The following is a 111,979-nucleotide window of genomic DNA, read 5'->3' as shown; positions in this document are numbered from 1 at the left end:
AAGGATTTCCCGACCACGGGTTATACCGAAGTGCGCTATGACGAGGTTCAGAAGCGCGTGGTGTATGAACCCGTGTCGCTGCCACAGGATTATCGCCAGTTTGATTTCATGTCGCCGTGGGAGGGTGCGGAATACATCCTGCCGGGTGATGAGAAGGGGGAGGCGAAGTGAGCGGCGTTTCCGCATATCAGGGCGTTTTGGCTCGTGCCGTGGAATATGGCGAAGCGGTCTATTTTGCGCGGGCGGATGTCTTTGAAGAGATGTGTCACGAGCGCTTTCAGATGACGCTGGTTGAAGAGCATGGCGAGACGTTTTGGGACAAAGCGAGCTACCTTGAACGCGTGCGTGGCCGCACCGCATTCAAGGGCGATGCATCGTTTGAGGTCCTGTCCATTGACGTGGCTGGCCCAATTGCGCGGGTACATCTGTGGGTCGATGTGCCGCCTCTGCGTTACGAGGATCATTTGGGATTTGTGCAGGTCGATGGCGCATGGAAATTGCTTACAAAAGTGTTTCGCACAGCGGCCCGGCTGGACGAAGAGGAGTAAGGGACGATGATGGACGGCTCCAGATATGATGACGGCAGCACCGATGCGCTGTCTGGCGAACAGAAGATCCGCAACTTCAACATCAACTTTGGCCCGCAGCACCCGGCGGCACACGGCGTGCTGCGTCTGGTGCTTGAACTGGACGGCGAGATCGTAGAGCGCTGTGACCCGCATGTGGGTCTCTTGCATCGCGGCACCGAAAAGCTGATGGAGAGCCGCACCTATTTGCAGAACCTGCCGTATCTTGATCGCCTTGATTACGTGGCGCCGATGAATCAGGAACATGCGTGGTGTCTGGCGATTGAAAAGATGACCGGCACCGAGGTGCCGCGTCGTGGCTCGTTGATCCGGGTGCTATATTCCGAGATTGGCCGGGTGCTGAACCACCTGATGAACGTGTGTTCGCAGGCGATGGATGTTGGCGCGCTGACGCCGAACCTCTGGGGGTTCGAAGAACGCGAAAAGCTGATGATCTTTTACGAGCGGGCTTGCGGTGCGCGTTTGCACTCGAACTATTTCCGCCCCGGTGGTGTGCATCAGGATCTGCCCGATGCGCTGTTGGACGATATCGAGGAATGGGCGCTTGGCTTCCCTGAAATTCTGGATGACATCGAAACACTGCTGACCGAGAACCGCGTGTTCAAACAGCGCAATGTGGATATTGCGGTGGTGGACGTGGATACGGCGCTGGAGCATGGTTATTCCGGTGTCATGCTGCGCTCGACAGGGCTGGCATGGGATTTGCGCCGCTCGCAACCCTATGAGTGTTACGATGAGTTCGATTTTAAGGTGCCGGTGGGCAAGAATGGCGATTGTTATGATCGCTATCTGATGCGCTTGGCCGAGATGCGCGAGTCGACCAACATTATCCGACAGGCGATTGTGAAGCTGCGCGAAGCCACCGGCGACGTGATGACACGCGGTAAGCTGAGCCCGCCTAAGCGCGGCGAGATGAAAACCTCGATGGAAGCGCTGATCCATCACTTCAAACTTTATACCGAAGGGTTTCACGTGCCTGAGGGCGAGGTTTACGCCTGTGTGGAGGCACCCAAAGGGGAATTTGGGGTGTATATCGTCGGCGATGGCACCAACCGGCCGTATCGCGCCAAGCTGCGCGCGCCGGGCTATATGCACCTGCAATCGCTTGATCACATCACCTGTGGCCACCAGTTGGCCGACGTGGCCGCGATTATTGGCACCATTGATATCGTGTTTGGGGAGATCGACCGCTAATGCTTCGTCGTCTGTATCACGAACAACCCGAAAGCTTTGCCTATACGCCTGCCAATCAGGCCTGGGCTGAAGGGCAGATTACCAAGTATCCTGAGGGGCGTCAGGCCAGCGCGGTAATCCCGCTGTTGTGGCGAGCGCAGGAGCAGGAGGGCTGGCTGAGCAAGCCGGCGCTGGAATATGTCGCGGACCTGTTGGGCATGGCCTATATCCGTGTGCTTGAGGTGGCGTCGTTCTACTTTATGTTCCAGATGCAACCGGTTGGGTCGGTGGCGCATATCCAGATTTGCGGGACGACGTCTTGCATGATCTGTGGGGCCGAAGATCTGATTGCGGTGTGCAAGGACAAGATTGCTGGCAAGCCGCATGAATTGTCGGCGGATGGCAAGTTTTCCTGGGAAGAGGTTGAGTGTCTGGGCGCGTGTACCAATGCGCCGATGGCACAGATCGGCAAGGATTACTTTGAGGATCTGACCGCCGAAGGGTTTGCCGCGATGCTGGACGAGATGGCGGCTGGCAAGGTGCAGACGCCGGGTCCGCAGAACGGGCGGTATGCGTCCGAGCCGCTGAGCGGGCTGACCAGTCTCAAGGAATATGACAGCGGGCACACGCAGTTTAACGCGTCGGTGCAGCTGGCCAAGGATATTGGTGATACGATCAAGCGGATTGATGGCACCGAAGTGCCGCTGCGCACCCCTTGGGTGGACGCGGACGGCAAGGTGGCTGGTCGCGAGGCCGAGGCCAACCCGCCAGCCGAGCCGCCCGCGCCCAAACCAGCTGTGAAACAAGCGGAAGAGGCCAAGAAGGTTGAAAAGCCTGTTGAAAAGGCCCCTGAGCCCGCTAAAGCCGAACCGGTCAAAGCTGCGCCCGCAGCAGAAGCACCTGCGAAGCCGGTGATCAAGCCGTCCACCGCACTGCCCGGCGAGGCCGAGCTGGCCGAGAAGAAAGGCGAGTGGAAATACGAGGGCGACACGGCCGAGGAGGGCGCGCAAGCGACCGAGGAGGCACCCGCCGTAGCAACACCCGCCGCACCGGATGATCTGAAACAGCTCAAAGGCGTTGGTCCCAAGCTGGAAGAAAAGCTGCATGCCGCTGGTGTGACCACCTTTGCCCAGATTGCGGCTTGGGGGGCGGATGACATTGCCGAGATGGACGACAAGCTGTCGTTCAAGGGGCGGATCGAACGCGATGGCTGGGTTGAACAGGCCAAGACATTGGCCGCCGGAAAAGAAACAGAGTTTTCAAAGCGCGTCGCCAAGGGTGGCGTCTACGAGGACTAAGAGATGAAGACTGAGCAGAACGATCAGCAGGCAAAACGGGGGCGCACGGTTGCCCTTGTGATTGCCGGAACCATGCTGATCTGGATGGCGGCTCAGTTTTTGGGAAAACAGGCGGGATTGCCAGGGCGCTATGCGCTTTTGTTCGATTTCGCTGCAATGGCTGCGCTGATCTGGGCGTTGGTCAACATCTACCAGATCTGGCGCGCGCGTCAGAAAGATGAAGGGTAACGGGATGCTCAAAGATCAGGACCGTATCTTTACGAACCTTTACGGCATGCATGATCGCACGCTGAAAGGTGCGATTGCGCGAGGTCATTGGGATGGCACGGCCAAGATCATCCAAGAGGGGCGCGGTGCCATCATCGACAAGATGAAGGCGTCGGGCCTGCGTGGTCGGGGCGGGGCGGGCTTTCCGACCGGTCTCAAGTGGTCGTTCATGCCCAAAGAGAGCGACGGGCGCCCGGCGTATCTGGTGATCAACGCGGATGAATCCGAACCCGGCACCTGTAAAGACCGCGAGATCATGCGCCATGATCCGCATACGCTGATCGAGGGCGCGCTGATCGCGTCTTTCGCGATGAATGCGCATACCTGCTATATCTACATCCGTGGTGAATACATCCGCGAGCGCGAGGCTTTGCAGGCGGCGATTGACGAAGCCTATGACACGGGCATGATCGGCAAGAATGCCGCTGGATCGGGCTGGGATTTTGATGTGTTCCTGCATCACGGGGCCGGGGCCTATATCTGTGGTGAGGAAACCGCGCTGCTGGAAAGTCTTGAGGGCAAAAAGGGGATGCCGCGCATGAAGCCGCCATTTCCGGCGGGGGCGGGGCTTTATGGATGTCCGACCACGGTGAACAACGTGGAATCCATTGCTGTTGTACCCACCATCCTGCGTCGTGGACCGGAATGGTTTGCGAGCTTTGGTCGCCCCAACAATGCGGGCACCAAGATTTTTGGCATTTCGGGCCATGTGAACACGCCCTGTGTGGTCGAAGAGGAAATGTCGATCAGCTTTGAAGAGCTGATCGAGCGACATTGCGGTGGCATTCGCGGCGGCTGGGACAATTTGTTGGCTGTCATTCCCGGCGGATCTTCGGTGCCCTGTGTGCGCGGCGAGAACATGCGCGATGCGGTGATGGATTTTGACGCGCTGCGCGATGTTGGATCGAGCCTTGGTACGGCGGCGGTGATTGTCATGGACAAGCAGACCGACATTATCAAGGCGATCTGGCGGTTGAGCAAATTCTACAAACACGAAAGCTGTGGTCAGTGTACGCCATGTCGCGAAGGTACGGGTTGGATGATGCGCGTCATGGACCGATTGGTGCGTGGCGAGGCCGAGCTGGAAGAGATCGACATGCTGTTTGATGTGACCAAACAGGTCGAAGGGCACACGATCTGTGCGCTGGGAGATGCGTCGGCTTGGCCGATTCAGGGCCTGATCCGCAACTTCCGTGAAGAGATTGAAGACCGCATCAAAGCGCAAAAAACGGGCCGCATGGGCGCGATGGCGGCGGAGTAGGGAAACGTGAGCGTGGCAGTGAATAACTCTGGCAGAAAGATGCGCATCGGCGTGGTTTGCCTGTTGGTGGCGGCCACGGCCCTGTCGGCCTGTGCGCGTAATCGCAAGGATGCTGTGTCGTTCAATGGATTTTTCTTTCAGTCGCGCGCCGAAAAGGTGTCCAAGGAAGAACGAGACCATTTCACCGTGACGGTCAAAAAGGTGAGCCAGGATTTTGACGGTGCAAAGGAAGCCGGGCGCCATGCCGGTGTGAGCTATTGCATCGCGCAATATGGGACGTCGAAGATCGATTGGGTTTTTGGCCCCGACGATGAAGGTATCATCCCGAGCGATGATGAGATTAACTTTGAAGGATACTGCCGTCCGTGACGCAGTGGGCAACATATCGCGGCTGTTATTGCCTATCAAAGCGCGCATTCCCTTGTGTGAACAGCGCAGACACGTTGTCTGCGTGTTCCAAAGGAGTGTTCTGATGAAAGTGTTTTTGACATCCGCTATTGCCGCGACGCTTGCTACTGCTGGGCTGGCTTCTGCCAAACCGCCGCTGCGTGAGGTTCAGGATTTGAACAACCGGCTTTACTACGGGTTGGTGGCCTATGAGATTTCTGAGGCCTGTCCGGGCCTGTCGTTTCGCAAGCTGCGTGGCGTGAACGAGCTTTGGGCGCTGGGGCGGGCTGCCAAGGCGCTGGGGTATACCGAGGCCGAGATCCGCGCCTTTATCAAGTCTGACGAAGAGAAAGACCTGATGCGCAAGCGTGGCGAGGCGTGGTTGAAGCACAAGGGTGTCGCCGTGGGGGACACCGAAGGCTACTGTACGCTGGGGCGTGCGGAGATTGAACGTAACAGCGCGATCGGCGTGTATTTGAGGGCGAAGTGAGTCATGTCTGACCTACGCAAGATCATCATCGACGACAATGAAGTCGAGGTCGAGGGCGCGATGACCCTGATCCAGGCTTGTGAAGAGGCCGGGGTCGAGATCCCGCGGTTCTGTTATCACGAGCGCCTGTCGATTGCCGGCAATTGTCGCATGTGTCTTGTCGAGGTTGTGGGTGGCCCACCCAAACCGGCAGCGTCCTGTGCGATGCAGGTACGCGATTTGCGACCCGGTCCCGAAGGCCAACCACCGGTGGTGAAAACCAACTCGCCCATGGTCAATAAGGCGCGCGAAGGCGTGATGGAGTTCATGCTGATCAACCACCCGCTGGATTGCCCGATCTGCGATCAGGGTGGCGAGTGTGATTTGCAGGATCAGGCCATGGCCTATGGCATTTCGGACACGCGGTTTAAGGAAGCCAAGCGCGCGGTGGATGATCTTGATCTGGGGCCGCTGGTGTCGACCACCATGACGCGCTGTATTTCCTGTACGCGCTGCGTGCGTTTCACCACCGAGGTCGCGGGCATCACACAGATGGGCCAGACAGGACGTGGCGAAGATGCGGAGATCACCAGCTATCTGAACCAGACGCTGGATAGCAATTTGCAGGGCAATATCATTGACCTGTGTCCGGTGGGTGCGCTGACGTCCAAGCCTTATGCGTTTACGGCTCGCCCTTGGGAGCTGAGCAAGACCGAAACCATCGACGTGATGGACGCGCTTGGCAGCAATATCCGCGTGGATACGAAGGGGCGCGAAGTGATGCGCGTTTTGCCACGTAACCATGATGGCGTGAACGAAGAGTGGATTTCGGACAAGACACGGTTTGTCTGGGACGGGCTGCGCCGCCAACGACTGGACCGCCCTTATGTGCGTGTTGACGGCAAGCTGAAGCCTGCAAGCTGGGGTGAAGCGCTGGCGGCTGCCGCAGGGGCGATGAAGGGCAAGAAGGTTGCTGCGCTGGTTGGGGATTTGGCCCCGGTTGAGGCGATTTTTGCGCTGAAACAACTGGTTGAGGGTCAAGAGGGCAACATTGAGTGCCGCACCAATGGCGCGCCACTGCCAACAGACAACCGCTCGGCCTATGTGGGCAATGCCGCAATTGAAGATGTTGATACGGCCAAGGCGATCTATCTGATCGGCACCAACCCGCGCGTTGAAGCACCGGTGTTGAACGCGCGTATCCGCAAGGCGTGGGCAAATGGGGCCGACGTTACGGTTGTCGGGCCCAAGGGCATGGATTTGACCTATGACTACAATTTTGTGGGTCCGGGCCGTATTCCGTTGAACAACCTTGTGGGCAACGCCAGCGCCACCGACGATGCCGTTGTTATTGTGGGTCAAGGCGCGCTGAGTGAAGGCGATGCCGAGGCCGTGATTGCACAGGCGATGGCTCTGACCGACAAGCTGGGCGGCAAAATGCTGTTGCTGCACACGGCGGCGAGCCGCGTTGGCGCGCTGGATGTGGGTGCGGTGACGGCGGGCGGCATGTCTGCCGCGCTGGAGGGGGCCGAGGTGGTCTTTAATCTGGGGGCCGACGAGGTCGAGATTGGGGACGGCCCGTTTGTTATTTACCAAGGCAGCCATGGTGACCGGGGTGCGCACCGCGCCGACGTGATCCTGCCTGCTGCGGCCTATACCGAGGAAAACGGGCTGTTTGTGAACACCGAAGGGCGTCCGCAACTGGCGATGCGCGCCGGGTTTGCACCGGGTGAGGCCAAGGAAAACTGGGCGATCCTGCGCGCGCTGAGTGCAGAGCTGGGCGCGACGCTGGGTTATGACAGCCTTGCACAATTGCGCAAAGCGTTGGTGGCCGAAGTCCCGCATCTGGCCAAGATTGACCGGGTGCCGGACAATGACTGGAAGCCGCTTGAGGTCAAGGAACTGGGCAAGGGTGCGTTCCGCGCGGCTGTGGACGATTTCTACCTGACAAACCCGATTGCGCGGGCGTCTGAGCTGATGGCGGAACTGTCCGCAGCAGCAAAAGCGCGTGCCAATCAGAAAATTGCGGCGGAGTAGAGCACCTGATGTTAACGCGCCTTACCATTTCGCTGATTGCCACGACCGCGCTGGTCGGGCTGTCGGCCTGTGAACAGTCACAGGCAGAAGCGGTGAGCCGTGATGAACAGGCGTTTGATCCGGTCTATGACAGCGTAGACACACGGTTGCTTGAGGGTGATCTGGTGAATTTTCACGTTGTTATGTCCGGCGCGCGCGACGGGCAGGACGTGTACCAATATGCCGAATGTGCGGCGGCGCAATATGCGCTGATCCGCGGGTTTGGATTTGCGCGCCATGTGCGCACAACGATCGATTCTGAAGGCAGTGTTTGGAAAGGAGATTCGGTTTATACGATCTCGTCCGCGCTGCCACGTGGATTGAAGACGATTGACGCCGAAGTCACCGTTTCGAACTGCGAAGACAATGGAATACCCACGGTGTGAGGACCTATGACTGATTTCTTTTCCACCACCAATCTCGGGATTTTCCTGCTCACGCTTGGGCAGGTCCTGTTGGTTGTCGTTCCGCTCCTCGTGGCGCTGGCGTTTCTGCTTTATGCGGATCGCAAGATCTGGGCGGCGGTGCAGCTGAGGCGGGGGCCGAACGTGGTTGGCACGTTTGGATTGCTGCAATCCTTTGCGGATTTTGTGAAATATATCGTCAAGGAAATCGTCTATCCGGCGGGCGCGGACAAGCCTGTGTTCCTGTTGGCACCGATGGTCAGTCTGGTAATGGCGGTGATCGCGTGGGCAGTGATCCCGTTCAACGACGGCTGGGTCGTGTCCGACATCAACGTCGCCATTCTGTACGTTTTTGCAGTGTCCTCGCTTGAGGTTTATGGCGTGATCATGGGCGGCTGGGCGTCAAACTCGAAATATCCGTTCCTTGGCAGCCTGCGCTCGGCGGCGCAGATGATTTCTTATGAGGTGTCGATAGGTCTGATCATCATCGGGATCATCATTTCGACAGGATCGATGAACTTTGGCGATATCGTGCGAGCGCAGGATGGGGCCTATGGCATCTTCTCGTGGTACTGGTTGCCGCATTTCCCAATGTTGTTCCTGTTCCTGATCTCGGCCATGGCAGAGACCAACCGTCCGCCGTTTGACCTTCCCGAAGCGGAATCCGAGCTGGTGGCCGGCTATCAGGTGGAATATTCCTCGACACCATTCCTGCTCTTTATGATCGGCGAGTACGTGGCGATCGTGCTGATGTGCGCGCTGGTATCGGTGATCTTTCTTGGCGGGTGGCTGTCGCCCATTCCGGGGCTGCCAGATGGCATTCTGTGGATGCTGGGCAAGATCTGTTTCGTGTTCTTCATCTTTGCAATGGTCAAGGCCATCGCCCCACGTTACCGCTATGACCAGTTGATGCGGATTGGCTGGAAAGTGTTCCTGCCAATGTCGCTGGGCTGGGTCGTGTTGGTGGCGTTCTTTGCAAAATTCGAACTTTTCGGCGGTGCGTATGCCCGCTGGGCCATCGGAGGCTGATATGACGGCAATCGACTATAAACGCGCGGCTGGCTACTTTCTGTTGAAGGACTTTGTATTGGGGTTCCGACTTGGCATGAAGTATTTCTTCAAGCCCAAGGCCACCATCAACTATCCGCATGAAAAAGGCCCGTTGTCGCCCCGTTTTCGTGGCGAACATGCGCTGCGCCGGTATCCCAATGGCGAGGAACGCTGCATTGCGTGCAAACTGTGCGAAGCGATCTGCCCGGCGCAGGCGATCACGATTGACGCCGAGCCGCGCGAAGATGGCAGCCGCCGCACCACGCGCTATGACATCGACATGACCAAGTGCATTTACTGTGGTTTCTGCCAAGAGGCCTGTCCTGTAGATGCGATTGTCGAGGGGCCGAATTTCGAATTCGCCACTGAAACCCGCGAAGAGCTGTTTTATGACAAGGCCAAGCTCTTGGAGAACGGCGAACGCTGGGAGGCCGAGATTGCCCGCAATATCGAACTGGATGCGCCGTACAGATGAGTGATGCAAAGAATCCTTTTGAGGCGATCCTGACTCAGTATCAGGATTTGGCCAAGGCCATGAACCCGGCGATGGAATCGTTTACGCCCAAGGGGTTTGAAACCCTGTGGCCGACCATGCCCAAGGACATGATGGAGATGTTCTTTGGCAATACGATCAACAAAGACGGGCTGGACGCGAAGACGCGCCTTTTGCTCACGTTGGCCGGGTTGACCGTGCTGGGCGCGCAGGCGGATTCACAAATCCGACTGACGGTGCGCCATCTGGCTGAGGTTGGCGCGACCAAACAGGAAATCACCGAAGCCATCGGCCAGATGTCGATGTTTGCGGGCATTCCCGCCAGCACCCGCGCCATGGATCTGGCGAACGAGGTTCTGTCTGACAAAGAGGAAAGTGACACATGACCGTCGCGGCACTTGCATTTTATCTGTTTGCGATCTGTGTGATTGCTGGCGGGTTGTTCACAGTTATCAGCCGTAACCCGGTACATTCGGTGTTGTGGCTGATCCTGGCTTTCTTGAGCTCGGCCGGGTTGTTCGTGCTGCTGGGCGCGGAGTTTGTCGCCATGTTGCTGATCATCGTTTACGTAGGGGCGGTCGCGGTGCTGTTCCTGTTTGTGGTGATGATGCTGGACGTGGATTTTGCCGAGCTGCGGGGCAGTATGGCGCAATATATGCCGCTGGCGTTGCTGATCGGGGTGATCCTGTTGATGCAGCTGGGGCTGGCTTTTGGTGTGTGGGAAACGTCCGAGCAAGCCGAAGCGCTGCGCGCGGCGGTGACGCCGACGGATTTGCAGAACACGGCCGCTTTGGGTGTGATCCTTTATGACGATTATTTTCTGTTGTTTCAGCTGGCGGGTCTGATCCTGTTGGTTGCGATGGTGGGTGCCATCGTGCTGACGCTGCGCCATCGCAAGGACATCAAGCGCCAAAATGTGCTGGAGCAGATGTGGCGTGATCCTGCGGATGCGATGGAGCTGAAAGACGTGAAACCGGGGCAGGGGCTCTAACGCCACGCCCAGCCTCGGGATCGCCCGGGGTGCTGCACATAAAGTGCGCGAACAAAGATAAATGTTCCGGGGTACATCGGGGCGCAATGAAAGACGAACGGGGCAACCCTGAGGGACGACATGATTGGACTTGAACATTACCTGGGCGTGGCGGCGACGCTGTTTGTCATTGGCATTTTCGGCCTCTTCCTGAACCGGAAGAACGTGATCATTCTGTTGATGTCGATCGAGCTGATCCTGTTGTCAGTCAACATCAACCTTGTGGCGTTCTCCAGCTTCCTTGGCGATCTGGTCGGGCAGGTGTTTACCCTGTTTGTGCTGACCGTGGCGGCGGCAGAGGCGGCGATTGGTCTGGCGATCCTTGTCTCCTTCTTCCGCAACCGCGGCACCATCGCGGTCGAAGACGTCAACGTGATGAAAGGCTAAGCGGTCATGGAAAAGATCATCCTCTTCGCGCCCTTGATTGGCGCTCTGATCGGCGGCTTTGGCTGGCGTGTGATCGGCGAGATTGGCGCGCAATATGTGACGACGGGCCTGTTGTTCCTGTCCTGCCTGCTGAGCTGGATTGTGTTTCTGGGGTTTGACGGTACCACGCAATACATACACATTCTGGATTTCATTCAGTCGGGCACGCTTGATACCGCGTGGTCGATCCGTCTGGATCGGTTGACCGCGATCATGCTGATCGTGGTGACAACGGTGTCGGCGCTGGTGCACCTCTATTCATTTGGCTACATGGCGCATGACGAGGCATGGGGCGAGGGCGAGCATTACAAGGCGCGTTTCTTTGCCTATCTGTCGTTCTTTACCTTTGCCATGTTGATGCTGGTGACGGCGGACAACCTTGTCCAGATGTTCTTTGGCTGGGAAGGCGTCGGCGTGGCGTCTTATCTGCTGATCGGGTTCTATTACAAAAAACCAAGTGCAAATGCGGCAGCGATCAAGGCGTTTGTGGTCAACCGTGTGGGTGACTTTGGCTTTGCGCTGGGGATTTTTGGGCTGTTCTTTCTGGTGGACAGCATCAAGTTTGACGACATTTTTGCCGCAGCACCCGTGCTGGCGGAAACACAGCTGGAATTCCTGTGGCGCGAGTGGAACGCGGCGAACTTGCTGGCGTTCCTGTTGTTTGTTGGCGCGATGGGGAAATCGGCGCAGTTGTTCCTGCACACATGGTTGCCCGACGCGATGGAAGGCCCGACACCGGTGTCGGCCCTGATCCACGCGGCAACCATGGTGACGGCGGGTGTGTTCCTGGTGTGCCGTATGTCGCCGCTGATGGAGTATGCACCTGAGGCGACGGCGTTTATCACTTTCCTTGGGGCGAGCACGGCGTTTGTGGCGGCCACAATCGGACTGGTGCAGAACGACATCAAGCGCGTCATCGCGTATTCGACCATGTCCCAGCTAGGCTATATGTTTGTGGCGGCCGGGGTCGGCGTCTATTCGGCGGCGATGTTCCACCTGTTTACGCACGCCTTCTTTAAGGCGATGCTGTTCCTTGGGGCAGGCTCGGTCATCCACGCGATGCACCACGAGCAGGACATGCGCAACTATGGCGGTCTGCGAAAAAAAATCCCCTATACCTTTGGCGCAATGATGATTGGCACATTGGCCATCACCGGGGTTGGCATTCCGCTGACCACAATCGGCTTTGCCGGGTTCCTGTCCAAAGACGCAATCATCGAGAGCGCTTATGCGGGCACGGCGGGGGGCTATGCCTTTTGGATGCTGGTTATCGCGGCGCTGTTCACCAGTTTCTATAGCTGGCGTCTGATCTTTCTGACGTTCTATGGCGAGGCGCGGGGCAATAAACATACGCATGATCACGCCCATGAAAGCCCCAAGATCATGTTGATCCCGCTAGGTGTGCTGGCGCTGGGGGCGATTTTCTCGGGGATGCTGTGGTACGGTTCGTTCTTTGGCAAACACGAGCAGGTCAACGCCTTTTTCGGTATCCCAAATCACCACGCCGAAGCATCGCATGATGCTGACACGGACGACCATGCAAGCGCGGACGCCGGGCACGGCGGAGAAGCGGACCACGCTGAGACACACAGTGAGACACACGGTGACGATCATGCTGATACGCATGGCGACGCGGATCACGCGGTTGTCGCTGCGGCGCATCATGGCGAGGCCCCAAAAGGCGCGATTTTCCATCACCCGGACAACCACGTTCTGGATGAGGCCCACCACGCCCCCAAATGGGTTAAGGTTTCACCCTTTGTGGCCATGGTATTGGGTCTGATCGTGGCGCTTTGGTTCTATATCTGGAACCCGTCGATGCCGGCCAAGGTGGCAGAGAGCCAGCGTCCGCTGTATCTCTTCCTGCTCAACAAATGGTATTTCGACGAAATCTACGACTTTCTGTTTGTGCGCCCTGCATCGGCCATCGGCCGGTTCCTGTGGAAACGCGGCGACGGGGATGTCATTGACGGCTCGCTTAATGGCGTGGCCATGGGCTTTATCCCTTGGGTTACGCGCCTCGCTGGTCGGGCGCAGTCGGGCTATATCTTTACTTACGCCTTTGCCATGGTGATCGGCATCGTTGTGCTGATCACGTGGATGTCGCTCAGCGGAGGAGCGCACTGATGAACGATAGTTTGCTTTCTCTGATCACCTTTATCCCGGCGCTGGCGGCGGCAATCCTTGCCATTTTCCTGCGCGGTGAAGAGGCTGCGGCCCAGCGTAACGCCAAATGGGTTGCGTTGGTGGCGACAGTGATCACTTTCCTTGTATCGCTGTTTGTTCTGGCGGAATTTGACCCGGAAAACACCGGGTTCCAGTTTGTTGAAGAACGCGAATGGCTGATGGGCTTGAAATACAAGCTGGGCGTGGACGGCATTTCGGTGCTGTTCGTGATGCTTACAACGTTTATGATGCCGTTGGTGATCTGGGCGTCATGGGACGTAAAGACCCGCGTCAAGGAATATATGATTGCCTTCCTGCTCTTGGAAACGCTGATGCTTGGCGTTTTCATGGCGCTGGATCTGGTGCTGTTCTACCTGTTCTTTGAGGCCGGGCTGATCCCGATGTTCCTGATTATCGGGATCTGGGGCGGCAAGAACCGCATCTATGCCAGCTTCAAGTTCTTCCTCTACACGTTCCTCGGTTCTGTGCTGATGCTGGTGGCGATGGTGGGGATGTTTGTGGATGCGGGCACTACGGATATTGTGGCGCTGATGAACCACAGCTTCTCGTCCGGTACGATTTCGGTACTGGGTGTTCAGGTGATTGGCGGCTTGCAGACGCTGATGTTCCTCGCTTTCTTTGCCTCGTTCGCGGTTAAAATGCCTATGTGGCCGGTGCATACATGGTTGCCGGACGCGCACGTTCAGGCGCCGACCGCCGGGTCGGTGGTGCTGGCAGCGATCCTGCTCAAGATGGGCGGATACGGCTTCCTGCGGTTCAGCTTGCCGATGTTCCCCATCGGTGCCGAGATCATGACACCGTTGGTGTTCTGGATGTCGGCGATTGCGATTGTTTACACGTCGCTGGTTGCGCTGGTGCAGGAAGACATGAAAAAGCTGATTGCTTATTCGTCAGTGGCGCATATGGGCTATGTGACCATGGGGATATTTGCAGCCAATCAGCAGGGCATAGATGGCGCGATTTTCCAGATGATTAGCCACGGCTTTATTTCTGGTGCGCTCTTCCTCTGTGTGGGCGTGATCTACGACCGGATGCACACACGCGAGATTGACGCTTATGGTGGTTTGGTAAATCGAATGCCGGCCTATGCGCTGATCTTTATGTTCTTTACCATGGCCAATGTTGGCCTGCCGGGCACGTCAGGCTTTGTTGGCGAATTCCTGGTGCTGATGGGTGTGTTCCAGGCCAACACCTGGGTGGCGTTGTTCGCAACTTCGGGTGTGATCCTGTCAGCGGCCTATGCGCTGTGGCTGTATCGTCGGGTGGTGTTTGGTCAGTTGATCAAGGAAAGCCTCAAATCCATTCAGGACATGACGCGGCGCGAAAAGTGGATCTTTGCGCCGCTGGTGGCCATGACATTGCTGCTGGGTGTCTACCCCGCGCTGGTCACGGACATCATCGGCCCGTCGGTCGAGAACCTGATTTCCAATTATGAAACCGCTCTGGCCTCTGCCCCCTCGGGCAACCAGGTCGCATCGCACTAGGGAGAGCTTGAGACATGATCCAGGCTGATCTGAATATTATCCTGCCCGAGATTTTGCTGTCGGTCTTCGCCATGGTGGCGTTGCTGGTGGCGGTCTATACCGGCAAGGACAAGCTGGCGCCGATGATGACATGGCTGACGGCGCTGGTCTTTGTGCTGTTGGGCGCGTGGATTGGCATGTCCGGGGGCGGCGACAATGTCGCGTTCAACGGCATGTTCCATGACGATGCGTTTTCGCGTTATGCCAAGGTGGCCATTCTGCTGTCTGCGGCGGCAGTGCTGGTGATGGGACAGGACTATATGCAGCGCCGCGGGATGCTGCGGTTCGAGTACCCGATGCTGGTGGCGCTGGCCGCTGTTGGTATGATGGTGATGGTGTCTGCTGGTGACCTTATGGCGCTATACATGGGGCTCGAGCTGCAATCGCTCTCGCTATATGTGGTTGCCTCATTGCGCCGGGACAGTGTGAAATCGACCGAAGCGGGCATGAAGTATTTTGTGCTTGGCGCGCTCAGCTCGGGGCTGCTGCTTTATGGTGCATCTCTGGTTTACGGATTTTCCGGAACCACCAACTTTGCTGGCATCATTCAGGCGGCAGGCGAGGGGCAAACGCCAATCGGGTTGCTGTTTGGTCTGACATTTGTGACGGCCGGTCTGGCGTTCAAAGTGTCGGCTGTACCGTTCCACATGTGGACACCAGATGTGTATGAAGGCGCGCCAACACCGATCACTGCCTTTTTTGCGACAGCCCCCAAGATTGCTGCTATGGCCTTGCTGGCGCGCGTGTTGCACGACGCCTTTGGCGGGGTTGTTGGTGACTGGCAACAAATCATTGCCTTCCTGAGCCTGATGTCGATGTTCCTGGGCGCGGTCGCGGCCATTGGTCAGCGCAATATCAAACGTCTGATGGCCTATTCATCGATTGCCCATATGGGCTATGCGCTGATGGGGTTGGCGGCGGGAACGGCGTTTGGCGTGCAGGCGATGCTGGTTTACATGGCGATCTACGTCACCATGAACGTCGGCACTTTTGCCTTTATCCTGTCGATGGAAAAAGACGGTCAGCCGGTGGTCGATATCCAATCGCTGAACCTTTATTCCAAGCGTGAGCCGGGCAAGGCGCTGGCGATGCTGATCCTGCTGTTTTCGCTGGCGGGTGTGCCGCCGCTGGTCGGCTTTTTCGGCAAGTTCTATGTGCTCAAAGCCGCCTATGAGGCCGGGCTGGCATGGTTGGCCGTGCTGGGTGTAATCGCGTCTGTGATTGGTGCTTTCTACTATCTGCGCATCGTCTATTACATGTATTTTGGCGAAGAGACCGAAGGTCTGGACAAGAGCCGCTCGCCGGTGCCGCATGTGTTCCTGATGGCGTCTGCCGCAGCAATGCTGCTGGGTGTTGTGAACCTGTTTGGCATCGAAGGCATTGCCGAGGCGGCGTCGCTGGCATTGGTCAACTAGCCGCTGCCAATAAGCAGATTATTGCGCGCTCCCTTTGTTTGGGGGCGCGTTTTTCATTTTGCACCACAGGCGATGAGCCCCGTTTGGCGCGCGTTTCCCCAACTTTTTGGGCTTTGCGTCTTTTTTGCCTGCTATCTTGTCGTGTCCCATTGAGTTCGCGCGCCCAACTCTCGTATGGTCCGCGCGAACCGGCACGACAGGGGGCGCGATATGACTGAGATCGAAGAGCAGATCCCCCCCGAGGCCGAAACCGAAGAAGACGTCTACGGGCTTGATCCAAAAACGGTTGCAGCTGCGCTTTACGCGGTTGAGGTAGGGGATCGCCAGCGCCTGCTGGATCTGTTGGAGCCGCTGCATGCGGCCGACATTGCCGACATTCTGGAACAGATCAACGCGTATGACCGGCGGCGTCTGGTGCTGCTTTATGACCGCGAATTTGATGGGGAAATCCTGTCTGAACTGGACGAGAGTATCCGCGAAGAGATCATTTCGGTGCTCAAGCCACAGGTTCTGGCCGAAGCCATGCGCGAGCTGGATTCGGATGATATTGTCGACATCGTCGAGGATCTGGACGAGCCGCAACAGGAAGCCATCCTCGATCAGCTCGAAGACGCGGATCGTGTCGCCATTGAGCAGTCGCTGTCTTACCCGGAGTTTTCCGCAGGGCGATTGATGCAGCGCGAAACGGTCTGTGCGCCCGAGCATTGGACCGTTGGCGAAACCATTGATTTCCTGCGCAATGCCGAAGATCTGCCCGCCCAGTTTTATCACGTGATCCTTGTGGATCCGCGCATGAAGCCGATTGGCAATGTGACGTTGGGCAAGCTGATGTCGTCGCGCCGGGACGTGGCGATGAAAGACATTCTGGAAGAGGTGTTTCAGGTGATCCCGGTCTCGCAAGACGAGGGTGATGTGGCCTATGCGTTCAACCAGTATCACCTGATTTCCGCCCCTGTGGTGGACGAAGACGACCGCGTTGTCGGGGTGATCACCATCGACGACGCCATGGCGGTGCTGGACGAAGAGCACGAGGAAGACATCCTGCGTCTGGCCGGTGTGAGCGACGAGTCAAGCATCTCGGACACGATCCTGAGTGCGGCGCGCGGGCGGGCGACGTGGTTGTTTGTGAACCTGTTGACGGCGATCCTTGCGTCTCTGGTGATCGACGTCTTTGCCGAGACAATTGACCAGATGGTGGCACTGGCAGTGCTGATGCCGATTGTCGCCTCGATGGGGGGCAATGCAGGCACACAGACCATGACCGTCGCTGTGCGGTCACTGGCGACGCGCGATTTGACGGCGCAAAACGCCTTGCGGGTTGTTCGAAGAGAGATATCGGTGGGCGCGATCAACGGTATTCTGTTCGGCTTTATCATGGCGCTGGTGGCTGGGTTCTGGTTTGGCACGCCGATGCTGGCAGTGGTGATTGGTGTGGCGATGCTGTTCACCCAAATCGCGGCCGCCTTGGGTGGGATCGCAATCCCGATGGCGCTGGACCGAGCCGGAATAGACCCGGCGCTGGCCTCGGGGCCGTTTGTGACAACGGTGACGGATGTCGTTGGCTTTTTCGCTTTTCTCAGCCTCGCGTCGTGGGTTTTGCTATAATGGGAATACTGGAATGGATCTGAGCGAGATTAAGGCTGCTGCACGCAAGGCTGCGTTTGGTCGCCGCAAAGGCGCGTTTGAGGCAGTTGGTCCGGGGCAATCCGCGCATCTTTCCGAGGTGCTGGCCGGATATCGCGGTGTGCCGCTTGCGGGATACATGCCAATCCGTACAGAGATTTCACCGCTGCCCGCCATGGCCGAAGCCGCGGCGCACGGGCCTGTTGGGGTGCCGGTGATACAAGGCAACGCAATGCCTCTGGAGTTTTCGCGCTGGGAGCCGGACGCGCCGCTGCGCGATGGGCCTTTTGGGGCCCGGGTGCCGCTGGAGGACATCTATTTTGAGCCCGAGATCCTGATTGTGCCGCTGGTGGCGTTTGATGCACAGGGAGGCCGGTTGGGTTATGGCGGCGGATTTTATGACCGCACATTGGAACGTCTGCGCGCGCGCCGCGCCACGCTGGCAATTGGGTTTGCTTTTGACGCACAAGAGGCCGAAGAATTGCCACTGGAGGCAACGGATCAGCCGCTGGATATGATCGTGACAGACACGCGGATTATTGAGCTCAATTAGGCTTGGTCATTGTCTTTGCCCGCCGCATGGTCGCGTGTGCGCCGTGCACCGTTTAAGTCAAAGATTTGCTCATAAGCAACCACTGCGTCGCGGCGGTATTGGCACCGCACCCGACAAAGTCCTCAGATGCTGTAATATCGAATCCCCTGTTCTTATAAAATTGAATGGCGTTTAGATTGGTGTCGACAACAAGGAGGCATATCTCTTCGACATTGGCTGAACGGGCTTTTGCCTCTGCGTAAGTCATCAATTTTGATGACAGCCCGCGCCCTTGAAAAGCTGGCGCGGTCGCAATTCCATGAATGTACCAAATGCCTGGCACTCGCGCGTAAAGCCGTGTCACGGGGACCAGCATTGCATCTGGTTCCTGTACACAGGGGTTCGGCTTGTCAGCAATTGGAAAACTGACGAGCATTGCGGCGACTTGTCCTTCGATGTCGGCCACAACCGTATTTCCTGCATCAATAAATGCCTTTTGCACGCGCCTCCCGAATGCTTCGGGACGCTCTTCCGGCCCGGAAAGGCGCGACCACAAAGTTTCGACAAACCCCGGTACTGTCGATATCGCGAGCGGTAGTATACAATCGATGTCCTCGGTTTTCGCTGCACGAAATGGAGGCGGTATCTGGATCATCGTCTGTTCCTTCAATCCCTGTCTCCGAGTGTATCACAGATGATTGAGTTAACGCATTACCATAGGAACTCGACCTTCCTCTGGTGAAAGTTGCCCTTGCAGGCCGCCACGAGCAGGATCAATGAGGCTCTTGCGCCACCCGCTGTCTTCATCTCGCCAAAAATACTTAAACAACGCCCCCACCACTTGCCGTAGGGTTCGAAGCGGAGTAGGCCCGTGCCTCATGAAACTACTTTTTCTTGGTGATGTCATGGGCCGTGCAGGCCGGAATGCGGTGCAGGAACGCCTGCCCAAGCTGCGCGAGGACTGGAAACTCGATTTTGTCGTTGTTAACGGCGAAAATGCCTCTAACGGGATGGGCCTTTCGGGCGCACATGCCAAACTGTTGCTTGAGGCCGGGGCCGATTGCATCACGCTTGGGGATCATGCCTTTGATCAAAAGGACATGATGCAGTTTATCCAATCCGAACCCCGCATTTTGCGCCCACTAAACTATGCGCGCGGCGATGTGCCGGGCAAAGGGTTCCGCGTGTTTGATGCGCGCGGGGGCCGTAAGGTGCTGGTCACACAGGCGTTGGGGCAGGTGTTTATGAAACAGCCCTACGGCGATCCGTTTTCCGCCGTTGATCAGGTGCTGCGTTCGCATCCACGCGGCGGAATGGTACAGGCGGCCATTGTTGACATGCATTGCGAGGCGACTTCGGAAAAAATGGGCATGGGCCATTTCTGTGACGGGCGCGTCTCGCTGGTTGTAGGCACCCATACCCATATCCCCACTGCGGACACTCAGATTCTGAGCAAGGGCACGGCGTTTCAGGCCGATGCGGGCATGTGTGGAGATTATAACTCGGTGATCGGTATGGAAAAATCAGAACCGCTGCGCCGGTTTGTCACCGGGATGCCCAAGGCCCGCTTTACGCCCGCACTGGGTGAGGCCACTGTTTCTGGCGTCTATGTCGAGACGGATGATCGAACAGGCGCCGCCATGCGGGTTGAGATGGTCCGACAGGGTGGTCGGTTGTCGCAATCTGGGCCAGCCTGACATGCACCGGCGTCACGCGATGGGTGTACTCCTCTTTATGGGGGCGGGGTGGGGGCTGACGCAGCCACTGACAAAAATTGCTGTGTCGACCGGCTATGAGCCGCTGGGGCTGATTTTCTGGCAATTGGTGATCGGTGCTGTTGCGATGGGGATTTTGCGGCTTGTGCAGGGTAAGCCGCTGGCGATGCCGCGCCGGTTGTGGTGGTTTTTCCTGATGATCGCCTTGCTGGGCACGGTTTTGCCAAACAGTTTCTCGTTTCGCGCGGCGGCGCATTTGCCAGCCGGGATCATGTCGATGGTCATTTCTCTTGTACCGATGTTTGCGTTCCCTATTGCCCTGGTGCTTGGGATCGATCGGTTCAACTGGTTGCGTTTGGGAGGCCTTGTCACCGGGCTGATCGGTGTCACTATTTTGGCCGAACCGAGTGCATTGCCCGATGCCGCCATGATCATCTGGCTGCCCGTCGCGGTCGTCGCGCCCCTTTGTTACGGGCTGGAAGGAAACGTGGTGTCGAAATGGGGGACACATGGGCTGGGACCTGGCCATGTGCTGTTCGGCGCGTCCGTCATGGGGGCTATTGTCGCGTTGCCGCTGGCGATTGGCAGTGGTCAGTTCATCGATCCACGCCTCACTTGGGGCGCACCTGAATTGGCGCTCGTGGCGTCCTCGTTAATCCATGTGACGGTTTACACCTCTTATGTGTGGCTGGTGTCACGCGCTGGATCGGTTTTTGCTGCACAGGTAGCCTATGTCGTGACTGGCACAGGCGTGTTGTGGTCAATGCTGCTCTTGGGCGAGCGTTACTCGCTTTGGGTTTGGGCCGCGATGGGTTTGATCTTGGTCGGATTGTTTTTGGTTCAACCCAGATCGCAAGACAGGGTTGCCCCATAAGGCTGCATAAGCGATTGTGGCGCCAGATGAACTTTGGACAATTGCATGGACTTATTTGATTTTTCGCAAACCACTCAAGCCTTTCTGGCTTTGGGTGTGGTGGCATGTATGTTTGCACTTTTCATGCGCGAAGCCTATCCGGCAGAAGTGGTCGCCATTGCTGGGGCGTCTGTGCTCCTGATCCTGGGATTATTGCCCTATGATGAAGCGCTGCATGTGCTGTCCAACCCTGCGCCATGGACGATCGCGGCCATGTTTATCGTGATGGGCGCTTTGGTGCGCACGGGTGCGCTGGATTGGTTCACAACGCTGGCCGAGGCACAGGCCGAGCGCAACCCGGCGGTCGCAATTGGGGCCTTGATGGGTTTCGTGATGATTGCATCGGCATTTATGAACAACACACCGGTTGTTGTGGTTATGATCCCTGTCTTTGTGCAGCTGGCGAGAAAACTCAATATTTCGGCCTCGAAATTCCTGATCCCGCTAAGCTACGCTGCGATTCTGGGTGGGTGTCTTACCTTGATCGGAACATCGACCAACCTGTTGGTGGACGGTGTTGCGCGCGCGCGTGGACTTGAACCGTTCACGATTTTCGAAGTGACGCCGTTAGCCATAGTCCTTGCCATATGGGGCGCGATCTATCTGCGGTTTGTTGCCCCCCGTCTTTTGCCGGATCGTAACAGCATGGCCAGCATGCTGACCTCCGATAAGGCGACTAAGAAATTCTTTACGGAAGCGGTTGTTCCTCCTGAGTCCAATCTAATTGGGCGGGATGTTTTGGATGTGCAGTTGTTCAAACGCGATGGAGTACGGCTGGTTGACGTGATCCGGGGCGATCTTTCGCTACGGCGCGATCTCAAAGGTGTGGTGTTGCAAGTAGGTGACCGCATCGTATTGCGTACCAAGATGACCGAACTATTGAGCTTGCAACGCAACAAATCGCTCAAACGGGTTGATCAGGTTTCGGCCGTGGAAACGACTACGGTCGAGGCGCTCATTACGCCGAACTGCAACATGGTCGGGCGCAAATTGGGCGATCTGCGCCTGCGCCGCCGCTACGGGGTGTATCCACTCGCAGCACACCGCCGAGATAAGAATATCGGTCGCCAGATGGACGATCTTGTGGTGCAACCCGGCGACACATTGCTGCTCGAAGGTGCGCCCGAAGACATCCAGCGTCTGGCCAAGGAGATGAACCTGCTTGACGTGTCCAAGCCCACCGATCGCGCCTATCGGCGCAGCCATGCCCCGATCGCCATTGGTGCGCTGGCCGGGATCGTGGTTCTGGCCGCCTTTGGGGTTGCGCCCATTCTGCTGCTGGCCGTGTTGGCCATGGCGGCGGTGTTCCTGACCCGGTGTATCGACAGCGACGAGGCGTTCAGCTTTGTCGATGGCCGCCTGCTGGCGCTGATTTTTGCCATGTTGGCGGTGGCAACGGCGCTGGAAACCTCCGGGGCGATCGAGCTGATCGTGCATGCGATCTCACCATATATCGAAGGGCTGCCGCCTTTCCTGATCGTCTGGTCGATCTATCTTTTGACGTCGGTTCTGTCGGAAACCATCAACCATGCGGTGGCTGTTGTTCTGACCCCAGTGGCCATCGGGATCGCGACATCGCTGGGGGTTGATCCGCGCCCATTGGTGATTGCCGTGATGATCGCCGCCAGCGCCACCTTTGCCACGCCGATCAGTTACCAGACCAATATGATGGTCTATGGGCCGGGCGGGTATCGCTTTACCGATTTCCTGCGCGTTGGTATCCCGCTCAACCTGAGTGTTGGGGTGCTGGCCTCGGCCTTGATCCCGGTCTTGTGGCCGCTCTGACGCATGAGGCGACGAAGCTGCGCCTTTGATTTCTCAATGTTCTAAAATACCCAAAAAAATCCGCCGCCCTGAATACTCGGGGCGGCGGTTCTTACTTTTCCCGAAAGAGAAGTTTACTTCTTCTTTTTCTTCGGTGGCATCAGGTCTGTGATGGTGCCTTCGAACATCTCGGCGGCAAAATTCACCGTTTCTGAGAGCGTTGGGTGCGCGTGGATTGTGTGCCCCAGATCAACAGCGTCTGCGCCCATTTCGATGGCGATGCAGGCCTCGGCCAGCAGGTCGCCAGCGTTCGTGCCGACAATGCAGGCGCCGATGATGCGGTCGTCTTCGGGATCAAACAAAAGCTTGGTGATGCCCTCTGAGCGACCGTTTGACAGCGCCTTGCCTGATGCGGCCCATGGGAACACACCTTTTTCGTATGCGATTCCCTTGGCCTTGGCTTCGGTTTCCGTGACGCCACACCATGCAACCTCTGGGTCGGTATAGGCGACCGAGGGGATCAGACGCGCGTCAAAGAAGCGTTTTTCGCCTGCGGCCACTTCGGCAGCCACTTTGCCTTCGTGTACGGCTTTGTGCGCCAGCATGGGCTGACCAACCACGTCACCAATCGCAAAGATGTGGGGCACGCCAGTTTTCTGCTGGTTGTCTACGGCGATAAAGCCACGGTCATCCACGGCCACGCCGGCAGCTTCGGCATTGATCAGCTTGCCGTTGGGCTTGCGGCCCACGGCGACAAGGATCTTGTCGAATGTATCGGTGCTGGTCTCGCCCTTGTCGTCCTCGAACGTCACCACAAGACCCGCGTCTGTCGCTTCAACAGCGGTGACCTTGGTCTTGAGTTTGATGTCCTCGTAGCGGCTCTTGATGCGGGTATGTAGCGGTTTGACGATGTCTTTGTCCGCACCAGGGATGATCTGGTCCATCAGCTCAACCACGGTGATGTTGGAGCCAAGCGCGTCATAGACACAGGCCATTTCCAGCCCGATGATGCCGCCACCCAGGATCAACATCCGTTCCGGCACGTCCTTGAGTTCAAGCGCGCCGGTAGAGTCGATGATGCGCTCATCCTCGGGGATGAAGGGCAGGTTTACCGGCTCAGAGCCTGCGGCGATGACGCATTGATCAAAGCTGACAGAGGTCTTTTTGCCGTCCGCGTCCACCACGTCGATCATGTTAGGCCCCGAGAAGGTGCCCATGCCGCGTACAACCTTGACTTTGCGGCCTTTGGACAGGCCTTCTAGACCGCCCGTAAGCTGACCGACAACGCCGTCTTTGAAGGCACGCAGGTCATCAAGGTTGATCTCTGGCTTGCCAAAGGTCACGCCATGGGCGCCCATTTCTTCGGCTTCGGTGATCACCTTTGCCACGTGCAAGAGCGCCTTGGAGGGGATACACCCGACGTTGAGGCAGACACCGCCAAGGGTGGGGTTCTTTTCGATCAGGATGACCTTTTTACCAAGGTCCGCCGCGCGGAAGGCGGCCGTGTAGCCACCAGGTCCGGAGCCCAGAACAACCACTTCGGCGTGTTCGTCACCGGGGCCGGTGGCGGTGCCAGTGGCGGCAACGGTTTGCGGTGCAGCGGGGGCAGCTTCCTCGGCGCCCTTCGGGGCCTCCTCGGCCGCGCCGGCATCCGCGCCGTCGAGCACGATAATCAGCGTCCCTTCGGAGACATTGTCCCCTTCGGCGACCTTGATTTCCTTGACCACACCAGCGGCGGGCGAGGGCACTTCCATCGTGGCTTTGTCGCTTTCCAGCTCAATCAGCGGATCTTCTGCCGCAACCGTGTCGCCAACAGACACCAGGATCGAGACCACGGGGACTTCGGCGAAATCGCCAATATCGGGTACTTTAACGTCCATGGTTCTCTCTCCTTACCACATCAACTTGCGCATATCGCCCAAGAGCGTCTTGAGCGTCACGGTAAACCGTGCGGCCAAGGCCCCGTCCACGGCGCGGTGGTCATACGACAGCGACAAAGGTTGCATCAGGCGAGGCACAAATTCTTCGCCGTTCCAGACTGGCGCCATTTTCGAGCGGGTCAGGCCAAGGATGGCCACTTCGGGCGCGTTCACGATGGGTGTGAAGGACGTTCCGCCGATACCGCCGAGCGAAGAAATGGTGAAGGTCGCGCCCTGCATGTCGGGGCCTTTCAGTTCGCCTGCGCGGGCCTTGGCGGACAATTCCATGAGTTCCTTGGAAATGTCGACCAGACCCTTGCGGTCTGCATCCTTGATCACCGGCACCATCAGACCGTTGGGTGTGTCCGCCGCAAAGCCGATGTTGTAGTAGGATTTCTTGATCAGCTTGTCGCCATCGGGATGGATCGAGCTGTTGAACTCCCAGTGGGTCTTGAGCGCGCTGACGGAGGCCTTGATCACAAAGCTGAGCAAAGTCACGCGATAGCCGTTTTCCTTGGCCATCGTATCCATTTCTTTGCGGTACTTGTCCAGATCGGTGATGTCGGCTTCGTCGTTATGGGTGACGTGCGGAATGTTCAGCCACGAGCGATGCAGGGCAGGGCCGGAGATCTTCTTAATGCGGGGCATGTCGACATCTTCGACTGCGCCGAACTTTGAGAAGTCCACAGCCGGGATTGGCGGGATACCCATGCCGCCCTGTGCCGCGCCAGCCGCTGCCGGAGCCGCCGCTGTCGAGGATTTCAGGAAGGCGGTGATGTCTTCACGCAGAATGCGGCCTTTGCGGCCGGTGCCGTTCACCTTGGCCAGATCAATCTCGAGCTGACGGGCAAAGGCGCGCACTGAGGGCGAGGCATGTGCTTTGCCGAACCCCGCGTCTGTCACCGCGGCAGCTGGGGCCGCCGGAGCCGGGGCTGCGGCAGGCGCTGCGGGGGCCGAGGCGGCTGCGGCTGGAGCGGCCTCGACGGGCGCTTCGGCCGCGCCTTCGCCTTCAACCACCAGGATCACGGATCCTTCGGAGACGTTGTCGCCTTCGCTGACCTTGATCTCAACAACCTTACCAGCAGCGGACGAGGGCACTTCCATCGTGGCTTTGTCGCTTTCCAGCTCAACAATCGGGTCTTCTTCGGCAATCACATCACCGACGCTGACCAGAACAGTCACAACCGGCACACTGTCGAAATCGCCGATATCGGGAACTTTTACGTCTACAGTCATATCAAAATCCTCCTTAAATTCCCGATCACACCAGGCGCGGGTTCGGCTTGGTGCCGTCGATGTCGTATTTTTTGAGTGCTTTTTCGAGCACGGATTTGGTGATGCTGCCTTCGCGGTAAAGGTCCACCATTGCGGCGGCAGCGATGTGGTTGGCATCCACCTCAAAGAAGCGGCGCAGGTTTACGCGGCTGTCTGAGCGACCAAAGCCGTCTGTGCCCAGCACTGTGTAGCTGCCCGGCACACAGGACCGGATCTGCTCTGCGTAGTTTTTCATATAGTCAGTGGCGGCAATGATCGGGCCTTTGGCCTTGCTCAATTGCTCGGTCACAAACGCCGTTTTGGGCTCTGCCAATGGGTTCAAGCGATTCCAGCGTTCGACGTCCTGACAATCACGTGCCAGTTCGTTGAGCGAGGGGGCTGACCAGATTTCCGAAGTGACGCCAAAGTCTTCTTCGAGCAATTCCGCTGCCTTGATCGCCTGCACCAGAATGGTGCCAGAGCCCATCAGGGTTACGTGCTTTTTGGTCGGTTTCTTGACCTCTTTAAAGCGGTAAAGCCCTTTGATGATTTCGTCTTCGACCCCCATCGGCATATCCGGGTGGCTGTAGTTTTCATTCATCAGGGTGAGGTAGAAGAACACATCTTCCTGATCCTCATACATACGCTTGAGGCCATGCTGAACAATCACCGCCACTTCGTGTTGGAAGGTGGGGTCATAGCTGACACAGTTTGGGATGGTTCCGGCGAGGATGTGGCTGTGACCATCCTCGTGCTGGAGACCTTCACCATTCAGCGTCGTCCGACCAGCGGTGCCGCCCAGCATAAAGCCGCGCGCGCGACTGTCGCCAGCGGCCCATGCCAGATCGCCGATCCGCTGGAAGCCGAACATTGAATAATAGATGAAGAACGGGATCATCGGCACGCCGTGGTTTGAATAGGCGGTCGCGGCGGCGATCCAGTCGGCCATTGCGCCGGCTTCGTTGATGCCTTCCTGAAGAACCTGACCATCGGTCGATTCCTTGTAATACATCATCTGATCGGCATCTTCGGGCGTGTAGGTCTGACCCAGCGGGTTGTAAATCCCGACCGAGCGGAACAGACCTTCCATGCCAAAGGTGCGGCTTTCATCCGGCACAATCGGTACCACGTTTTTGCCGATTTTCTTGTCCCTGAGCAGCGTGGTCAGAATGCGGACAAAAGCCATGGTGGTGGAGATTTCGCGTTCACCCGTGCTTTTGAGCTGGGCTGCAAATTTGTCCAGAGCCGGGATTTCCAGCTTGTCCGATTTGCTTTCGCGCTTGGGGAATTCTCCGCCCAGTTCCTTGCGACGATCCGCCAGATACGCCTTTTGCGCGTTGTTCAGTTTGACAAATGGCGCGTTGGGCAGGTCTTCGTCGCTGACCGGGATCTGGAAACGATCGCGGAAGGCGCGCAGCTGATCCTCGGCCATTTTCTTTTGCTGGTGGGTCGTGTTTTGCCCTTCACCAGCGGAGCCCATGCCGTAACCTTTGACAGTCTTCACCAATAGACAGGTTGGGGTGTCTTTGGTGTCGCTGGCGCGTTTGAAGGCGGTGTAGACTTTTTGCGGATCGTGGCCACCGCGACGCAGCGACCAGATCTGTTCGTCGGACCAGTCTTCGACCAGCTTGGCCGTCTCTGGATATTTGCCAAAGAAATGCTTGCGGATATACGCGCCGTCTTTGGATTTGAACGTCTGATAGTCGCCATCCACGGTTTCGTCCATCAACTGGCGCAGTTTGCCCGAAGTGTCTTTTTCAAGCAGCTCGTCCCAGCCTTTGCCCCAGAGAAGCTTGATCACGTTCCAGCCTGCACCGCGGAAGTCGCCTTCGAGTTCCTGGACAATTTTGCCATTGCCGCGAACCGGGCCATCAAGGCGTTGCAGGTTGCAGTTGACCACAAAGATCAAGTTGTCGAGCCCTTCGCGCGCAGCAAGGTCAATTGCGCCACGGCTTTCGGGCTCGTCCATTTCGCCGTCACCCAGGAAGCACCAGACCTTGCGGTCGGCCATGTCGATATGGCCACGGTTGTGCATGTATTTCATGAACCGCGCCTGATAAATCGCCATGAGCGGACCCAGACCCATCGAAACGGTCGGGAACTGCCAGTAATCCGGCATCAGCCATGGGTGGGGATAGGAGGAGAGACCACCACCGGCCACTTCGGAGCGGAAGTTTTCCAGCTGCTCTTCAGTGATGCGCCCTTCCATAAAGGAGCGTGCATAAATGCCGGGGATCACGTGGCCTTGGAAAAATACAAGATCGCCGCCGTGGATCGCGGATTTTGAGCGCCAGAAGTGGTTCAGGCCGATGTCGTACATAACAGCAGAGGAGGCGAAGGACGCAATATGTCCGCCATACTCGCTGCTGACTTTGTTACGGCGCACAACAGTTGCCATCGCATTCCAGCGGTTGATTGTGCGGATACGCCATTCCATGTCCATATCGCCAGGAAAAGGTTCCTGGTCATCGGTTGGGATGGTGTTCTGATAAGGTGTGGTTGCCGAAAATGGCAGGGTTGCACCGGCAGCGCGCGCCTGTTGAACCGCTTTGTCGAGCAAGAAATGTGCCCGGTCCGCGCCATCACGCGCAATGACGTCCTCTACCGCCTCTTGCCATTCACGGCTTTCAATCGGGTCCAGGTCTTCAAATTGGGTCGCCATAATATGCGTCCTCCTCCAGTTTGACGTAGCGTTGCGCGGTTATAGTTTAATGTTAAACTACTTAGCTAGATGGGCTGGGTCATAGCAGTCATGCGCCCAGCGGGAAACTCGTATTTCTGGGTATAACGCAAAAAAAGCGCCGCGAATATCTCGCAGCGCTTAATGTTTGTTGGGAATTTGGGATGTGGCTTAGACGTGGTCGTCTTTGCCAAGCGATCCCGCGCCATGACCTGAGTGACCACCTGACACCTCGTCCGTGGCCTCGGCGGCCAGTTCTTCGGGCAGGACAAGGTTTAGAACAATCGCAATCAGGGCAGCAGGCAGGATACCGCTGGTGGCCAGAACCTTGAGCGTTCCGGGCAAATGCTGAAGCGCGCCGGGTTCCAGTTGCAGACCCAGTCCAAGGCTGAGGGAGATAGCAAAGATCACCATATTGCGGCGGTTCCAATGCACGTCTGACAGCATCGAGACACCAGCCGCAGCGACCATGCCAAACATGACGATCACGCCGCCCCCCAGAACTTCGATTGGGATGGTCGAGATGATCGCGCCGATCTTGGGCACCAACCCGGCGGCAATCAGGAACAGCGCGCCGATTGTTACCACGTGGCGGCTCATCAAGCCGGTCATCGCGATAAGGCCGACGTTCTGGCTAAAGGATGTGTTTGGCAATGCGCCAAACAGGCCGGAAACCGCCGTGCCCAAACCGTCGGCATAGGTTGCGCCTTCGATTTCCTTGTCGGTGGCTTCGCGTCCGGCACCGCCCTTTGTGATGCCCGAGACGTCACCAACGGTTTCAACAGCCGATACAAAGCTCATCAAACAGAAACCGATGATGGCGGCGATGCTGAAGTCGAGCCCGAAATGCAGCGGATTTGGCAAAGCAAAGCTCGCGGCGCGGCCGACATTGCCGAAGTTTACCATGCCAAGGGCGAACGCCACGATATAGCCCGCGATCAAACCGATCAAAACGGCAGAGACCGACAGCATTCCACGTGCGTAAAATTTAAAGCCCAGTGTGACCACGATCACAACGCTGGCCACAAACCAATTCAGCAGGCTGCCATATTCAGGTTTGCCAATCGCCGGAACACCACCAGCGGCATATTGAATACCCACTTTGACAAGGGCGAGGCCGATCATTGTGACGACAAGACCAGTCACAAGTGGGGGCAGCGCAAAGCGAATGCGCCCAATGAACAAGCCAAGCACGGCATGAAACAGGCCGCCGACAACAACACCGCCCATGACGACGGCAATGGCGTCCACGCCCTTGCCCGCGACCAGCGGGATCATGATCGGAATAAAGGCAAAGCTGGTGCCCTGCACAATGGGCAGTTTGGCACCCACCGGGCCAACCCCGATGGTCTGGATCAGCGTCGCCAGTCCTGCAAAGAACATCGACATCTGGATCATGTAAATCATCTGTGGAAAGTCAGGCGAGTTTGAGCCAAAGCCAAAGCCTGCCGCGCCACAGATGATGATTGCGGGCGTGACGTTTGAGACAAACATCGCCAGCACATGTTGAATGCCAAGCGGGATCGCTTTAGCCAGTGGGGGGGTATAATTGGGGTCTTTCAGCTGTTCCGCTGTCCCTATTGAAGTCTCAGCCATACGCGTTTCTCCTTTGGTATGGGGGGTCTTGCCGCCTTCTTTGATGTGCGGCTTCCATTGTGGCGGGCGGGGATATTTGGCCCCCGCGATCCGCGCAGCTTCAGGTGCGATCCACGGTGAACGGAGTATCGAACCAGAATTCTTCGAGATTGGCGCCGTCGCCAATCCGGTCGACAACGGCGAACAGGCCGGGTGCCGATAGCGGCGTCAGGACGCCGTGCCATGTATTGCGGTGCAGATTGATGGCCTGACCGGGTTCGGTCAGGAACGCTTGTGGCGTGTTGGGGCGGCCATCGCTGTCAGTCGCTACTACGACCAGAAAGGATGTCGCAGTCATCGGGACAAACGCCTGTGACCCTTCGGGATGGCGCTCGACCATATCAACGCTGTAGGGCAGGCTGCGGGGAATAGCGTCAAACAGGCTGATCCCGGCGCGCCCATCGCTGAAATCGAGCCGCGCAAGGTCATGGTGACGCCCGCACAGCCCCTGATTGATCAGCTTGTCAGGTGGCCCCGAAACGGCCAAAACATCGCCAAAGGGCGCGAACGCCGTTTGTGTGAGGGGCTGGGCGATGATCCGGCTCACGGCAACAAATCCATCAGGCGGAATTCTGCGATGCGTTCAACCTGTTTGCAAGCCTCAGCGAATTCCACGTCAGATGCATTGTCGATGCGGCGGTGGAATGCGGCCATGATGCTTGACTTGTCGTGATCGCGTACGGCGATAATAAAGGGAAACCCATGCTTTTCGACATACGCGGTGTTGAGGCGGGTGAAGGTGTCACGTTCCTCATCGGTGAGCATATCAAGGCCGGCGCCGGATTGCTCAGACGTGCTTTCGGCAGTCAGCCGACCGGCAGAGGCGAGTTTTCCGGCAAGGTCCGGGTGCGCGGTGAGTACGCCCATGCGTTCGTTGGTCGAGGCGCTGCGGAACATCCGGCAGAGCGCATTATGTACACCGGTTGCGCTGTCATGGGCGGGGCCAAGTTCAAGATCAAAGGCGCGTTCCGCAATCCATGGGGAATGCTCAAAAATGCCGCCATAGGTGGCGACAAAGGTATCACGGTTCATGCGGCTGGGGCGTTCAAAGCGTTTGGGTGGATGGGTTGCGGCCCAATGCTGTGCAATATCAAGTCGGCGCGGGGTCCAGACGTGATCAAAGCTCTGGATGTAGTCAATAAAGCGTTTGAGCCCGGCAATTTTGCCCGGACGTCCGATCAGGCGACAATGAAGGCCGATGGACATCATCTTGGGCGCGCCTGCGTCGCCTTCGGCGTAAAGAACGTCAAACGCGTCTTTGAGATATTGAAAGAACTGTTCGCCAGTCGTGTAACCGGGCGCCGTCGCAAAGCGCATATCGTTGGCTTCAAGCGTGTAGGGGATGATCAGCTGGTCACGATCGCCAAATTCGAGCCAATAGGGCAGATCGTCGTCGTACGTATCGGAAATATAGTCGAAAGCCCCGGTTTCGCCCACAAGGCGGACTGTGTTTTCCGAGCAGCGCCCGGTGTACCAGCCACGCGGTGGTTCCCCAACAACTTCAGTGTGCAGGCGGATCGCATCGGCGATGGCAGCGCGCTCTTCCTCGGCGGGCATGTCCTTGTGTTCGACCCATTTGAGACCGTGGCTGGCAATCTCCCAATTTGCGGATTTCATCGCGGCGACCTGTTCGGGGCTGCGCGCGAGTGCAGTGGCGACGCCATAGATTGTGATCGGGATGTTGGCAGTGGTGAACAGACGGTGCAGACGCCAGAAGCCGGCTCGCGCGCCGTATTCATAAATCGATTCCATATTCCAATGGCGCTGGTCAGGCCATTGGGCGGCACCCGGTATGTCCGACAGAAACGCCTCGGACGCGGCATCGCCATGCAGGACGCAGTTTTCGCCGCCCTCTTCGTAGTTCAACACAAACTGTACGGCGACTTTGGCGTCACCGGGCCATTGTGGGTTTGGCGGGGTCGGTCCGTAGCCGCGCAGGTCGCGGGGATATCGTGTCACGTGGGCGCTCCATTTCCGTTCATTTCTTTCTAGCGCAAGAAAATGTCTGTGACTTTCATAATAATTTTGAAAGAGCTATTGGTAGTCACATGCTGCCGTTGCAGACGCTTTGAGCGTTAAAAGGGTTGGACGTTACAAAAAGGGGCACATTATGGCTGGATATCTGACGACTCATGTATTGGACACAGCACGGGGATGTCCGGCAGAAGGGATCCGGATTGCGTTGTACCGCGTGAGCGGCAATTCCCATAAGTTACTTGTTGAGACGGTGACCAATGACGACGGGCGCACCGATGCGCCGATTCTGCCGCAGGATCAATTCAAGACGGGCACGTATGAATTGGTGTTTTTCTGTGGTGACTACCTGCGTGAGAGCGGTCAAGTGCAGGAGGATCCGTTGTTTCTTGATCAGGTGCCGATCCGCTTTGGCATGGCTGACGGTGAGGCCCATTATCATGTGCCACTTTTGTTGTCGCCATATGGGTATTCGACATATCGAGGGAGCTGACCCCGTCGTAAGTCGGACAAATTTGTCCGACCTACCTTTGGTTTCATGTCGCTGATAGGGCGGATTGCATTCGGTCGACCATAAAGTCGATAAACAAGCGCGTCTTTGGGTCCTGATGGCGGCGATGCATATAAAGCAGCGCCATTTGTATCGGGATTGGCGGTGTGTCTTGCAAGACGGGGATGAGCGCACCGGTCTTGAGCTGCTCGGCAATCTCGAACACCGGTTTTAGCACGATCCCTTGTCCATCAAGCGCCCAATTGGTGAGCACGTCGCCGTCATCGGTCTCGAAGGGGCCTTTGACGGCGAATTTATGTGTGCCGCTCTCGGTTTGCAGGGGCCATTGGAATTCCGGCGCGCCGGGATAGCGCAGGTTGAGGCAGTCATGGGTGCCATCGGTCAACTCACCTGGCGAGACCGGCACACCGCGCGCCTCCAGATAAAGCGGACTGGCGCACAAAACACGCGGGCAATCCGCGATTTTGCGGATACGCAGGGCGCTGTCCTCGGGCACGCCGAGAAAGAACGCCACGTCCAACCCCTCGGCTGTGAGGTCCAGTTTGCGGTCCGAGAGGCGCAGGCGCAGGTCGATCAGGGGGTATTCCTGTTTAAACTCAGGCACGAGCGGTGCGATCAACCGGCGGCCGACACCCAGCGGAGCCGCCACATGCAATAGCCCGCGCGGGCTTTGCGTAATCGAGTTCACTGCAGACTCGGCATCTTCAATCGCTTCGAGAATTTTGCAGGCCCCGGCATAGTAGATATTGCCCTGTTCGGTCGGATTAAGCTGGCGCGTGGTGCGTTGGAACAGCCGGACACTGAGATATTCTTCAAGCTGAGAGATTCGCGATGATGCGACCGCCGCAGAAATGCGTTGATCACGCGCTGCGGCGGACATACTGCCCAATTCATAGACTCGGACAAAGGTGCGGATGTTGTCAAAATAGGACATATTGGATCTTCAGGATATTTTTGAAGCTCTTCGGCTTTTTTCTACAATAGAGAATAATCGGGCGCTGCGCTAGCGTGGCTGCAACGGAAATATCGGAGGCACGTATGTACGAATTTGCCATTATCTGGGACTGGCTGGCCTTTGCAGTGCGCTGGCTGCATGTGATCACTGCGGTTGCGTGGATCGGGTCGTCTTTTTACTTTATCGCGTTGGACCTGGGGCTGCGCAAAGTGCCCAACCTGCCGGTTGGGGCGCATGGCGAAGAATGGCAGGTGCATGGCGGTGGGTTTTATCACATCCAGAAATATCTGGTCGCGCCAGAGGAAATGCCCGACCATCTGACCTGGTTCAAATGGGAAAGCTATTCGACCTGGTTAAGCGGGGCGGCGTTGTTGATGATTGTCTATTGGGTTGGCGGAGAGCTGTACTTGATTGATCAGAACAAGGCCGAGCTGGCACTTTGGCAGGGGATTGCGATTTCGGCGTTGTCGCTGACCGTCGGCTGGCTGGTCTATGATCGGTTGTGCAAATCGGGATTGGCAGAGCATCCTATCGGATTGATGTTGCTGCTTTTTGTGCTGCTGGTAATCATGGGTTGGGGATACAATCAGGTCTTTACCGGGCGGGCAATGATGCTGCATCTGGGGGCGTTCACCGCCACGATCATGACAGCAAACGTGTTCTTTATCATCATGCCCAACCAGCGCATTGTGGTGAAAGATTTGCAAGAAGGGCGCACGCCTGATCCGAAATATGGCAAGATTGCCAAGCTGCGTTCGACGCATAACAACTATCTGACGTTGCCGGTGCTTTTCCTGATGCTGTCAAACCACTATCCGCTGGCGTTTGCCACCGAATATAATTGGATCATCGCGGCGCTGGTGTTCCTGATGGGGGTCACGATCCGGCACTTCTTTAACTCGATGCACGCGCGTCAGGGGACGCCATATTGGACGTGGGCTGTGACGGCTATTCTATTCATCTGTGTGATGTGGCTGTCGACCGCGCCGTTGATGCAAAGCGATTATGATGAAGAAGAGGCGCGCGCGCTCACACCCGCCGAACAGGTCTATGCCAGTGCGGATGGCTTTGAGGATGTGACCGATATCGTGCTGGGGCGGTGTTCCATGTGCCACGCGCGTGAGCCGGGATATGATGGTATTCGCCGCGCTCCCAAGGATATCCTGCTGGAAACGCCGACAGAAGTGGCCGCAGCAGCGCGCCAGATCTATCTGCAATCGGGTGTGAGCGAGGCAATGCCACCGGCTAATGTGAGCTGGATGGAGCCGGATGAGCGCGCGGTCATCATCAGATGGTATCGTGAGGCACAAAAAGGTTGAAACTGCATCGTTCAGGGCTGGGCCGGAAAACGCGGTTCAGCTAGGATGCCGGAAATGAGACACGAGATTTGATCTCTCTCGCCTGCAAAGGCGGGAGAGTTTGTTTTGAGAAAGGTCCGGCCGTGGGCAATATCGTTGTTTTTGATCTTGATGGCACACTTGTTGACAGCATGGGTGATATCCACGTGGCGGTGAACCGCATGTTGGACATCGAAAGATGTGAACTGATTTCGCTGGAGCGGTTAACATCCTTTGTTGGCAATGGGTTGCCAACGTTGATCAAGTTGGTGATGCAGGAATACTGTCTGCCGGAGACAGAGTACCAACGTCTGCACGACATGGTTTTGGGGTTTTATGAAACCATGCCGGTTGAGCAGAGCAAATGCTATCCGGGTGTTTTGGCGGCGCTGGATGAATTGCGAGCGCAGGGGGTGCGGCTGGGCCTGTGTACCAACAAGCCGCATGGGGCAGCTGTGCATCTTTTGGAGGCATTGGAGCTCGCTGATCACTTTGAAGTGATCCTGGGCGGGGACAGTTTGGCCGAACGAAAACCCCATGCGATGCCTTTGTTGCACTGTATTGACGCCTTGGGCAGCGGGGCGGTTCTCTATGTTGGGGACAGCGAAGTTGACGCTGCAACAGCGGTCAATGCGAAGGTGGATTTCGCATTGTTTACAGAAGGGTACAGGAAGTCACCGGCAAAGGATATTCCGCACAAAGTGTTGTTCGCGGACTTTGCTGAGCTGCCAGAAATTGTGCGCTGCAATTTTGAAGGTGACTGAGTTTTCATGCGCACACGGCCTTCACCTGCGCAGTCTCAATCCTTGCTTGCCCGATTGGGGGTTAACAATTTAGGTTAGGGGTAACGAATTGTGCAATTTCAGGGAGGAAATGGGTTCATGCGGTCCATTGTGACAACGATTTTGGCGGGTGCTTTGGCAATAGCGGGCGGCATTGCTATGGCGCAACCCATCCAGTTAACGCCAGCTAATCCGCAGCCGTCTGGCGTTAAGAAGGGTCTTAAGGTCAGTTATTTCACAGGTGAGCGGCAGGTCAGGACTCTCTCCCAAGCTCGTAGCAAGCTGAAATGGGCGAAGCCCGGTAAGCCATTGGCAGGGCTCAACTATCCGGACAAGGGAGATGGCGCGCCTGTGCTGACTGCGGGTATTCCCAAGTTGGTGGTGGCGGATATCAATGGCTATATCAAGTTTGATAAGCCGGGTATTTACAAGCTTGAGTTTTTCTCCAATGACGGTTCGCAATTCTGGATCAGCGGCAAGGAAGTGGCCAAGCTGAATATGATCACGGCTTGCGCCAGCGCTGGCCGCCCAGAGGTCAGCGTGCCTCAGGCAGGGTGGTATGATTTCAAAGCGCTGTACTGGCAGAAAGAAGGCACCGCGTGTTTGGAGTCGGAATGGACACCGCCGGGTGGTAAGCGCGCGCTGATCCCGAATTCGGCGTTTGGTTACAAGTGATTGAACGCTACAGCTGATGTGAAATTGGGGCCGTCTGGCCCCTTTTTTGTGGTTTTCAGTATCACGTCGGTATCACGTCGGTATCGCGTCGGTGTGGTTCAGGCGCGGCAGATACCTTTGATCTCGGCGTCTTCCCAAGGCAGAATCACATTTTCCGGGCGGGGCAATTGATCGATTGGGAAGTTCTGGCTCAACAGGTCGCGCAGCCGTGAGGTGCGCGGGGCCTTGGGGTCGAGGGCCGCGCAACAGAGATACTCTTCGACAATCGACGCCTGTTGCTCGTACCCGTAGCCAAGGAACTGCGTACTGGTGTCGAGCTCGAATTGATATGGGTCATCCTGAACCTGATGTTCGCGTGCAGCACGGCGGGGGGAATAGCCGGTCAGGTCGCGGTTTTGCCATTGCCATATATGGGTCAGCTCGTGCGCAAAAAACAGCGCGGCCTGAAGGTTGACCGTTTCGGGGTAGGCGGGGAGGTAATCGTCAAGATACCAGCCCTCGGACGTATAGAGCGTGTTCCACAGTACCAACCCCGCCGGAGAGGTGGTGATCACCGCCTCATCCGGTTCGGGGTGGATTCGTTCGCGGCACGACAGGCGCGGGCGTTTTTCGTATTTAAACGTCGCCACACCCAGCGGCACGTCGGCGACAATGCGGGCGCGGGCCGGTTCAAAGCTGTCTCCGGCGAAATCGGCCATGAACGCCTCTTCGCCGGGTGAGAGGGGACGTGAGCAGGCAAGCAGCATCAGGGGCAGGATCAACAGAGAGGCGCGCATGAGGCGAGCCTAGCATGGGCGCACCGGCGGGCAAGCCGTAAACACTTGTCAGAACAGCGCAACCACGGATTTGCCCAAACGGAAGGGCGCGGCAAAGGCCAACAAGCAAAGCGCGATAATCTGCACGGCGAGCAGGTGGCGATTGGCCTGTAGCAATTGCCAGTCAGCGCGTAGCTGTGTGACCTGATTGATCAGCGCGTCATAAGACAGCGCCAGAACGCGGTAGTCGGCGGCAATCGCGGGTTCCAGCAGACCCAGCCGCCCCAGCGCCATCACGGTGTCCACGTCGCGGGGGTCAAAGACCAGAAACCGCGATTCGTTCAACTGGCGCATGGAATGTTCCATGTCGTCCATCGCCTTGGACTTGCCACGCAGGAAGCCGAGGCCAAGCCCCTGAAGCGGTGCGGCGTGTTCGCTGACCGAGAGAAACAGGGGCAGGGCCGAGTTCTTGGCGGTGGAGGCCGAGAGGAATTCGACCTTTTCGCAAATCTGCGTCAGGTCGCGGCCCTGTGGCGGGGCACAGTTGCGCAGGCGAAAGCGCGCGGCGTCGGTGTCAAAGGCGTGGGACGCGGTGTAGGCGACGGTGATCTGGCGATCAAGGCGGGTGCTGTCCTCTTGATAAATACCCGCGATGATCGCGGCGATGGCCCCAACCCCGCCCAGCACGACCCAAAGCAGATCGGCAATTTCCCACGCACGCGAGCCTTTGGGCTGGCGATAGAGTAGCAACGCACCAAGGCTTCCCGCGCCAAAGAACGCGATCATAAGCAGAAGCTGGTTTGCGTGAATAATATCGACCATGGGGGCACCCTAGCGCGGATGGGTTGAAACAGGGTTCACAGGTTGGTCAGTTTGACGTGGGCAAGAGGCGACCGCCGGACATGCATTCGTTAAAGTGGAAGGCGTAGAACTGTTTGTCCTGTTGCGCGCCAGCGGTGGAACCAATGGCGCCGCCGACAATACCAAGGGCCGCAGCCTGATCCCGGTCTTGCGTGGCGATTGCACCGCCCTGTTTGCCGATGGTGTGCCCGGCAATGCTGCCCCGTGTGGTGCCGCCCTTGCCAGCGGCGGCGCGGGCGTATTGGTCACAAAAGAGCTGTGTGCGCGGTTGGTTTTGTGGCCATTGTTGCTGCGTCTGAGGCTTGGTCTGTTGGTTATGCGGTAGCGCCTGATGACGGGCCGAGTCCGCCCGGTTTTGGGCCGTGGCGGTGAGAGGGATCAGGCAGAGGATCAGGATGAGAAGGCGCATGGGGGGAGTTTGGCAGAGGTTCGGTTGCCACTCAAGCCAGATGCGAAACGCAGTGCATTTCGCCGCGCCCGACCAAGGGGATTGGCCCAATCCCCGAGCCTGACAGCGTATTGCGAGCAATGCGCGAGAGGGACGTCCATTGTCGGTTTGTCTTGCGCGGTGGTCTTTTTGTTCTGACCCCATGCGAAATGCATGCATTTCGCCGCGCCCGACCAAGGGGATTGGCACAATCCCCGAGCCCGGCAGCGTATTGCGCAGCAATACGCGAGAGGGACGCCCTTTGTCGGTTTGTTTTGTGCGGAGGTCTTTTTGGTCTGACCCCATGCGAAATGCACGGCATATCGCCGCGCCCGACCCGCCCCCATGGGCGGGAGCGTTCCGCGCCCACCCCGGGTCGGACGCTGAGCTTCGTGAGGTGGCGTTTTAGGCAGTAAACTCGCGGATTGGTTACTTGCTTTGACGCGCAACTCAACCTTTGGTCGACAAATAGTATTGATACTCCTCTTCCGCATATCGCCATTCTTCTTCGCGAGCCATAGTATCAACTTCTTCTTGTAGTTCCTTAAAGCAGGATGGACAGACTCTGTCCTCTCCAATGCCGTAGTTGGTAATTAGCTCGGCTTTTTCCTCCGAAAACTCCCATTCAAACAGTTCTTCTGCGTTGAGAAGTTCCCATTCCGGAATAGAAATTGAACAACGCTGACAAGCATTAAGCGGCTCTTCCCAATGGCAGTAGAGACAAAGAAACTCGCCTTCTCTTTCAACCATGAAATCCTTGTCGCATTCTTGGCAGTACCAAACAAGCTCAGTCGCATCCAAGTTATTCGTTGCACGCTTTTCGAGCTCGTGAACTTGCTTCTTGATAGACAAAAGTTTTACAGCAGTTTTTCTCTCTACTTCGTCAAGGATATTGAGCTTCAAATGAAAGCTTAGAAAGTCACGCAAATAGGCGAAGACTTCAAAAAACTTCGCCTCTGTTGATGCCGCATTTGAAGTACCCAAGCCATGGGCAATACCATTACGAATCTTTACAGCACCAAAAATTCGCTTCTTGTCCTTTTCGGATAGGCGAAGACCATAGATTTCCGGTCTTTGTAGGCGTTCGAACGCTCCCTGTATCGAAACTGTCTTTTCGCCTCCTTCAACTTTTTCGCTCACAAACGCTGGGTGCTGTTTGGCCAAGAGTGCTTTCGAAGCCAATTCGAAACTCGTGACCAAATGTAACATGGCCAAAGGCCATCTGGACGGGTCTTTAGTATGTGCTTCTACTGCGTTTTTTACGGCCTCGACTCCAAAGAACCGTGCACTTTCAATGAGCTTGTCGAAGACTTCACTCAAACATCCAACTCCTCCACGAACCGTGCATTCTCCTGAATGTACTGGAATCGCTTCTCCGGCTTTTTGCCCATCAGGCGCTCGACCAGGTCGCCGGTTTCGCCGGGTTCATCCTCGTCTATTGTCACGCGGATCAGTTTGCGGGAGGCGGGGTTCATGGTGGTTTCTTTCAGGTCTTTGGCGTCCATTTCACCCAGACCCTTAAAGCGGGAGACGTCGATTTTGCCTTTGCCACCAAGGCCCTTTTCCAGCCACTCGTCGCGCTCGGCCTCGTCCAGACAATAGACCCGGCGGGCGCCTTGGGTCAGGCGGAACAGGGGCGGGCAGGCGAGGTAGAGGTGGCCTGAATCGATCATCGGGCGCATTTGGGTGAAGAAGAAGGTCATCAACAGGGCCGCGATATGGGCGCCGTCGACGTCGGCGTCGGTCATGATAATGATCTTGTCGTAACGCAGATCGTCGACGTTGAACCGGGTGCCAAGGCCAACGCCAAGCGCCTGTGTGAGGTCGTTGATCTCCTGGTTGGTGGTGATCTTGGATCCGGCCGCGCCGAGGACGTTGAGGATTTTACCGCGCAATGGCAGGAGGGCTTGGGTCTTGCGATCCCGTGCCATCTTGGCCGAGCCACCCGCCGAGTCACCCTCGACAATAAACAGTTCGGTGCCGTCGCGATTGTTTTGCGAGCAATCCACCAGCTTGCCGGGCAGGCGCAGTTTCTTGGTGGCGGTTTTGCGGGCGGTTTCCTTTTCCTGACGACGGCGCAGGCGCTCTTCGGCGCGCAGCACGAGGAAATCGAGAATGGCGCCGGCGGATTTGGTATCTGCGGCGAGCCAGTTGTCAAAGTGGTCGCGCACGGCGTTTTCCACCAGTCGCTGTGCCTCGGTTGTGGCGAGGCGATCCTTGGTCTGGCCGACAAATTCAGGCTCGCTGATGAAACAGGAAACCAGCGCGCAGCCGCCAGTGATCAGGTCGTCGCGGGTGATTTGCGCGGCCTTTTTGTTGTTCACCAGTTCGCCATAGGCGCGGATGCCTTTGAGCACGGCGGCCCAGAACCCGGCGACATGGGTACCGCCCTCGGGCGTGGGGACAGTGTTACAGTAGGACTGGATAAAACCGTCGCGCGACGGGGTCCAGTTGATGGCCCATTCCACCTTGCCCGGTGTGTTGAACCGTTCCTGAAAGTCGACCGTGCCGGCAAAGGGGTGCTCGGCATAGGTGGAGGAGCCGTTCATCGATTCCGTAAGGTAATCGGCCAGACCGCCGGGGAAGTGGAAGGTGGCCTCGGTCGGGGTTTCGCCGTCATCGATAGCGGTTTTCCAGCGGATTTCCACGCCGGAGAAGAGATAGGCCTTGGAGCGGATGGATTTGAACAGGCGCGCAGGTTTAAAGCGGTGCTGGCCAAAGATATCGGGGTCGGCATGAAAGGTCACGGTGGTGCCGCGACGGTTTTGGGTGGGACCCAGTTTTTCGACCGGACCCTGAGGAATGCCGCGCGAGAAACGCTGTTCAAAGAGTTCCTTATTGCGGGCCACCTGAACCACCATTGAATCGCTGAGCGCATTGACGACCGACGCGCCAACACCGTGCAGACCGCCAGAGGTTTGATAGGCTTTGCCCGAGAATTTGCCACCTGCGTGCAGGGTACAAAGGATCACCTCAAGCGCGGATTTGTCGGGGAACTTGGGGTGCGGATCAACCGGGATGCCGCGCCCGTTGTCGCGCACCGTAAAGGCGTAGTCGTCGTGCAGCTCGACCTCGATCCTTGTGGCGTGGCCGGCGACGGCTTCATCCATGGAGTTGTCGAGGATCTCGGCGACCATGTGGTGCAGCGCGCGTTCGTCCGTGCCGCCGATATACATGCCGGGGCGTTTGCGGACGGGTTCAAGACCTTCGAGGACCTCGATAGAGGAGGCGTCATAGGTCTGGGACTGGCTCTCGGTCAGGAGATCGTTAGGCATTCGCGCTGCTCATTCTTGGTTTTGTTTGACAGTCATTATGGCAGGGGATTGCAGCGGCGGAAAGATATGATCCGTGTCTGAGGCAAGATTGGGCGAATGACGTCGGATTGCGTGTGGTGCGCGGGAAAACAATGATGCGTTTGACGTGTATCAAAGCGGGCGGGGTGAGCGTTTGGTAAGGTGTGCGCAAAGGTCAAACCATTAGGAGATAGCATGTCCGCAGCCCCTCAATCCGCCAAGCCAAAAGCCGATGCAACGCTCAAAACCGACGCTGTAAGCGCGGCCAATGGCGTGGACACAACCCAGACCGCAGCAACGGCAGATGCGGGTAAAACGCCGGGCGGCGTCGCGCCCAGCAAAGAGGATGTGCGGCGTGCGTTTGAACGGGGCGAGTACCCATATGACACCCGCCTGTCACGTCGTGTGTACGAAGACCGCAAGGCGCAGTTGCAGGCGGAGTTGCTAAAAGTGCAGCTCTGGGCGCAGGAGACCGGGCAGAAGTTTGTGATGATCTTTGAAGGGCGCGATGCGGCTGGCAAAGGGGGCACGATCAAACGGTTTACCGAGCATTTGAACCCGCGATCCGCGCGTGTGGTTGCGCTGAATAAGCCGACCGACGAAGAGCGTGGGCAGTGGTATTTTCAACGCTATATCAACCATTTGCCAACCGCCGGCGAGATCGTTCTTTATGACCGGTCTTGGTATAACCGCGCCGGTGTTGAGCGGGTGATGGGATTTTGCGAACCGCATGAATACCTTGAGTTCATGCGCCAGACGCCCGATCTGGAGCGAATGCTGGTACGGTCGGGGATTCAGCTGTTCAAGTTCTGGTTTTCGGTCACGCGCGAAGAGCAGAAGCGCCGGTTCGCCAGCCGCGAAACGGATCCACTTAAGCAATGGAAGCTGAGCCCGATTGACAAGGCTTCGCTGAGCAAGTGGGAAGATTATACCGAGGCCAAGGAGGCCATGTTCTTTTACACGGATACGGCAGACGCGCCGTGGACGGTGATCAAGTCAGACGACAAAAAGCGCGCGCGTTTGAACTGTATGACCCATTTTCTGGCGTCATTGGATTATCCGGGCAAAGACATTGAACTGGTTGGCACGCCTGATCCGTTGATCGTGAACACCGCGAGCCATGTGATCCATCGCTCGGAACATATTCTGGGATCCGCATTACACCCGGATACGCGACGGTCCTGAGCCTTATTGAGTAGAGAGCGCACCCGGCGCTGCGATCAGAGGAGGGATCGCAGTGCGCTTTCAAGCGGTGACAGCTCTGAAAAGGCGGTCTTGATCCTAGTGATCAGGCCGCCTTTTTGTATGTCTGTTTCTGAGAGATCGAACCATGCGGTCATGCTTTTGCGGCGTAACAGGTCGGCGTGCGGATGTTCCTTGGCATAGGGTGCGGGGACGCGTTTGAGCTCTGGATCGCTGAGGCGCGCACCTATTTCTGTCAGGGCGGTTAACGTCTGGGAGATCGTTTCGCCCGAGTGGTCGACGGCTGCGCGCCAACTGGTCAATGCGGATTTGTCAAAACCCATCACTCCAGCGCCAACGGTGACATAGTCGGCAGATATGCCGAGAAACCAGCCTGTTGGCGGCGTAGACCACAGCATGTGCAGATGGGTGTGATAAGGGGTTTTGTCTTTGGAAAAGCGCACATCGCGATGTGGGCGAAAGAGTTTGGTGCTGGGCACCTGACCGGTGTCTGTTTCCAGCGTCGCGGCAAGGATATCGAGCAGGGCAAGGGCAGGGGCCTTGAGCTGTGTGTCGTAGCTGTTTTTGTTCGCCAGAAACCAGTCGCGCGTGTTGTTCTGGGACAATTCGCGCAAAAAGGCGCGGGCATCGGGAATGAGGGTGTCAAAATCGTGGGTCATGAGACGGCCTGTTGTGCATAGGCCCAATCGACGGCGTCTTCGATGCGGTCATCGCCCCAGAAGAGTTCGCTGCCAACGATAAAGGAGGGCGCGCCAAAAATGCCGAGGTCGCGCGCCTGGTTGGTGGCTTGGGTGTAGGCTGAGAGGCAGAATTCGGTCTGTGCGGCGGGGATGACGCGGGCGGGATCCTGGCCAATGGCATTGAGGGACGTAGAGAGATTAGGGTCGCTGCCCGCGGGTTCGCCGTGCTCAAACCAGCGCTGATAGGTGGCGCGGGTGTAATCCTGAACCCAGCCTTCCTGCGCCGCGAGAATGGCCACTTGATTGGTGAGATCGAAGTTTTCGAGCGGATAAGGCGCGGGGATCTTGGGCGAGAGGCCGTAATAGGGCGCGCGTCGCGCAATGTCGCGCCACATATGCGCGGTGCGGGCGGGTTTGCCGACAAAGGGGATATTCTTTTGTTCGATCATGATGGCGCGCACAGAGAAGGGCCGCCAGTTGAAAGTGATTCCGGTTTTGGCGGCAAGATCCGGCAGGCGCATCACCGAAAGATAGGTGTAAGTGCTGCCGATTGAGAACCAGAAATCGATCTCGGGTAATGGCGCGTCAGACATAGCGATCCCTTTTCGATGAATGGGAGCAGGGTGCCAGAGGCGCGCCGTTCGATCAACTGTTCAGGATAGCTGAGCCCGGTATTGGTATCGCTTGTCAGACGATGTTTTCGGGCCTAAGCCTTGGGGATGAAACAAGTGATGACATATCCCGATCATTTCCGTTCGCTGATGCGGCTGGGCATTCCGCTGATTGGCGGGCACATTGCGCAGTTTGCGATTACGCTGACCGATACGGTCATGTTGGGCTGGTATTCGGTCGAGGCACTGGCCTCGGTTGTGTTGGGGGGGACGTTTTTCTTTGTCATCTTCATTCTCGGCTCGGGATTTGCGATCGCGGTGATGCCGCTGGTGGCCGAGGCGGATGCTGAGGGCGATGAGGTACAGTTGCGGCGTGTGACGCGCATGGGGCTTTGGTTGTCAGTGATCTTTGGCGTTCTGGTGCTGCCTTTGTTTATCTTTTCGCAGCCTATCCTGTTGGGATTGCAGCAGGAACGCGAAGTGGCTGAATTGGCGCAGGTTTATCTGCGCGTTGCAGGGTTTGGTTTGATGCCGTCCCTGTTGGTCATGGTGTTCAAGAGCTATCTGGCAGCATTGGGGCGGACGCGGGTGGTGTTCTGGGTCACTGTGGCGGCGGTTCCTGCCAACGGGGTGGTGAACTATGCGCTGATCTTTGGCAACTGGGGCTTTCCGGAGCTGGGTGTGCAAGGCGCTGCAATTGCGTCGCTGGTTGTGCAAGCCGTGTCGTTATGCGGGGTGGTTGTGTATTCGGCGGTGGCGATGAAACATCATGATCTGTTTGGCCGTCTCTGGCGTCCGGACTGGGATGTGTTTGGCCGCGTGCTGAAGTTGGGTGTGCCGATTGGTGTGACCAATCTGGCCGAAGTTGGATTATTTGCGGCGTCTTCGTTGATGATGGGCTGGCTGGGCACGGTTCAGTTGGCAGCGCATGGGATTGCGCTGAACCTCGCCAGTTTGGCCTTTATGATGCATTTGGGCCTGTCAAACGCCGCGACCGTGCGGGCAGGGAATGCCTTGGGGCGCAAGGATGCAGATCACATGGCACGCGGCGCCAAGGTGGCCATCGCGGGGTCGATGGTTACGGCTGCCGTGGCTGTGAGTGTGTTTTTGTTGTTTCCTGAGTTCCTGATTGGGCTGTTTATCGACCCGGACGAGCCGCAACGCGATGCTATTATGGCAATTGGCGTGACCCTGTTATGGGTAGCCGCGTTGTTCCAGGTGGTCGACGGGTTGCAGGTAATGGCGCTGGGCATTCTGCGCGGTATTCAGGACACACGCGGGCCGATGGTGATTGCCGCGATCAGCTATTGGGTGATCGGTGTGCCGACGGGCTATGTGCTTGGGTTTGTCATGGGGTATGAAGGTGTCGGCGTTTGGGCAGGGCTGGTGATTGGATTGACGGCGGCGGCGATATTGCTGTTATGGCGGTTCTGGGGCCCTGATTTGCGCCGGTTGCGCGCGAAGTTTGCGGCGAGTGCCGAAGCCTGAGGCCATTTTGGGGCGCTGCCCCGCCATGAAAATCCAAAGATTTTCATGGCCCCCCGAAGTATTTTTGGCAAGATGAAGATATGGGCGCGTGTTGAGTGCGTGCGTATGAGGGGAGAGTGATGTCGTTTCTGGATTGGGATGCGGGCGCGCTGTTGGCGGCGTTGCGGTCAGGCGAATTGTCAGCTGAGACAGTGATGGCGGCGACGCTGGAGCGGGTTAAGGCGCGCAACGCGGCGGTGAATGCAATTGTTGATCTGCGCGAGGCGGATGTGTTGATGAGCGAGGCGCGCGCGGCGGATCAGGGTACGATACGAGGCAAGTTGCACGGGCTGCCGATGGCGATCAAGGGGCTGGCCCATGTGCAGGGCACGCGAAACACCGAAGGGTCGCCACTTTATGTGGATCGCATTTCGGAGGTGGACAGCCGGTTTGTGTCGCTGTTGCGCAATGAAGGCGCGATTTTCATTGGCAAGACTAATGTGCCCGAGTTTGGGTTGGGCAGTCACAGTTACAATCCGGTGCATGGGGTGACGCGCAATCCGTATGCGGAAGGGCGTACGGCAGGTGGCTCTTCGGGGGGCGCGGGGGCGGCGCTGGCGATGGGCATGGTGGCGCTGGCCGATGGAAGTGACGCGATGGGTTCGTTGCGTAATCCGGCGGGGTGGAACAATGTGTACGGGTTTCGCCCGAGTTTCGGGGTGGTTCCAAGGGAGCCGGGCGACGAAGTGTTTTGGCAGCAGCTTTCCACGTTGGGTCCAATGGCGCGCTCGCCGCGCGACATTGCATTGATGATGGATGTAATGGCGGAACCGAACCCGGCGGTTCCGTTCAACACACCACGTCAGCCCTGGGCGCTAGGAGAGGCGCCGACGGTCTCTGGTGTGCGTGTTGGTTGGCTTGGTGACTGGGGTGGGGCGATGCCTATGGAGCAGGGAATTCTGGACCTGTGCAAAGGTGGTCTGAGTGTGTTGAGCAACCTGGGGGCGGAGGTCGCGCCGATGGCGGCACCGTTTGATGCAGAAGAGATGTTTGCGTCGTGGCGCGATTTGCGCGCCTTTGCGCTGGCGGGAGATATGGCCGGGTTGTTTGAGAACCCGGAAACGCGGGCGCGACTGAAGCCTGAGGCGCAATGGGAGATCGCGTGTGGACAGGAGCTGAGTGTGGCGCAGCTGCATGCGGCCTGTGCCACACGGTCGGCGTGGTTTAGGCGGGCGGCGGCGGTGTTTGAGGACGTTGAGGTACTGGCCCTGCCGGTTTCGCAATGCTGGCCATTTCCCATCGACTGGGATTGGCCAAAGGAAATTTCCGGGCGCGCGATGGATACGTATCATCGCTGGATGCAGGTGATGGTGCCTGTCAGCCTGATTGGGTTGCCCGCGATCAGCGTACCGGTGGGGTTCAGTGATCAGGGACTGCCGATGGGGATGCAGCTGTTCGCCCGCAAAGGCGCGGATGTGGCGCTGTTGCAGGTGGCAGAGGCCTATCATCAGGCAACAGGCTGGCCACAATCACACCCACCGATTGCCTGACGCTTGATTTGCTGTGTCAAACCCTGTCTTTTTGAAAATGCGCGGACGAGGTTTGGGAGGATTGAATGAACGAGACACCTGAAGCGGGTGTGCCAAAGCTGGGCGCGCCAGATTTTGCCATGTTAAGAGAGGCGCTGTCTTTGGCGTGGTGGGATTTCAAAGCGCAGCCGGTCTATGGGATTATGTTTGCAGCATTCTATGTGATCGCAGGATGGGTCATGGTGTGGATCACACGCGTGACTGGGCATAGTTATTGGCTGGTTTTTGCAGCCATTGGTTTTCCGTTGATCGGGCCATTTGCGGCCGTTGGCTTGTATGAAGTGTCGCGCAGGTTGGAACGCGGCGACGAGATGGACTGGCGCGCGATTTTTGGCGTGATCGGTCGGCAGAGCAAACGACAGCTGCCGTCCATCTGTGCGGTGATTGTTGTCATGTTTCTATTCTGGTTTTTTCTCGCGCATATGATCTTTGCGTTGTTCCTGGGGCTGAGAACGATGACCAATGTGTCGAGTTCGTTCCAAGTGTATCTGAGTGCAAACGGATTGATGATGTTGGGAGTGGGAACTGTTGTTGGCGCGGCGTTTGCGTTGTTGCTCTATATGATCACCGTTATCTCGCTTCCGCTGTTGCTGGACAGGGAAATAGATTTTGTGACGGCGATGATCACCAGCTTTAACGCGGTGCAGGATAGCTTTGTTGTCATGATCGTCTGGGCTGCGATTATCGCTGGCCTGACCTTTGTGGCGCTGGTGCCGTGGTTTCTGGGCTTGTTGATTGTGTTGCCATTGCTGGGCCACGCCACGTGGCATCTTTACTCGCTTATGAAGCGTGCCGGTGGGATCAGCGTGTAGGCCGATTTAGGATTGGCGGCGAGAGGTTGATTTTAGGCATCAAGTAATGGGGAGTCGCGCGTTGGCAAAGGTCAATTGACAACATCGGACTCCACCTTGCGATTTCGTCACAGTTTGGCGTCAGTCGACGCGCCTTAACTAAAGGGACGTTCGAGCTGAAGTAGCTTGCGATGATAGGGCATCAGGTTGTCTGGGCTGCAGAACCCGACGGTGCGCGCAGCTTCAAGGACAGGTCCCGTTTCGTTGCCCAGATGTTCATAGACAAGACGGGCAGCGCGACAGCCCGTGACCGTCTCGCGGACGGTGCGGGTGGCGTAACCGATCCAGTAGTGGTTCTGGAAGGACGCGACGCGGCTGAGGTAATTGAATGAGGTGGCCATGGTGCGGGCATGGCTGACAAGAGCGGCAACGCCATCTTCTTGTGGCAGAATAACACCCCGGAATTCTCGAGTGGCGCTATCTGTGGGCAGGCCCTGTTCCTGCATGGCTTCCTTGGCTTCGTAGCCACGGATAAATGTGTGGTCGTCTTTGCGGAAAACGTAAACAAGTCCAATGATGATCAGGTCTTGCTCGATAAAGCTGCGGCGGGAAAAGCGGTAGAAACCGTCGGGAAAGACATCCTGGGGAATGTCGGTCATGCCGGATCCGACATATTCGGCAATCAACGGGTGGTTGAGTACACCCTTGTCTCCACTCAGATCGGCGAGGGGCTCCAGAAGGATGCGCGCATCGACCCTGAAAAACGTGCATATACGATGGAGCACGTCAGGGCGCGGGAAGCTTTCTCCCGACAAGTAGCGGTTGAACTGGGTGCGATTGATTCCAAGTTCTCTGCATAATCGGGAAATTGAAGGAAAGTCCTGCGCCAGAATCCGGAGATTCTGTCCCAACATCTGACGCAGTTCTGCTGGTGATTTCTGAGGCCGTAAGCCCGATGTTCCGTCGTTCAATTCTCTCTCCGGTTGGCGATGCCGCTGGTTGTTCAACCAATTGGCGCGCTCTTTGTCGCTTCTTTTTTGACTTGACGCGATTAAGCATCAATTTGACGCATAGTCGCATCAGGGAAATCCAAAGTCGACACAATTTTGAAGAAGTCGACGCTGAAATTTCAATGTCGCGTCAGGCTTTCTTTTGTGACACTCAATCTGGAAGCAAAAAGGAGTTAGAACTCAAATGCTTGGCGTGGTTCTTTGGAGTGATGCAAAAGATAACAAAGCGGTGATCTGGTGTGAAGATCACGGCGATCTAGCATTTTTTAGCGGCGAAACGGAGCAACCCGATATGCTGCTGGAGTTTGACGCCGGTGATCTGGTGCAGTTTGACGTGCAGCAGGAACGCCATCAGCGGTATGCGCGTAACCCGCGCCGATTGGGGCAGGGCACCTATGCCGGGCTCCCTGATACGTTGAATGAACAGTCGCAGAAATCGGCAAAACCACATCGACCAATTGAAGTTCCTGTTCAACAGGAGCCGATTGGAACGTCGAATGTGGTGTGTTTTTCAGCTGCAAGTGCGGTGCATCGGGATCGGATTGTCGAGATCGCGTGAAAAACTCTGGTTTAGAGATTGCGAGTAAAAAGGGGGCCCAGAGGCCCCCTTACTTTTGAACGATTTTTGCGCTGGTCGCATTTGGTCAAGCGTATGGCTGATCCCCGAGGATTGCCATGCGCTTTTTCGTAGCGCTATTCTGATCCGCGGGACAGGGCTGCGACGCCGGTTCGCGCCACTTCGACCAGACCGAGCGGACGCATCAGATCGGCAAAGGCGTCAATCTTTTCCGATGTGCCGGTGATTTCGAACACAAAGCTCTCGAGCGTGCTGTCGACCACGTTCGCGCGGAAAATATCGGCCAGTCGAAGGGCCTCGACACGCTTATCTCCTGCGCCGGCAACCTTGAGCAGTGCCAGCTCGCGTTCAACGGCCGCGCCCTCAACGGTAAGGTCGTGAACCTCGTGCACGGGTACGATGCGGCCAAGCTGTGCCTTGATTTGCTCGATCACCTGCGGCGTGCCTTTGGTCACGACAGTGATGCGCGAGTGATGCCCGGTGTGGTCAATCTCGGCCACGGTGAGGCTTTCGATATTGTAGCCCCGCCCGGAGAACAGGCCAATCACACGGGCCAGAACGCCCGGTTCGTTGTCGACGACCACGGCCAACGTGTGGGATTCCTGAACATCCGAAAAGTTGGGACGCAGGTTATAAGCAGAGTGCTTGGTCGAGCCTTTTTTGATTTTTAGAGCAGCCATTTTTCTAATCCTTACACCAGAACCGCACCGCCAGCTTCGATCGCGCCTTGCGTCGAAGCCTCGCCGAGAAGCATTTCGTTGTGCGGCTTGCCCGATGGGATCATCGGGAAGCAGTTTTCGTGCTTTTCAACGAGGCAATCAAAGATCACCGGTCCGTCGTGGTTAATCATTTCCATGATCGCGTCATCAAGATCGGCGGGGTCGGAACAGAGGATGCCTTTGGCACCAAAGGCCTCTGCGAGTTTGACAAAGTCGGGCAAAGCTTCGGACCAGCTGTGCGAATAGCGCTCACCATGCAAAAGTTCCTGCCATTGGCGCACCATGCCGAGACGTTCGTTGTTCAGGATGAACTGCTTTACCGGCAGGCGGAACTGCACGGCTGTTCCCATTTCCTGCATGTTCATCAACCACGATGCTTCACCTGCGACGTTGATCACGAGGCTCTCGGGGTGGGCCATCTGCACACCGATGGAGGCCGGGAAGCCGTAACCCATTGTGCCGAGGCCACCGGAGGTCATCCAGCGGTTCGGGTCCTCAAAGTTGAGGTATTGAGCGGCCCACATCTGGTGTTGGCCAACCTCGGTAGTGATATAGCGGTCATGGCTCTTGGTCAGTTCCTCAAGGCGCTTGAGTGCGTATTGTGGTTTGATTGTCTTGCCTTGCTGCGTGAACTTAAGGCAGTCGACCTTGCGCCATTCGTTGATTTGGCCCGTCCAATTCGCGATAGCTTCGCGATTGATATTGCGCCCGCGCGCTTTCCAGACCTTGAGAATGTCATCCAGAACCGAGGCCACGTCGCCCACAATCGGGATATCGGTCTTGATCACCTTGTTGATCGAAGAGGGATCAATGTCGATATGTGCCTTTTTCGAGCCGGGGCTGAAGGCGTCGATCAGGCCGGTGATGCGGTCATCAAATCGGGCGCCGATATTGATCATGAGATCACAGTCGTGCATCGCCATATTGGCTTCGTAAAGGCCGTGCATACCCAACATGCCAAGCCAGTGCTTGCCGGACGCCGGATAGGCGCCGAGGCCCATCAGCGTGGAGGTGATTGGAATGCCCGTAGCCTCGACCAATTCGCGCAGGAGCTTGGATGCTTTGGGGCCGGAGTTGATCACGCCGCCGCCGGTGTAAAACACCGGGCGTTCAGCAGATTCAAGGGCTTCGACCAGCTCGTTGATGCTCTCGATATCGCCGCTCATCTGGGGCTGGTAGTTTGTATTGTTGGTCTTTTCCGGCGGAGTGTATCCGGCAGAGGCAAACTGAACGTCCTTGGGGATGTCCACAAGCACTGGGCCTGGGCGGCCCGAGCTGGCCACATGGAACGCCTGATGCAGGGTTTCGGCCAGCGTGGCCGTGTCTTTGGCAAGCCAGTTATGTTTGGTGCAAGGCCGTGTGATGCCAACGGTATCCGCCTCTTGAAAGGCGTCAGAGCCGATCATGAAAGTGGGTACCTGTCCGGTGATCACGAGGATCGGGATCGAATCCAAAAGCGCGTCCGTCAGGCCGGTCACAGCATTGGTGGCACCGGGGCCGGACGTTACGAGGGCAACGCCAACCTTGCCGGTTGAACGTGCGTAGCCTTCGGCGGCATGCACAGCACCCTGTTCATGGCGCACGAGGATATGGCGGATATCGTTCTGTTGGAAAATTTCGTCATAAATCGGCAGGACAGCCCCGCCGGGATATCCGAATACCGTGTCTACGCCCTGATCCTTAAGGGCTTGGACTACCATTTTCGCTCCGGTCATCTGACGTGTCATCTGTCTCTCCGTATCCAACGTCACAAGTTCTTTGACATAAAAAAGCCCCCGACCATTTGACGGGGGCGCATGGGGTTCCATTATGGTGTCCGTTACCGGCCCATGCGCCATTTTCCTACAAGTACGACTAGCAATTGCATTGTCGGGCGTCCTTTTTCATGTTCGATCCGGACATTATGTGCGCCGCGTCGCGGCGTCAACCGTCAATGGAGGGGAAATCGTATCCAAAACGCGGTTTTTCTTTGCGAAAGTTGCGTCGGCTGATGCTTCGGTGGAATAAAGTGAATTATTGAGGGGTTGTTTTGATGAAAATGAATCAGGTTACGCCGTTTGTGCCCTGTTCCGATCTGAGCCGGCAAATCGGGTTCTATCAGGATGTGCTGGGATTCGCGCTTGGCTTTCAGGCAGAGAATTATGCCTTTATGCGGCGAGACGCGGTGGCCGTGCGATTGATCGAGGTCGACAAGAGCGTGGATTTGAGTACGCCTGAGCGTGAGACATCGTTTTATATTGATGTTGAGGGGATTGATGCGCTGTACCTAAGCCTGAAACCCAAGCTGGACCTATTGGGCAAGAGGCGGGTGCGGGCGCCGTTTGATCAGGATTATGGCCAGCGCGAATTTCATGTCATCGACGAGGATTGCACGCTGATATTTTTTGGCGAGGCGATCAGGGGGTGATCGCCTCGATGTGAGCAAGGTCAGCGGGTGCGTTTCTCGTCCACAAGCGCGGCCATTTGCGGTAGCGGCAGGTAGCCGCGCAGCAGTTGGTCCTGCATCACAAAAGTAGGTGTGCCAGTGATGCTGAGCGCCTGCGCCAATGCGCGGGTTTTGCGAATTTCGTCTGTGACTTCGTCGCTGTTCATATGGGCGAGCAGTTCCACCGCGTCAAAGCCAAGACTTTCGGAGATGCTCGTCAGGGAGGCGTCGGTGACACCACCGCGGAAGGTTATCAGAGTGTCGTGGGCCAGTTTATAAGCGTCATCGCCGTGCTTTTGTTTGACGGCAATCGCATAGCGAGAGCTGAGCAGGCTGTCTTCGCCCAAGATTGGAAATTCCTTAACGATCAGGCGGATATTTCCGTCGGAATTGACCAGTTCGGCCACGTCGTCATGCGCTTTGCGGCAGTAACCGCAGCGGTAGTCTACAAATTCGACCAGAGTCACGTCGCCATCTGGGTTGCCACCGACCCATGAATACCCGTCTTCGAATATCGAATCTCCGTACTGAGAGACCAGATTGAAGTCATTGGCGGCCTCAGCCGCGCTGTTGCGTTGTTCGAGCACTTCCACGGCTTCCATGATCACCTCTGGATTATCCAGCAGGTAGGCGCGAATTTCGGCGCGAAAGGCGGCGCGCTCGTCGTCGGACATGGCGTTTACATCAAAGGCGACAGCGGGGGCCGCGACGCCAAGGGCGAGGATTGTGGTTGCAAGAAAACGTTTCATCAGTGTCTCCGTCACTTTTTAGCGGCACGTTTGGCCGCAGCGAGAATATCATCCGCGCGGCGCCATGCGCTGGACCCTTGCGGCAACAGGCCAACGGCCCGTCGTGCGTGGATTTCAGCGTCTTTCAGGCGCCCCGCAAGGGCGTAGCGTTCGGCGGTGGCCAAAGAGGCCATGCCGTTTTGTCCAGTGCGCGCATAGGCCGATCCCAGATCGCGCAAGAGGCGCGCGTCGCGAAAATCGCGGGCGCGGGCTTTTTCAAGATATGTGAGCGCCTCTTTGGGGCGGTCGACCGTCAAAAGGGCACGGCCCAAGCCGCCAAGGATGAGCGCATTGCGGGGCTCAAGCTGGGCGGCTTTCTGATAGGCGTTCACGGCGGCCTGAAACTGGCGGCCTTCGAGCAGGATCTGGCCCTTGAGTTCGTGGTAATACGCGTCGTTAGGGCGAATGGCGATGGCGCGATCGATGCGATTGATTGCCTTGCTGCGATCAGAGAGGCGGTGATAGGCCACGGCTTCGCGCATGAGTCGGACGTCTTCGGCCTTGGAATTGGCGGCACGTTTGAGTGTCCAGCTGGGCGCGTTGGTAAAGGCGGTGATCTTGCCGCGCGCGCGTTCGTACCAGTATTCCATTTGCGGTTGCGGAATGGATTTTCCGCCGTAAGCCGCAACAAACCGTTCCATGGCGCGTGCGCGATCTCGCGACAAGGGATGCGAGCGCGTATAGGGGTCCTGGCGGGAGACGTTAAGAAGTTCCTGACCGATGAACAGTTTCTGTACCTCGACCGCGCCGATGGGATCAATCCCGGCAGCCGCGAGATAGCGCACGCCGGATTGGTCGGCAGAGGCCTCTTCGGCACGGGTGTGGGAGAGGAAATCGCGCAAGGCAGAAGATTGTGTGCCGATGGCAAGGCCCGAGGCCAGATCGCCGCGCCCGGTGGCGGCACCCGCCGCAATGGCAAGCGCAAGGCCAAGGCCGGCAAGGGTGCGGGCGTTGTCGAGATTGGCCAGACGGCGCGACAGGTGGCCATTGGCAATATGGGCGGCTTCGTGGGCGATCACCGCCTGCAGCTTTTCGGGGGTGTCCAGTTTTGCAATAAGTCCGGTGTGGATAAAGATATGCTGGGTATCCACGACAAAGGCGTTCAGGGACCGGTCATTGACCAACAGGATGCGCACGTTTCCGCCCAAACCGGCTGCGGTGAGCACCGGTGCCGCCATCCGGGCGAGAGCATGTTCGATATCGGCGTCGCGAATCAGGGATTGCGCCCGTACAGGTGTTGTGGCCCACACCAGTATCAGCGCCGCCACAAGGAATGCGGCGCGCAAGGGAAAGGCAAGGATTGACGACGCCGTCATTTCGCGGTGATACCTCATGAGCGACAATAGGAACGAATTTCATGCGGAACTCAAGACGCGGGGGCGTTGATCCCTTTATTGTGATGGATGTCATGGAGGCGGCCCGTCAGGCCGAGGCAGATGGGCGTCACATTATCCATATGGAAGTGGGTCAGCCGGGCACCGCCGCCCCAAAGGGCGCGCGTGATGCGCTGGCGGCGCAGATGCAGGACGATGCGCTTGGGTATACGGTGGCATTGGGCTTGCCCGCGCTGCGTCAGCGTATCGCAAAGCTTTATGGGGATTGGTATAATGTGGATCTGAACCCGGATCAGGTGATTGTGACGCCGGGATCGTCTGGGGCGTTTCTGCTGGCGTTTACCGCGCTGTTTGATGCCGGAGAGCGTGTCGCGATTGGTGCGCCGGGCTATCCGAGTTACCGACAGATTTTGAAAGCGCTGAGCCTTGAGCCGTTGGATATCCAGACGGCGGATGCAAACCGGCTTCAACCGGTTCCTGACGATCTGAAGGCGCTGGATTTTGAGGGGCTGATGGTGGCGTCTCCGGCCAATCCGACGGGCACGATGTTGAACCGGTCTGCAATGGGCGCGCTGGTAGATCTATGCGCCCAAAAGGGTGCGGCCTTTATCAGCGACGAGATTTATCACGGGATCGAGTATGAGGCCAAAGCCGTCACGGCGCTGGAGATTACGAATGAGTGCTATGTGATCAACTCGTTTTCCAAGTATTTCAGCATGACCGGCTGGCGGGCGGGTTGGATGGTGGTGCCTGAGGATCATGTGCGCCTGGTTGAGCGGTTGGCGCAGAACATGTTTATCTGCGCACCCCATGCCAGCCAGGTTGCGGCGTTGGCGGCGATGGATTGCCATGATGAGCTGGAAGCGAACATGGAAGTGTATCGCGCCAATCGTGCGTTGATGACCGATAGATTGCCCAAGGCGGGGTTCACACGGTTTGCCCCCCCGGATGGGGCGTTCTATGTTTATGTGGATGTCAGCGCCTACACCGATGACAGCCGCGCCTTTGCCCGCCGGATTCTGGATGAGGCCGGGGTGGCGGTGACGCCGGGGTTGGATTTTGATCCGGTGCGTGGCGCCCAGACTTTGCGGTTTTCCTATGCGCGGGCGACGGCGGATATTGTCGAGGGGCTGGAGCGACTGGAAAGATTCATGCGCAGTGCCGGATTTTTGGACGGGTAGGGGGCGTTGCCCCCGTCGCCGCAAAGCAGCGACTCCCCCAAAGTATTTTTGGCAAGATGAAGACATGGGCCCGGTGGTGTGCGGGGTTCTTTGTTTGCGGCGGCTGGTGTAGATTGCCGCCAAGCAACCCGGAGTTGGGGCAATGAGCAGAGTTTTGGCGGTTTTTGTGGCCCTTGTTTGGGCTGGTATTGGTGCGGCGCAGGAATTTTCCGGGCTGGCGCGGGTGGATGCGGAGCAGAGCGGGCTGAGCGAAGGCTGGCGCGGGGCTGTGGAGTTTGATCTGGCGCTCAGTCAGGGGGTGCCGTGGCGGGTGTTTCAGCTGGATGAGCCGCGTCGGTTGGTGCTGGATTTCCGCGAAATCGATTGGCGGGGTGTCAGCCCGGAGGATTTTGGATCTGTTGAGGGTGTCGGCACAGTACGTTTTGGGCTGTATCGTCCGGGATGGAGCCGGATGGTGATTGATCTGGACGCGCCGTTGGCGGTGGATAAGGCCGGGTTGGTTGTGGATGAGGCCAGCGGGCGGGCGACCTTGTCGGTTGTTTTGTCGCCTGTGGGTCCGTTGGACTATGCGGCATTGGCCAAAGTGCCGTTTGACCCGCGCTGGGATTTGCCGGAACCAGCCGTGATCGAGCACACGCGCCCCGAGCGCCCGGATTGGGCGCCGAGTGTTGTGGTGATTGATCCCGGACATGGCGGTATTGATCCCGGTGCCGAGCGGGATGGATTGCAGGAAAAGCACCTGATGTTGCAGTTTGCCCGCGAGTTGCGCGACACGCTGCGCCGCTCGGGCGGGTTTGAGGTGGTGTTGACGCGCGATGAGGACACGTTTGTGTCGCTGGAACGCCGGGTGGCGATTGCCCATCAGGAGGGCGCGGATGTGTTCATTTCGCTGCATGCCGATATCGTCAGTCAGGGGAATGCGCAGGGCGCGACGGTTTATACATTATCGGATGAGGCCAGCGATGCGGCATCGGCGGTGTTGGCTGAGCGGCATGACAGGGCAGATATTCTGTCGGGTGTTGATCTCTCAGGCGCGGATGACGAGGTGACGGATGTGTTGCTGGATCTGGCGCGGATGGAAACACGGCCCCGCACAGAGCAGCTGGCTGACGAGATGGTGCGCGCCATTCGGGAGGCTACCGGCGCGCTTAACCGCAAGGCGCATCGCGAGGCGGCGTTTTCGGTATTGAAGGCGGCAGATGTGCCCTCGATCCTGATTGAGCTGGGGTTCATGTCTTCCAAGAAAGACCTTGCCAATCTGCGCGATCCGGGATGGCGGGCGTCGATGGCTTCGGGGATACGGGACGGGTTGCAGGCGTGGGTGCTGGCCGACAAGGCGGCGCGGCCGTTGGTGCGTCAATAAAATGTGATTGATCGGTATCATTGTCCGACCGGGCTGGGTCTGCGACAAAGGGTGCGGGATGCAGCGCAACAGGGAAGGACATTCAATGGCTCGATCTTTGGTTACACGTCGCAATTTTTTGCAGGGCGTCACCAGCCTGACGTTGGTCAGCGCAGGTTCGGTCGCAGCGTCAACGCGGCCTATGGTTCAGGTCATGAAGGATCCCGGTTGCGGGTGCTGTGGGGCATGGATCGAGATTATGAGGCAATCCGGGTTCGAGGTGAAACCCTTTGATGCGGATTGGGAAACGCTGGCGCGGTTTAAGGCCGAGAATGGCGTGAACCAAGACATGGTATCCTGCCACACGGCGATTGTGGATGATTATGTGATCGAGGGGCATGTGCCGCCCAAAGATGTTTGGCGCCTGCTGACAGAGCGCCCGGACGCTATCGGATTGGCTGTGCCGGGTATGCCCATCGGCTCGCCGGGTATGGGGCCGGAAAGCGCGCGTGAAGCATATGATGTCATGTTGATGAGACGCGACGGTGCTGCGGATGTGTTTACCGCTTACGACGCGGCCACCTGACGGTGACGTCGCGGCATGTGGTGTTCTGAGCCACGTCGCGGGCCGCAATGAGCGCGAAAACGGCAATAAGGTGCCCAACGGGAACAGGTTCGTGTTTTGACCCTGCGCAAAAGCGTTTATATAGAGGGGTCTTGAGATGCGGGCTTTAGGGGGCGCGAGCGGTGATCCGATTCATCCTATCCTTTTTCGGGGGTATTTTTACCCTTTTGACGATGAGCGTTGCTGTCATCGCCTTGTCGATTGGTGCCGTGTTCTGGATTTACGGGCGCGAATTGCCCAGTCACGAGAGCCTGGCCCAGTATAAGCCGCCCACCATCAGCCGGATTTATTCGGGCGAGGGGCGGATTATGGATGAGTTCGCCAAGGAACGCCGCCTGTTTGTGCCCGCCAATGAAATTCCGGATATGGTGAAAGAGGCGTTCATTTCAGCGGAAGACAAGAATTTTTACAGCCATGGCGGCTATGACGCGCGCGGTATTGCCGCGGCAGCGGTTGAGGCGGTGCAGAGCCGGGGCCAGAACGTGCGCGGGGCGTCGACAATCACCCAGCAGGTGATGAAGAACTTCCTGCTGTCGGGGGATCGGCGCATTGAGCGCAAGATAAAGGAAATCATTCTGGCGACACGTGTCGAAGAGACGCTGACCAAGGACCAGATTCTTGAGCTCTATATGAATGAGATTTTCCTTGGTCAGAATTCTTATGGCGTCGCGGCGGCGGCACAGACCTATTTCAATAAGAACCTGACCGAGCTGGAGCCGCATGAAGCAGCCACATTGGCGTCGATGCCCAAAGCTCCGGGCCGGTTCCATCCGGTGCGCAACAAGGAACGTGTGCTGGATCGGCGCAACTTTGTGCTGCGCGAGATGGAAGAGAATGGCTATATCACGCAGGCTGTGTACGAGGCAGAGCGCGCCAAGCCGCTGAGCTCGGTGCAGAATGGCGATTTCCTGAGCTACAAAACAGAAATGCCGCCGCGCGATTATTTTTCGGATGAAATTCGCCGCCAGCTGAGCAGGGATTTTGGCGAGGACGAGTTTTTCTCGGGTGGGATGACGGTGCGGGCGACGGTTGACCCAGAGTTGCAGCAGGTGGCGGCGCGGGCGCTGCGCCACGCCTTGGAGAAATATGACCGGTCGCGTGGTGTATGGCGCGGCACGGGGCAGGTTCTGGACGTGGCTTTGCTGAGCGACGACGCGGCATGGCGTGAGGCACTGGCCGCGCTGGAGCTGCCTCGCGATGTTGATCTTGATGGCCAGTGGTATCCGGCGGTGGTGCTGGAAATGGGCACGAACGATGCGCGTATCGGCATTGAAGGTGTCGAGGATGATGCGGACGGCCATTGGATCACGGCCAAGGATGTGACCTGGGCGCGCAAGCTGTTGGACGGCGGCGATCTGGGCCGCAAGGCGCGTGTGGCCGGTGATCTGGTCGATGTCGGGGACGTCGTGTTGGTGCGTGCGATCACCAAGGATGACGATGGATCCTTTGTGCGCTGGTCGCTGCGGCAGGTGCCCGAAGTGCAGGGCGGCTTTATGGCGATGGACGTCAACAACGGGCGTGTTGTGGCGATGCAGGGTGGCTTTTCCTATCAGGATTCTGTGTTTAATCGCGCCACGCAGGCCAAACGCCAGCCGGGATCAAGCTTTAAACCCTTTGTCTACGCGGCGGCGCTGGACAGTGGATACAGCCCGGCGACCATTGTGATCGACGCGCCGATCGAGATTGATACACCGCAGGGCCTTTGGCGTCCGCGCAACTCGACCAACAAGTTTTACGGACCGACCCCGATGCGGACCGGCATTGAGATGAGCCGGAACCTGATGACCATTCGACTGGCGCAGGAAATCGGTATGGACGTGGTGGCGGATTACGCCGAGCGGTTTGGCGTTTACGACCAGATGGGCCAGTTTCTGGCCAACTCGCTGGGCGCGGATGAGACCACGCTGTACCAGATGGTGGCATCTTATGCGATGTTCGCCAATGGGGGCGAGCGGGTGGAACCAACATTGGTGGACCGGGTGCAGGATCGCTATGGCAATACCATCTACCGCCATGACCAACGCGTGTGCGAAGAATGTGCTGATCCCGGTATCCCAGATACACGCGGCCCGCGGATCGTGACCAATCGCGAGCGGGTCATGGACCCGATCACCGCCTATCAGCTGACCTCGATGATGCAGGGCGTGGTGACACGCGGTACGGCCAGCAGCCAGATCAAGCTGCCCGTACCTGTTGCGGGCAAAACGGGCACCACAAACGAGGCCAAGGATGTTTGGTTTGTCGGCTTTACGTCGACCCTCGTCGCCGGGTGTTACATTGGCCACGACCGTCCGCGCCCGCTGGGTCGGGGAACCTATGGCGGCACAACCTGTGGTCCAGTGTTTCAGGAATTTATGGAAGAAGCGATCAAGAAGTATGGCGGCGGTAAGTTCCGTGTGCCTCCGGGTGGACGTTTCATCAAGATTGACCGTTTCACAGGCGCACGGTTGTCTGATGATGCCGGCGGTGCGCAGGTGGTTGCCGAGTATTTCCGCGACGGCGAAGAGCCGGTGTTTGGCATTACTTACGATGGCGGTTTTGCTATGGGATCCAACCTGCCACTGGTCGAAGAGGTTGAGCGCTATGGCGGGCGTGAGGTGACCACGTCAACCGGACGCAAGGCTGTTGTGGGCCCCAAAGCGGACTTTGGTTCGGTCAGTTCGGGCGGTCTCTACTAGGCGTATTTTGCGGCGGAGAACCTCCTCCGCCCTGTCCGGGCGTCCTCGGGACCAGATTGCAGGTGTTTTCGCCGCGCCACCGCTTGCCGCGCCTTGCGCGCTGGTCTATCACCTTGATCTGACAATTTGAAATGAAAGCCGACCGATGCGCGCCGAAGCCCAGAACACCGTTGCCGAAATCGAAAAGTCGCTGGCCCTGTTGCGCCAACGGCTGGATTGGGAAACAGCGGAATACCGGTTGGAAGAATTTAATGCGCAGGTTGAAGATCCTGATCTGTGGAACGATCCGGATGGCGCCCAGAAACTGATGCGCGAGCGTCAGAACCTTGTGGATGCCATGGGGATGGTGACGTCGATCACAACTGACATGAACGACAATGTCGAGCTGATCGAACTGGGTGAGATGGAAGAAGATGACGAGGTCATCAAGGACGCTGAAGAGGCGTTGAAAGCCCTGGCCGTCAAGGCGGCTGAAAAGGAACTTGAAGCGCTGTTGGACGGCGAGGCGGATGGCAATGACACGTTCCTCGAGATCAACTCGGGCGCGGGTGGCACCGAGAGCTGCGACTGGGCCAGCATGTTGGCGCGGATGTATATCCGCTGGGCCGAGAAGAAAGGCTATAAGGTTGAGCTGCAATCCGAGACGGCTGGTGAAGAGGCCGGGATCAAATCGGCAGCTTACAAGATTTCCGGGCATAACGCCTATGGCTGGCTGAAATCCGAGAGCGGGGTTCACCGTTTGGTGCGTATTTCGCCTTATGACTCTGCGGCTAAGCGGCATACGTCTTTCAGCTCGGTCTGGGTCTATCCAGTTGTCGATGACAATATCGAGATCGATGTGAACCCGTCCGATATCCGGATTGATACGTATCGGTCTTCTGGTGCCGGTGGTCAGCACGTGAATACGACGGATTCGGCAGTGCGGATTACACACATCCCAACCGGTATTGTCGTGACAAGTTCAGAAAAATCGCAGCACCAGAACCGCGATATCGCGATGAAAGCCCTTAAATCGCGGCTTTATCAGCAAGAATTGGACCGCCGCAACGCTGCAATCAACGAGGCGCATGAGGCCAAGGGCGATGCGGGCTGGGGCAACCAGATCCGCTCTTATGTCCTGCAGCCCTATCAAATGGTCAAGGATCTGCGTACCAACCACGAAACCAGCGACACCAAAGGCGTTCTGGATGGTGATCTTGATGGGTTTATGGCGGCAACGCTCGCGCTGGATGTCGCCGGCAAAAGCCGCGCAGATGCACAAGCAGAAGAGTAATCTGCACTCTTTCCCCTCTGTGTAAATGATGGGTTTGGTATTCGGGTATTTCTGAACATTGAGAAGATCAAAAGCTAGTCTTCCTCAATGTTGGAAAAATACCCCGGGGGAATTTGAAAGCCGTCTGGCTTTCGAAGGGGGCAGCGCCCCAACAGGCTCAGCTTCGCTGAGCCATGCCCAACACTTGTCCGAGCATCTTTGATGCTTTGACATGGGGCGGGAGCGCTTTATTTGCGGCCCTTAACCAGTCGATCAGCCTTTTTACGCACCAGCACCGAGCGCAGATCATGCATTGCCAGCAACAACGTATCGGTGATTTCGTCGAGTTGTTCGTCGGTCGCCTTGGATTGCGCCCATTGGGTGGTCAGATTCAGGTGATCCACGGCACGATGAATGTCGTCCATCGCGCGGGCGGCCAATAGCGCGCGGCGCTCTTCCATCCAGACGCGAATGCCATTAACTTCGGCAGGCGAAAGGGTGTGATCACCGTGAGGTTTGATCTCGCCATTTTTAATGTTAACCACAGCAATCTGATCCATCTCGATCCGGCGCTGTCGGTTTTCGGTGTCAACGTGGAACACAGCGGCACCATTTTCGCGCACGCGGAAGAAAAATTCGGGCAGGTCTGAGCTCATCTTGGGTCCTTGTCTTCCAGTCCGCGCAACGTATTCGATATGCGCAGCATGTTGGCAGTGATCAGCTTGGATGTCATGTCAGTTCGGCACAGAAGTTCTGGATGCGCGTACAGGCTTCTTTCAAAGCCTCATCCGAAGTGGCATAGCTGACCCGGAAGTTTGGTGACAGCCCAAATGCCGCGCCAAAGACAACCGCAACACCGGTGGTTTCCAACAATGCGCGCGAGAAAGCTTCGTCGTTACTGATCACCGTGCCATCTGGTGTCGTTTTTCCGATTAGCCCGGCGATGGATGGGTAGACGTAAAATGCACCTTCGGGCACGGGGCAAGTGATACCGTCAATCTCAGACAGCATCGACACAACAAGGTCGCGGCGACGTTTGAATGTTACATTGTTGGTGACAAGAAAGTCCTGCGGGCCATTCAGGGCTTCGATCGCGGCCCATTGGCTGATCGTGCAGGGGTTTGAGGTGCTTTGCGACTGAATTTTTCGCATGGCCGCAATCAACTCGACAGGACCAGCTGCATAACCAATGCGCCAACCCGTCATGGCGTAGGCCTTGGACACGCCGTTGCATGTCAGTGTGCGCTCATAAAGGCCAGGTTCGACCTGAGCTGGGGTGCAGAATTCGAAATCGTCATAGGCGAGGTGTTCATACATATCGTCGGTCATCACCCAGACGTGAGGATGCCGCATCAAGACGTCCGTTAGCCCCTTGAGCTCGGCGAGGGAATAGCCGGCGCCGGTTGGGTTGGACGGAGAGTTGAAGATCAGCCATTTGGTTTTGGGTGTGATCGCGGCCTCTAGCTGGTCGGGGGTTATCTTGAAACTGTTTTCCAACGTTGCCGCAGCAATCACAGGCGTGCCGCCTGCCAGCAGCACCATATCGGGGTAGCTGACCCAATAGGGCGCGGGGATCACAACCTCGTCGCCGGGATTGAGTGTTGCCATGAGGGCATTATAGAGGATTTGTTTGCCACCCGTTCCGACAGATATTTGCTGTGGAGTATAGTTGAGGCCGTTCTCACGGGCGAACTTGTCGCAGATCGCTTGCTTGAGTTCCGGAATGCCGTCGGGCGCTGTGTACTTGGTCTTGCCCGCTTCAATCGCGGCGATACCTGCCGCCTTGATATTGGCAGGTGTGTCAAAATCCGGCTCGCCTGCGCCAAGGCCAATCACATCCTTGCCCGCCGCCTTGAGTTCGCCCGCGAGCGTGGTGACAGCGATGGTCGGAGACGGTTTGACGCGTGAAAGTGTCTCAGACAGGAAAGACATGGCGGACCTCGTTTGTGTTCAATGCCCCCATGTCTTAGGGTGCGCGCGAAACCCGTTCAAGCGGGAACATTAAGTGAGGATTGATCCGTGCAGGAAGAAGTTGTTCAGAATGTCGAGACCGAAGAGTGGTATGGCGGCGATGTCGCCACGTTCGGGGATCGCCTTGCGGCGGCACGTGACGCGGCCGGGCTGAAACCTGCCGAGTTTGCCAAGCGGTTAGGAGTTAAAAAATCCACCATAGTGGATTGGGAAGAAGACCTGTCCGAACCCCGTGCAAACAGATTGCAGATGATGGCCGGGTTGCTGAATGTTTCGGTTGGCTGGTTGCTGACGGGTGACGGCGACGGGGTTGATGCACCTGACGAGGTTGCGCCATTGGAAGATCAGGCCTTGATCGATCTGTTGGGCGATTTGCGCGATATCCGCACGCGCATTAAATCTGATCTGGATCGGTTGGCGCGCGTTGAGAAAGCGCTTCGCAAACGGGTTGCCGAGAATGTCTGAAACAAGGGAGAATCGTCTCAAGCGCATGAAAATGCGCTCGATGCGGCGTGGGATCAAGGAGATGGATATCATCCTTGAACGCTATGCGGATGACAATCTTGCCCAGATGGACGCTGTGACACTGGATATGTACGACGCGCTGTTGCACGAGAACGATCAGGATTTATATCAATGGGTTACGGGGCAAAAGCCGGCGCCCGAGCGATTTCGTGCGATGATCACCGACATATCCCAAGCAATAAGTGGGCCTGAATAGCTCGCATTTTATAGGTCTGGGCCATACTTAACTGATTGTTCGGCTTTATCCGTCAGTTTCCCTAGCACAATGAGTTAGTCGGAGACGAAGATGAGCTTTCATACATCCATGGGGGGAAATCCGGATCAGGGTTTCATGGCGGGCTATCTGGACTCCCTGGCACTGGTGGAACGATTGCACCGCCTGTTGCTGGATGTGATCAAGGATGAATTTGAACGGGTTGGTGTTTTAGAAATCAACGCCGTTCAGGGGTTGTTGCTGTTTAATATCGGCGACAACGAGGTGACCGCGGGGGAGTTGAAATCGCGCGGGTATTATCAAGGCAGCAATGTCAGTTACAATCTGAAAAAGCTTGTCGAGATGGGATACATGCACCACCAGCGCTGTGAAATCGACAGGCGTAGCGTGCGCGTTCGGTTGACCGAGGAAGGCCGCCGCATTCGAGATATCGTGGGCAGTCTGTTTGAGCGGCACGCCGAGGGGCTGAAGTCTAAGGGCGTATTGGGGCCAGAGGGGATCGAAGAGATCACCCATGCATTGCGACGTGTCGAACGCTATTGGACCGACCAAATTCGATACATCTACTGACTGTGTGCCGTGACCCGATTGTTGCACGCAGGGTTTTGTTTAGTGATTGCGGGTTATGGGGGCGGCAGGGCCTGTTGCAAGAGACAGGCCCTGCAACTCACGTTTCAGCTTGCGCACCATGGCGCGTTCGAAATCGGCGAATCCCAGTGCCGTTTCAACAAAGGCGTCCGGGCCCTCGATCACCCATGCGTGAAAATAGCTCGATAAGGCGGCAATGTCAGTTTGGCGTGTGTCACCTTGTGGCGCGTCGTCCGAGCCGATCACCAGGGCGTTCACCGTTTGCCCGCCTGGCATCTTTACATCCCGGGGCAGGGGGCCGGTATTGGAAAACCCATCGCCCGAAAGATCAAGCGTGCGTTTCCAGCATTCCGGGTGATGATCCAGCAACGCGGCGCCAAATTGTTTGGCAGAGCCAAGCGCGGTTGACGGATCCATTTGCGTTCGCTGGGTCGTGGACAAAGAGCGTGTGATTGCAGTGAGAGACGCGGGGTCAACAACTTCGGTCCAAGGCAGTAAGACACGTTGATCATCTGGTCCGCTCCATTCAAACACTGCCAGCCGAACCGGATGGGAAGGCATCGCCAGTAAAACGGATTGGACCTCGTCATGTTGCAAAGCACCGGCAAGCCCCTGCAATTGCAGCTGATATTCCTGCGCATCGACCGAGCCGGACACATCCAGCCCAAGCGCCAGCGCCTGTCGGCACCCGGAATGGGCGGGCAGGGCTGTCGCGATCATGAAGGCAAGAGCAAGCAGTGGTTTCACGGCGGTGTCACCAGCTGAGACAGTGCGGCGGGGCGCAATTCTCGCTCTAACTTGCGCCGCATTGCGCGCTCAAAATCTTCGAATCCGTCGGCGATTTCCAGAAATGCGCCCGGCCCGTGCAGCAAGTTTTCCCAGTAATAATCTGCGATTGTTGTTGGCAGGTTGGAAAATGCGGCGCCGGTTGTGCCTGCTGTTTCGATGGCGAGCCCGTTGACTGTTACGCCATTAAACGGAAAATGCGCATAAGCCTGTTGCGGCATATAGCCTTCGTTATTCTTACCGTCGCCGCTCACGTCGATAGTTTTCGCATGACAGTCGGGTGCGCGACGCAGCAGCCCTGCGGCATAGCCCATTGCGTGGCCAAGAGCTGTTGGAAACTCCTTAGTTGATCTTTCGGATGTGGCGATGATCTTGGCGGCCGCGTTGAGAGTGGACGATGACTCTATCAGCGCCCAGTCGAGCAGTAATTTTTGATTGTAGCGGCCACTCCATTCGAACACTGCGAGGGCAATGGGCTGAGGCGCGCCGAGTATCGCGGCGCGTACTTCGGGAGCAATCAGCGCAGACGCAAGTCCTCTTCTTTGAAACGCGTCTTCTGTATCATCCACCGAGGAGGACACATCCAGCGCCAAAACCAGCGCCAATCGACACTCAACCGCAAGGGCGGGCTGGCACACAAGCGCCAGCCCCACAGTGGCAAGCGCGCGGATCACCAGTGTCCTGTGTTTTCCATGCTGGCCCAAGGTTCGGCGGGGGCCAGGCTTTCGCCGGCTTGCAAAAGCTCGATCGACACATTGTCGGGTGAGCGCACAAAGGCCATGTGACCATCACGCGGTGGACGGTTGATGGTCACACCGTTGTCCATCAGGTGTTGACACAGGTCATAGATATTCTCGACCTCATAGGCGAGATGGCCAAAATGGCGGCTGTCGCTGGGCAGCCCCTCGTCGCCGTCCCAGTTATAGGTCAGCTCGAGCGGGCAATCGTGGTCGCCGTCAGCGGCCAGAAACAAGAGCGTGAACCGTCCGGCTTCGCTTTCGTGTCTCCTGGTTTCTTTCAGCCCGAGAAGATTGTAAAACGCGATGGATTTTTCCAGGTCAGCGACCCGAACCATCGTGTGAAGATATTTGACGCGCATCGTGTTTTCCTTTGATGATTGTTTGCGCCAACAAAACCTCAACTGGCCCGTAAAATCCAGTGCCGATCACGTTAGAGGAGAAGGTGAGCAAGGACCCGTTAAGCACAACATGCGGTTTCATGAACCGCATCCGCAAGATATAGTGGCGCAAAACGCAAACAGATTCACAGGGGAATCGCCTGATATGTCGCTGACGCCAGAACAAAACGCCGAAATTGATGAGCTGCGCTCTAATCCAAGTGAGACTTTGCGCGTTGTCAGCGAGGGGATGGAAAAGCATCTGTATCACGCGATTCCGGTGCTGGATCATGGGTTTGTGCGCGTCATCGACTATATGGGCGACGACGCAGCCATTTGTCAGGCGGCGCGGGTCAGCTATGGCAAAGGCACCAAGAGCGTTCAAAACGACGAAGGGCTGATCCGCTATCTGATGCGGCACTGGCATTCGACGCCGTTTGAGATGTGCGAAATCAAATTGCACGTCAAACTGCCAGTATTTGTAGCGCGTCAGTGGATTCGTCACCGGACCGCCAATGTGAACGAGTATTCGGCGCGGTATTCGATTTTGGACCGAGAGTTTTACATTCCCGCACCCGAAAATATTGCCGCGCAATCCGCGGTCAATAACCAAGGCCGCGGTGGTGCGCTGGAGGGGGAAGAAGCCGCGCGTGTTCTGGAAATCCTCAAGGCGGATAGCGCACGCAGCTATGACAATTATCAGGCGATGATCAGTCAGGACGGACAAGAAGGTCTGGCTCGCGAGCTGGCACGCATGAATCTGCCAGCCAATATCTACACCCAGTGGTATTGGAAAGTTGACTTGCATAACCTTCTGCATTTCTTGCGGTTGCGTGCGGATGCGCATGCGCAATACGAGATCCGCGTTTATGCGGACGCGATCTGTAATGTGGTTGCGGATTGGGTTCCCGCGGCGTACCGGGCTTTCGAAGATTATCGCATGGGTGCGGTCACGATGTCGGCCCAGATGGTCGATTGTCTGCGCCGTATGATCAAAGGTGAAACCGTCGATCAGGACACAAGCGGGATGAGCGCACGTGAGTGGCGTGAGTTCAAAGAGATGATCGACAGCTGACCCCAAGGTAGCAGAGCGGTTTTCGAACGCTTCGAATGCCCAAAGAACGGCGCAGCGAAACATATTGTTTCCGTTTGAGAAATTGACAGTTTCCCATGCGCCGCACTAGGCTAGGACGATTAACAAGTGTGTTGCAGCAATTGGAGCCATTGTCTCATGAAGAAATTGTCTTACATCGCCGCTGCGCTTGCGTTGTCGGCCATGCCCGCCATGGCACAGCAATGGAGCAGCAATGCACCCAATATCGGGCCAGTCAATCAGCCCGAAGGTGTTTTGATTCAACCCTATCCCGCAAGCGCAAATTACTGCCCGGCTGGACTTCAGCCAGTGACGATTGGCGGTGTCATCTGTTGCGGGCAGCCGAACACGACCGAACCGTTTTACAACCGGGCAGGTGGCAAGAGACACCACTATCGCTCCAGCAGTTGCCCCGCTGGTGTCAAAGGGTGTTCATAGCTGTCGAGTGAGAGGGGCGCTGATCTCGCGCCCCTATCCTGTCAAATCAGTTTGATGTCGCCGGCCATGTCACGACCATCGCGACCTTGGGACATTTCAAATTCGACTTTTTGGTTGTCTGTCAGACCTTTGAGACCTGAACGTTCAACAGCTGAAATATGTACGAAGACGTCTTTGCCGCCGTCTTCTGGCTCAATAAATCCGTAGCCTTTGGTTGTATTAAACCACTTTACGGTACCGCGTGGCATACCGTTCTCCTTTTATTCACTTAAGTTCCGCGCATCGTGTGCACAGGGCACATTTTTGGTGCCGCCCGAAAATTGTGGGGCGCTATTTTCAAATGTTCCGCTGGCAGAATTGCACTTGCAATGTAAAAAGCAAGCAAAACTCGCGCAGAATCGGAAAATGGTTGCGTCACACAAGGCAGAAGGGAGCGTCGAAATTGACACGTCTATTTGGGTTGAAAAATTGTGATACGTGCCGCAAGGCATTGAAAGTATTGAATGATGTGGATTTTTTGGACGTTCGCGCGGATGGTGTACCGCCGCAGGTTCTGGAACAGGCCTATGCCACTTTTGGCGACGCTTTGGTTAATTCTCGGTCGACTACGTGGCGCGGATTGTCCGAGTCGGAGCGGGCGCGACCGGCGCTCGAGTTGCTGAACGAGCATCCGACATTGATGAAGCGGCCGTTGATCGAGCGTGATGGGGTGCTGTATCTGGGCTGGTCAGCCAAAGTAGAAGCCGAGCTTGGATAAGGCGTGCGCAGGCCTTATGTGATCTGAGCGTTAACGAGGAGACACAGATGCGAAACGCTGCGCTGACCCTGGGAATTATTGCCGGTGTTATAGGCATGATCGTCGGATTTTTTGGCTGGGGCTATACTGAGGTGATCAATCGCTTTGGCGAGGTGCCGGATGTGGCCGAGCAGGTCGACAATATCGGATTGGTGCGTGCAGGCGCGCTTTTGGCGCCGTTATGTGCGATTGTCGGCGGTGCGATGGCGCGGTCGCGGGCGTTGTGGGGTGGGGTGTTGCTGTTGATCTCAGCGGGGGGCATGTACGCCGCGTTTGGGTTCAACGCGTTTACCATGTTCCCGATCAGTTTCGCCGGGCTGGGCGGCGTTCTGGCAATAGCCGCAGGTCAGCCCGACGAAGAGAAAGCGCATTTCTAGTTTTCTTACTCTTGGAAACGCTTTTTTAGAATGTGGTCTACAGACAATGGACCGCCACCTTTGACCACGATTACCAGCAGAACAAAGATCCAGAAGGTGCGTTGATCCATCAGGATGCTATCGGGGAAACGGTCAAACCAGGCACCGACGGATTTAGGATCATCGATCAGATGGTGACCGTAAAGGTCGGTCAGTGTCTGAACGATGACAAATCCGATCATGCCAATCGCTGAAAGACGGCTTAAAAGACCGATAATGATCAGCAGAGGCAGGATGAATTCTGCCACAGTGCCACCAAATACGACTAGCCAGTGAAAGAAGGACAGTTGGCTGGCGTCATAGCCAACGGCTTCGATCGCCTTGGGGAAAATCTGTGCGTAGGCGCCAGTGCTTGGGCTGAAGATACCAAAGATGCCATCGCCGAGTTTTGTCAGGCCGGATTTCCAGAAATAGCCAACTAGAGTGGCGGCAAATACGAAGCGCGCCAAGGTTGGCAAAAGCCATTCCTGACGTTCAAGGCGGCCAAATATGCCGTTGTAGAGTGCAAGAAGTGTGTTCATGGGCCCTTCCGATAGTTCATGTTTTTATTGTGATTTTTGTGATGGCTTGACCGTTCAGCAAGAGCGCCAAAAGCGCGCTGAGGTCAAAATCGTCTGCTGCGGCTGTCCCTTGAGCTGCGGCGTCGCCCAATGTGGCGCCGTGCATTAACGTATCGACGCACGCGCCCGAGCCGGGTGCAAGGGCGTGCGGTTCCGGGTCAAATTCAGGGCGCAGGATCAGCACATCCTGAGCCACCGCCTGAGGCTTTGGGCCATCCGCAAGATTGAAGGCCCAGAGTGCGTGCACGGGCCATTGTGATCTGAGCAGCGCGACGGCAGGTGCAAATTCAAAGGCAACCGCGCCAAGCTCCATCGGGGGGATGGCCGCAAGCGCGTCTGCGGCAATCGGTGAGGCATCTGCGGCGTGATAGGCGCGGCGCAATGCCAGTTCGAGCCGGGCGACATCCGGCAGATAGCCAAGATGGGACAGCTGTTTGATGCCTTGAAGGAAGTCGGGAAATTCGGCCCCGTAGTGCATCATAAGAGGGGAGCTGGGCGGGTACTGTCGTAAGAACATTCCGGCAATTGCCTTGAAGTTTTCTGCCCCAAGCAATTTGGCAATGGCCGGAAACCCGGTTTCGAGCGCTTCGGTCAGTGAGACTGCGACATTGTTGCGATAGACGTCAAACCGACGCCCAGCCGCGCGCCCCTGCGCGTCGGTCAAGCCAAGAGGCCGGTCGGACTGGCCGTTCAAAATGGCGGTGCGAAAGGTTGTTTGGGACACTGTGGCGGTCATACCGCGACCTGCTCTAGTGCTTTGGACGCGCGCGCGGCCTCGGCATGTAGTTCGCCCCATTCGGGCACGTCATTGTCCCATTCGATCAGGATGGGACGCGGCCCGGACAAGGATAAAACGTGGTCCAACAGCGCCCATACCGGATCGACCACAGGCTTGCCATGGCTGTCGATCAACAGCACATGACCGTGCTCGTCTTCGTCCTCGTCATGGCCGCCAAGGTGGATTTCACCGACCTTGTCCAAAGGGAACTCCGCGATGTAGGCGCGGGGGTCGTAATCGAGGTTGGTCGCAGACACAAAGACGTTGTTCACGTCAAGCAACAGGCCGCATCCGGTGCGGTCTGACACTTCGCGCAGGAAATCGGGTTCGGACCACGTGCTTTCGGCAAAAGCCAGATAGCTGGACGGGTTTTCCAACATCATCTGGCGACCAATCGTGTTTTGCAGTTGGTCGATGTGATCGCTGACGCGGGTCAGCGTGTCCTTGGTGTAGGGCAGCGGCAACAGGTCATTCAGGAACGCACCGTCATGCGTGGACCAAGCGAGATGTTCAGAAAAAACAACAGGTTGCAACCAGTTGTTCAGGTGCTTTAGACGAGCCAGATGGTCGCCGTCCAGAGGGCCTTCGCCGCCAATGGACAGGCCAACACCATGCATTGAAATGGCGAACCGTTCCGAAAGATGGCGCAGCTGAGCAAGTGGACGGCCACCGGCGCCCATATAGTTTTCAGCGTGAATCTCAAGCCACGCCACATGGCCGGGATCATTTGTGAGATCGGTGTAATGCTGAGCTTTGTAGCCAACGCCAGGGGCATTGGGCAGGGTCGTGGGGCGTGTCGATGCATCAAACATGATCGGTCTCCGGATCAGGTGGGCATTAGGCGGTCAGGTGGCCGCCTGCAAAAACATAGATACGCAACCAGTAATAGGCCCCAGAAGGTTACAAGCGATCAATTTGTGAGTGCTTGATTTGGTGGGGGGGCCCAGAATGTGGGATGCTTCCGGACCCGACCAGTAGATCAGCTTGGGATGTCGCGATCCAGCGGCTCAAGCGCGCCGGTGCGTGCAGACCCGTCTGCCAGTGTTGGCAGTTCGATTTCTGCGCAGGTGCCGGCGTCAACCAGCGTCCATGCGTTGCCCTGATAATCAACAGTCGAAGTGCCGGCGCAAGTGGTGCCGGGGCCGGCTGCGCAATCGTTCTGACCAGCCAGCGAAACACCGTAGCATTTTTCCTGGCCCGCTGCTGAAGCGGTGGTCGCGTGGGCGGTCAATGCGGCGGCAACGGCGCCTGCAACGGCGAGGGTTTGAACAGTTTTCGACATTTTCTATTCCCTTTCGGTTTTTGAAACTCGGCCACTTGCGTCGTGGCATGTATAGAGACTAGGCCATACTCGTTACCAAAAGCTAGTCACGGCGACGTGTGTCACGGACGCGTTAGGTGACGTGACGAATTCGTGAGGATTCCTGTGCTGGAACGTTGAAATGGGGCCAAAACTGAAACAGGCGCGCCGGGATTGTTACGACGCGCCTGTTGGAATGTTGCAGAATCGATCAGGCCAAGTCTGGTGGTGTTGCCTCTTGTGACAATTGGCTCACGATTTCGTCCAAAGTCTGGACTTTGCTTTGCTTTTCTCCAAGGCGGCGGGTCGAAACGGTGCGTTCTTCCACCTCTTTCTTACCTATGGCGAGGATCACCGGCACCTTGCCCACCGAATGTTCGCGGACTTTATAGTTGATCTTTTCATTGCGCAGGTCCGCCTCGGCACGCACGCCAGCGGCCTTGAGGGCGGCAACCACCTCCAGACAATAGTCATCCGCATCAGACACGATAGCGGCGACAACCACCTGACGCGGTGCAATCCAGAACGGCAGTTTACCAGCGTGTTCCTCGATCAGGATACCGATAAAACGCTCAAACGAGCCAAGGCAGGCACGGTGCAGCATGACGGGGCGGTGTTTTTCACCATCCGCGCCGATGTAACTTGCGTCCAGACGTTCTGGTAGAACAAAATCCACCTGGAAGGTGCCGCATTGCCAGACCCGACCAATCGCGTCCGTAAGGCTGAATTCCAGCTTGGGGCCATAGAATGCCCCTTCGCCGGGGTTCATTTCCGGCTCGACACCCGCCGCACGGGTTGCCTCTAGCAGCGCGGCTTCGGCCTTGTCCCAGACTTCATCACTTCCGGCGCGGTTTTCTGGGCGGTCAGAGAACAGAATTCTGAACTCTTTAAAGCCAAGATCCTTGTAGACCGCCGACAGGAAGCGGATGAACTCGGCGCATTCGTCACCGATCTGTTCCTCAGTCGAGAAGATATGTGCGTCATCCTGCGTAAAGCCGCGCACGCGCATGATACCGTGCAGCGCGCCCGATGGTTCGTAGCGCGCGCAAGAGCCAAACTCAGCCATGCGTAGGGGCAGGTCGCGATAGGATTTTAGACCCTGTTTAAAAATCTCAACGTGGCAGGGGCAGTTCATCGGCTTGAGAGCGTTGATCGCTTTCTCACGCGCATGTTCCTCGTCCACTTCGACGATAAACATGTTTTCCTGATATTTCTCCCAGTGGCCCGAAGCCTCCCACAGCTTGCGGTCAACAACTTGGGGGGTGTTCACCTCGACATAACCGCCACGCGACTGAGCGCGGCGCATATAGTCCTGTAGCATCGTGTAGATGGTCCAGCCATTGGGGTGCCAGAAAATCTGACCCGGTGCTTCGGGTTGCAAATGAAACAGGTTCATTTCGCGGCCGAGACGACGGTGATCACGTTTCTCTGCCTCCTCCAGCATGTGAAGGTGGGCCTTTAGATCCTCTTTGTTCTTGAACGCCACGCCGTAGATGCGTTGCAGCATGGCGCGATCGCTGTCGCCACGCCAATAGGCACCGGCCACATTCATCAGCTTGAACGCATCAGCAGGCACCTGACCGGTATGTTGCAAGTGAGGGCCGCGGCAAAGATCCTGCCAATCGCCGTGCCAATACATGCGTAGCGGTTCGTCGCCTGGGATGGCGTCGATCAACTCTACTTTGTAAGGCTCGTCATTGTCCTCATAGTGTTTGACCGCACGGGCACGATCCCACACTTCGGTGGTGACAGGTTCGCGTTTGTTGATGATCTCTTTCATCTTCTTTTCGATGGCACCGAGATCTTCGGGGGTAAACGGCTCCTGACGGTCAAAGTCATAGTACCAGCCATGTTCGATCACTGGGCCGATCGTCACTTTGACGTCGGGCCAGATTTCTTGCACTGCACGGGCCATGATATGCGCGCAATCGTGACGGATCAGTTCAAGCGCTTCGGCGTCATTATCTTTGACCGTGTTGATGGCAATGGATGCATTCGCATCAATGGGCCACTGAAGATCCCAGTGTTTGCCATCGACAGTGGCGGAGATCGCCTTTTTGGCAAGTGAGGTCGAAATCGACGATGCGATCTCGGCAGGGGTGATGCCACTCTCGTAAGAACGTGCGTTACCATCAGGAAAAGTAAGGGAAATATCGGCCATTAGCCTCAAGCTCCTCGTCAGTTTGGCGCCCACGGAACGCCCGGTTGCGGGTATATGGTTCGGCGCGTGTTTTCGCCTTGGCATGATCACAAGTCAAGCGGTCTTTCCTGTCCGACATCACGCCGCTAGTGTCGTGGCAGACAGGAACGAGGACCAGCATGAGCACCACGCAGTATTTCGAAACACCCCAAGGACGGCGCATTGCCTATCACAAAAGCGGCGAGAGCGGGCCCACGGTGGTGTTCCTTGGGGGGCTGAAATCCGACATGGAAGGCACAAAAGCGATACAGCTAGAGGCGTGGGCCAAGGCGCGCGGGCAAAGCTTTCTGCGGTTTGACTATTCCGGGCATGGAGAGAGTTCGGGCGCGTTTGAGGATGGCTGTATCGGGGATTGGCATGAGGACAGTGTTGCAGCTGTAAGTGCACTGACCAAGGGGCCGCTGGTGCTGGTTGGGTCTTCCATGGGGGGGTGGCAGGCGCTTTTGCTGGCACGCGCCATGCCCGAACGCCTTGCCGGGCTGGTGACAATCGCGGCCGCGCCGGATTTCACAGAGGATGGGTATTGGGCGAATTTTACCGATGCGCAAAAGGCGGAGCTGGCCGAGGTGGGGCAGGTTGCGTTGCCTTCAGATTACATGGAGCCCTATATTATCACCCGTCGCATGATTGAGGATGGCCGCAATCAGCTGGTTTTGAGAACGTCGCTGACGCTCGGTTTCCCGACGCGGTTTTTGCAAGGCTCCGAGGATACGGCGGTGTCCTCTGAAACTGCGCTGCGCTTGTTAGATCATGCGGAAGGGCCGGACATGCGCCTGTTGCTGGCAAAGGGCAAAGACCACCGGTTTTCGGATGAGGAATGCCTGGCACTGATCGAGGCGCAGGTTGAAGAAGTGATTGAGCTTTCTACGGCAAGCCTATGAAGGTGTTTGGAAAATTCCTGGGGCGAGTGCTGTTGTCCGTGCTGGGGATTGGTTGCGCGATGGCGTTTTTGGGACCCTATGAAAAAATCTCTGTGCAACCGGATTTTGATGCAAGCGCAGTTGGCGATGATGTCGACGTGTATTTCGCGACGCAAGAAGCGCGGTTTAACGATCTGATAGCGGGTGTTGAGAAACGGGTGATCTGGGCGCTTGGAAAAGACGTAAAAACTGATTTGGCGATTGTGTATGTGCACGGGTTTTCGGCAACGTCCGAAGAGATACGCCCGGTGCCGGACCGGGTGGCCAAAGAATTGGGTGCCAATCTGGTTTTTACCAGATTGAATGGGCACGGCCGAGACGGCGCAGCGCTGGCGAATGCGCGGGTGCAGGATTGGGTGAACGATGTGTCGGAAGTGATTGAAATCGCACGCATAACTGCCGAAGAAGTTGTGCTCATTGCAACCTCTACCGGGGGCACTGTTGTCGCTGCAATGCTTGACCAGGAAGACGCGATGCGCGACGTCAAAGGCGCGATCCTGATCTCGCCCAATTTTGGCATAAATGATCCGCTGGCCCCCCTGTTGACTCTGCCAGCAGCGAGGCAATGGGTGCCCATTTTGGGGGGCAAGGAACGTTCATGGACACCACAGAACGAGGACCATGGCCAATATTGGACGACATCTTATCCGAGCACGGCGATATTCCAGATGGCGGCCTTGGTGAAACATGCCGCCGAAAAGGATTATTCCAGTGTCGATATCCCAACTCTTTTTTGGTTCTCGGACGCAGACAAAGTGGTGTCGGCCAAAGTAACGCGGGACGTGTTGGAGGGCTGGGGTGGCACCGTCACAATATCCCAGCGCGACGCGGAAGCAGAGGGAATGGACCCAAACGCCCATGTTATTGCTGGAGACATCCTGTCGCCGGGGCAAAATGGCGAAGCAGTTAGAAGTTTTGTGAAATTTATCAGCGGATTAGAGAAATGACTGAAAGTGGATTTATGCAACAACGGATCAGCCTGATTACATTGGCGGTCAACGATTTGGAGGCGTCTGCCGCGTTCTATGAGGCGCTAGGATGGGGGAGAGTGGACAGCCCTGATGGCGTGATCGCTTTTGACCTGATTGGCCAAACTCTGGGCCTTTATCCACGCGATAAACTGGCCGAAGACATGGGGCTGTCGCCTGATGACATCGGCGGGTTCTCGGGGGTTACGTTTGCCCATAATGTGCGCGCCGCGAGCGATGTTGCGCCAATACTGGCGCGCGCGGAAGCGGCCGGTGGGCGGATCATCAAACCCGCCGCTGACATTTTCTGGGGTGGGCATATTGGCTATTTTGCCGATCCAGACGGGCATGTCTGGGAGGTGGCGCATAATCCGTTTTCGCCGCTGTCAGAAGAGGGCGCATTTCGGTGGAATGGCTATGGGAATACGGATCAAGGCAGTTGACCTTGGCCGCTATTCCGGGGCATTTCCTTAACAATTGATTAGTCATTTTAAGGAAGTGTTTCCATGCACGATCCGTTGGTCTTGATCCCGGGTATGATGTGCGACGCACGCGTGTTTGAGGATCAGATCCTCAAACTGACGCTGGACCGTGCTGTTATGATTGCGGTGCCAACATTGGGTGAGCGGATCGAAGACATGGCGGCCATGCTCTTGAACCAACTGCCGGAGCGATTTGCGCTGGCGGGCTTTAGCATGGGGGGCATGGTTGCGATGGATATTCTGCGTCGCGCGCCTGAACGGGTGACGCGGATTGCGCTGATGGATACGTCGCCCTTGCCGGAAACGCCTGCAGGGGCCGCGGAGTACGAACCGTGGATTGTCGGTGCGATGGCGGGAAAGCTGGACGAGGTGTTGCGGTCGTTCATGCGACCAGATTATCTCGCGCCCGGAGTAGGGCGCGCGCAAATTCTGGCGCGGTTTCACGAGATGGGGATGGGATTGGGGGCAGACCTGTTCATTCGACAAGCACGTGCCATGCAGAGACGTCCGGATCAGCAAAAAACCTTGCGACAATGCAAGGTGCCAGCGTTGGTGATGTGTGGTGAACATGATCAGCTGACGCCGCCAAAACGGCACAGTTTCATGGCCGAGCTGATCCCGACGGCAGAGCTGCATTTGATTGAGGAGGCCGGGCATTTCCCAACCTTGGAACGCCCGAAGGCTGTTTCCGCAATTCTGGGAGACTGGCTGGCAAAGGGTGATCAGGACGCGCAAACGTCCTGATCAAAGTTCTGTTTTCAGACCGCTGCGATTTTGGCTTTGGTCGCCGCTTTTTTAGGCGCGCCAGAATTTGCATCAATAAAGTCCAGCACCAGCGGGCGGATATTGTTGCGCCAGCTTTTGCCAGCAAAGATGCCATAGTGACCCGCACCGGGTTCCACGTGGCTTGCCTTTTTGTCGTCTGGCAGGCCGGTCAACATATCGAGCGCGGCCACGCATTGACCGGGCGCGGTAATGTCATCCTTGGCACCCTCAACGGTTTTCACGGCGACGGTTGTGATCTTGCCGATATCAACTTTGCGACCGGCGACCACAAATTCGTTGGCGGCAATTTCGCCATTCTTGAAAATGCGCTCGACAGTTGAAAGATAGAATTCGGCGGGCATATCCATGACGGCCAAATATTCATCATAAAACCGGTTGTGAGCGTCGTGATCAGAAGCTTCGCCGCGCATAACACGTTGAATTTGATCCACAAATGCGCCTGTGTGACGCTCTCCATTCATCGACATGAACGACGCGAGCTGGAGCAGGCCCGGATAAACCATGCGACCCACACCGGGATATTTAAAGCCGACACGCTGGATCATCATTTCTTCAAGCTGGCCCATTGTCACGCGATGGCCAAAATCGGTAACATCCGTAGCGGCAGCATTTGGATCGATCGGGCCACCAATCAAAGTGAGCGAGCGGGGTTGTGCGCTGGGATCTTCCTCAGCCAGATAGGCGGTCGCAGCGAGTGTCAGCGGGGCGGGCTGGCATACGGCGATGACATGGGTCTCGGGACCAAGGGCCTTGAGGAAGTCGACGAGATAGAGTGTGTAATCCTCTATGTCGAATTTCCCTTCGGAAACAGGGATGTCGCGGGCGTTGTGCCAATCTGTGATGTAGACTTCGCAATTCACCAATAGGCTTTTGACAGTAGACCGCAAAAGGGTAGAATAGTGACCGGACATAGGAGCAACCAGCAACACCTTGCGTGGCTGTTCTTCACGACCGGAAACGTTGAAATGCAACAAGTCGCCAAAGGGCCGTTCTACGACGGGCTCGATATTGACCAAGTGGTCTTTACCGTCTTCGCAAGTAAATGTGCGGATGCCCCAGTCCGGCTTTACGACCATACGTTGGAACGTGCGTTCTGTGACCTCGCCCCATGCAGCCATCCAGCTGAAAGCGGGGTTCGGCACCATCGCAAACATCGGGTAGGACGCCATCGCGGAAGCCGTCGCGCCCATCCATTGATTGGTGTTGCGGATTGTTTCCATCAGGTCGTACGTGGCCATGTATCGCATGTGCGTCTCCTTTACCCCAAGGTATGCAACCCCAAATCCCCGCCTGTACTTAAGTCTGGCAGGGTGTTGAATTGAATGCTGCGTAGCGGCGAGAATAGGGCGAATTATTTATTATGACAACAAATGAGAGCGAAACAGGCGAAAATTTTGAACGCTTGAACGAAAATTTGACCAAGGTTGAGCAGCTTTCCCGTCGGTTGGTTGAAGTCATGAGTCGACATAAGCCATTGAGGAAAGACCTAAATTCCCCGGAGCCGGATGTATTCATGAACGCCGCTGGAGCGTATTGGCAGGAGATGATCAATAATCCAGGAAAGGTGCTGGAAAACCAGCTAGAGTTGTGGAGCAAGTCGGTAAAACACTATATTGATGCGCAGAACGTGCTGATGAAGGGCCAAATTGCTGCACCGCAGGATGAAACACCTAGCGACCGTCGATTCTCCAATCCGATGTGGCAATCGCACCCATATTTCAATTATCTCAAGCAGCAATACATGCTGAACGCGCAGGCGATTGAGACGGCTGTGACCGAGCTGGAAGGCATGGAGCCGAAAGACAAGCAGCGGATAGAGTATTTCGCGCGTCAGATCGTCGACATGATGGCGCCGACCAATTTTCTGGGGACAAATCCGGACGCGCTTGAAAAAGCGGTCGAAACCGAAGGTCAGTCGCTGATTGATGGGTTGGAAAACCTGATCCATGATCTGGAAGCCAACAATGGCGAGATGATTGTGCGCCTTGCTGACGAAGAAGCGTTTGAGATTGGCCGCAACATCGCCACGGCACCCGGCAAGGTGGTGTTCCGCAATCGCATGTTCGAATTGCTTCAGTTTTCGCCCACAACTGAGACAGTACACGAAGTGCCACTGCTTATTTTTCCGCCGTGGATCAACAAGTATTACATTCTTGATCTCAAGGAATCTAACAGTTTGATCCGGTGGTGTGTCGATCAGGGTTATACTGTCTTTGTGGTGAGCTGGATTAATCCAGACCGGTCCCATTCTGATGTCGGCATGGACGAGTACATTGAAGAGGGGTTTGTCACCGCCATCTCTGAGACCAAGAAGATAACCAAACAGAAACAGGTCAATGCGGTTGGGTATTGTATCGCCGGAACGACGCTGCACTTGACGCTATCGCTTATGAAGAAGCGAGGCGACAAATCGATCAAGTCGGCCACCTTCTTTACCGCGCTGACCGATTTTGCCGATCAAGGTGAGTTTACGCCGTTCCTTCAGGACGACTTTATCGATGGCATCGACAAGGAAATCGAAGAAGAAGGATTGCTGCGCTCTTTCATTATGCAGCGCACATTCAGCTTTCTGAGGTCTAATGACCTTATCTATGGCCCTGCGATCAAGAGCTACATGATGGGAGAAACGCCACCCGCCTTTGATTTGCTTTACTGGAATGGCGATGGGTCTGGGCTCCCGGGCAAGATGGCGCATCAGTATCTACGCCAGCTGTGTCAAGGCAACGAGTTTGCCGACGGTGGCGTTGAGTTCTGTGGAGAGAGGCTCACGTTGAATGATGTGGACGTGCCACTTTGCTCAATCACGTGCGAAACCGATCATATTGCCCGCTGGAAGGATTGCTATAACGGGTTCCAGCAAACCAAGAGTCGGTCAAAAACCTTTATTGTATCTGAGTCCGGTCACATCGCCGGGATCGTCAATCCGCCCAGCAAGAAGAAGTATGGCCACTATACCAATGCCGACAATAAGCTGGCGGCGGACGATTGGATGGAAGGCGCCACTTTCCACGAAGGCTCTTGGTGGCCACGCTGGGACAAGTGGCTTTCTTCGCGGTCCGGCAAGCAGATTCCGGCGCGTGATTTTGGCGATTCGGATCATCCAGTTCTGGGAGACGCGCCCGGCGACTACGTAAAAACCCGCGCAACACGTTGATTTTTATTGGGAATAAAATTTTGTGCTGCGACGCAGCAAAAATTACTTGAAATGCTGCGACGCAGAACGCATATTGTGTTCAGAAGACAGACAGCGGGGCTGGCCCGCACATTGATTAAAAGGACCTGGCACTATGGCTAAAACACAAGACATGACCACCATCCTGAAAGACATGATGGGCGCATTCCCTGTAGACAACTCTGCTCTGGAAGATGCATTCAAAAACACTGCGTCGCTGAACGAAAAACTTTCCAGCGTTGCATTGGATGCCGCCGAAAAGTCTTCGGAAATCTCCTCCAAGTGGACAAAAGACACGCTGGCCAAACTGGCCGACATGTCCAAAGCAAAAGCAGAGCCTGCTGACTACGCAAAAGCGATGACCGATTTCGCTTCGGCTCAGGCAGAAGTTGCTGCTGAGAACATGGCTGCTTTCGCTGAAGTTGCGAAAAAAGTTCAGTCCGAAACTGTTGAACTGCTGATGACTGCCGGCAAAGACGCCACCGAAGAGGCGACTGCTGCTGTTAAAAAAGCAACCAACGACGTGACTGCCGCTGCTAAAAAAGCAGCGACTAAGTAAGCTGGATTTCCAGCCGGTTCGCACTCCTCCTCCCTGATGTTGCGAATTGCGTGGGCAGGCCTTAGGCCTGCCCTTTCTTTTTGTGCTGCAGTCGCATAGGCTTTGCTGCAATGCACAAATATCAATTGGGGAGGCAACTTTGGCTAACGACAAAAATCCGCTGCTTATTAAGCGTTACGCCAGCCGGCGGCTGTATAATACCGAGACCAGTGACTACGTCACGCTCGAAGATATCTCGGGATTTATTCGCGACGGCCGAGAGGTTCAGATTGTCGATCTCAAAACCGGAGATGACCTGACCCGTCAGTATCTGCTTCAGATTATTGCCGAACACGAGAGCCGTGGCGAAAACGTGTTGCCGACGAACGTGCTGAACGATCTGGTGCGCAGTTACACGACCCAAGCTTCAAGCGTGGTACCTCAATTCCTGCAAGCGTCTTTTGACATGCTGAAAGAAGGGCAGGAGAAAATGATGGGTGGCATGAAAATGCCCGGTATCGAGGCAATGCAAGCGCAGCAAGAAGCGTTCATGAAAGCCATGACCGGCGGCCTTCCCTGGCAAGCAGGAGAGGCTGACGACGACAAGAGTGAAAGCGAAGATGGCGACGGGGAAAACCTTGACGACATCAAAAAGCAGCTCGCTGAGTTGCAGGCCAAGTTGAGCAAGCTGAAATGAAAAAAGCAGGGCAATGTGCCCTGCTTTTCTCTTTCTATGCAGACATGATCAGGTGCCGTAGGCGCGAAGCTCGCCCATAACATCCTGTGCGGCGCCGGTCAGTGCCGATGCAATGATCTCCAGCTCGGCCTTTTTCAGGCGCGCAGGCAGGCGCACGTCACACGCTTTCATTAGCATTTTGCGCGTCTCAGGCAGCTCTGGCAGGTCCTTAATAAAGTTCCAGTTCCAAAAGGCGCGGGCATTGTCCGTTGACTGACCAAAGACCTGCACCTTGATGCCGCGTTTGTTCGCGGCGGCTTGGAAGGCAAGGATCTGGTCATTGTCCATACCGATCAGGTTGAACTGGATAGAGTCTGGCGCGCGCTCCTCTGGTGACAGTTTTGCTGGCACGTTGAGCCATGCCGACTGGTTCAAAAGTCCGGCAACATAGTCATGATTGCGACGGCCATCACGCACGCGTCGCGGCACTTCGGCCAATTGTGGGCGCACGATTGCCGCAGAAAGATTGGACAGCCGCAGGTTATAAAGCGGCACCATGTTCTGCCAGCGGGCGAAAGCCGCCCCTAGCTCGGCCTTGTCATCGGCGTTGACCGGCTTGTGCTTTTGCCAGTTATGCTCATAGGCGCCAGACATGATGACGGCCTGTGCAATCAGGTCCGCATCATCCGTGACCATGATGCCGCCTTCGCCTGCGTTGAGCAGCTTGTAGGATTGGAATGAGAAACAGCCAATATGGCCGATCGTCCCGATATTGTGACCATTCCAAGTGGTGCCCAGCGAATGCGCCGCGTCTTCGATCACAGGGATATTGCGCGCTGCACAAAGCGCCATGATCGCGTCCATATCCGACGTATGACCACGCATGTGGCTGATGATCACGGCTGAAATGTTGTCATCCAGACGGCGTTCAAAATCAGCGATATCAATACGGTAATTTTCGCCCACTTCGCACAGTACAGGCACACAATCGGCGTGCACCACGGATGAGGGCACAGCGGCAAAGGTGAAGCCGGGGATCAGCACGCGCGCATCACGTGGCAGGCCAAGCGCCTTCAATGACAAGAACAGCGCCGCAGAACACGAGGAGACGGCGAGCGCGTATTTCGTGCCCAGCATCTCGGCAAATTCGGTTTCCAGCAAAGCGACAGGCGCATTTTCGGGCGCCGTATATCGGAACAAGTCACCGGTTTTCAACAAGCGCTCAACCTCGGCGCGGGCGGATTCCGGGATGGGTTCAGCGTCGTAAACGTTCGGAGGAAGTGTCATTGTTTTCAACTTTCTTATGCGCGACTTTCAGAAACATAAAACAGTGACGAGTCTCGGCCAAGAGATTTTGTATGCGACTATGTGAAAAGTTTGTTACGTGACTCAATTGCATCGCCGCCATGGCCACGCTCAACCCGTTGATTCAATAGAATTAGTTCAAATGCCCAAACGGTCACGTATGGCATACCATGTCATTGCCAGCGCCAAAAGCGGGCTACGGCCAAGCACGCCACCGGGGAAAGGACGCGCTGGAATGCTGCTCATCGTGTCAAAACCCGACGACTGTCCGAAGATGGCGTTGGCCATAAGTTGTCCGGCATGGGTTGCGGTGCCAACGCCGTGCCCAGAATACCCGGATGCGGTTAGAATATTGGGGGAAAGTCGGCGCAAATAGGGCATCCGTTTCATGGTAATCGCAAGCGTTCCCCCCCAGGCATGGTCAATGCGTACATCGTGCAAATGCGGGAAAATCTCGGTCATTGGCTTGCGCACTTTGGCTGCGATGTCTTTGGGAAATCGATAGCCATAGCTTTCGCCACCGCCAAACAACAGCCGTTTATCCTGAGACAGCCGAAAATAATTCACCACAAACTTGGTATCGGCCACAGCCACGTCACGGGTCAGAACCTGCGCAGCCGCGTCGCCAAGCGGCTCTGTCGCGGCAATGAAATTGTTGATCGGCATGACACGCGCGGCGACCCGTTGATCGAGATGCCCCAGATACCCGTTGCAGGCCAATACAAGGTGATCGGCGCTCACTTGACCGGTGTTTGTGGTGACGGTGATCTTGCAGCCATGGGTGATGTTCTCAACCCGAGATGTCTCAAAAATACGTGCGCCCGCATCCCGCGCGGCACGTGCCAGTCCCAGCGCAAAAGCAAGCGGATGCAGGTGCGCCGCCCCCATATCCAGCGAGCCCCCAACGTATTTTGGCGATGGGCAGAGCGCGTGCATCTGATCCCGATCCAACGGTTGGATCTGGTCATAGCCATATGCTGAACTTAGATGGGCGGCATAGTTGTGTTCATGGGCAACGTCGCGATCCGTAAAGCAGGCATGGGCCACACCAGGCTTAAGGTGGCAGTCAATATTGTGGCGCGCAATCAGAGACTTAACCAATTCCTTGGCATCCTCGGCCAATGCCCAGAGCGTCTGCGCGGTCTCAAGTCCAACCAAATCTTCCAGGCCGCCTTGTTCCAAGCGCTGACCAGACCCAAGCTGACCACCATTTCTCCCAGACGCCCCAAAACCCATGCGATGCGCCTCAAGCAAAACCACATCAATCCCTTGTTCGGCCAGATGCAATGCCGTGGACAGCCCCGTATATCCACCGCCGACCACGCAGACATCCGCGTGTTGGAGGCCGCTCAATTGAGGAAATGGCGCAAGAGTACGCGCGGTTTGTGCGTACCAGCTTGCAGGGTATTCCCCTTTGTGATCATTGGCATAGAGCAGATCCAACCGCGCCGCCCCCTGTTTTCATCTTGCCAGAAATACTTCCGCCGGAGGCATCCGCACTCTCAACCCCGCTCAGACGTTGAGCAATAAATGCTCGCGTTCCCAAGGGCTGATCACTTCAAGGAACTCCTCGTATTCCTTGCGTTTAACGATCGAATAGACACGCGCAAATTCGGGCCCCAAAATGTCGTTCAGCGCCAAGGCTGAATCAAACAGATCCAGCGCCCCACCCAATATGCGTGGCAACGCTTCTTCTCCATCATACGCGTCCCCCTTGAATTGGCGATCGGGGCGTTCCTGTTCGATCAGCCCCAGATAGCCACAGGCCAGCGAGGCCGCGATCCCGAGATACGGGTTGCAATCCATACCTGCGAGCCTGTTTTCCACCCGTCGCGATTTAGGCGAGGACAATGGGATGCGAATGCCGGTTGTGCGATTGTCGCGGGCCCATTCAAGGTTGATGGGGGCTGCATGATCCCGCACGTAGCGACGATAAGAATTCACATAGGGCGCAAGGATCGCCGTTGCCGAGGGCAGGTGGTTTTGCAACCCGGCGATAAAGTGAAAAAACGCGTCTGTATCTCCGCCCTGTGGTCCAGAAAAGATGTTCTGCCCGGTTTCGCGATCCAGAACCGAATGGTGGATATGCATCGCAGAACCCGGCTCGCCTTCGATGGGTTTCGCCATAAATGTGGCGTAACAATTATGCCGCAGCGCCGCCTCACGGATCAGGCGTTTAAAATAGAACACTTCATCAGCCAACTTGACCGGGTCGCCATGCACCATGTTGATCTCGAGCTGCCCGGCGCCGCCTTCTTGGGTGATGCCATCAATCTCAAACCCTTGCGACTCGGCAAAATCGTAGATGTCGTCGATCACCGGGCCAAATTCATCTACAGCTGTCATGGAATAGGCCTGTCGTGCGGCGGCTGGTCGGCCGGATCGGCCCATCATCGGTTCAATGGCTTTGGCTGGGTCGATATTGCGCGCAACGAGGTAGAACTCCATCTCTGGCGCAACAACAGGCACCCAGCCTTGATCGTGATAAAGTTGAACGACGCGCTTCAAAATATTACGCGGGCTGAAAGGTATGGGCATACCGTCGACATCAAACGCGTCATGAATCACCTGCAGTGTCCAGTCCGCTGTCCAAGGGGCGGCGGTGGCTGTGCTCCAGTCCGGGCGCAGGATCATGTCGCGCTCGATAAAGCCCTCTGATCCGGCGGCTTCTCCCCATTCACCGGTGATGGTCTGAAAAAAGATCGACTCAGGTAAATGAAAGTAAGACTGTCGCGCAAACTTGCTGGCGGGCACCGCCTTGCCGCGCGCAATGCCCGGCAAATCAGAAATGATACATTCCACCTCATCCAGCCGATTGCCCTCGAGGTATTTCTGCGCGCTTTCAGGTATCTGTTCCTGCCAGCTGGTCATTTTGCGCGTTCCTGCCGAAAGAAATCTGCGATCTGGTCAGCCATCAACTGGTTCGATGTACCTTGGCCCAACCCGTCAAGCGCGGTTTGCAATTGGGCGTCCGGGACAACCCCCTTACCTCGGTGCTCTATCAAGCCTTCGATAAAGCCTGCATCGTATTCCGGGTGCGCCTGTACGGTAAGGGCACGGTCGCCATAGATAATGGCCGCATGGGCGCAGTTTTCGCCGCTCGCAAGTGTGGTCGCACCGGGGGGCAGTTCGACAACCTGATCCTGATGCCATGCGTGCATCGCCAGTGGCGTGCCAAAAAAATCATAAACCTGATGCCCAACAACCCAGCCGCCCGCGTATTTTTCGACCTTGCCACCCAGCGCCTGCGCAATGATCTGGTGACCAAAGCATATGCCCACCATGGGAACGGATAGGGTAACAGCCTCGCGGATGAAATCTTCCAGCGGGGGGATCCAGTCATGATCTTCGTAGGCCCCATGACGAGAGCCGGTGATCAGCCAGCCGTTCGCATCGCTGACCGAAGCCGGAAAGACGCCGTCGACAACGCTCCAACCTTCAAATTCAAAGCCCTGATTGGCCAGCAAGCCTTTGAAAGCATCAACATAATCACCGTAGTCTTCGGTCAGTTCGGTGGGTGGTTTTCCGGTTTCGAGAATGCCGATCTTCATATGTCACCAATCGTTTGCGTGTTGTCCCATGTCATACACGTTCAAGATATGTTTGCCACTGCTCCTGTTCGGGGATGTCGACCAAGCGCTTTAGCTCTTGGCGTTTGGTCATGGTCAGATTGCGGATCAGCGGGTTGGGTAGGATGCGTGCGATCAAAGGATCGGTGGCAAAGAGTTCTACGGCTGTGGCCCAGTCGGGGGCGAGCTGGGGCAGGTCGAGATCATAGGCGTTGCCAGTGATCGGGGCGGCAGCTGGTCGTTCATCTTCGATCCCGGCCATGGCGGCGCCGAGTATGGTTGCGAAGACCAGATAGGGGTTTGTGTCCCCACCGGCGGTGCGGTGCTCGATGCGCCGCGCCGTCGGCGCCCCGCCCGGTACGCGAATGGCAGCGGTACGATTTTCGTAGGCCCAACACGCGCTTGTGGGGGCGTGGCTGCCGCGAGCAAAGCGGTCATACGAGGGCCCATGTGGCGCAAGGATCAGCGTACTGGCGGGCATAGCGGCAAGGCATCCGGCGATCGCATAGTGCAGAATGTCGCTACCCTCGGCGCCGCCGTTGTCAAATACGTTGGTGCCGTTCTGATCGAGGACGGAAAAATGCACATGCATTCCGTTGCCTGCGTCATCGATGTAGGGTTTTGCCACAAAGGTCGCGGCCATGCCGTGTTTGCGGGCAATACCACGGGCCAAGTGTTTGAAAAGTATGGCATCATCTGCCGCACGCCGGGCATCGCGATGGTTCAGCGTTACCTCGAATTGGCCCAGTCCACATTCGCCAATCATGCTCTGAATGTCGATGCCCATAGCGCACGCGCCGGCGTGCAGTTCGGTGAAAAACGGATCGAACGCGTCCAGCGCGTCAACGGATAGGATATCACCAGCAAAGAGGCGGCGACCGGTGCGGGGATCGATGGGTGCGCGCAGCACAGCGGCGCTGTCATCGACCAGCGTGAACTCCATCTCGGTCGCGGCGAGAACCGACCAGCCGCGAGTGGAAAACCGTTCAAGAACATGATTTAACGCCTGTCGCGGGTCGCCCAAAAAGGGCGTGCCATCCTCGTGAAACATGCTCATCAGATGAAGCTTTGAGGGTGTTTCGAGCCAAGGCATCGGGACGGGGTCGCGATTGGTTGGCCGGAGAATGCCGTCCGCATCGCCGCTTTCAAAAACAAGCGGGCTGTTGTTGATATCATCCCCCCAAATGTCGACATTGAGCGCGGAAAGCGGCATCCGCAGTCCGCCATTGGCAAGCTTATCAGCTTGGGATGATGGCAGGCGTTTACCGCGTAGCTGGCCGTTTAGATCGGCGGTCGCAACACGGATGGTTTGATACTCGGAGAGGGTCATTTGTTACCTGGATCGGTCGCGGTTCTCAAAATATGAGGGCCGGGATAACGGCTAGTCCAGCCCCGAAATGGCACATCGGTATAACGTCGGTATTGCGTCGGTAACGCGTCGGTGCGGATTTCGCGATTTAGAGTTTATGGGCGTCAGCGGATAATGTTCGGGCGGAACCGGATTTTGCGCCGCGCTTCCTTAGGCAGATGCTTGTTCAGATGTGTGTTGGCCAACCCAAAGACGCTGACCACGATCAGAGTGAGGATGATGAAATATCCCGCCAGAATCGGGTAGGGGATGAACGGGTTGAACGTCTTGTCCGCAAAGTAGCTGGCATAATAGAGCGCGTCGCCTTTTTGCCGCCAAGCCGGGAAACCCGAGAAGTACACCAGCGTGGTTGCGTGAAAGAGGAAGATCGCCTCGTTCGTGTAGGCAGGCCATGCAAGGCGAAGCATGGTGGGAAAGGTAATGCGGCGGAACCGGGTCCAGCCGGTCATGCCATAGGCGTCCGCCGCTTCGATGTCGCCCTTGGGGATCGACTGGAGCGCGCCGTAGAATATCTCGCCCGAATAGGCCGCCGTATTGAAGAACAAGACCACCAGCGCGCCGAGCCAAGCGGCGGTGAAAGGGGCGAAAATGGGAACGGCCTGTTTCAGTGAGAGAAACAGGAAATAGGCAAAGAAGAACTGGATAAAGAGTGGCGAGCCGCGGAAGATGAAGATGAACCATTCGGCTAATTTGCGGAATAGGCGGTTGTTTGAGGCCTTGCCAACGGCAAGCGCCGTGGCGAAGAAAAAGCCCGAGACCAGCGCGACCAGACCAAAATAGATGTTCCAGATCATGCCCGAGCCGATCAGCGTGAACTGTTGGCAGAGGGTAAAGTCCTCTTTGGGCAACAGGCGTTCGCCAATACCGATCGAGCGCAGGCCGTAATCGGCGATGGTTTCCCAGCAGCTCATGCGTTGGCCCTCCGCTGCGCTTCGCCGCCCGAGGTGGCCTGTCCGTGGGTCAGGCGCTTCATCAAACGGTCAAGCACGATTTCGGAGACACGGGTGAAAGCGAGGTAGAATACCAAGAGCGCAAAGAAGTACCACATGCGCCAATCGCCATGTGGGTAGGCGGTAAAGCGCGCGGTTTTTGAGCCGCCCATTTCGCGCGCCCAATAAACGATATCTTCGACACCAAGCAGGAACAGCAGCGGCGTGGCCTTGATCAACACCATCCACAGGTTCGAGAGGCCAGGCAGGGCGTAGACCCACATTTGCGGCACTAGAATGCGCCAGAATGCCTGGCGATGGGTCATACCATAAGCTTCGGCGGTTTCCATCTGCGCGCGCGGCACGGCGCGCATGGCGCCAAACAGCACGTTGGCAGCAAAAGCACCAAAAACGATGGCAAAGGTGATCACGGCGAGCGAAAAGCCATACACTTCGTGCACCCATTGGGCGGCAGTGCCCAAGGGCATCTTGGCCTCGGCGCAGACCACAAAGTCATTGCCCTGTCGGATCGGATCGGTCCAATCGCGACACATCAGCTTGTGACGGGACCATTCGATGGCCTGATCTAGCGCGATCACAAAGAACAGGAAAAACGCGATATCGGGCACACCGCGCACAATGGCGATATAGCCCTTTCCGATCCAGCTGAGCGGAGCAAACCGCGCGCGGGCCGACATCGCACCGGCAAAACCAAAGGCCAGCGCAGTGGGCGCGGTGATGGCCAAGAGCAGCAGCACAGTACCAAAGGAGACATAGAATGACATGTGCTTGCCTGTGGTTAGGTAGCACGAGAGCCAGCTAAGCCCTTCTAGGATCGATGGATCGGAACAGTATGAAAACATGTGTAAAAAGGCGGGGCCGACACGTGGTCAGCCCCGCTCTCATAAAGGTGCGGGATCAGAAACCCGGACCGATTTCCCATTTGGCGAGCAGCGCGTTCAAGGTGCCGTCGTCTTTCATCGACTGGATCGCCGCGTCGAACTTGGCTTTTAGCTCGCCGTCGCTTTCGCGCACGCCCATGCCAACGCCACCGCCCAAAAGCTCGGTTTCGGCCAACATGGTCAGGTCATCGTTTTCAGCTGCAAAGGGGCGCAGATAGGCGTCATCAGCCAGCACTGCGTCTGCCTCGCCGCTGCGAACAGCCGCGATGGTTTCTTCGGGGGTGGCAAACTCGACCAATGTCGCACCAGAGGCTGCGATATGAGCGGCCTGAATGGTGCCGGTTTGCGCCGCGAGGATACCGCCTTTGACATCAACATCCGCGCCCATCAGAGCAAGGTAGCCGGATGGGTCGGGCTGGGTATAGTTCTGGGTAAAGTCGATGACTTCGTCACGCTCGGCAGTGATCGACATGCCCGCGATGATGGTGTCGTAGTTGCCGGACACGAGGTTTGGGATGATCGAATCCCATTCGTTTGTGACCCATTCACAGGTCAGTTCGGCACGTGTGCACAGCTCGTCGCCCAGTTCACGCTCAAACCCGTCAACTTCACCGGCGTCGTTGATGAAGTTGTACGGAGGGTAGGCGCCCTCGGTGCCCATGCGCACGGTTTCGGCCATTGCCAGACCGGCAGTGAGCGCGAGCGCTGTGGTGCTCAGGATCAGTTTTTTCATGATTATGCTCCCATAGTTGGTTTTTGTTTAGGCGGCTGTTGAGCTGAGAAACTGCTGCAACCGCTCGGATTTGGGCGACCCAAAGAGTGTTTCGGGATCGCCTTCTTCTTCGATCAGGCCTTGATGCAAAAAGACCACGTGGCTGGAGACGTCACGGGCCATTTTCATGTCATGGGTGACGATCAGCATGGTGCGGCCTTCTTCGGCCAAGGCTTTGATAACGCGGACAACCTCTTGCTCAAGCTCGGGGTCGAGCGCAGAGGTGGGTTCGTCAAACAAAAGGGCTTCTGGCTCCATCGCCAAAGCGCGGGCAATGGCGGCGCGCTGCTGCTGGCCACCAGAAAGCTGCGCAGGGTAGACATCGCACTTGTCGCCAATTCCGACCTTGTCGAGATATTTGCGCGCCGACGCCTCGACCTCGTCCTTGTCGCGGCCCAGAACCGTGACGGGCGCCTCCATCACGTTTTGCAGGATGGTCATATGGGCCCACAGATTGAACTGTTGGAACACCATGCTGAGATTGGTGCGGATGCGGATGACCTGTTTGGTATCGCCCGGATGGCGGTCGTGGCGCGCGCCTTTCCAGTTCACGGGTTCTCCCTTGAATAGAATGTCGCCCTGCTGGCTGTCTTCGAGAAGATTAGCGCAGCGCAGGATTGTGGACTTGCCAGAGCCAGAAGAGCCAATCAGTGACACCACATCGCCACGGCGGGCGGTGATATTGACGCCCTTGATCACTTCCAGATCGCCATAAGCCTTGTGCAGGTCGCGAATTTCGAGAACGGGCGTATTGTCGGCCAAGGGGTCCCCATTGATCTTGTTCTTATTCAGGGCCTCAATAGGGATGAAAATTTGCGCGAATGCAATGTGCAAAAGGGGTGACGCGAGGGGAATTTGCGCAATTTGCGGTCGTTCGCGTTCGTTTTGACAGGTCGTGCCTCGGGCTGAGGCGGCATTCTAACGGAGTCAGGAGTGTTTCATCACCCGTTGGCGGGCCAGAGCGCTGTCGCGATCATTGATACCCAGCAGGTTTGCCGCGAGACGGACAAGCGCGTCTTCTTCGGCATCGCGCTGGCCATCGGCCAAAACAACCTGCCAAAGCGCCTCTACTACGCCGATACGCTCGTCAAATGGGACGGCCTCTTTGATGGCGCGGGTAAAGCGCACGGTATCGGGAGCCTCGGTTTCCAGTGTCTCGGCGTCTTTGCGCAAGGCTGTAGCCTCAAAGGGTGAGAGGCCATAGCGCTGTGTCGTAATACGGTCGATCTGAGCGGATTCCGCATGAGAGTATTCGCCATCTGTGCGCGCAATGCGCACCAACAGCGCCGTGAGCGCAAGGCGCGCATCTGTGTCGTTCAATGGTTCCGGGGCGGGCGCCGTCAGGCGTTTTAGAAAATCGGCAAACATGAGAGAAGATGTAGAGAGGCCGGGCGCAGACTGCAATGGGGTCAGGTGGCCTGATTCGCTGGCGAATCCTCTGGCTTAATTCCCAGCATGGATTCGATTTCGTTCAGGGACGCATCCTCTTCGGGCGCATGTTCGCCATCGGCTATGATCACACGCCAAAGGGCCTGTGCCATTTCTAGGCGGTGGGGATAGTCCACGTTCTGACGGATCACCAAAGCAAAGTCTGGCGTGCCGGGCGCGGCGGATTCGAGTTTTTCGCAGGTGGCGCGCAGTTTGGCGGCCTCGACTGGATTGAGCGAGAAGGTTGCGGCCAAAATGCGATCAATCTCGCCTATCTCAACCGCGTCATAGTGATTATCGGACTTGGCCACACGCACCAAAAGCGCACCAAGGGCCAGTTTTTCGTCCGGTTCGGGCAGGTCAGAGGCGGGTGTCTTGCCACGCAGACGGGTAAGGAGGGAATCCCACATCATGGGTCATACCCCTCGACGATGACCAGATCACCTTTGCTGACGGCGACGCGCAGGGATTTCGCGTGCTGGTATCCGTCGCTGTTGTAACACTCGAGTGCAGCTTGGTAGCTTGGGAACTCGATCACCACGTTACGTTGGCGGGCCGTGCCTTCTGGGTTTTCAAAGACGCCGCCGCGCACCACAAAACGCCCACCATATTCGGCAAAGGGGCCGGCATTTGCAGCGATATATTTTTTGTATTCCTCGGGATCGTCCACATCGATACGTCCGATCCAATAGCCCTTGGCCATTTGGCATTCCCCTCTGTTCGCGGTCTTTTTTCGCAAAGCTGGAACAGATTGAATGCGTTGGCAAGCCATGATCTGCCAAATCGGCGCGGTGTTAGGGCAGGCGCAACAGGCTGAGCACGGCGTTGCGCTCAAAGCGCAGATTGTCGAGCGCGATACCTTCTGGATCGGCGTTTTCAATGATTAGCCCGGCAATATCTGGGATGTCATCTATACGTTGAAAGCCGTAGGTCATTTCCGAAAGAGGACCAAGGCGAAGGGTGTGAATGTGCGTACCATCGCGACGCAAGAAAGCGACTGTGGCGTGGCCCTTTTCGCCACCACGAATATCAAAGGCCAGTGCGGATTGATCATGTTCAAAGAGCACGGCAATTGCACCTTCTCCGGTGGCCTCGGGGTTTGGGAACCCTTCGGGACCGTGCCCATGCAGGACAGATGTCGCCATCAGGCGCAGAATACCCAGCGTTTCACCGGGGGCGCCGGGCAGAATGGTGAGCGGGCCAACGGCTTGGCCGGTGATGCGGTCATAGGTGCCTTCGCGCGATAGGGTCTGGCCAAGGAAACGTTCCCCAAAGGAGACACCGGGTTGCACAAGCACATGTTCGACCTGTCGGCCCACGCCGAAAGAGGTGGGCTGATCGTCGAACGTGATGGTGCGGGCGAGCGCCAGCGTTTCCGCATCGACCACGCAAACAGGCGTGTCACAGGCGATGGCGGCTGTGGCAAAGAGACTTAGGAACGGGGCGATAAGGGCGCGCATAGGGTAAGGATACCGTCTGATGCGCCCGTCACCAAAGGATTTCTGTTATCGCTCGGCCAGGATCTCGGCCCCTGTATTGATGACGGCGTCGAGCAGGATATCAAGGTCCTCGGTCCGGGTGCGGTGGTTGTTCACGGCCACGCGCAGGCAGTGCTGGTCGCGCAGGGTGGTGTCAGAGATCACGGCAATGCCGGACTCCTGAATCTGCAGCATGAGTTCGGTGTTGAAGTCCTTGATCTGGGATTCTGTCGCGTTTTCAATGCGGTGTCGAAAGCAAACAATGTTGATTTCGGTGGGCGCAATCAGCTCGAGCACCGGGTTTTCTGCGATCCGCGCGGTGAGGTATTGGCCTTGGGCAATGTTCTGATCAATCAGACGTCCAAACTTCTCCAGCCCATGTTCCTTGATCGACATCCAGATCTTGAGTGCCTTGAAACCGCGCGACAGTTCGAAGCCATAGTCGGCAAGAAACGGCCCGGCGAGCAGCCCGCGTTCTTGCATTTGCAGGTAGTCTCCGTGCATTTCAAACGCGCCGTGGTGGCGTTCGGCGTCGCGCACGATCACGCAGCCGGCCTCAAACGGGGTATGAAGCCATTTATGAGGGTCAAGCGCCACGGAATCAGCGGTGTCGATACCTGCCACCATATGGCGGTGATCGGGGGCGATGCGGATCAGTGCGCCGATACATCCATCGACATGGAACCACATGTCATGTTCATTGCAGATCGCGCTGATCGTGACCAGATCGTCGATCGCGCCGGTATTTGTGGTGCCCGCGGTGCCGATCACGCAGGCCGGTTTAATGCCAGCGGCGATATCAGACGCGATTGCGGTGCGCAGGGCGGCGATGTCCATCCGGTAGTTTTCATCCGTCGGGATGAGGGTGAGGGACGTATTGCCAAGGCCCAGTGCCTCGAGTGATTTCGGATGGCAGCTGTGGGCCTGATCAGAGGCGTAGAACCGCAACGGCTGGGGCATGGCGGCGACGCCGTGGGCGCGCACATCGACACCGGCGTGGGTGTTGCGGGCCACGGTCAGCGCGACCATGTTGGCCATTGAACCACCAGAGGTGAGGGTGCCGCTGGCCGTGTCGGGAAAGCCCATCATCGCCTTGAACCAGTTCACCACCTGCATGTCGATCTGTGCGGCAGAAGTGGCCCCGCCACCCAAGTTGGAGCCGTCAACGGCAGCCAAAAAATCGCCAAGCGCGCCGGTGAAATTACCGGCACCCATATACCAACCCCAAAAGCGGGGATGGATGTTGCCCATTGGATGCGGAATGAGCGTTCGTTTCAGCTCGTCATAGACATCTTCGAGCGGCATGGGATCGTTTGGCGCAGCGGCCTTGAAGTGGGTGCGAATGCCGTCTGGCAGGTCCTGCCAGACCGTGCGGTCGCGCACGGAGCTGAGATGCTCAATGGCGTCATCCACCATTTTGTGAGCGATGGATTGCGCGTTTGACCAATCGGAGGGGTCGAGCGACTCTTCGGGAATATCGTTCATGGTCAATCTCTTGCGGTAAAAAGGTGAAGTGAAGATGTTTGCAAAGTTGGATGATGTTAGGGGCTGGCGGCTATTTCACCAAGAGAATTAGTTTTGAGTGATCAAATGGGACGGTGTGCATGGCATGAAAAAGGCTCCTGAAAAAATTCAGGAGCCTTTTGGGAGTTTCGATCGGTCATGCCCGCCATCTTGGGTGTGCTTTGCGCCCGAAAGGACAGCCAGCGTGGGAAACCCTGCGGGTATTCTTTGCTGGGGCTTCAGACGAGGCGTGAGTTGTCCTTGGCGGCGCGGACGAAATCGCGGAAGAGGGGGTGGGGATCAAATGGTTTTGACTTGAGTTCCGGGTGGAACTGAACGCCGATAAACCAAGGGTGATCTTTCCATTCGACAATCTCGGGAAGGCGACCGTCGGGGGACATGCCGGAAAATTGCAGGCCGCAGGCTTCGAGCTTTTCACGGTAGGTCGTATCAACTTCGTACCGGTGGCGGTGGCGCTCTTCGATGGCGTTTGAGCCATAGACTTGGGCGACCTTGGACCCATCCGCAAGGACAGCATCATAAGCGCCCAGACGCATGGTGCCGCCTTTGTTGTCGTCCTGTTTGCGGGTCACTTTGGCGTTGCCCTGCACCCATTCCTTGAGATGGTAGACCACCGGCTCAAAGCGTTTCTGACCGGCCTCGTGATCAAACTCTTCAGACCCGGCGGTTTTGATGCCAGCAACGTTGCGCGCGGCCTCGATAACGGCCATTTGCATGCCCAGACAGATGCCCAGATACGGAATGCCGCGTTCACGGGCAAACTGCGCCGCCTTGATCTTGCCTTCGGTGCCGCGTTCGCCAAAGCCGCCGGGCACAAGGATGGCGTCATACCCTTCGAGATAGGGCGCTGCGTCTTCCTTGTCGAACACCTCGGCATCGACCCATTTCACCGAGACTTTGACGCGGTTGTGCATTCCGCCATGGGTGAGGGCTTCTTTGATCGACTTATAGGCGTCTTCGAGCTGAGTGTATTTGCCGACAATGGCGATATTGACCTTACCGTCAGTGTTGTAGATTCGGTCGTTTACGTCATTCCAGACCGACAGGTCCGGGCGTGGGGCAGGGGCGATACCAAACGCATCCAGCACAGCCTGATCCAAGCCTTCGCGATGATATGCCAGAGGCGCTTCGTAGATCGATTTGAGATCATAAGCCGCGACAACTGCCTCTTTGCGCACGTTACAGAACAGCGCGATTTTCTGGCGTTCTTTCTCGGGGATTGGCTGTTCAGAGCGGCAGACGAGGATGTCGGGCGCAATCCCGATGGATTGCAGTTCTTTGACCGAGTGCTGCGTCGGTTTGGTTTTCAGCTCGCCCGAGGCGGCCAGCCAAGGCAGCAATGTCAGGTGCATAAAGATGCACTGGCCGCGCGGCTTGTCATGGGAAAACTGGCGGATCGCCTCGAAGAAGGGCAGGCCCTCGATATCACCGACGGTGCCGCCGATTTCGCAGAGCATGAAATCAACTTCGTCATCACCGATATTAATGAAGTCTTTGATTTCATTGGTCACGTGGGGAACCACCTGAATGGTTTTGCCCAGGTAATCGCCGCGCCGTTCCTTTTCCAGAACGTTGGAGTATATGCGACCCGAGCTGACCGAATCGCTCATGCGGGCGGGTACGCCGGTAAAGCGTTCGTAATGGCCCAGATCAAGGTCGGTCTCGGCGCCGTCATCGGTGACAAACACTTCGCCATGCTCAAAAGGCGACATGGTGCCCGGATCGACATTCAGGTAGGGGTCAAGTTTGCGCAGCCGCACGGTGTAACCGCGTGCTTGCAGCAATGCACCCAATGCGGCCGAGGCCAGACCTTTGCCAAGTGAAGAAACAACACCACCAGTGATGAAGATATAGCGTGCCATGTGGCCTGCGCCCCCGTGATAGTCGAACGTATTCGTCGATGTGTACGTCTAAATTTCATGCGCCCGCGGCAGCCGAAACTGCCACAGCATCACGGGACTTAAGTATAACAGGATTCGCATGCCTTTGGCAACCGAACCGCAAGATGCTGTTGCGGACGGAAAAATCGCCTCAAGCTGTTGTGGTTGGCCCCGTAGGGCCAAAGTGGTTCGCCAGATCAGTCCGCGCGCGGCAGCAACGGCGCGTCGTCACCTTCGGAAGGTGGCAACAGGCTGTCACCTGCTGGTGCGAGCGGTGTTGTGGTTTCTTCGACCGGAGCCGAAGTACCGAGACGATCAAAGACCGAGCTGGATGCCGAGTTTTTCGCGGCGATCACCGTCAACGCGATCGACGTACAGATGAACGCGCCCGCAAGAACCCATGTAATTTTGCCCAAAGCTGTCGCGGCCGAGCGGCCCGACACGGCACCGCCGCCGCCGCCCCCAATGCCAAGGCCACCACCTTCGGAGCGTTGCATCAGCACGACCCCGATCAGGGCAAGTGCGAGGAGAAGGTGAATGATGAGGACAACGTTTTCCATTGGGACCTGTCTGAGCGAGCGTTCGGTTGGTTCAGCGCGCTATGTAGGCAAGTTTCGCGCGGGGGGCAAGGCAGTTTCGAGTGCGGCAGGGCTGGTTGGTGAAAAGCGGGGTGATCAAATTCTGATCGCTGAATTGTCAGAAAACTTGGGCGAACGTGTTTTTTCAAGCCGGGCTAAGTTTCCTATTCTCATAATTGTTCTGGTTACAAAGGAGAAAGCACATGGAATCCGGTCAAAAAATGAACTCTCAACGCAGTGTCATTGGGGCGCTTGGGTTTGTTCTGGGAATGACATTTATCGCGTCCGGCCCGGTAGCGGCAAATGAGATTGAGTGGAAATGTGGCTATATTTCCAAGGCCAGCGACAATTATACATATCGCAATGTGCGCGTGCGTGGTTATCCGGACAAGCTGGATTGCCAGCGCGAGTTGGGCGGTCACATTCGCAATCTGGTTTTAACTGTCGGCTTTGTTGGAGAAACGTCCGATGCCGAGGTCCGCACCACGGTTGCCGAGATCGCCAATGGGCAAAAGTAGCGCGCGTTAGGTGGACCTACGACCAAGGTCGGCGCAGTTGATTTGAAAACGGCGCTGGACAATGGCGCCCGGACTTTGTCAGAGTTTGCACATGCCACATGATCACGATCACCCGCACTCCCTTTTGCCACCTGACCCTGCTTTGCGGGTCAAGGCGCTGGAAACCATTCTGACTGAAAAGGGTTTGGTAGATCCGGCCACGCTGGACGAAATCATCGACACCTACCAGAATCGCATTGGACCCAAGAATGGCGCGGGCGTAGTGGCCCGGATGTGGCATGATCCGGCTTTCCGTGACGCGATGTTGTCTGATCCGATGCCTATGCTCAGGGAACTGGATCTTTATGGCCGGCAAGGCGAGCACATGGTGTTTGTCGAAAACACGGACGCGGTTCATAACGTGGTCGTGTGCACCTTATGCAGCTGTTATCCATGGCCGCTGTTGGGGATTCCGCCGGGGTGGTACAAGTCCGATGCCTACCGCGCGCGGATAGTACGAGAACCTCGCGCGGTGCTGGCTGAATTCGGTGTAGACATTCCCAAAGGCAAAAAAGTTCGCGTCTGGGATTCTACGGCAGAAATGCGCTATCTGGTGGTGCCCCAGCGCCCGGAGGGCACTGATGGGTGGGGCCAAGACGCGCTGGCCGAACTTGTCACACGGGATTCGATGATTGGCACCGGTCTGGCCATGGTGCCAACCCCATGAGCCGTGTGCACGATATGGGTGGTCGCTACGGAGATGGCCCTGTAAATCCCGAAGATGGCGCAATCTATGCCGAGGACTGGCACGCGCGCGCGTTGGCATTGACGCTGGCGGCGGGCGCGTTGGGCCAATGGAACATAGATACGTCGCGCCATGCACGCGAAACGCTGCCGCCCAAGGATTACAGCCGGTTCACATATTACGAAAAATGGATGGCAGCACTGGCCAATCTTCTGGTCGAACGTGACATGATCACGCTGGATGAGCTGCAAAACGGACATGCGCGCGGACAAGCGCCATCTGATCTTGTGGATCGCGCATTGCGCGCCGAAGTTGTGGCGGGTGTATTGGCCTCGGGCAGCGCTTATGACCGGCTTGCAACTCCTCCTGATTTTGCGATCGGGGATAGGGTTCGCACCCGTAAGCGTGCGCACAATGCAACTGTTCCAGGCGGGCATACACGCCTGCCATCTTATGCCGCGGGGGCCGTAGGTGAGGTTGTCCTGCGCCACGGAGCGTTTGTCCTGCCCGATACCAATGCCCATGGGCAAGGCGAAGCGCCTGAGCCGCTTTATGCGGTGTCATTTTCTGCATGTGACCTTTGGGGCGACGAAGGATCCGCAACAGATGAGGTCATTCTCGACCTGTGGCAAAGCTATCTGGAACCCGCATGACCGCGCCTGATGAACCGGCTTTTGAGGCACCATGGCACGCGCAGGTCTTTGCGCTGACGGTACATCTGAACGAGACGGGGCATTTTGCTTGGCCGGACTGGGCCAAAGCCTTTGGCGCGACCCTCAAACGCCATGGGTTGACACGCGAGCTCAATGGCGGTGACGATTATTTCATCGCATGGCTGGAAACCCTTGAAACATTGCTGGACGGGCAGGGGCTGGCCGATGCACAGGCCGTCGAAACCACCCGCGCCGCATGGGAGCGCGCCTTTCTCAGCACTGCCCACGGTGCCCCGGTCACGCTTGTTCAAGACGCCTGACCCAAATGCACTTGATCTTCATCTTGCCAGAAATACTTCGGGGGTGAATTTTGCCCAACGGGCAAAAGAGGGGGCTGGCCCCCTCACTGGAATTAGGTCAAAGGCACCAAATTTCAGTTGTCCACGTCATCCATATCATATTGTCCGGACAACAGGCGCCTTACAATCGACCAGCCCAAACCAATGCCCAACACAATAGACAGGGCAAGAATACCAATCCACGTGTTCAGATCCTGGTTATCCAGCCGCAGCAATCCCCAATCATACAAAACCCAAACCAATGCCGCGACCACCGACAGCACAAGGAACATGCCAAACCCGCCAATCGAGCGGATCGTGGCGCGCAGATAGATAATATACCCAATCGCCAAGAGCAGCCCCAACAGTACAGTCAGGGGCATCTCCTCGATATAATTGTCCATGCTCCAGCGGACATAGTTCCACTCGGTCGGGTTGAATGTCAGTGCCAGCAACAAGAAGGCAAAGATCCAACGCAGCAACAGCCCCATCAGCGATCCCTTTTACGGTCTTTTTTTATAGGTATTGCGAAAAAACGCGCCCTCTGTCCAGTGCTGCGGCGAATTTGCGGTTTCGTGTTGCACACAACATGGCTAAAAGGGCGCGGGTTTGACCGCATGAAAAGGAACTCTCATGGCAAACGTCGTCGTCGTAGGCGCCCAGTGGGGCGATGAAGGCAAAGGCAAGATCGTGGACTGGCTGAGCGAACGCGCCGACGTGATCGCGCGCTTTCAGGGCGGTCATAATGCAGGCCACACGTTGGTCATCGACGGCAAGGTTTACAAGCTTCACGCGCTGCCCAGCGGCGTTGTGCGTGGCGGTAAGCTGTCGGTTATTGGCAATGGCGTTGTGCTGGACCCGTGGCACCTGTTGAACGAGATCGAGACCGTGCGCGCCCAGGGTGTCGAAATCTCGCCCGAGACATTGATGATCGCCGAAAACACGCCACTGATTCTGCCGATTCATGGCGAACTTGACCGCGCCCGCGAAGAAGCGGCCAGTAAAGGCACCAAGATCGGCACCACTGGTCGCGGCATTGGCCCGGCATATGAGGATAAAGTCGGGCGGCGCGCGGTGCGTGTCGCGGACCTCGCTGACGAGGCGACGTTGATTGCACGCGTTGATCGCGCCTTGCAGCACCACGACCCGTTGCGCCGTGGATTGGGTATCGAGCCTGTGGATCGCGACGCGTTGATCGAGAAACTCAAAGAGATTGCCGTCAAAATCCTGCCCTATGCCGCGCCAGTTTGGAAAGTTCTGAATGAAAAGCGCAAAGCCGGTAAACGCATCCTGTTCGAAGGGGCGCAAGGAGCACTGTTGGATATTGATTTTGGCACATACCCTTATGTGACATCATCCAACGTAATCGCAGGTCAGGCCGCGACTGGAGTTGGTATCGGGCCGGGTTCGATCGATTATGTGCTGGGCATTGTCAAAGCTTATACCACCCGTGTGGGCGAGGGGCCGTTCCCGACCGAGCTATTGCAAGACGACGGCACGCCGGACGAAGATGGCGCGCGTCTGGGTACGCGCGGGCACGAGTTTGGCACCACCACAGGGCGTCAGCGCCGTTGCGGTTGGTTTGACGCGGCTTTGGTGCGCCAAACCTGTGCCACGTCTGGCATTAAGGGCATCTGTCTGACCAAGCTCGACGTTCTGGATGGGTTTGAGACGCTGAAAATCTGTGTCGCCTATGAGTTGGACGGAGAGCGGTTGGATTACCTGCCGACTGCCGCTGATCAACAGGCGCGGTGCAAGCCCATCTATGAAGAGCACCCCGGCTGGTCAGATTCGACCGAAGGCGCGCGCAGCTGGGCGGAATTGCCTGCCAATGCGATCAAGTATGTGCGCAGGGTCGAAGAGCTGATTGAGTGCCCGGTGGCCTTGCTGTCCACCTCGCCCGAGCGGGAAGACACAATCCTTGTAACCGATCCGTTTGCCGATTGATCCCGTATTCTATTCGGAAACCGCAGGAAGAGAGGCAACGATGGCTCTGAGCTATAAGACACGCAAACGGCTTTCGTTGCTGATCCTGCTGATCGGCCTGCCGCTCTATGTGATTGTTGCGATCAATATCGTGGCCCTGTTCGAGCGCCCCTCGATACTGGTGGAGCTGGGGGTTTATGTTGGTCTGGGCATCATCTGGATCATCCCGTTTAAATCCGTGTTCAAAGGGATCGGTCAGGCCGATCCCGACGCGGACCCGAACGATCAGTAAGCCTTGCCACGACCGGGGATCACCGATTCACAGTTTGCAATGGGCTTTGTGAATGTCAGGCAGTGCCAATAGGTCTGCATTCAGGCAGGGTGGACCGCGCTTTGGTCAATCACGGACCTGTCCCACGGCTGAGCAGCGTCAACATAAATCGATTTGGCTGGGAGGTAGGTCTCTGGATGGTCCATAGAAGCCGCGTGAACGTAAATTCGGTCGCTCATGCGCGCGCTTCGGCGCGTTAGGGGTGATCCACAATTTGGGCAAAAACCACTATAAGTGGGCTGGCCAGATCCACCAACCATCTCGTATTCAGAGCAGTTATCTCCGATAACAAAGCTATTCAAGTCAAGCGGCACCATCTCGGAATGTCCAGTTCCGGTAAGCTGCTGGCAGTCTCGGCAGTGACATCGAAACATCGGAGCGTCGATTTTTTCGCCTTTGTATCTCACCAGACCGCATTTACAGCCCCCTCGAACCAAGAGTGTCATTTGACATTTCCTTTCCTTCGAGCTGAGGTCACTGACGTTGTGACTATTTCTCTGATACCGGCACAGCCCTTTGATACAGATGCCACGTGGTGTGACCAAGAATTGGCAGGGCAAAGACCAGTCCGATGAACGCCGGGACCATTGAGAGTATCATGGTGACCGAAATGATGGCCGCCCAGCCGAGCATGACCACGGGGCTTTCGCGCACGACGGCAATGGAAGTGAGCATTGCGGACACGAAATTGGTCTCTCGATCGAGCAACATCGGCATGGCAACCACCGTCAAGGAGAACAGGACCGCCGACAGAATTGCACCGGCCACTGTCCCGACCGCCAAAAAGGTCCACCCCTCCGGTGTGGAAAAGACGATGCTCAGGAACCCGTCAAAACCCGAGAACGGAACATCTTGCAGGATAATCGCCAGCCAAAGGCGCACTTGGTACATCCATACCCAGAATACGAACAGCGTGACAAAGGCCATCCAGCCCATTTCTCGTTTGCGTTGATCGGCCATGACTGTGAGAATGTCTGACCAGCTGAACGCCTCGCCCTTTTGCAATCGACGCGACATTTCATAAAGCCCCGCAGCGGCGAAGGGCGCGACCAGGGGAAAGCCGACAATGGCAGGGATGATCATCCAGATCTTGCCAAGCCAGACCAAGCTCCAGACAAACAAGAGGCCGAAGATGGCGTAAAACAGGCCAAAAAAGCCACTCATGACCGGGCGGGCCAGAAAATCTGAAAACCCGGCTTTCAGGGCCGCCGCGATATCCTCTGCATCAATTTTGTTAACTTCGTGCATGGCACTCGCCTGAGGTGACTGGAGTTTCAGCGGTTTGGTTCATCTGGCATCGGATGCAAAAACATCCCCCTCAATTCATCGCACGGCGGATAACTCATTGCGAACGACTTTTGCGAGGACGAAGCAATCAATTCGCAAATGCAACTGTGCATCAGGCGCGGAATGAGAACAAGAGGGTGGGGCTTGTCGTCAGTTGGTCCACGACCCGTTGGTAATCTGTCGGAAAGCAAAAAGCCCCCGACGGACGTGTCGGGAGCTTTTGAATATTTGGCACAGATGCGGTTGGCCGAACCACCGCGAATTTGCAGATCTTAGCCCGCTGCGCGGTCGTCTGGCTTGAAGTTGATGTTTGGGGATGCGGTAAAGCGCCCACCAGCGATCTTTTCGATTTTCTGCTCGCGCAGGAGTTGCCCAAAGCTGCGCAGGCCAATTTCGCGAGAAAACTCTTCTTCATTGGCGTCGCGTGCCATGCGCATTAACATCGGGCGCGAGAAACGGTCATGACCTTCGACAAAGGTCAGATACGCCGCCGCCGCTTCGAGAACTTCGGGTAGACGGGTTGCACCAACACTGTGGGCGTAGTCATGGAAACCACCCATGATGGCAGACGGGTTGCCGACCGGGGCAGCAGCACGCGCGATTTCCTCGCGGTCCTTCCGGTCGGCAGACACGCGGCGCGGGCGAACAGGAACGCGCGGCGTGTCTTTCGTGGCTTCCTGCGGGGCAGGGGCATTGGATTCTTGCTCAGTAGCATCAATACGTTGCTCAGCCACAAGCTTGAGCGGCGCGGGCTTTGGGCGCGCATTTTTGGCCGGCTCTGGTGTGTCGCCACCCGGAACCGCGCGAACAACACTCGCCAGATCATCGCGATAGGCTTCGGTCGCGTCGCGTTTGCCGCTGGTCTTGCCAGAGGCCTGCTCGGCCTTGGTTGCTTTGACAGCGGCGCGTAGATGGGCGATAGCGCGGCGACGGCGGTTGCCTTCGGGCTCGTCCATTTCGCTCTGCGCTTTGGCCATCAGGCGCGACAGGTCATCTGTTTTGTCCAGAGCCGCCGGCTCTCGGGCGGGGGTGCTGACCGCGTCGGTCAAAAGGAACGCCGCATCATCCTGCTCGGTGTTCGGCGCCTTGACGGCTGGTTCTTCCTCTGGCGTTTCTTCGGTTGTTTCAGCAACCTCGGTTGGCGCGTCCTCTTCAAAGAGATTTTCAGGCGCGTCGGTCTCAGGCTCTTCAAAAATGTCTGCTTCCGACACGGCTTGCATGTCTGCGGCATCCGAGCGGTTGAGCTCGGCCTCAACCTCGGCCAGCTCGGCCAGCAATTCGGCCTCGTCCTGAGCGGTCAGGCTTGATCCGCGCGCCGCTTCGAGTGCGTCGTCTTCGTTGTCGGTGTCTTCTTCTGCTTCCAAAAGGCCAGAGGCAACCGCCTGTTCAAAGTCGGCCTTTTTCATCCGCACAACACGAGCGCGCAGCGGCTGAGACATGTCGGCAACTTGTGGCGCTGCGCCCTTTTTGTCATCGACCAGGCTGGTATCCGGCTCATCGGTGTCCCGAGCTTCGGGAGCTTCGTCTTGCTTGGTATCGGCCTGAAGGGCGGCTTCGATACGCTCAACGGTTTCGTTGAGCGGCGAGGCTGTTTTGTCCATCGCCTCGGCGTGCTCGTCTTCAGAAAAATCATCCTCGGGATCGGTTTCAACACGCGAGACAACCGCACGGATGCGTTCGAGCTTGGCCGCGATCGAGTTTTCCTCGTATTCGGGGTCGATTGCGTCGTCTTCGTCTTCCCACTCAGCCAAGTCAGCATCCGAGTCGATGTCTTCGTAGATGTCGTCAAAGAAGCTGTCTTTGGCCTCGGCAATCTCGGTCTCTTCTTCCAACATGGACTGAACGTCTTCATCGGCTTCGATGATCACATCTTCAATCAATTCGGCGTCTAGCACCTGTTGGGCGGGGGCCTCTTTCTCGATGACATCTTCTACGAGTTCTTTAACCGTTTCAGCAGTTTCTTCCGCTTCGTCGAGGGCCTCTTCGGCAACCGCTTCCTCGGCTTGATCTGCTTCGCCCATTGCGGGGGCGTCATCCAGAACTGTGTCTACAACCTCGTTTATCGTGTTATCGGCATCGTCAAACTCTGATACGTCCTCGATGGCTTCCACAGTTTCTTCAACAGATTCCTCGGATGTCTCTTCCAGCTCGATTTCCGGGGCGTACTCTTCCAATGCGGGTTCGACCACGTTCAGAGCAGCGGTGTCGATTTCAGCAGCGGGAGCAGCGATTTCTTCTTGTACGTTTTCAGCTTCGACGACTGCAACCGGTTCAGCATCCTCTACCGGAGCAGCTTGAGCGGGCTGTTCGACGGGGGCGGGCTCAGCGGCGGGTGCAGGTGCGCCAGCACTGAGCACAATTGCGCCGTGATCCACACGGGCTTGAACGCGGCGTTCGATTTCGCGTTCGGCGATACGAGCGAGCATCTCAGCATCAGGTGTTGGGGGTTCAGCTCCGAAATAGCGGTCATCCGCTGCCAGATCGCGAAAATACTCCGCGATAGCTTTCATTGTGTCGAATGACTCCTCAAACCCTTCAAGGGTACAGGAGAACGTCCCGTATGAAACCGTAAGAACTTTGTTATTCGTAACCATTGAAGTCGGGTCCTTTGCACTGCTCGACATTCTGTTTACCACGACAGGAGCGTCGAAACGTGACCGATTCTGTGAAAGGTAGCGTATCATTTTGAGGCCAATTTGTGGCGTGTTGATCTGCTGGGGGGTAAATACACTGAAATGGAGCAGATTGTTCGCAGCTTGGAACCAATAACCCTGGTTGGTGCCGGGGAATGTGCAGAAATTGATATCAAACAGTGTCTTGACATGGCGCCAAGGGTGTTTGCGGCGGACGGCGGTGCGCGTCATTGCCGGGCGGCGGGGATCATGCCCGAGCTGGTTATCGGGGATCTGGATTCGATTCTTGAGGGGGAAACGCTCGATATTCCGCCGACGCATTTGCATCACGTGGCCGAGCAGGACAGCACAGATTTTGAAAAAGCGCTAAGGGTTCTGACGGCCCCGTTAATTCTTGGGGTTGGTTTTACCGGTGCAAGGATGGACCATCAATTGGCCTGCTACAATGCGCTGGTGCGGTACCCTGAGCGGCGCTGTGTCCTGCTGAGCGATAGCGATATCGCCTTTCTGGCCCCGCCCTCACTTGAGCTGCCGCTTGTTGCGGGAACGCGCGTGTCGCTGTTTCCGATGGGATTGGTCGAGGGGGTTTCGGACGGCCTGCGCTGGCCGATTGCTGGCCTGACCTTTACACCTGACGGTCGCATTGGCACGTCAAACGAGGCGACAGGGGCGGTCATGTTAAGCGTGACCGCGCCCAAGATGCTGGTCATCCTGCCACGCGAATGCTTTGCAATTGTGGTTACGGCACTTGCGGCGCCATCCGGCTCATGGCCCGCTCTCTGAGCACGATATAGAGGCCAGCTGCAATCGTGACGCCAATACCAATGGCTGCCAATCCGTTAGGCAAATCGGAAAAGATAACCCAGCCAATCAAGGTGGCAATTGGAATTTCAAGATACTGCATGGGGGCCAGCGTGGCCGAGGGCGCGTAACGCAGCGACCATGTCATCATCAGATGCGCGACAGTGCCCATCAGCCCGATAACCAACAAAAGCCAAGCATATTTGGCCTCTGGGACAACCAGCTGCATTTCGGGCAGGTCGAACACGGCGCCAAGCGCCAGCGTCGGAAGAATCACGACTGAGGCCATAACGCCACTGACGGCCTGAAGCGCGATTGGGTCGGTCTGTTTGGCGATTTGTCGGGTCACGAGCATGAACAGTGCAAACACAACCGCCACCACCAACGGCAAGAGAGCGGGGGGGCCGACCTCTGCAAAGCTAGGCTGGATCACCATCAGCGTGCCAATGAAGCCAACGATACAAGCGAGAAAGCGGCGCATGCCGACCTCTTCTCCCAGAACGTATTTACCAAGCAGCAGCATCAGGAACGGCATGACAAAGGCAATAGCCACCGCATCCGCAAGCGGCAGATAGCGCAGAGCCAGAAACATCGCCCCAATACCGATGATGTGCAGCACGGTGCGTAACGCCACAAGGGTAAGAATCGGCGGGGTCATGCGCCAATTACGCCCGGTGAAGGCAATAATCGGGATCAAAACCAGCGCCTGTACGGAAAACCGTACGAATAATGTCATGCCAATTGGTACAGCGTTGGAAAGAATTTTTGCCACTGCATCCCCCATGGGGGCGATGATGCAGAAGCAAAGCATTAGGGTGATGCCGAGAAAGGGACGATCCTGATCCATTGGGTAACGCTAGAACTCCAATAACGCGATGACAAACGCTAAACTTATGGTTGATGTTGGATCACTTTGAATCGCGTTTTTGGCTATAGCAAGCGCAATTTTACCAATCGAACAAAAAAGGCCGGGCTCCCCCGACCTTTTGGTTATGACACGCTGTCTGGCTCTGTTGCGAGCGAGTTTTAGGCCTTGTTCATGCGGTTTTCGATGAGGTCATCGACCACCGCAGGTTCCGCAAGCGTGGACGTATCGCCCAATGCGCCATAATCGTTCTCGGCAATCTTACGCAGGATACGGCGCATGATCTTGCCTGACCGGGTCTTTGGCAGACCGGGGGCCCATTGGATCAGGTCGGGCGATGCGATCGGGCCGATTTCGGTGCGCACCCATGTGCGCAGTTCCTTGCGCAGCTCGTCCGTGGGTTCCACGCCGTTCATGAGAGTGACATAGCAATAGATGCCTTGGCCTTTGATGTCGTGCGGGTAGCCGACCACAGCGGCCTCAGCCACAGAAGCGTGTGCAACAAGAGCAGACTCTACTTCGGCAGTGCCCATGCGGTGGCCGGAGACGTTGATCACGTCGTCGACGCGGCCAGTGATCCAGTAATCGCCGTCTGCATCGCGGCGGCAGCCGTCACCGGCAAAGTAGTAGCCTTTGTAATCCGAAAAATAGGTCTTTTCGAACCGCTCATGATCGCCCCAGACGGTGCGCATCTGGCTGGGCCAGCTGTCGGCCATGCAGAGCACACCTTCGACATCATTACATTCGATGATCTCGCCCGATTGCGGGTCGAGCACCACGGGGTGCACCCCAAAGAAAGGCTTCATCGCCGCGCCGGGTTTGGTTGCGTGAGCGCCGGGCAGGGGGGTCATCATGTGGGCGCCAGTTTCGGTCTGCCACCACGTGTCGACAATCGGGCATCGCCCGCCGCCCACAACGTCGTTGTACCAGTTCCACGCCTCGGGGTTGATGGGCTCGCCCACTGTGCCAAGGATGCGCAGCGAGGACAGATCACAACGTTCGACGAACTCATTGCCTTGCCCCATGAGCGCGCGCAGCGCCGTGGGTGCTGTGTAGAATTGGTTTACCTTGTGCTTTTCGCAGACCTGCCAGAAACGCGAGGCGTCCGGATAAGTTGGCACACCTTCGAACATCAGCGTGGTCGCGCCATTGGCCAGAGGGCCGTAGACGATATAGCTGTGTCCAGTAACCCAGCCGACATCGGCGGTGCACCAATAGATGTCACCCTCTTGATAGTCGAACGTATATTGATGGCTCATCGCGGCCTGCACCAGGTATCCACCGGTGGTGTGCACGACGCCCTTGGGTTGGCCGGTGGAACCGGACGTATAGAGGATAAAGAGCGGGTCTTCGGCGTTCATTTCTGCGGGTTTGCAGTAATCAGACGCCTCGAACGCCATTTCATTATAATCGAAATCGCGCCCGTCAATCCAAGTGGTCTGATCGCCGGTCCGTTTCACGACAAGGCATTTCACTGTGTCCTTACAGTGCAACAGCGCGGCGTCGACATTGGATTTCAGCGCCGTCTTGCGGCCACCACGCGGTGCGGTGTCGGCGGTGATGACCACCTTGGCGTCACATCCGTTTACACGGGCACCAAGCGCATCGGACGAGAAGCCAGCGAAGACAATTGAGTGGATCGCACCAATACGGGCACAGGCCAGCATGGCATAGGCCGCCTCTGGAATCATCGGCATATAGATGATGACCCGGTCACCTTTGCGCACGCCCAGCTCTTCGAGGATGTTGGCCATGCGACAGACGCGGCGATGCAGGTCGGCATAAGAAATGCTCTGCGCCTGTTCTTTGGGATCATCGGGTTCAAAGATGATTGCTGTCTGGTTGCCGCGCGTTTCGAGATGGCGGTCGATACAATTGGCGCTGACATTCAGGGTGCCGTCTTCGAACCATTTGATGTCGACATTGCCGGGGGCAAACGACGTGTTCTTGACCTTGGTATAGGGTTTGATCCAGTCGATGCGTTTCCCGTGCTCGCCCCAGAACGCTTCTGGATCAGAGATTGAGGCGGCATACATCGTGTCATATGTGTCTGAGTTGATATGCGCTGATGCGGCAAGTTCAGCAGACGGTGGATAGGTTTTGTCGGACATGGATCACCTCGGTGTATTGAATTGTTGGCGAGGGTAGGGGGCTGCGGCGCAGTGTCAATACAGGTGACGCTAACAGCGTCACCTTAGGTTTTTTGATGGGCGGACGGGCCGGTCGCGCCAATATCAGATCGCCAGATATTCGGCGCGCAGTTCTTCGTTGGCCAGAACCTCTTCGGCTGATCCGTCAAAGACGATCCCGCCGGTATCAAGAATGACCGAACGGTCCGCCAATTCTAGCGCGCGAACGGCGTTTTGTTCGACGATCACCGTGGTGATGCCCTGTTCCTTGATGATGCGCAGGGTCTTTTCGATCTCGTCCACGATCACTGGGGCAAGGCCCTCGTAAGGTTCGTCCAGCAACAGCACCTTGAGGTCGCGGGCCAGCGCGCGGGCGATGGCCAGCATTTGCTGTTCACCCCCGGAAAGGGTCACCCCCTCTTGCTTGCGCCGCTCGCCTAGACGGGGGAACAAATCGTAAAGCCGATCCAGTGACCAACCGATGGGTGGGGCGATCTGGGCCAGTTGCAGGTTCTCTTCCACGGTCAGGCCGGGGATGATGCTGCGATCTTCGGGGACAAGCCCGATGCCAACAGCAGCGGCCTCGTAGCTTTTCATTTTGTGCAGCGGCTGGTGATCCAGCCAAATCTCACCGTGTGTGACCTGCGGGCTGTCCATGCGGGCGATCGAGCGCAGGGTCGAGGTTTTGCCCGCCCCGTTACGGCCCAAAAGCGCGAGGATTTCGCCTTCGTGTACATTGAACGAGATGTTCTGCACGATGTAGCTTTCGCCGTAATAGCTTTCCATGTTCCAGACGGAGAGGAAGGCGGGGGCGGTCTCGGCCAGGTTGCGGCCTTTGGAGAAGTCGGGTTTGACGTTCATGTTTTCTCTCCTGATCAGCCAGCTTCGCCAAGATAGGCTTCGCGCACTTTGGGGTTGCCGCGGATGTTTTCGGGATTGTCCTCGACCAGCGGGGTGCCTTGCGCCAGAACGGTGATCCGGTTGGCAAGGCTGAACACCACATGCATGTCGTGTTCAATGATCGCGATGGTGATATCGCGTTCGTCGCTGATCTGTTTCAAGAGGTCGATGGTGTTGTTGGTGTCGGCCCGCGCCATGCCTGCCGTGGGTTCGTCCAGCAACAACAGGCGTGGTTCCTGCGCAAGACACATGCCGATCTCAAGCCGGCGCTTGTCACCGCGCGACATCGAGGCCGCGTGCATCTCGCGCTTGTCGGCCATGTTCATGTCTTCGAGCATGGCTTCTGCTTTTTCCACGATGTCCTTTTCGGACATCATGTCTTCGATCGCGTGCATTCTAAACGCTCCGTCACGTCTGGCGAAACACGGGATCATCATGTTTTCCATCACCGAGAGATCACCAAATATCTCGGGTGTCTGGAAAACGCGGGAAATGCCCATCTGGTTGATCTCGTGCGGGGAACGCCCCAGCACGGATTGACCGTCAAACATCACTGATCCGGTATCGGGGATCAGTTTGCCCACCAGACAGTTGAGCAGGGTGGATTTGCCCGCGCCGTTGGGTCCGATGATCGCGTGGACCGAGTTTTCCTTGACGGAGAGCTGCACATCAGAGAGCGCCTGAAGGCCGCCGAACCGTTTGCCTACGTCTTTGACTTCAAGAATTGCCATCTTTCAGTCTCCTTATTCTGCGGGTTCGGTGGATTTGCCGGGCTTGGTGTCTTCGGTCTTGCCGCGCTTGAGCCATTTGGCGATGCGCTGACCCCCTTCGACAAGGCCACCAGGCAGGAAGATCACAACCAGCATGAAGATAATGCCAAGCGTCAGATGCCA

Annotated in this window: 116 protein-coding genes (2 of these 116 running past the window's edge); 59 read left to right on the top strand and 57 right to left on the bottom strand. The window is 57.0% G+C overall.

From position 1 onward, the window contains the following. The 20 genes from CLV88_RS01415 to CLV88_RS01320 form a co-directional block, all read left to right on the top strand. Positions 1 to 171: the final stretch of an NADH-quinone oxidoreductase subunit C gene (locus CLV88_RS01415; RefSeq protein ID WP_106606578.1), read on the top strand. It extends 435 nt beyond the left edge of the window; only the last 171 of its 606 coding nucleotides appear in the window; the start codon falls outside the window, past its left edge; it ends in the stop codon at positions 169 to 171. Further along, positions 168 to 548 (top strand): nuclear transport factor 2 family protein, encoded by a 381-nt coding sequence (locus tag CLV88_RS01410; protein ID WP_106606577.1) that lies wholly within the window; start codon positions 168 to 170, stop codon positions 546 to 548. The genes CLV88_RS01415 and CLV88_RS01410 overlap by 4 nt, the downstream gene beginning before the upstream one ends. A gap of 9 nt (positions 549 to 557) precedes the next feature. Beyond that, positions 558 to 1,781 carry an NADH-quinone oxidoreductase subunit D gene (locus tag CLV88_RS01405; RefSeq protein ID WP_207797010.1) on the top strand — a complete coding sequence of 408 codons (1,224 nt, stop codon included), beginning with the start codon at positions 558 to 560 and terminating at the stop codon, positions 1,779 to 1,781. Beyond that, complete coding sequence (locus CLV88_RS01400) at positions 1,781 to 3,058, top strand: NADH-quinone oxidoreductase subunit E (RefSeq protein ID WP_106606575.1); 1,278 nt, start codon at positions 1,781 to 1,783, stop codon at positions 3,056 to 3,058. Before CLV88_RS01405 ends, CLV88_RS01400 begins: the two co-directional genes overlap by 1 nt. Before the next feature lie 3 nt (positions 3,059 to 3,061). Further along, positions 3,062 to 3,286: a DUF5337 domain-containing protein gene (locus CLV88_RS01395; RefSeq protein ID WP_106606574.1), complete on the top strand. Its 225-nt coding sequence runs from the start codon at positions 3,062 to 3,064 to the stop codon at positions 3,284 to 3,286. Between the two features lie 4 nt (positions 3,287 to 3,290). Beyond that, entirely contained in the window at positions 3,291 to 4,586 is a 1,296-nt protein-coding gene (gene nuoF / locus CLV88_RS01390) for an NADH-quinone oxidoreductase subunit NuoF (protein ID WP_106607050.1), read from the top strand. Between the two features lie 12 nt (positions 4,587 to 4,598). After that, positions 4,599 to 4,955 (top strand): hypothetical protein, encoded by a 357-nt coding sequence (locus CLV88_RS01385; protein ID WP_243403534.1) that lies wholly within the window; start codon positions 4,599 to 4,601, stop codon positions 4,953 to 4,955. A gap of 103 nt (positions 4,956 to 5,058) precedes the next feature. Next, positions 5,059 to 5,463: a DUF5333 domain-containing protein gene (locus CLV88_RS01380; protein WP_106606572.1), complete on the top strand. Its 405-nt coding sequence runs from the start codon at positions 5,059 to 5,061 to the stop codon at positions 5,461 to 5,463. A 3-nt stretch (positions 5,464 to 5,466) separates the two neighbouring features. Continuing rightward, the gene (gene nuoG, locus CLV88_RS01375) at positions 5,467 to 7,479 is read left to right on the top strand and encodes an NADH-quinone oxidoreductase subunit NuoG (RefSeq protein WP_106606571.1); all 2,013 of its coding nucleotides are present in this window, start codon (positions 5,467 to 5,469) and stop codon (positions 7,477 to 7,479) included. Between the two features lie 8 nt (positions 7,480 to 7,487). After that, complete coding sequence (locus tag CLV88_RS01370; protein ID WP_106606570.1) at positions 7,488 to 7,904, top strand: hypothetical protein; 417 nt, start codon at positions 7,488 to 7,490, stop codon at positions 7,902 to 7,904. 6 nt (positions 7,905 to 7,910) lie between these two features. Continuing rightward, positions 7,911 to 8,951, top strand: coding sequence for an NADH-quinone oxidoreductase subunit NuoH (gene nuoH / locus CLV88_RS01365; protein ID WP_106606569.1), 1,041 nt, complete (start codon positions 7,911 to 7,913; stop codon positions 8,949 to 8,951). A 1-nt stretch (position 8,952) separates the two neighbouring features. Further along, on the top strand, positions 8,953 to 9,447 hold the full coding sequence (nuoI, locus tag CLV88_RS01360; RefSeq protein WP_106606568.1) for an NADH-quinone oxidoreductase subunit NuoI: 495 nt from the start codon (positions 8,953 to 8,955) through the stop codon (positions 9,445 to 9,447). Then, positions 9,444 to 9,851: a carboxymuconolactone decarboxylase family protein gene (locus tag CLV88_RS01355; RefSeq protein WP_106606567.1), complete on the top strand. Its 408-nt coding sequence runs from the start codon at positions 9,444 to 9,446 to the stop codon at positions 9,849 to 9,851. Before nuoI ends, CLV88_RS01355 begins: the two co-directional genes overlap by 4 nt. Further along, positions 9,848 to 10,456, top strand: a complete 609-nt coding sequence (locus CLV88_RS01350; protein ID WP_106606566.1) for an NADH-quinone oxidoreductase subunit J — start codon at positions 9,848 to 9,850, stop codon at positions 10,454 to 10,456. Before CLV88_RS01355 ends, CLV88_RS01350 begins: the two co-directional genes overlap by 4 nt. A gap of 120 nt (positions 10,457 to 10,576) precedes the next feature. Next, a complete protein-coding gene (gene nuoK, locus CLV88_RS01345) occupies positions 10,577 to 10,882 on the top strand; it encodes an NADH-quinone oxidoreductase subunit NuoK (RefSeq protein WP_093092926.1) in 306 nt (101 codons plus the stop codon). 6 nt (positions 10,883 to 10,888) lie between these two features. Beyond that, positions 10,889 to 13,048 carry an NADH-quinone oxidoreductase subunit L gene (gene nuoL, locus CLV88_RS01340; protein ID WP_106606565.1) on the top strand — a complete coding sequence of 720 codons (2,160 nt, stop codon included), beginning with the start codon at positions 10,889 to 10,891 and terminating at the stop codon, positions 13,046 to 13,048. Next, positions 13,048 to 14,592, top strand: a complete 1,545-nt coding sequence (locus CLV88_RS01335) for an NADH-quinone oxidoreductase subunit M (protein ID WP_106606564.1) — start codon at positions 13,048 to 13,050, stop codon at positions 14,590 to 14,592. The genes nuoL and CLV88_RS01335 overlap by 1 nt, the downstream gene beginning before the upstream one ends. 14 nt (positions 14,593 to 14,606) lie before the next feature. Then, entirely contained in the window at positions 14,607 to 16,046 is a 1,440-nt protein-coding gene (nuoN, locus tag CLV88_RS01330) for an NADH-quinone oxidoreductase subunit NuoN (RefSeq protein WP_106606563.1), read from the top strand. 210 nt (positions 16,047 to 16,256) lie between these two features. Next, a complete protein-coding gene (gene mgtE / locus CLV88_RS01325; RefSeq protein ID WP_106606562.1) occupies positions 16,257 to 17,651 on the top strand; it encodes a magnesium transporter in 1,395 nt (464 codons plus the stop codon). 13 nt (positions 17,652 to 17,664) lie between these two features. Continuing rightward, positions 17,665 to 18,222: a 5-formyltetrahydrofolate cyclo-ligase gene (locus CLV88_RS01320; protein WP_106606561.1), complete on the top strand. Its 558-nt coding sequence runs from the start codon at positions 17,665 to 17,667 to the stop codon at positions 18,220 to 18,222. Between the two features lie 52 nt (positions 18,223 to 18,274). Here the strand turns inward: CLV88_RS01320 and CLV88_RS01315 are convergent, their stop codons facing one another. Then, positions 18,275 to 18,856 carry a GNAT family N-acetyltransferase gene (locus CLV88_RS01315; protein WP_106606560.1) on the bottom strand — a complete coding sequence of 194 codons (582 nt, stop codon included), beginning with the start codon at positions 18,854 to 18,856 and terminating at the stop codon, positions 18,275 to 18,277. 223 nt (positions 18,857 to 19,079) lie between these two features. On the opposite strand from CLV88_RS01315, the gene CLV88_RS01310 reads away from it, so the two are divergent. Genes CLV88_RS01310 through CLV88_RS01300 form a run of 3 tightly spaced genes read left to right on the top strand, consistent with a single transcriptional unit; the run spans position 19,080 to position 22,614 of the window. Then, positions 19,080 to 19,898 carry a TIGR00282 family metallophosphoesterase gene (locus CLV88_RS01310; RefSeq protein WP_106606559.1) on the top strand — a complete coding sequence of 273 codons (819 nt, stop codon included), beginning with the start codon at positions 19,080 to 19,082 and terminating at the stop codon, positions 19,896 to 19,898. 1 nt (position 19,899) lies between these two features. Then, entirely contained in the window at positions 19,900 to 20,790 is an 891-nt protein-coding gene (locus tag CLV88_RS01305) for a DMT family transporter (RefSeq protein ID WP_106606558.1), read from the top strand. A gap of 45 nt (positions 20,791 to 20,835) precedes the next feature. Beyond that, positions 20,836 to 22,614 carry an SLC13 family permease gene (locus tag CLV88_RS01300; protein ID WP_106606557.1) on the top strand — a complete coding sequence of 593 codons (1,779 nt, stop codon included), beginning with the start codon at positions 20,836 to 20,838 and terminating at the stop codon, positions 22,612 to 22,614. 113 nt (positions 22,615 to 22,727) lie between these two features. On the opposite strand, the gene lpdA is transcribed toward CLV88_RS01300, so the two are convergent. From lpdA to puuE, 6 genes are all read right to left on the bottom strand, one after another. Further along, complete coding sequence (lpdA, locus tag CLV88_RS01295; RefSeq protein ID WP_106606556.1) at positions 22,728 to 24,473, bottom strand: dihydrolipoyl dehydrogenase; 1,746 nt, start codon at positions 24,471 to 24,473, stop codon at positions 22,728 to 22,730. Positions 24,474 to 24,485: 12 nt separating this feature from the next. Further along, positions 24,486 to 25,748, bottom strand: a complete 1,263-nt coding sequence (gene aceF, locus CLV88_RS01290) for a dihydrolipoyllysine-residue acetyltransferase (protein ID WP_106606555.1) — start codon at positions 25,746 to 25,748, stop codon at positions 24,486 to 24,488. A 25-nt stretch (positions 25,749 to 25,773) separates the two neighbouring features. Beyond that, positions 25,774 to 28,428, bottom strand: coding sequence for a pyruvate dehydrogenase (acetyl-transferring), homodimeric type (gene aceE, locus CLV88_RS01285; protein ID WP_106606554.1), 2,655 nt, complete (start codon positions 28,426 to 28,428; stop codon positions 25,774 to 25,776). A gap of 189 nt (positions 28,429 to 28,617) precedes the next feature. Beyond that, complete coding sequence (locus tag CLV88_RS01280) at positions 28,618 to 30,042, bottom strand: uracil-xanthine permease family protein (protein WP_106606553.1); 1,425 nt, start codon at positions 30,040 to 30,042, stop codon at positions 28,618 to 28,620. Between the two features lie 100 nt (positions 30,043 to 30,142). Next, positions 30,143 to 30,628, bottom strand: coding sequence for an ureidoglycolate lyase (locus tag CLV88_RS01275; protein ID WP_106606552.1), 486 nt, complete (start codon positions 30,626 to 30,628; stop codon positions 30,143 to 30,145). After that, positions 30,625 to 32,040: an allantoinase PuuE gene (gene puuE, locus CLV88_RS01270; protein ID WP_106606551.1), complete on the bottom strand. Its 1,416-nt coding sequence runs from the start codon at positions 32,038 to 32,040 to the stop codon at positions 30,625 to 30,627. The genes CLV88_RS01275 and puuE overlap by 4 nt, the downstream gene beginning before the upstream one ends. Before the next feature lie 151 nt (positions 32,041 to 32,191). Here puuE and uraH point away from each other — a divergent pair, with 151 nt between their 5' ends. Then, positions 32,192 to 32,548 carry a hydroxyisourate hydrolase gene (uraH, locus tag CLV88_RS01265; protein WP_106606550.1) on the top strand — a complete coding sequence of 119 codons (357 nt, stop codon included), beginning with the start codon at positions 32,192 to 32,194 and terminating at the stop codon, positions 32,546 to 32,548. A gap of 43 nt (positions 32,549 to 32,591) precedes the next feature. Here uraH and CLV88_RS01260 read toward each other — a convergent pair whose 3' ends face one another. Beyond that, entirely contained in the window at positions 32,592 to 33,500 is a 909-nt protein-coding gene (locus CLV88_RS01260; RefSeq protein ID WP_106606549.1) for a LysR family transcriptional regulator, read from the bottom strand. Positions 33,501 to 33,604: 104 nt separating this feature from the next. Between CLV88_RS01260 and CLV88_RS01255 the strand changes: the two genes are divergently transcribed. The 3 genes from CLV88_RS01255 (at position 33,605) to CLV88_RS01245 (ending at position 36,315) form a co-directional block, all read left to right on the top strand. Next, a complete protein-coding gene (locus tag CLV88_RS01255) occupies positions 33,605 to 34,840 on the top strand; it encodes a urate hydroxylase PuuD (protein WP_106606548.1) in 1,236 nt (411 codons plus the stop codon). A 122-nt stretch (positions 34,841 to 34,962) separates the two neighbouring features. Continuing rightward, the gene (gene gph, locus CLV88_RS01250) at positions 34,963 to 35,622 is read left to right on the top strand and encodes a phosphoglycolate phosphatase (protein WP_243403533.1); all 660 of its coding nucleotides are present in this window, start codon (positions 34,963 to 34,965) and stop codon (positions 35,620 to 35,622) included. A 117-nt stretch (positions 35,623 to 35,739) separates the two neighbouring features. After that, positions 35,740 to 36,315 carry a PA14 domain-containing protein gene (locus CLV88_RS01245; RefSeq protein WP_106606547.1) on the top strand — a complete coding sequence of 192 codons (576 nt, stop codon included), beginning with the start codon at positions 35,740 to 35,742 and terminating at the stop codon, positions 36,313 to 36,315. A gap of 98 nt (positions 36,316 to 36,413) precedes the next feature. On the opposite strand, the gene CLV88_RS01240 is transcribed toward CLV88_RS01245, so the two are convergent. The 5 genes from CLV88_RS01240 to parE all read right to left on the bottom strand — a co-directional run bounded on the left by CLV88_RS01240 (position 36,414) and on the right by parE (position 41,633). Continuing rightward, positions 36,414 to 37,091, bottom strand: coding sequence for a hypothetical protein (locus CLV88_RS01240; RefSeq protein ID WP_106606546.1), 678 nt, complete (start codon positions 37,089 to 37,091; stop codon positions 36,414 to 36,416). Between the two features lie 48 nt (positions 37,092 to 37,139). Beyond that, positions 37,140 to 37,892 (bottom strand): hypothetical protein, encoded by a 753-nt coding sequence (locus tag CLV88_RS01235; RefSeq protein ID WP_106606545.1) that lies wholly within the window; start codon positions 37,890 to 37,892, stop codon positions 37,140 to 37,142. A 46-nt stretch (positions 37,893 to 37,938) separates the two neighbouring features. Next, entirely contained in the window at positions 37,939 to 38,340 is a 402-nt protein-coding gene (locus CLV88_RS22815) for a hypothetical protein (protein WP_133169899.1), read from the bottom strand. Positions 38,341 to 38,808: 468 nt separating this feature from the next. Then, positions 38,809 to 39,678 carry a hypothetical protein gene (locus CLV88_RS01225; RefSeq protein ID WP_106606543.1) on the bottom strand — a complete coding sequence of 290 codons (870 nt, stop codon included), beginning with the start codon at positions 39,676 to 39,678 and terminating at the stop codon, positions 38,809 to 38,811. Continuing rightward, complete coding sequence (parE, locus tag CLV88_RS01220; RefSeq protein ID WP_106606542.1) at positions 39,675 to 41,633, bottom strand: DNA topoisomerase IV subunit B; 1,959 nt, start codon at positions 41,631 to 41,633, stop codon at positions 39,675 to 39,677. The genes CLV88_RS01225 and parE overlap by 4 nt, the downstream gene beginning before the upstream one ends. Before the next feature lie 213 nt (positions 41,634 to 41,846). Here parE and ppk2 point away from each other — a divergent pair, with 213 nt between their 5' ends. After that, positions 41,847 to 42,836 (top strand): polyphosphate kinase 2, encoded by a 990-nt coding sequence (gene ppk2 / locus CLV88_RS01215; protein WP_106606541.1) that lies wholly within the window; start codon positions 41,847 to 41,849, stop codon positions 42,834 to 42,836. Positions 42,837 to 42,871: 35 nt separating this feature from the next. Here ppk2 and CLV88_RS01210 read toward each other — a convergent pair whose 3' ends face one another. Together CLV88_RS01210 and CLV88_RS01205 are read right to left on the bottom strand one after the other, a co-directional pair. Beyond that, positions 42,872 to 43,513 (bottom strand): TIGR02453 family protein, encoded by a 642-nt coding sequence (locus CLV88_RS01210; protein ID WP_106606540.1) that lies wholly within the window; start codon positions 43,511 to 43,513, stop codon positions 42,872 to 42,874. After that, entirely contained in the window at positions 43,510 to 44,127 is a 618-nt protein-coding gene (locus CLV88_RS01205) for a 2-hydroxychromene-2-carboxylate isomerase (RefSeq protein WP_106606539.1), read from the bottom strand. Before CLV88_RS01205 ends, CLV88_RS01210 begins: the two co-directional genes overlap by 4 nt. A 138-nt stretch (positions 44,128 to 44,265) precedes the next feature. Here CLV88_RS01205 and CLV88_RS01200 point away from each other — a divergent pair, with 138 nt between their 5' ends. The 3 genes from CLV88_RS01200 to CLV88_RS01190 all read left to right on the top strand — a co-directional run bounded on the left by CLV88_RS01200 (position 44,266) and on the right by CLV88_RS01190 (position 48,013). Beyond that, positions 44,266 to 45,633: an MATE family efflux transporter gene (locus CLV88_RS01200; protein WP_243403532.1), complete on the top strand. Its 1,368-nt coding sequence runs from the start codon at positions 44,266 to 44,268 to the stop codon at positions 45,631 to 45,633. A gap of 119 nt (positions 45,634 to 45,752) precedes the next feature. Then, on the top strand, positions 45,753 to 47,162 hold the full coding sequence (locus tag CLV88_RS01195) for an amidase (RefSeq protein ID WP_106606537.1): 1,410 nt from the start codon (positions 45,753 to 45,755) through the stop codon (positions 47,160 to 47,162). Between the two features lie 65 nt (positions 47,163 to 47,227). Continuing rightward, positions 47,228 to 48,013 carry a DUF2189 domain-containing protein gene (locus tag CLV88_RS01190; protein WP_106606536.1) on the top strand — a complete coding sequence of 262 codons (786 nt, stop codon included), beginning with the start codon at positions 47,228 to 47,230 and terminating at the stop codon, positions 48,011 to 48,013. 134 nt (positions 48,014 to 48,147) lie between these two features. Here the strand turns inward: CLV88_RS01190 and CLV88_RS01185 are convergent, their stop codons facing one another. Continuing rightward, positions 48,148 to 48,963, bottom strand: a complete 816-nt coding sequence (locus CLV88_RS01185; protein WP_341477138.1) for a helix-turn-helix domain-containing protein — start codon at positions 48,961 to 48,963, stop codon at positions 48,148 to 48,150. A 223-nt stretch (positions 48,964 to 49,186) separates the two neighbouring features. On the opposite strand from CLV88_RS01185, the gene CLV88_RS01180 reads away from it, so the two are divergent. Then, positions 49,187 to 49,561 (top strand): S1 domain-containing protein, encoded by a 375-nt coding sequence (locus CLV88_RS01180; protein WP_106606534.1) that lies wholly within the window; start codon positions 49,187 to 49,189, stop codon positions 49,559 to 49,561. A 134-nt stretch (positions 49,562 to 49,695) separates the two neighbouring features. Here the strand turns inward: CLV88_RS01180 and ilvN are convergent, their stop codons facing one another. After that, positions 49,696 to 50,259: an acetolactate synthase small subunit gene (gene ilvN / locus CLV88_RS01175; protein WP_106606533.1), complete on the bottom strand. Its 564-nt coding sequence runs from the start codon at positions 50,257 to 50,259 to the stop codon at positions 49,696 to 49,698. A gap of 11 nt (positions 50,260 to 50,270) precedes the next feature. After that, positions 50,271 to 52,025, bottom strand: coding sequence for an acetolactate synthase 3 large subunit (locus CLV88_RS01170; protein ID WP_106607048.1), 1,755 nt, complete (start codon positions 52,023 to 52,025; stop codon positions 50,271 to 50,273). Positions 52,026 to 52,330: 305 nt separating this feature from the next. On the opposite strand from CLV88_RS01170, the gene CLV88_RS01160 reads away from it, so the two are divergent. After that, positions 52,331 to 52,705, top strand: coding sequence for a bleomycin resistance protein (locus tag CLV88_RS01160; protein WP_243403531.1), 375 nt, complete (start codon positions 52,331 to 52,333; stop codon positions 52,703 to 52,705). A 20-nt stretch (positions 52,706 to 52,725) separates the two neighbouring features. On the opposite strand, the gene CLV88_RS01155 is transcribed toward CLV88_RS01160, so the two are convergent. Continuing rightward, complete coding sequence (locus CLV88_RS01155; protein ID WP_106606530.1) at positions 52,726 to 53,472, bottom strand: DsbA family protein; 747 nt, start codon at positions 53,470 to 53,472, stop codon at positions 52,726 to 52,728. 11 nt (positions 53,473 to 53,483) lie between these two features. Continuing rightward, positions 53,484 to 54,827, bottom strand: a complete 1,344-nt coding sequence (locus tag CLV88_RS01150; protein ID WP_106607047.1) for a M48 family metalloprotease — start codon at positions 54,825 to 54,827, stop codon at positions 53,484 to 53,486. Positions 54,828 to 54,868: 41 nt separating this feature from the next. Between CLV88_RS01150 and CLV88_RS01145 the strand changes: the two genes are divergently transcribed. From CLV88_RS01145 to prfB, 5 genes are all read left to right on the top strand, one after another. Then, positions 54,869 to 56,026: a pyridoxal phosphate-dependent aminotransferase gene (locus CLV88_RS01145; protein WP_106606529.1), complete on the top strand. Its 1,158-nt coding sequence runs from the start codon at positions 54,869 to 54,871 to the stop codon at positions 56,024 to 56,026. Between the two features lie 142 nt (positions 56,027 to 56,168). Beyond that, positions 56,169 to 57,389, top strand: a complete 1,221-nt coding sequence (locus tag CLV88_RS01140) for an N-acetylmuramoyl-L-alanine amidase (RefSeq protein ID WP_106606528.1) — start codon at positions 56,169 to 56,171, stop codon at positions 57,387 to 57,389. 85 nt (positions 57,390 to 57,474) lie between these two features. Further along, complete coding sequence (locus tag CLV88_RS01135; RefSeq protein ID WP_106606527.1) at positions 57,475 to 57,954, top strand: DUF411 domain-containing protein; 480 nt, start codon at positions 57,475 to 57,477, stop codon at positions 57,952 to 57,954. Positions 57,955 to 58,115: 161 nt separating this feature from the next. After that, positions 58,116 to 60,671, top strand: a complete 2,556-nt coding sequence (locus tag CLV88_RS01130) for a penicillin-binding protein 1A (protein ID WP_106606526.1) — start codon at positions 58,116 to 58,118, stop codon at positions 60,669 to 60,671. Between the two features lie 145 nt (positions 60,672 to 60,816). Beyond that, entirely contained in the window at positions 60,817 to 61,944 is a 1,128-nt protein-coding gene (gene prfB, locus CLV88_RS01125; protein ID WP_106606525.1) for a peptide chain release factor 2, read from the top strand. 227 nt (positions 61,945 to 62,171) lie between these two features. Here prfB and CLV88_RS01120 read toward each other — a convergent pair whose 3' ends face one another. Both CLV88_RS01120 and CLV88_RS01115 read right to left on the bottom strand, forming a co-directional pair. Next, the gene (locus CLV88_RS01120) at positions 62,172 to 62,579 is read right to left on the bottom strand and encodes a hypothetical protein (RefSeq protein ID WP_106606524.1); all 408 of its coding nucleotides are present in this window, start codon (positions 62,577 to 62,579) and stop codon (positions 62,172 to 62,174) included. Positions 62,580 to 62,652: 73 nt separating this feature from the next. Next, entirely contained in the window at positions 62,653 to 63,855 is a 1,203-nt protein-coding gene (locus tag CLV88_RS01115; protein WP_106606523.1) for a pyridoxal phosphate-dependent aminotransferase, read from the bottom strand. Positions 63,856 to 63,942: 87 nt separating this feature from the next. Here CLV88_RS01115 and CLV88_RS01110 point away from each other — a divergent pair, with 87 nt between their 5' ends. From CLV88_RS01110 to CLV88_RS01100, 3 genes are all read left to right on the top strand, one after another. Then, entirely contained in the window at positions 63,943 to 64,359 is a 417-nt protein-coding gene (locus tag CLV88_RS01110) for a helix-turn-helix domain-containing protein (protein ID WP_106606522.1), read from the top strand. Continuing rightward, positions 64,352 to 64,615 carry a succinate dehydrogenase assembly factor 2 gene (locus CLV88_RS01105; RefSeq protein WP_106606521.1) on the top strand — a complete coding sequence of 88 codons (264 nt, stop codon included), beginning with the start codon at positions 64,352 to 64,354 and terminating at the stop codon, positions 64,613 to 64,615. Before CLV88_RS01110 ends, CLV88_RS01105 begins: the two co-directional genes overlap by 8 nt. A 90-nt stretch (positions 64,616 to 64,705) precedes the next feature. After that, entirely contained in the window at positions 64,706 to 65,203 is a 498-nt protein-coding gene (locus CLV88_RS01100; RefSeq protein ID WP_106606520.1) for a MarR family winged helix-turn-helix transcriptional regulator, read from the top strand. Between the two features lie 39 nt (positions 65,204 to 65,242). Here the strand turns inward: CLV88_RS01100 and CLV88_RS01095 are convergent, their stop codons facing one another. From CLV88_RS01095 to CLV88_RS01085, 3 genes are read right to left on the bottom strand one after another with little or no spacing between them, the layout of a single operon-like run. Beyond that, entirely contained in the window at positions 65,243 to 65,968 is a 726-nt protein-coding gene (locus tag CLV88_RS01095; RefSeq protein WP_341477137.1) for a DUF1194 domain-containing protein, read from the bottom strand. Next, positions 65,965 to 66,681 (bottom strand): DUF1194 domain-containing protein, encoded by a 717-nt coding sequence (locus CLV88_RS01090; RefSeq protein WP_106606519.1) that lies wholly within the window; start codon positions 66,679 to 66,681, stop codon positions 65,965 to 65,967. Before CLV88_RS01090 ends, CLV88_RS01095 begins: the two co-directional genes overlap by 4 nt. Next, positions 66,678 to 67,106, bottom strand: coding sequence for a VOC family protein (locus CLV88_RS01085; protein WP_106606518.1), 429 nt, complete (start codon positions 67,104 to 67,106; stop codon positions 66,678 to 66,680). Before CLV88_RS01085 ends, CLV88_RS01090 begins: the two co-directional genes overlap by 4 nt. A gap of 184 nt (positions 67,107 to 67,290) precedes the next feature. Here CLV88_RS01085 and thyX point away from each other — a divergent pair, with 184 nt between their 5' ends. Both thyX and CLV88_RS01075 read left to right on the top strand, forming a co-directional pair. Then, positions 67,291 to 68,199 carry an FAD-dependent thymidylate synthase gene (gene thyX, locus CLV88_RS01080; RefSeq protein WP_106607045.1) on the top strand — a complete coding sequence of 303 codons (909 nt, stop codon included), beginning with the start codon at positions 67,291 to 67,293 and terminating at the stop codon, positions 68,197 to 68,199. 156 nt (positions 68,200 to 68,355) lie between these two features. Beyond that, positions 68,356 to 68,655, top strand: a complete 300-nt coding sequence (locus CLV88_RS01075) for a hypothetical protein (RefSeq protein ID WP_106606517.1) — start codon at positions 68,356 to 68,358, stop codon at positions 68,653 to 68,655. A 41-nt stretch (positions 68,656 to 68,696) separates the two neighbouring features. Here CLV88_RS01075 and CLV88_RS01070 read toward each other — a convergent pair whose 3' ends face one another. Continuing rightward, entirely contained in the window at positions 68,697 to 68,903 is a 207-nt protein-coding gene (locus CLV88_RS01070; protein WP_106606516.1) for a cold-shock protein, read from the bottom strand. A gap of 194 nt (positions 68,904 to 69,097) precedes the next feature. Here CLV88_RS01070 and CLV88_RS01065 point away from each other — a divergent pair, with 194 nt between their 5' ends. Together CLV88_RS01065 and CLV88_RS01060 are read left to right on the top strand one after the other, a co-directional pair. Next, positions 69,098 to 69,412 (top strand): ArsC/Spx/MgsR family protein, encoded by a 315-nt coding sequence (locus CLV88_RS01065; protein ID WP_243403530.1) that lies wholly within the window; start codon positions 69,098 to 69,100, stop codon positions 69,410 to 69,412. Between the two features lie 47 nt (positions 69,413 to 69,459). Continuing rightward, positions 69,460 to 69,828 (top strand): hypothetical protein, encoded by a 369-nt coding sequence (locus CLV88_RS01060; protein ID WP_106606515.1) that lies wholly within the window; start codon positions 69,460 to 69,462, stop codon positions 69,826 to 69,828. A gap of 5 nt (positions 69,829 to 69,833) precedes the next feature. Here the strand turns inward: CLV88_RS01060 and CLV88_RS01055 are convergent, their stop codons facing one another. From CLV88_RS01055 to thrS, 5 genes are all read right to left on the bottom strand, one after another. Next, positions 69,834 to 70,388, bottom strand: coding sequence for a DoxX family membrane protein (locus CLV88_RS01055; protein ID WP_106606514.1), 555 nt, complete (start codon positions 70,386 to 70,388; stop codon positions 69,834 to 69,836). Between the two features lie 16 nt (positions 70,389 to 70,404). Next, positions 70,405 to 71,163 carry an HvfC/BufC N-terminal domain-containing protein gene (locus CLV88_RS01050; protein ID WP_106606513.1) on the bottom strand — a complete coding sequence of 253 codons (759 nt, stop codon included), beginning with the start codon at positions 71,161 to 71,163 and terminating at the stop codon, positions 70,405 to 70,407. Next, positions 71,160 to 72,017: an MNIO family bufferin maturase gene (gene bufB / locus CLV88_RS01045; RefSeq protein ID WP_106606512.1), complete on the bottom strand. Its 858-nt coding sequence runs from the start codon at positions 72,015 to 72,017 to the stop codon at positions 71,160 to 71,162. Before bufB ends, CLV88_RS01050 begins: the two co-directional genes overlap by 4 nt. Positions 72,018 to 72,184: 167 nt before the next feature. After that, entirely contained in the window at positions 72,185 to 72,487 is a 303-nt protein-coding gene (locus CLV88_RS01040; RefSeq protein ID WP_106606511.1) for a BufA1 family periplasmic bufferin-type metallophore, read from the bottom strand. Between the two features lie 229 nt (positions 72,488 to 72,716). Next, positions 72,717 to 74,666 carry a threonine--tRNA ligase gene (gene thrS, locus CLV88_RS01035; RefSeq protein WP_106606510.1) on the bottom strand — a complete coding sequence of 650 codons (1,950 nt, stop codon included), beginning with the start codon at positions 74,664 to 74,666 and terminating at the stop codon, positions 72,717 to 72,719. 158 nt (positions 74,667 to 74,824) lie between these two features. Here thrS and CLV88_RS01030 point away from each other — a divergent pair, with 158 nt between their 5' ends. The 4 genes from CLV88_RS01030 to CLV88_RS01015 all read left to right on the top strand — a co-directional run bounded on the left by CLV88_RS01030 (position 74,825) and on the right by CLV88_RS01015 (position 77,819). Beyond that, on the top strand, positions 74,825 to 75,586 hold the full coding sequence (locus CLV88_RS01030) for an alpha/beta fold hydrolase (RefSeq protein ID WP_106606509.1): 762 nt from the start codon (positions 74,825 to 74,827) through the stop codon (positions 75,584 to 75,586). After that, positions 75,583 to 76,572: an alpha/beta hydrolase gene (locus tag CLV88_RS01025; protein WP_106606508.1), complete on the top strand. Its 990-nt coding sequence runs from the start codon at positions 75,583 to 75,585 to the stop codon at positions 76,570 to 76,572. Before CLV88_RS01030 ends, CLV88_RS01025 begins: the two co-directional genes overlap by 4 nt. Positions 76,573 to 76,586: 14 nt before the next feature. After that, positions 76,587 to 77,036, top strand: a complete 450-nt coding sequence (locus CLV88_RS01020; RefSeq protein WP_106607043.1) for a VOC family protein — start codon at positions 76,587 to 76,589, stop codon at positions 77,034 to 77,036. A 63-nt stretch (positions 77,037 to 77,099) separates the two neighbouring features. Beyond that, positions 77,100 to 77,819: an alpha/beta fold hydrolase gene (locus CLV88_RS01015; protein ID WP_106606507.1), complete on the top strand. Its 720-nt coding sequence runs from the start codon at positions 77,100 to 77,102 to the stop codon at positions 77,817 to 77,819. 14 nt (positions 77,820 to 77,833) lie between these two features. Here the strand turns inward: CLV88_RS01015 and phaZ are convergent, their stop codons facing one another. Then, positions 77,834 to 79,108: a polyhydroxyalkanoate depolymerase gene (gene phaZ, locus CLV88_RS01010; protein WP_106606506.1), complete on the bottom strand. Its 1,275-nt coding sequence runs from the start codon at positions 79,106 to 79,108 to the stop codon at positions 77,834 to 77,836. A 113-nt stretch (positions 79,109 to 79,221) separates the two neighbouring features. Between phaZ and CLV88_RS01005 the strand changes: the two genes are divergently transcribed. From CLV88_RS01005 to phaR, 3 genes are all read left to right on the top strand, one after another. Further along, positions 79,222 to 81,015, top strand: coding sequence for a PHA/PHB synthase family protein (locus CLV88_RS01005; RefSeq protein ID WP_106606505.1), 1,794 nt, complete (start codon positions 79,222 to 79,224; stop codon positions 81,013 to 81,015). A gap of 133 nt (positions 81,016 to 81,148) precedes the next feature. After that, positions 81,149 to 81,592 (top strand): phasin family protein, encoded by a 444-nt coding sequence (locus CLV88_RS01000; protein WP_106606504.1) that lies wholly within the window; start codon positions 81,149 to 81,151, stop codon positions 81,590 to 81,592. 139 nt (positions 81,593 to 81,731) lie between these two features. Next, a complete protein-coding gene (gene phaR, locus CLV88_RS00995; protein ID WP_106606503.1) occupies positions 81,732 to 82,268 on the top strand; it encodes a polyhydroxyalkanoate synthesis repressor PhaR in 537 nt (178 codons plus the stop codon). A 48-nt stretch (positions 82,269 to 82,316) separates the two neighbouring features. Here phaR and CLV88_RS00990 read toward each other — a convergent pair whose 3' ends face one another. From CLV88_RS00990 to secG, 16 genes are all read right to left on the bottom strand, one after another. Further along, positions 82,317 to 83,534, bottom strand: a complete 1,218-nt coding sequence (locus CLV88_RS00990; RefSeq protein WP_106606502.1) for a DegT/DnrJ/EryC1/StrS family aminotransferase — start codon at positions 83,532 to 83,534, stop codon at positions 82,317 to 82,319. Positions 83,535 to 83,690: 156 nt separating this feature from the next. Beyond that, on the bottom strand, positions 83,691 to 84,995 hold the full coding sequence (locus tag CLV88_RS00985; protein ID WP_106606501.1) for an NAD(P)/FAD-dependent oxidoreductase: 1,305 nt from the start codon (positions 84,993 to 84,995) through the stop codon (positions 83,691 to 83,693). Positions 84,996 to 85,064: 69 nt separating this feature from the next. After that, a complete protein-coding gene (locus tag CLV88_RS00980; protein WP_106606500.1) occupies positions 85,065 to 86,423 on the bottom strand; it encodes a glutamine synthetase family protein in 1,359 nt (452 codons plus the stop codon). Next, positions 86,420 to 87,103, bottom strand: coding sequence for a type 1 glutamine amidotransferase (locus CLV88_RS00975; RefSeq protein ID WP_106606499.1), 684 nt, complete (start codon positions 87,101 to 87,103; stop codon positions 86,420 to 86,422). Before CLV88_RS00975 ends, CLV88_RS00980 begins: the two co-directional genes overlap by 4 nt. Positions 87,104 to 87,134: 31 nt before the next feature. Further along, positions 87,135 to 88,451, bottom strand: a complete 1,317-nt coding sequence (locus tag CLV88_RS00970; protein ID WP_106606498.1) for a glutamine synthetase family protein — start codon at positions 88,449 to 88,451, stop codon at positions 87,135 to 87,137. A 143-nt stretch (positions 88,452 to 88,594) separates the two neighbouring features. Then, on the bottom strand, positions 88,595 to 89,401 hold the full coding sequence (locus CLV88_RS00965) for an ABC transporter permease (RefSeq protein WP_106606497.1): 807 nt from the start codon (positions 89,399 to 89,401) through the stop codon (positions 88,595 to 88,597). Beyond that, positions 89,398 to 90,282, bottom strand: coding sequence for an ABC transporter permease (locus CLV88_RS00960; RefSeq protein ID WP_106606496.1), 885 nt, complete (start codon positions 90,280 to 90,282; stop codon positions 89,398 to 89,400). The genes CLV88_RS00965 and CLV88_RS00960 overlap by 4 nt, the downstream gene beginning before the upstream one ends. A gap of 55 nt (positions 90,283 to 90,337) precedes the next feature. Next, a complete protein-coding gene (locus tag CLV88_RS00955) occupies positions 90,338 to 91,054 on the bottom strand; it encodes a transporter substrate-binding domain-containing protein (protein WP_106606495.1) in 717 nt (238 codons plus the stop codon). A 27-nt stretch (positions 91,055 to 91,081) separates the two neighbouring features. Beyond that, a complete protein-coding gene (locus CLV88_RS00950) occupies positions 91,082 to 91,855 on the bottom strand; it encodes an ABC transporter ATP-binding protein (protein ID WP_106607042.1) in 774 nt (257 codons plus the stop codon). A gap of 165 nt (positions 91,856 to 92,020) precedes the next feature. Continuing rightward, a complete protein-coding gene (locus CLV88_RS00945) occupies positions 92,021 to 92,461 on the bottom strand; it encodes a tellurite resistance TerB family protein (protein WP_106606494.1) in 441 nt (146 codons plus the stop codon). Positions 92,462 to 92,502: 41 nt separating this feature from the next. After that, positions 92,503 to 92,934, bottom strand: a complete 432-nt coding sequence (locus CLV88_RS00940) for a tellurite resistance TerB family protein (RefSeq protein ID WP_341477136.1) — start codon at positions 92,932 to 92,934, stop codon at positions 92,503 to 92,505. Then, positions 92,931 to 93,224, bottom strand: coding sequence for a DUF1330 domain-containing protein (locus tag CLV88_RS00935; RefSeq protein ID WP_106606492.1), 294 nt, complete (start codon positions 93,222 to 93,224; stop codon positions 92,931 to 92,933). The genes CLV88_RS00940 and CLV88_RS00935 overlap by 4 nt, the downstream gene beginning before the upstream one ends. 91 nt (positions 93,225 to 93,315) lie before the next feature. Continuing rightward, positions 93,316 to 93,981 carry a hypothetical protein gene (locus CLV88_RS00930; protein WP_106606491.1) on the bottom strand — a complete coding sequence of 222 codons (666 nt, stop codon included), beginning with the start codon at positions 93,979 to 93,981 and terminating at the stop codon, positions 93,316 to 93,318. A 45-nt stretch (positions 93,982 to 94,026) separates the two neighbouring features. Beyond that, positions 94,027 to 95,484, bottom strand: coding sequence for a pyridoxal phosphate-dependent decarboxylase family protein (locus tag CLV88_RS00925; protein ID WP_106606490.1), 1,458 nt, complete (start codon positions 95,482 to 95,484; stop codon positions 94,027 to 94,029). 257 nt (positions 95,485 to 95,741) lie between these two features. After that, positions 95,742 to 97,385: a CTP synthase gene (locus tag CLV88_RS00920; RefSeq protein WP_106606489.1), complete on the bottom strand. Its 1,644-nt coding sequence runs from the start codon at positions 97,383 to 97,385 to the stop codon at positions 95,742 to 95,744. Between the two features lie 215 nt (positions 97,386 to 97,600). Further along, the gene (gene secG, locus CLV88_RS00915; protein ID WP_106606488.1) at positions 97,601 to 97,963 is read right to left on the bottom strand and encodes a preprotein translocase subunit SecG; all 363 of its coding nucleotides are present in this window, start codon (positions 97,961 to 97,963) and stop codon (positions 97,601 to 97,603) included. Positions 97,964 to 98,184: 221 nt separating this feature from the next. Here secG and CLV88_RS00910 point away from each other — a divergent pair, with 221 nt between their 5' ends. From CLV88_RS00910 to CLV88_RS00895, 4 genes are all read left to right on the top strand, one after another. Beyond that, entirely contained in the window at positions 98,185 to 98,499 is a 315-nt protein-coding gene (locus tag CLV88_RS00910) for a hypothetical protein (protein WP_106606487.1), read from the top strand. A 91-nt stretch (positions 98,500 to 98,590) separates the two neighbouring features. Continuing rightward, positions 98,591 to 99,205, top strand: a complete 615-nt coding sequence (gene nthA, locus CLV88_RS00905; protein WP_106606486.1) for a nitrile hydratase subunit alpha — start codon at positions 98,591 to 98,593, stop codon at positions 99,203 to 99,205. Next, positions 99,202 to 99,876 carry a nitrile hydratase subunit beta gene (nthB, locus tag CLV88_RS00900; protein WP_106606485.1) on the top strand — a complete coding sequence of 225 codons (675 nt, stop codon included), beginning with the start codon at positions 99,202 to 99,204 and terminating at the stop codon, positions 99,874 to 99,876. The genes nthA and nthB overlap by 4 nt, the downstream gene beginning before the upstream one ends. Continuing rightward, positions 99,873 to 100,196, top strand: a complete 324-nt coding sequence (locus tag CLV88_RS00895) for a nitrile hydratase accessory protein (protein ID WP_106606484.1) — start codon at positions 99,873 to 99,875, stop codon at positions 100,194 to 100,196. Before nthB ends, CLV88_RS00895 begins: the two co-directional genes overlap by 4 nt. Before the next feature lie 113 nt (positions 100,197 to 100,309). On the opposite strand, the gene CLV88_RS00890 is transcribed toward CLV88_RS00895, so the two are convergent. After that, positions 100,310 to 100,705 carry a DUF6524 family protein gene (locus tag CLV88_RS00890; RefSeq protein ID WP_106606483.1) on the bottom strand — a complete coding sequence of 132 codons (396 nt, stop codon included), beginning with the start codon at positions 100,703 to 100,705 and terminating at the stop codon, positions 100,310 to 100,312. Positions 100,706 to 100,847: 142 nt separating this feature from the next. On the opposite strand from CLV88_RS00890, the gene CLV88_RS00885 reads away from it, so the two are divergent. Both CLV88_RS00885 and CLV88_RS00880 read left to right on the top strand, forming a co-directional pair. Then, entirely contained in the window at positions 100,848 to 102,161 is a 1,314-nt protein-coding gene (locus CLV88_RS00885) for an adenylosuccinate synthase (protein ID WP_106606482.1), read from the top strand. Between the two features lie 40 nt (positions 102,162 to 102,201). Next, on the top strand, positions 102,202 to 102,432 hold the full coding sequence (locus CLV88_RS00880) for a DUF2842 domain-containing protein (protein WP_106606481.1): 231 nt from the start codon (positions 102,202 to 102,204) through the stop codon (positions 102,430 to 102,432). 80 nt (positions 102,433 to 102,512) lie between these two features. Here CLV88_RS00880 and CLV88_RS23715 read toward each other — a convergent pair whose 3' ends face one another. From CLV88_RS23715 to CLV88_RS00860, 3 genes are all read right to left on the bottom strand, one after another. Next, entirely contained in the window at positions 102,513 to 102,917 is a 405-nt protein-coding gene (locus CLV88_RS23715; protein WP_106606480.1) for a GFA family protein, read from the bottom strand. Positions 102,918 to 102,960: 43 nt separating this feature from the next. Further along, positions 102,961 to 103,719, bottom strand: a complete 759-nt coding sequence (locus tag CLV88_RS00870) for a DUF2189 domain-containing protein (protein ID WP_106606479.1) — start codon at positions 103,717 to 103,719, stop codon at positions 102,961 to 102,963. A 311-nt stretch (positions 103,720 to 104,030) separates the two neighbouring features. Next, positions 104,031 to 106,352 (bottom strand): hypothetical protein, encoded by a 2,322-nt coding sequence (locus CLV88_RS00860; protein WP_423827719.1) that lies wholly within the window; start codon positions 106,350 to 106,352, stop codon positions 104,031 to 104,033. A 162-nt stretch (positions 106,353 to 106,514) separates the two neighbouring features. Here CLV88_RS00860 and CLV88_RS00855 point away from each other — a divergent pair, with 162 nt between their 5' ends. After that, positions 106,515 to 107,174 (top strand): thiamine diphosphokinase, encoded by a 660-nt coding sequence (locus tag CLV88_RS00855; RefSeq protein ID WP_243403529.1) that lies wholly within the window; start codon positions 106,515 to 106,517, stop codon positions 107,172 to 107,174. Here CLV88_RS00855 and CLV88_RS00850 read toward each other — a convergent pair. The 5 genes from CLV88_RS00850 to CLV88_RS00830 all read right to left on the bottom strand — a co-directional run. Continuing rightward, positions 107,131 to 108,039, bottom strand: coding sequence for a DMT family transporter (locus tag CLV88_RS00850; RefSeq protein WP_106606477.1), 909 nt, complete (start codon positions 108,037 to 108,039; stop codon positions 107,131 to 107,133). The genes CLV88_RS00855 and CLV88_RS00850 overlap by 44 nt on opposite strands. Before the next feature lie 179 nt (positions 108,040 to 108,218). Beyond that, positions 108,219 to 110,168, bottom strand: a complete 1,950-nt coding sequence (acs, locus tag CLV88_RS00845) for an acetate--CoA ligase (RefSeq protein ID WP_106606476.1) — start codon at positions 110,166 to 110,168, stop codon at positions 108,219 to 108,221. 123 nt (positions 110,169 to 110,291) lie between these two features. Further along, entirely contained in the window at positions 110,292 to 111,047 is a 756-nt protein-coding gene (locus CLV88_RS00840) for an ABC transporter ATP-binding protein (RefSeq protein WP_106606475.1), read from the bottom strand. Positions 111,048 to 111,061: 14 nt separating this feature from the next. Then, the gene (locus CLV88_RS00835) at positions 111,062 to 111,817 is read right to left on the bottom strand and encodes an ABC transporter ATP-binding protein (protein ID WP_106606474.1); all 756 of its coding nucleotides are present in this window, start codon (positions 111,815 to 111,817) and stop codon (positions 111,062 to 111,064) included. Between the two features lie 12 nt (positions 111,818 to 111,829). Continuing rightward, a protein-coding gene (locus CLV88_RS00830; RefSeq protein ID WP_106606473.1) for a branched-chain amino acid ABC transporter permease crosses the window boundary here: on the bottom strand, positions 111,830 to 111,979 show its 3' end. It continues 1,053 nt past the right edge of the window; 150 of the gene's 1,203 nt are visible here — the last part of the coding sequence; its start codon lies beyond the right edge, outside the window; it ends in the stop codon at positions 111,830 to 111,832.

Origin of the sequence: Shimia abyssi (assembly GCF_003014475.1) — a bacterium.
In the GTDB taxonomy this organism is placed as follows: domain Bacteria; phylum Pseudomonadota; class Alphaproteobacteria; order Rhodobacterales; family Rhodobacteraceae; genus Shimia; species Shimia abyssi.
The sequence above is the reverse complement of the archived record's forward strand: the minus strand, read 5'-3'. Positions and strand labels throughout refer to the sequence as shown.

What these genes read in the sequence shown, in the direction of transcription:
- CLV88_RS01000 (WP_106606504.1), top strand. Translation starts at nt 81,149, where the DNA reads ATGGCTAAAACACAAGACATGACCACCATCCTGAAAGACATGATGGGC.
- CLV88_RS00970 (WP_106606498.1), bottom strand. Translation starts at nt 88,451, where the DNA reads ATGACCCTCTCCGAGTATCAAACCATCCGTGTTGCGACCGCCGATCTA.
- nuoL (WP_106606565.1), top strand. Translation starts at nt 10,889, where the DNA reads ATGGAAAAGATCATCCTCTTCGCGCCCTTGATTGGCGCTCTGATCGGC.
- CLV88_RS01205 (WP_106606539.1), bottom strand. Translation starts at nt 44,127, where the DNA reads ATGTCTGACGCGCCATTACCCGAGATCGATTTCTGGTTCTCAATCGGC.
- CLV88_RS00850 (WP_106606477.1), bottom strand. Translation starts at nt 108,039, where the DNA reads ATGGATCAGGATCGTCCCTTTCTCGGCATCACCCTAATGCTTTGCTTC.
- CLV88_RS01170 (WP_106607048.1), bottom strand. Translation starts at nt 52,025, where the DNA reads ATGACACGTCAGATGACCGGAGCGAAAATGGTAGTCCAAGCCCTTAAG.
- lpdA (WP_106606556.1), bottom strand. Translation starts at nt 24,473, where the DNA reads ATGGACGTTAAAGTACCCGATATTGGCGATTTCGCCGAAGTCCCCGTG.
- CLV88_RS00960 (WP_106606496.1), bottom strand. Translation starts at nt 90,282, where the DNA reads ATGTTTTCATACTGTTCCGATCCATCGATCCTAGAAGGGCTTAGCTGG.
- CLV88_RS01195 (WP_106606537.1), top strand. Translation starts at nt 45,753, where the DNA reads ATGTCGTTTCTGGATTGGGATGCGGGCGCGCTGTTGGCGGCGTTGCGG.
- CLV88_RS01015 (WP_106606507.1), top strand. Translation starts at nt 77,100, where the DNA reads ATGCACGATCCGTTGGTCTTGATCCCGGGTATGATGTGCGACGCACGC.
- CLV88_RS00975 (WP_106606499.1), bottom strand. Translation starts at nt 87,103, where the DNA reads ATGAAGATCGGCATTCTCGAAACCGGAAAACCACCCACCGAACTGACC.
- CLV88_RS01280 (WP_106606553.1), bottom strand. Translation starts at nt 30,042, where the DNA reads ATGGCTGAGACTTCAATAGGGACAGCGGAACAGCTGAAAGACCCCAAT.
- CLV88_RS00870 (WP_106606479.1), bottom strand. Translation starts at nt 103,719, where the DNA reads ATGCACGAAGTTAACAAAATTGATGCAGAGGATATCGCGGCGGCCCTG.
- aceF (WP_106606555.1), bottom strand. Translation starts at nt 25,748, where the DNA reads ATGACTGTAGACGTAAAAGTTCCCGATATCGGCGATTTCGACAGTGTG.
- CLV88_RS01370 (WP_106606570.1), top strand. Translation starts at nt 7,488, where the DNA reads ATGTTAACGCGCCTTACCATTTCGCTGATTGCCACGACCGCGCTGGTC.
- nuoI (WP_106606568.1), top strand. Translation starts at nt 8,953, where the DNA reads ATGACGGCAATCGACTATAAACGCGCGGCTGGCTACTTTCTGTTGAAG.
- CLV88_RS01120 (WP_106606524.1), bottom strand. Translation starts at nt 62,579, where the DNA reads ATGAGCTCAGACCTGCCCGAATTTTTCTTCCGCGTGCGCGAAAATGGT.
- CLV88_RS01100 (WP_106606520.1), top strand. Translation starts at nt 64,706, where the DNA reads ATGAGCTTTCATACATCCATGGGGGGAAATCCGGATCAGGGTTTCATG.
- ilvN (WP_106606533.1), bottom strand. Translation starts at nt 50,259, where the DNA reads ATGGCTGCTCTAAAAATCAAAAAAGGCTCGACCAAGCACTCTGCTTAT.
- CLV88_RS01005 (WP_106606505.1), top strand. Translation starts at nt 79,222, where the DNA reads ATGACAACAAATGAGAGCGAAACAGGCGAAAATTTTGAACGCTTGAAC.
- CLV88_RS00890 (WP_106606483.1), bottom strand. Translation starts at nt 100,705, where the DNA reads ATGGGGCTGTTGCTGCGTTGGATCTTTGCCTTCTTGTTGCTGGCACTG.
- ppk2 (WP_106606541.1), top strand. Translation starts at nt 41,847, where the DNA reads ATGTCCGCAGCCCCTCAATCCGCCAAGCCAAAAGCCGATGCAACGCTC.
- CLV88_RS01210 (WP_106606540.1), bottom strand. Translation starts at nt 43,513, where the DNA reads ATGACCCACGATTTTGACACCCTCATTCCCGATGCCCGCGCCTTTTTG.
- CLV88_RS23715 (WP_106606480.1), bottom strand. Translation starts at nt 102,917, where the DNA reads ATGACACTCTTGGTTCGAGGGGGCTGTAAATGCGGTCTGGTGAGATAC.
- thyX (WP_106607045.1), top strand. Translation starts at nt 67,291, where the DNA reads ATGTCGCTGACGCCAGAACAAAACGCCGAAATTGATGAGCTGCGCTCT.
- CLV88_RS00835 (WP_106606474.1), bottom strand. Translation starts at nt 111,817, where the DNA reads ATGGCAATTCTTGAAGTCAAAGACGTAGGCAAACGGTTCGGCGGCCTT.
- aceE (WP_106606554.1), bottom strand. Translation starts at nt 28,428, where the DNA reads ATGGCGACCCAATTTGAAGACCTGGACCCGATTGAAAGCCGTGAATGG.
- CLV88_RS01235 (WP_106606545.1), bottom strand. Translation starts at nt 37,892, where the DNA reads ATGGTCGATATTATTCACGCAAACCAGCTTCTGCTTATGATCGCGTTC.
- nuoN (WP_106606563.1), top strand. Translation starts at nt 14,607, where the DNA reads ATGATCCAGGCTGATCTGAATATTATCCTGCCCGAGATTTTGCTGTCG.
- CLV88_RS01380 (WP_106606572.1), top strand. Translation starts at nt 5,059, where the DNA reads ATGAAAGTGTTTTTGACATCCGCTATTGCCGCGACGCTTGCTACTGCT.
- CLV88_RS01145 (WP_106606529.1), top strand. Translation starts at nt 54,869, where the DNA reads ATGCGGAACTCAAGACGCGGGGGCGTTGATCCCTTTATTGTGATGGAT.
- CLV88_RS00895 (WP_106606484.1), top strand. Translation starts at nt 99,873, where the DNA reads ATGACCGCGCCTGATGAACCGGCTTTTGAGGCACCATGGCACGCGCAG.
- nuoH (WP_106606569.1), top strand. Translation starts at nt 7,911, where the DNA reads ATGACTGATTTCTTTTCCACCACCAATCTCGGGATTTTCCTGCTCACG.
- CLV88_RS01150 (WP_106607047.1), bottom strand. Translation starts at nt 54,827, where the DNA reads ATGACGGCGTCGTCAATCCTTGCCTTTCCCTTGCGCGCCGCATTCCTT.
- CLV88_RS01400 (WP_106606575.1), top strand. Translation starts at nt 1,781, where the DNA reads ATGCTTCGTCGTCTGTATCACGAACAACCCGAAAGCTTTGCCTATACG.
- CLV88_RS00940 (WP_341477136.1), bottom strand. Translation starts at nt 92,934, where the DNA reads ATGATGTGGGATTCCCTCCTTACCCGTCTGCGTGGCAAGACACCCGCC.
- parE (WP_106606542.1), bottom strand. Translation starts at nt 41,633, where the DNA reads ATGCCTAACGATCTCCTGACCGAGAGCCAGTCCCAGACCTATGACGCC.
- acs (WP_106606476.1), bottom strand. Translation starts at nt 110,168, where the DNA reads ATGTCCGACAAAACCTATCCACCGTCTGCTGAACTTGCCGCATCAGCG.
- CLV88_RS00980 (WP_106606500.1), bottom strand. Translation starts at nt 86,423, where the DNA reads ATGACCAGCTGGCAGGAACAGATACCTGAAAGCGCGCAGAAATACCTC.
- CLV88_RS22815 (WP_133169899.1), bottom strand. Translation starts at nt 38,340, where the DNA reads ATGCGCCTTCTCATCCTGATCCTCTGCCTGATCCCTCTCACCGCCACG.
- prfB (WP_106606525.1), top strand. Translation starts at nt 60,817, where the DNA reads ATGCGCGCCGAAGCCCAGAACACCGTTGCCGAAATCGAAAAGTCGCTG.
- CLV88_RS01315 (WP_106606560.1), bottom strand. Translation starts at nt 18,856, where the DNA reads ATGATCCAGATACCGCCTCCATTTCGTGCAGCGAAAACCGAGGACATC.
- CLV88_RS01085 (WP_106606518.1), bottom strand. Translation starts at nt 67,106, where the DNA reads ATGCGCGTCAAATATCTTCACACGATGGTTCGGGTCGCTGACCTGGAA.
- CLV88_RS01200 (WP_243403532.1), top strand. Translation starts at nt 44,266, where the DNA reads ATGACATATCCCGATCATTTCCGTTCGCTGATGCGGCTGGGCATTCCG.
- CLV88_RS00965 (WP_106606497.1), bottom strand. Translation starts at nt 89,401, where the DNA reads ATGAGCTGCTGGGAAACCATCGCCGATTACGGCCTGCGCTCGATCGGT.
- CLV88_RS01040 (WP_106606511.1), bottom strand. Translation starts at nt 72,487, where the DNA reads ATGTCGAAAACTGTTCAAACCCTCGCCGTTGCAGGCGCCGTTGCCGCC.
- CLV88_RS01140 (WP_106606528.1), top strand. Translation starts at nt 56,169, where the DNA reads ATGAGCAGAGTTTTGGCGGTTTTTGTGGCCCTTGTTTGGGCTGGTATT.
- CLV88_RS01240 (WP_106606546.1), bottom strand. Translation starts at nt 37,091, where the DNA reads ATGCGCGCCTCTCTGTTGATCCTGCCCCTGATGCTGCTTGCCTGCTCA.
- CLV88_RS01160 (WP_243403531.1), top strand. Translation starts at nt 52,331, where the DNA reads ATGAAAATGAATCAGGTTACGCCGTTTGTGCCCTGTTCCGATCTGAGC.
- CLV88_RS01180 (WP_106606534.1), top strand. Translation starts at nt 49,187, where the DNA reads ATGCTTGGCGTGGTTCTTTGGAGTGATGCAAAAGATAACAAAGCGGTG.
- CLV88_RS00885 (WP_106606482.1), top strand. Translation starts at nt 100,848, where the DNA reads ATGGCAAACGTCGTCGTCGTAGGCGCCCAGTGGGGCGATGAAGGCAAA.
- CLV88_RS01020 (WP_106607043.1), top strand. Translation starts at nt 76,587, where the DNA reads ATGCAACAACGGATCAGCCTGATTACATTGGCGGTCAACGATTTGGAG.
- CLV88_RS01320 (WP_106606561.1), top strand. Translation starts at nt 17,665, where the DNA reads ATGGATCTGAGCGAGATTAAGGCTGCTGCACGCAAGGCTGCGTTTGGT.
- CLV88_RS01060 (WP_106606515.1), top strand. Translation starts at nt 69,460, where the DNA reads ATGCGAAACGCTGCGCTGACCCTGGGAATTATTGCCGGTGTTATAGGC.
- CLV88_RS00925 (WP_106606490.1), bottom strand. Translation starts at nt 95,484, where the DNA reads ATGAACGATATTCCCGAAGAGTCGCTCGACCCCTCCGATTGGTCAAAC.
- CLV88_RS00990 (WP_106606502.1), bottom strand. Translation starts at nt 83,534, where the DNA reads ATGACACTTCCTCCGAACGTTTACGACGCTGAACCCATCCCGGAATCC.
- CLV88_RS00920 (WP_106606489.1), bottom strand. Translation starts at nt 97,385, where the DNA reads ATGGCACGCTATATCTTCATCACTGGTGGTGTTGTTTCTTCACTTGGC.
- CLV88_RS00880 (WP_106606481.1), top strand. Translation starts at nt 102,202, where the DNA reads ATGGCTCTGAGCTATAAGACACGCAAACGGCTTTCGTTGCTGATCCTG.
- CLV88_RS01155 (WP_106606530.1), bottom strand. Translation starts at nt 53,472, where the DNA reads ATGAAACGTTTTCTTGCAACCACAATCCTCGCCCTTGGCGTCGCGGCC.
- CLV88_RS01030 (WP_106606509.1), top strand. Translation starts at nt 74,825, where the DNA reads ATGAGCACCACGCAGTATTTCGAAACACCCCAAGGACGGCGCATTGCC.
- CLV88_RS01135 (WP_106606527.1), top strand. Translation starts at nt 57,475, where the DNA reads ATGGCTCGATCTTTGGTTACACGTCGCAATTTTTTGCAGGGCGTCACC.
- CLV88_RS01310 (WP_106606559.1), top strand. Translation starts at nt 19,080, where the DNA reads ATGAAACTACTTTTTCTTGGTGATGTCATGGGCCGTGCAGGCCGGAAT.
- CLV88_RS00930 (WP_106606491.1), bottom strand. Translation starts at nt 93,981, where the DNA reads ATGCGCGCCCTTATCGCCCCGTTCCTAAGTCTCTTTGCCACAGCCGCC.
- uraH (WP_106606550.1), top strand. Translation starts at nt 32,192, where the DNA reads ATGGCTGGATATCTGACGACTCATGTATTGGACACAGCACGGGGATGT.
- CLV88_RS01300 (WP_106606557.1), top strand. Translation starts at nt 20,836, where the DNA reads ATGGACTTATTTGATTTTTCGCAAACCACTCAAGCCTTTCTGGCTTTG.
- nthA (WP_106606486.1), top strand. Translation starts at nt 98,591, where the DNA reads ATGCCACATGATCACGATCACCCGCACTCCCTTTTGCCACCTGACCCT.
- CLV88_RS00840 (WP_106606475.1), bottom strand. Translation starts at nt 111,047, where the DNA reads ATGAACGTCAAACCCGACTTCTCCAAAGGCCGCAACCTGGCCGAGACC.
- nthB (WP_106606485.1), top strand. Translation starts at nt 99,202, where the DNA reads ATGAGCCGTGTGCACGATATGGGTGGTCGCTACGGAGATGGCCCTGTA.
- nuoG (WP_106606571.1), top strand. Translation starts at nt 5,467, where the DNA reads ATGTCTGACCTACGCAAGATCATCATCGACGACAATGAAGTCGAGGTC.
- CLV88_RS01245 (WP_106606547.1), top strand. Translation starts at nt 35,740, where the DNA reads ATGCGGTCCATTGTGACAACGATTTTGGCGGGTGCTTTGGCAATAGCG.
- CLV88_RS01105 (WP_106606521.1), top strand. Translation starts at nt 64,352, where the DNA reads ATGTCTGAAACAAGGGAGAATCGTCTCAAGCGCATGAAAATGCGCTCG.
- CLV88_RS01350 (WP_106606566.1), top strand. Translation starts at nt 9,848, where the DNA reads ATGACCGTCGCGGCACTTGCATTTTATCTGTTTGCGATCTGTGTGATT.
- CLV88_RS01405 (WP_207797010.1), top strand. Translation starts at nt 558, where the DNA reads ATGGACGGCTCCAGATATGATGACGGCAGCACCGATGCGCTGTCTGGC.
- CLV88_RS01395 (WP_106606574.1), top strand. Translation starts at nt 3,062, where the DNA reads ATGAAGACTGAGCAGAACGATCAGCAGGCAAAACGGGGGCGCACGGTT.
- CLV88_RS01335 (WP_106606564.1), top strand. Translation starts at nt 13,048, where the DNA reads ATGAACGATAGTTTGCTTTCTCTGATCACCTTTATCCCGGCGCTGGCG.
- thrS (WP_106606510.1), bottom strand. Translation starts at nt 74,666, where the DNA reads ATGGCCGATATTTCCCTTACTTTTCCTGATGGTAACGCACGTTCTTAC.
- CLV88_RS01025 (WP_106606508.1), top strand. Translation starts at nt 75,583, where the DNA reads ATGAAGGTGTTTGGAAAATTCCTGGGGCGAGTGCTGTTGTCCGTGCTG.
- CLV88_RS01115 (WP_106606523.1), bottom strand. Translation starts at nt 63,855, where the DNA reads ATGTCTTTCCTGTCTGAGACACTTTCACGCGTCAAACCGTCTCCGACC.
- CLV88_RS00935 (WP_106606492.1), bottom strand. Translation starts at nt 93,224, where the DNA reads ATGGCCAAGGGCTATTGGATCGGACGTATCGATGTGGACGATCCCGAG.
- CLV88_RS00860 (WP_423827719.1), bottom strand. Translation starts at nt 106,352, where the DNA reads ATGGTTACGAATAACAAAGTTCTTACGGTTTCATACGGGACGTTCTCC.
- CLV88_RS01070 (WP_106606516.1), bottom strand. Translation starts at nt 68,903, where the DNA reads ATGCCACGCGGTACCGTAAAGTGGTTTAATACAACCAAAGGCTACGGA.
- CLV88_RS01305 (WP_106606558.1), top strand. Translation starts at nt 19,900, where the DNA reads ATGCACCGGCGTCACGCGATGGGTGTACTCCTCTTTATGGGGGCGGGG.
- phaZ (WP_106606506.1), bottom strand. Translation starts at nt 79,108, where the DNA reads ATGCGATACATGGCCACGTACGACCTGATGGAAACAATCCGCAACACC.
- nuoK (WP_093092926.1), top strand. Translation starts at nt 10,577, where the DNA reads ATGATTGGACTTGAACATTACCTGGGCGTGGCGGCGACGCTGTTTGTC.
- CLV88_RS01050 (WP_106606513.1), bottom strand. Translation starts at nt 71,163, where the DNA reads ATGACCGCCACAGTGTCCCAAACAACCTTTCGCACCGCCATTTTGAAC.
- nuoF (WP_106607050.1), top strand. Translation starts at nt 3,291, where the DNA reads ATGCTCAAAGATCAGGACCGTATCTTTACGAACCTTTACGGCATGCAT.
- mgtE (WP_106606562.1), top strand. Translation starts at nt 16,257, where the DNA reads ATGACTGAGATCGAAGAGCAGATCCCCCCCGAGGCCGAAACCGAAGAA.
- CLV88_RS01255 (WP_106606548.1), top strand. Translation starts at nt 33,605, where the DNA reads ATGTACGAATTTGCCATTATCTGGGACTGGCTGGCCTTTGCAGTGCGC.
- CLV88_RS01260 (WP_106606549.1), bottom strand. Translation starts at nt 33,500, where the DNA reads ATGTCCTATTTTGACAACATCCGCACCTTTGTCCGAGTCTATGAATTG.
- CLV88_RS01190 (WP_106606536.1), top strand. Translation starts at nt 47,228, where the DNA reads ATGAACGAGACACCTGAAGCGGGTGTGCCAAAGCTGGGCGCGCCAGAT.
- CLV88_RS00955 (WP_106606495.1), bottom strand. Translation starts at nt 91,054, where the DNA reads ATGAAAAAACTGATCCTGAGCACCACAGCGCTCGCGCTCACTGCCGGT.
- CLV88_RS00945 (WP_106606494.1), bottom strand. Translation starts at nt 92,461, where the DNA reads ATGTTTGCCGATTTTCTAAAACGCCTGACGGCGCCCGCCCCGGAACCA.
- CLV88_RS01055 (WP_106606514.1), bottom strand. Translation starts at nt 70,388, where the DNA reads ATGAACACACTTCTTGCACTCTACAACGGCATATTTGGCCGCCTTGAA.
- CLV88_RS01355 (WP_106606567.1), top strand. Translation starts at nt 9,444, where the DNA reads ATGAGTGATGCAAAGAATCCTTTTGAGGCGATCCTGACTCAGTATCAG.
- bufB (WP_106606512.1), bottom strand. Translation starts at nt 72,017, where the DNA reads ATGTTTGATGCATCGACACGCCCCACGACCCTGCCCAATGCCCCTGGC.
- secG (WP_106606488.1), bottom strand. Translation starts at nt 97,963, where the DNA reads ATGGAAAACGTTGTCCTCATCATTCACCTTCTCCTCGCACTTGCCCTG.
- CLV88_RS01075 (WP_106606517.1), top strand. Translation starts at nt 68,356, where the DNA reads ATGAAGAAATTGTCTTACATCGCCGCTGCGCTTGCGTTGTCGGCCATG.
- CLV88_RS00910 (WP_106606487.1), top strand. Translation starts at nt 98,185, where the DNA reads ATGGAATCCGGTCAAAAAATGAACTCTCAACGCAGTGTCATTGGGGCG.